The following is a 115,343-nucleotide window of genomic DNA, read 5'->3' as shown; positions in this document are numbered from 1 at the left end:
AACTAATTGACAGAGCGTATCATCCATTGCGAACGATTCCAGTGCGGATCGATTGCGCGCAGTGATGGATTCATCAATAAATCGCCAGGCCGGCTGATTCAATAAATTTTTATGCTGTGACATGTCTAGCTCTCCCATTGCTGTTTCTCTAATATGTATGCAGACGCTTCACAATGTGCGGTTTACAGGCTTTGTGCTGCTGTGATCAATGAAAGTTTATACACATCTTCTGCAGAACAGCCACGTGACAAATCATTCACCGGTCCATTCAAACCTTGCAGAATCGGTCCGATGGCTTCGTAGCCGCCTAATCGTTCCGTCAATTTGTAGCCGATATTTCCTGCATCAAGCGTCGGGAAAATGAACACATTCGCATCACCTTTAATGACCGAATTAGGTGCTTTTTTCGCCGCGACAGCTGGAATATACGCTGCGTCAAACTGGAATTCTCCGTCGATCAGCAATTCTGGTGCCATTTCTTTGGCGATACTCGCTGCTTCCACTACTTTTTCCGTCTCTTCCGTTACGGCAGAGCCCTTTGTAGAGAATGAAAGCATCGCAACACGCGGATCAATTCCGAACGCTTTCGCTGTCTTCGTACTTTCCACTGCGATTTCCGCCAGTTCTTTTGCTGAGGGATTCACTGTGATCGCACAGTCTGCGAATATCAAACGCTCTTCTTCTTTCATCATAATGAAAGCGCCGCTCGTTTTCGAAATGCCGGGCTTCGTTTTGATGATTTGCAGAGCCGGTCGTACTGTATCTGCTGTAGAATGCGCAGCACCGCTCACTAAGCCGTCTACACGTCCTGTATAGATTAACATAGTTCCGAAATAGTTGACATCCTTCACTTGCTCGCGTGCCTGTTCAATTGTCGCCTTTCCCGCGCGGCGTTCTGTAAACTTTTCCGCAAGTTCTTCGCGATAGGAAGCGTTTGCAGGATCAATTAGCTCAATCTCGCTGATATCGTAACCGCCGTCTGCCGCTGCTTTTTTGACCGCCTCTTCATTACCGAGTAAAACAGGCGTTACGATGCCTTCTTTCTGCAAATGAACAGCCGCTTCCAAAATCCGTACATCTTCCCCCTCAGGCAATACAATCGTCTTCCCCTTACCTTCGAGCTGTGCTCTAATTCCATCAAAAAGATCTGCCATATCCAAGTCCCACCTTCTGTTATATTTTCCTATTCATCATACCTGAAATTACTAGTTAATTCACTATGGCTTTCGAACTTTTCAGACACTTTCTTCCTATAGGCACAATTTTGTCAAACATCATTTGTGTGCAACTCCTATATCATTATCGTCAGAAGAACGTTTATGATACACTTAAAACAGAACCTATTTTGAAGTAAAAGGAGACTGAATTCAAGTGAACGAAGCAGCGATTACATTAGATGGTTGGTACGTACTTCATGATTTCCGTACAATGGACTGGGCCTCTTGGAAACTGATTTCCAAAGAAGAACGTCAAGCAGCAGTCAATGAATTCCTAAACTACTTGGAACGCCTTCAAAAAGCAGATGAAGCGAAGACAGGTAGCCATGCATTTTATACAGTGGTTGGTCAAAAAGCAGACTTTATGCTGATGACTTTGCGTCCGACAATGGATGAATTACAGCAACTTGAAGCTGAATTCAATAAATTGACGATCGCAGACTACACAATTCCGGCATACTCTTACGTTTCCGTTGTGGAACTGTCCAATTACCTCGCAGGCGAATCCGACGAAGATCCATATCAGAACCCTTATGTACGCGGACGCCTGTACCCTGAACTTCCACGCAGCCAATATGTCTGTTTCTACCCGATGGACAAGAAGCGCGAAGGCGATGATAACTGGTACATGCTCAACATGGATGACCGCAAAAGCCTGATGCGCAGTCACGGCATGATCGGCCGCGGATACGCTGGAAAAGTAAAGCAAATCATTTCGGGATCTGTCGGTTTTGACGATTACGAATGGGGCGTTACGCTCTTCTCAGACGACATACTGCAATTCAAGAAGCTTGTTTATGAAATGCGTTTTGATGAAGTAAGCGCACGTTACGGCGTGTTCGGATCATTCTTCATTGGAACAATTTTGGAAGACGACAAACGTGGAGCATTCTTCGAAGTATAATAAATTCTCAGCCGCGATTCATTTCGCGGCTTTTTTGCGTTCATTTGTAAGATTTGCCGGGAACAATAGCACGAAGTCGAGTTTGGCCGCACCAAACAAGTGGCTGAACGCACCTTAACACAGCGATACCGAGCGTAAGTGGCTGTTGACCGCGCCAAAGCATACATTGCACGCGCTATTCCAAATCTTTCATTTGCCCCATATGATCATAAACCTCTCGCGAGCGCTCATAAGTACTCCGCCCTCGATCATAATCCTTCTAAAACTTCCTGTCATACCGTTGCCTGTCAGGACATAGAATACGAGCAAGGGGTTTTGCTTTGGCTGTTATGGCAGTAACCGCACTACTGCTTCTTCTCCCCGACGGAAAGAGACTGCCCACTTATCTAATGAAAGGATGTTGAAATGGTTCAATATTATTATCCAGGCTACGGCCAGCAGCAAATGGCGCCTCCGCAAACTTCATACTCGGGAGGTAATCCTAATGTGCTTCCAATCAGGGAGCAATCATACATCGAGAATATTTTACGGCTAAACAGAGGAAAGCCAGGGATTTTTCATTTTTCATTCGAACATGCGATTGAGGCCGGTAAGAATACTAAAGAGGTTGCTGGAATGGTAGAAGCGGCTGGACGCGATCACGTGATTCTCAGCGAAGCAAAAACTGGACGACGATACCTCTTCCCGATGATTTACTTCGATTACGCAGAGTTTGATGAAGAACTAAATTACTTCGATCAGACGCCATAATAGCTAAAAACGGGCTGCCGGGAATTTCCCAGGCAGCCCGTTTCACTATTTATAAAGCTTCCATAATTGTTCGAAAACGCGGCAGATCGTCTACGCGGATCGCAGCTGCACGGAAACTCTTCTCATGTCCCAGGAACAGCACAGCGGGGAGCGGACGATTAAAATGAATCACAGCCTGCGGAAATGATTCTTCAAAATCCCTCGCAATGAAATCGATCACTTCTTTATTTTTCAGATTGCAGGAAGCGGCGCTGTCTCCCCAGTCAATTCTCTGAATCGCGTCAAACGGGATTTCCATTCGCTTCCCCAGTCCCAACGAAATCTGAAGCCGGTCACTCTTAACTTGCAATGGGTTGAGACGCACGACTTGAATATCCGCCACAAAATACAAAACTGAATAAATATTCAGAAATAACAGCACGAGTGATAAGATCATTGACTTATCATGAAGCCACCAATGAATGCCTAATGTTTCGATGGCAATTGCATGAATCAGCATAACGTAAAAGGCGATGAAGCTCGTATTGTGGTGCATCGTGAAACTTTCAGCATTCTCGGGCGGCTTCTGTTTCCAAGATGCAAACGCATAGTAGAACATCAAAAACTCAGCGGCCAATATTCGAATGATTGGATAATCCGAGACTTTTTTCTTCACTAAGGCCGGGAAAGCAAAGAGACTGCTCGATTCAGTGGATTTCATTTGGCGCAGGATTGACGGCAGATGTTTGACCAGCAGGACAATCAGCCATATTTCTGTCAATATGATGAGCAGCTCGATGCCTAAAGCGACATATGGAATGAACTTGAACGGCTGGAAGTAAGCTGCAGGCACGATAAAACGGGAAGCGAACAGCCCGAGCACAACCCACGTAATGACCCGCTTGAACGTAAAGCCCTTGCGGCGTGTGATTGCCAGTATCAATAGCGGGGCTACAACGGCGAGGTCAATGATCGAACCCAGCACGACCCCCTTCGCTTCTGCTGGGCCGGGGATGACAGGCAAGCGGTAAATAAGAAAATTGCTGACAAGCACGAACAGCAGCAACACAGTAAAGAAAGTATTTCGTTTACTGGAAAATACCTGGCCCATGACGCACTTCCTTTCAAAAGTAAGTTATGAAAAAAGACAAAGGCTATAAAACCTTTGTCTTAGTTTCCGAACTTCACAGCTGCCACAATCAGCATGATCCAGCCGGCAATGAACGCCACGCCGCCGATCGGGGTAATGGCTCCGAGTATTCCAATTCCGGAAAGGCTGAGTACATATAAGCTTCCAGAGAAAGTAATGACTCCTGCAAGCAATAAATACCCTGACCATGATAATGCAGAAGATGGTCCGAGCAATGCACTGCTCATTAATATACCGACCGCAATTAATCCGATGGCATGAAACATTTGATACTGGACCGCGGTTTCCCAGACAGCCAAATAATGTTCAGACAGACGATCCTTCAGCGCGTGGGCTCCAAATGCACCGAACGCCACTGCAATAGCTGCGTTAATCGCTCCTGCTATAATAAAAAACGGCATGAATATTCCTTCTTTCTGACGACTGATCACGTACATACTGTTTCTAGTTTACCATATTCAAATCATCTGAATGGTGTAGTTTTCGAACGGTTTGTGGCAACGTTAAAAATCGAACAAGGACTCGCCGTTCGCATCTGCTTCCTGCAGCGGCTGTTCATTCAGTGATGTAACAGGCTGTTGGAGTTGGATTGCTCTCGGTGCGGACGGCGCAATTGCCGCTTTCGAATCACTCAGCATGACATTACACAGCGCACGCACTGCCGAAAGTGCTTCTCTTTTCACTTGTTCATTCGGCGCTCGTTTAGCCAAAGCGAGTTGCTGCTCTATTTCCTTCAATAATTGATCGGATGAAATCATCGTCTTCCCGTCTCCTTCTTTGATTCAAACTTTAAGCATTCTATTCCGGATGAACGCTTGACCACGATGGATGGCATCATCTTAGTCTTAAATCCATAAGCTTTACAACCACGCGGATTTTGGGGATCCCATGTCGTATAGAAATGAATACATTCGAAGCAGTTGACAGCCACTGTCCCACTCCCTTTCTAACTTTCCAGCTGATCCGCTGACGTTTTAGCCCAATCAACCGGCCCGCTGCCCCATTCACGCAAAAAATCATTTGTTCTGGAAAATGGACGGCTGCCGAAAAAACCACGGGCGGCACTGAATGGACTTGGGTGCGTTGACTCAATAATCGTATGTCTTCTCCGATTAATCAAAGCCGTCTTTTCTTGCGCATGGCGGCCCCATAGAATGAAGACGATCGGCTCTCGGCGCAGAGATAACTTGCGAATTACTTCATCCGTAAAGAGTTCCCAGCCCTGCCTTTTGTGAGAAGCCGCTGAACTTTCACGCACAGTAAGTACGGTATTCAATAATAATACACCTTGTTCCGCCCAACCTGTCAACGTACCGCTCGACGGTATCGGAACATCCAAATCTGAAGAAAGTTCCTTAAAGATGTTGCGCAGACTCGGCGGAATCTTGATGCCCGGCTTGACAGAAAAGCTCATCCCCTCTGCCTGATCCGGTCCGTGATAAGGATCCTGTCCCAAAATCACCACTTTTACGTCATGATACGGCGTTAATTCGAAAGCGGTCCACATATCCTGCATTTGTGGATAAATCACATGTGTCGCATATTCCGACTGCAGAAATTTTCGCAGTGTCTGATAGTATGGCTTTTCAAATTCCTCACTTAGTACAGTGTCCCAATCATTATGAAATTTCGGCTTCATCTGCATCACTCCTTGAATTCGACCTCTAGCTTATAGCCTGCTAATGAAAACATTTCCTTCAATGTCTTCTCCGCGTTACGCTCGGCCGTTTGCAGTACGCCTTGTTCAGACGCCTCTTCCACAATCAAAATCTTCGCTTCATTGGCAAGTTCGTACCCTTCTTCTATATCCGCTTTCGTGCGAAATAATCCTTCTAGTGAATAAACCTCCACTTGATCGAAGTAAATTTCTGCGCCTCCAAGGAATTCTGCCGAAGGTACACGTAGACGCACAGTCTTTTCTGTGTCGTCAATTGTCAGGTCATTTTCCGTGATATCGCTAAGATCGATGCCTGCTTTGACGGAGCCCGGGATGACGACCAAGAGATTACGTTTCGTGCCTGGCAAGTTGACGCCGATGCTCTGTCCAAATAATTCATTGTCCGTGCGTTCGACAAGGACTTTTGTATAGGCTTCAGCCGTGGTCAATTCCTGAAGTTCCTGGACATGCTCGACAAATGCGCCTTTTTGTTCCGAGAAGGTCGAGCCCATTTTAATGAGATAGAACCCCGCTACAGGCAGGATGATGATCGCTGCTACCAGCATCAGAATGAGCAGGATATAGGTTTTTCTCCAAGAAGACCAGAGAGTAAATCCTAGTTCCAAGAACCCCATTTTCCGCTTGCGCTTCTTTCTCGCCTTTGGTTTCCGCTTTATCATTTCATCGACGGTAACAGACGTCTCTTCATCCGCCCGTTCGATTTCACGTTTTCCTGATTCAGACGGATCATGCTTGCTCATGATTCACGACCTTTCTATATGAATAACCCGATAAAATATATCATACATCTCTATCTATCTGTACGTTCTGCAAGGTAATAAGTTTCACTTTTTCACAGCGTCAAAAATTGTAACTTATTAGAAGATACTAGAACTAGAGTCTATACAAAATAATTGTGTTCATTTGGATTGTTGTTTACTATTAGGTACAAGAAAACTTGCGAATGAAGGGGACGTTTAATGATGGGATTAAAGAAGACTTTGACGATTGCGGGTTCTGATACTTCAGGGGGCGCCGGAATTCAGGCGGATTTGAAAACGTTTCAAGAGCATGGAACTTACGGTATGACTGCGTTGACAGTTGTTGTGACTATGGATCCTGAAAGTAATTGGGCGCATAATGTCTACTCACTACCGATTGACGTCGTAAAAGCACAGCTGAAGACGGCGCTGTCAACTGGAATTGACGCGATCAAGACAGGAATGTTGAGCACAGAAGAAATCATTCGTACTGCCGGACAGGCGATTGATGAATCAGGCTTGGATCACGTGGTCATCGATCCTGTCATGGTCTGTAAAGGCGAAGATGAAGTATTAAATCCCGGTAACACCGACGCAATGATCAAATACTTGATACCTAAAGCTGAAATTGTCACGCCGAATTTATTTGAATCCGGACAATTAGCTGGAATGAAGACGCCTAAAACAATCGAAGAAATGAAACAAGCTGCAGAGAAAATTCATCAGCTCGGTGCACGCAATGTAGTGATCAAAGGCGGCAAACAGCTGGAACACGATACAGCGGTCGATCTGTTTTATGATGGACAGGCATTCACTTTATTGGAAGCTGAAAAAGCGGATACGTATTATAATCACGGCGCTGGCTGTACGTTTGCAGCCGCCATCACAGCGAACCTTGCGAACGGCATGACGATTAAAGATGCGGTCATTGAAGCAAAACAATTCGTGACAGCTGCAATTACGCATGGCTGGAAGCTCAATGAATATGTCGGACCTGTCATGCACGGTGCGAAAAATCAATTCGATACGCCGCACATCACATTACACGAAGTCTGACAGAAACTCAGCCGGGAATTGCTCCCGGCTTTTTTTGAGCCGTCTAATCGCAATCAAAGCGGACTTTCGATATACTGAGATTATATGGATTTCAGACAAATCATTGCACTGCACACGGCAGTCATTTGTCTGCTGTCCGTGAATTAACGCACTACATAGGAGGATAAGTATGCAAACTGTTGACGTAAATCATTTGCAGGAGTTACTGGACTCCTTTGCCAATAAAGATGTATATATTCATTTGGAAACAACGAATGGATCGTATGCTGCTCATTTTCAGGAAGGCTTCTTCAATGCCGGCGCGTTCATCCGGAATATAGTCATCCGCTATGAGCTCGGAAAAGTTGCGGGCGACTCCCCTCACCGTATCGGACTGAAACTGCCGAGCGGCTGGATTTATGCACAAGGTATCACGCATTATGAGATGGATGAGCACAACCGTCTGTTAATGGCGGGACTAGGACCTGACGGAAAATTGGCTGTGGCGCTAGAAATCAGCGAAACGCCATTCGCATATTAAGAAGGGAGATTTTTTTGATGATACGAAATGAAAGACATGTATTAGTCGTTTTCCCTCACCCCGACGACGAAACATTCGGGCTTGGCGCAACGATTTCTAAATATATCGAAATGGGCGTACCTGTAACCTATGCATGCTTAACACTTGGTGAAATGGGACGAAACTTAGGCAATCCACCTTTTGCAAACCGTGAAACATTGCCGCAGTTCCGTAAGCAAGAACTGCTTGATGCTTGTGAGGCAATGGGACTGACGGATTTGCGCATGATGGGCTTACGCGATAAAACGGTAGAATTCGAAGATCCTGAAAATCTCGTAAAAATGATGACTGATTTAATTGAAGAATTGAATCCTTCATTAGTAATTACGTTCCATCCGACGCTTGCTGTACACCCTGACCATAATGCGACAGGCGTGGCAGTGCTAGAAGCGGTTGGAAAAATTCCAGAAGCCAAGCGTCCACTGGTCTATTTGAAGGCATTCGATAATGACACGGTCAAGACAATCGGCAAGCCGGATGTTATTCACCATTTACCTGAAGTTGCGGATAAGAAAATTGCTGCATTGCGGGCACATGCCTCTCAGACGATCTGGATGCTGCCTGATATGGAGAAGCGATGGGCTGATCACGATCAGGAAGCATTGAACTGGCTCCACTATGAAGACTTTTATATTCATAAATTCGACTAAAAACCGCAGAGTTGTCTGCGGTTTTTTTATTGATGGGCTATGACTATCCTGCTTAGAATTTTCTCTATGATCACGAACGTTGCGTGTATGATCAAGTTGGAGGCATGTATGAGCGCATGCGGAACCTCTATGAGCGGCTGGGGCTGCGGTATGATCGCATGAACAAAGTTTATGATCACGCGGCAATGTTCTATGATCATTCAGCAAGCAAAAATCAGTTCCTTAATTCCCATCCATTGATTTAATAAGTGCATACAGCGACTGCAGTTTCTTTTCAAATACTTCCACATTCAATGAGCGATCCATTTGCAAACGGGCGGTGTTTTGGGCTTTCATTGCTGTCTGCATGTAGCCTGAGGCGTCTGCGATTGCTTCTCGGTAACGATGTGCTATTTCTTTGATTTTTTCCTCTGCTCGTTGATCTTCGGCGCAAAGAGGTACGATGTCCACTAACTCATCACGTGGACCTTCAGGATCATAAACATGCGGTTGAGTCGAATCGAATAAACAAATGGAAAGTTCAGGGAAGAGGACTAGATCAATACTGGAAGGATCGAGTCCACACCAGCCGTACAGTACGTCAATCCCCCTTCGCTCTGCCTCTTCTCCAATCGCACGCATCATCGTGGATTTCCCTGTTCCCGGCAATCCTTTAATTAACATTCGCTTCCTCATTCGTTTAGTGATCGACGGAATAAAATCATGTGCACTGCCAGCGGACAACGAACCTATAATTCGATGAGAAATGTTCGCCGTTTTTGCCAATTCAATCGTCCCAAATATTTCTTCTTTCAATTTTTCTATCAAGGCAGTGTGCCTTTCCCAATCCATCCGTTGAATATTAACTACTTCCCATTCATCGTGAATTTCTTTAGCACTTTCTAAGGCAGACAGAGACTTTCTGAAGCTGTACTTCGCCTGCTTTAGCAAGTCGCCCACTTCTTCATGCTGCTGGTACAGATGTTCCTGATGATAGACATCGTAGAAACAAAACACCTTATGCCGTCCCCCTAAATCCATCGGTTCGAATGAAATCGGATGCGATGCCTGCAGGATAAAGAGCTTGAGTTCATTTACATAAATAGCATCTGTTTTATCCACATGTCCAGGATTCATGAAGCGGTCGACAGGGTGCCCTCTTTTGACGAAGTACACCGCCAAATCATTCAGCACCTGCGACAGTGAATGCGTAGGCAGACATTTGAGGAATATCGTCTTTCTTGACTCCTCCATCAGCTCCTCATATTTGTGCATGATTCCTTTACCTGTATAAGCCGTCCCCATGTATTCAGTAATATGACCGTATATGCCAACCATCCTTTCTATCGTCCTCTCATTCTATGTACAGGCAATTAAAAAAAGCACCGCTGATTCGTAGAGGAATCAGCGGTGCAAACTTGTAAATAGTATCAATGCACATCCTTATTCTGATGAAGAACTTTAATCAACTCGGTCAGTTTTTCATTTTTCACTCGATCCAATTCAATTTTATTATTCATAAATTTAATTACCTTCACTATAAAATAAATAGCAAAAATGATTAAAAGTAAATTAAGTATAAGCGGTATAAAGCTAAATAAAACGAACAGACCGCCTGTATCGAACTGTGTATGCATATCCATAAAAGCACCTCCTTAGTTCAGCAAATGAATATCATCAATAATTATCAATAACTCCGCCCAATGAAGATGCTTTCACAAACGGTTTCGTAATAATCTTTTCTATTTCCTCCATTGTACCATAAATTACTATGCCCAAAACCTCTACATCGTCCATGTTCATTTCTTTCATCGTGTCATAGGCAGTCTTGTGTTGCGGAAAAGTACTTGTTTGCAACAGCTTTAAAAATTCCTCATATTCATATTTCCATTCAGCAGTAGAATAAGTTGGTTCCCTCATAGAAAAGCCTAATGCTTCATTCTCCCGGACAAAGGTTGCAGGCCAATCGTTTTCTTTCGCCTCTTGTCGAATGGTTTTTAATTGCTCTTCACTGTATGCATTTAACCAAAACCAAGTCATCTCAGGGAAATCAAATAAAGGCAGTGCATCCCATTTATACGGTTGATCAAAAGACAATGCCACTTCGTATATTTTGTCGCCTTCCATCTCGTGAATCAGCTCTTGATCATCTTTATATTTTTTATACGTGACTTCAGGATGGAAAAACAGCATTTCCCGCCAGCCGTTTTCTTTATAGCCCATCTGCCAGTCATCTCCACCAACTCCGATACTGCCTCCACGGCCCCTTGAAATTAAAACAGACGGAATCAAACCAAATTGATATTGTTTCTGTTCAATGACGACCGGCTTTATTTTCATGTCCTTAGAAACTTTATAATGGCTCTGACCACCTAAAATCCCTGTTGAATCAACCGTTTCACTGATATAGCCGTTTGGCGTGCTAAGGCGGACATACGCATCCCACTGCTTAAATGCCTTTTCACTGAAGTAAGCAGAAATCGCAAAGTTGGCGATGGTAAGAACAACAAATACTACAATAGAAATGATAACAGTTCGGATGATCGTCTTTCTCTTGCCTCTTCTAATTGCTTGATTGATCTTCTTCTCATCAAAAAGATCTTCCGTAATTTCATCCATGTAAGTCCCTCCACTTCTTTTTAAATTTTTTTCTTGCCCGAAATAAATACGTTCTGACCGTTTCTTCCTTCATTCCAAGCAGGAGCGCGATTTCCTTGTAGCTCAGCTCAAGCTCGTATTTCAATACAAGCAACTCTCTGAAAGTTTCCTTCATCTGTGCCAGTGTTCGAGAGATTTCCTGATTCAATTCAATAGTGAGGACACTGGATTCCGTATCTTGCTCACTCGTGAAGTTAATCCAGAAATGCTGATCATCGATAGAGATGACACGCTCTTTCCCCTTCTTCTTCAGCACTTTTTTGAATTCATTCATAGAAACAGTGAAAATATAAGAGAGGGCTTTGTCGGTTGGAACACCGCTGCTGTAAGCGATATATTTCATATAACTTTCCTGCACAATATCTTCCGCATCTTCATGACTGCAGCCGTTCTTTTTCAAATAAAAATAGATCATTTTCGCCTGCTTATTATATATTTCCAACAAAAACTGAGAATCCATAGTTCCTCCCTTCCAATGCCCTATACTACTAAAGAGTCTTTCATATGGAAAAAGTGTACAACAAATCTTGAAGTATCTTTTGCTTCCCATTAAAACTGTGCTTGACTATGTAATCAGTACGCAGTTTGGGATTTGCGCTTCAGACGGTACGCTTCCGGAGGGCCCTCGGGGTCGACCGTCTTCCGCTCCAATCCTACCGAATAAGCTGAAAATGTTTACTTATCATAAACTATCTCTACACATTAAAAAACCGCTCTTCCCATCGAAGAGCAGCTCCTACTTATGATAACTTTTCGTTGATCTGACAAGTACGATATATAACAGGATCGTCACCCCAATAACAGCCGCGTAATAATACCAAATTTCGAAAAGTAACAGCTTGGTCATTATAATGCTGACGAGTACCGACACAACCATTCCTAATATATATCCAATTCTTCCAGAGGTTAAAAGTTGATTACATAATTGATGAAATAAAAATCCGACGACAGCACTGATTACAACTGAAAACACAAAAACAGCGATAAGTGTGAAATAGATAAACATAATTGTGCTCCTCTTGAAAGTAGTTTGTCCCTGCTAAACTATTTCATTTTACTCAGGCTTATAAAAATTAGGCAATTCCATATCATACAAAAGCTTTTGAAAACCATCGTAAATTAATCCACCCTCAACATTTGAGCTATCTAGAACTTCTCGCAGTCGTTTAAACAATTCGCCTTCAGGAAAGATTATACCAAATGACTCTCTATTGTCTAATTCAATCAAAAAGAGAATGATCATTCTATATAATCCCGGATAATCTGATTCAATGCCCTCTCGATTAGTTAAGAATGAATCAATATAATCAGGAAAGTAATAGTAAGCATCTGGATCAAACAACTGATCTTTTCGCAATTCTTCAACCGGCTGAAAGATAAAAGCAGATTTCCCGCGCCAATTTCCAAGCCCCGCCGCAAAAACCAGAAGCGAATATTTTCTGACCTCTTCATCTGAACTTGAAAAGTATTTAAAATAATACTCAAAGTCTCGGCTTTCCCATCCCTTAGAAGTAATAAACGCACCGTACTCTAAGCCTTCTACAATACTTTTAGCTTTTTGAACAATGATAGATGACATTGGTACCCCTCACTTTTTTCCTGTTTAGACTAGCGTTTTTCCGTAAATACGTAAAATCAGACCGAAGTGATTTCAGTTAACGACCGTTTTGAGCATTCTATTTTTTCAACCGAAATAGTAATCACCTTCATTGGAGCCGTCTCCATAATCCCCCCGTCATATCCTACACGCACCTGATCGCCCACTTGAAAGTTTTCATCCGAGTTTACTGCAAGATTAATCTCTATTTGTCCCAGAACTTTTCCATCCTCTTGCTCTGCATGAATTAGCGCATTATCTCCAATAATCTCTTGAATCGTGCCGACCAAAGTTGCTTTCACCTTTTTATCGGGATTCTCTGAACCGCAGGCAAATAACATCCCCGCAAATAAAGTCAGACAGATTAAAACAATCTTATTTCTCATTGCTTCGTTCCTCCTAAAGACAAACTTTTACATTGCGCTCACCTTATCAATAAAATCACCTGACATTTTACTTTTCCCTGTCTACATAAAATTCAATCTGCGCTTCGATCGTGTATTCCTTTTCCATCTCGTCTTCTACATAAAAGTTTGCACGTCCATCGACAATATAGTGACCGCTTGGATAGTTTGCTTTCATAACCTTTTTCATAAATTCTTTATATTCCTCTTTATCTTGATCTGAGTAGCTGCCACCGCCATTTAGTTCCTGCCGCATCGGCTCACCTTTCTTCAAAACTGTACGTTTACCTACCATAGTTACTGCGTATTCAATTTCATAATCCCTTGTTGTTTCAGTCATCGGAAATAAAAATGGTGAACTTCCGTGGCTTATTTCGACTTCGGCTTTTTGTCCTGCATATTCCAGCTCAGCGAAGATTTCCACGTTCTCCCCTTCATCGTAGTGCTCTTCTTCAGAAATAAGCCGATAAATCAAATCACCTTCAACCACTTCGGATATTGTATACAGTTCATCCGGCTTGGGCGACTGTTCTTCATCCTTCACTTGTTCCGTTTTCTGACAGCCATACAAAGCGATTGAGCTGAGTATTGTCAACGTGAAAATTATAAGTATTTTCTTCATTTGTTCCTCCTCTTTCATAAGTTAGACTTTACGTTTTGGGAAAAGTTACAATTTCCCGTTTAGCCCCCTAATGCACTTTTATTAACCACTCAGCATAAAATTAGTTGATTTTTCAGTAAATAAAGGCGATTGTTTAGATTTCGCCACCTCATTTATGTTAAAATGGTATGGTATCACTCATTAATTAGTAGATTCACGTTCTACTTCTGGAAAAGTACACTATGCTTTTATAAGGAGGAGGAATTGAAAATGGCTAACGATGACCGAAAGAAGATTATTAAAACGAATGAAATGCGCACGAAGGAAATTTCTAAGATGATAGGTGAAGGTGGAATTGGCGCTGATAAATACTATGATATTAAGAAAGTAGTGCCTGCAGAAGAAACAGCCGACGGTAAAATCGATAAAAAATAGCAGAAATCAATCAGCCGCTTTCCATATGGAAGGCGGCTGATTGATTTCTGCTTATGCTCCTTTATAGCGCAATAACACTTTCTCGTCGTCTTGATTTGTAATCCACAACAGCAGCTTTTTACATTGCGGCATGGCAATTTGAATGAACTGTCCGATGAACAGCACGACGAATAATGTCCCGATTCCCACCGGTCCGCCAAGTAAAAAACCGGCCAGTGTAACAATTGCTTCAATTGTTGTTCTTGCTGTCCGTAGGCTCCATCCAAGTTTATCTACGATCAAAAGCATCAAACTGTCCCGCGGTCCAGCACCAAGGTTAGGTGAAACATAAATCCCGACTCCATATGCCATCACCAATACACCGATTATAAAGCAAAGTCCCTGTGCCGCAAGTGATGTCACATCTGGTAGCAGCCAGTTAAAGAAGTCGATAAACAACCCGATTACCAGCATATTCAGCCACGTTCCCCATCTTGGCCATTCTTTCAGGGCCAAAGAGGAAACCGTAACAATTAAAAGTCCTGTGAGAATACTCCAGGAACCAATCGTCAATCCGATATTCTGGAACAGCCCGACGTGCAGAACGTCCCATGGCCCAATTCCGAATCGCTGCCCTTTAATTGTCAGGGAGATGCCGAGTGACATGATCATCATTCCGCCAACAAAAAAAATCCAGCGCCAAGCTAATAAATTACGCATATACATTCTTCTTTCTTCTTGTTGTCACTTGCTCATTCTTTCTATTGTAGCAGAAAACGAAGAGAATGTGAGACTATTCCTTCACAATATCTGCAAACTGAGCTTTCGTGACAGCAGCCAGGTCATGCGGGGTAAGTTTCATCTGCAAACCCACTTTCCCTGCACTGACAAAGAGATAGTCCAGCTGTTCAGCCTTCAGATCAATGAATGTCGGCAGTTCTTTCTTCATTCCAACCGGTGAACAGCCGCCTTTTATGTAGCCGGTTTCCTTCGTTAGTTCTTTCATAGGAAGCATGTCGACCTTTTTAACACCTGCTGCTCTGGCCGCCTTTTTCAGATCCAGCTCGTCTGCAACAGGGATGATGAACACAAGGAGGTCTGTTTTGCTCGCCATGGCTACAAGTGTTTTAAAGACGTTTTCGACAGGAGTATTGGTTTTATTCGCCACCGACACTCCGTCGTTTTGACCGTCATCCGTCTCGTAGCTGCGCATTTCATACTCAATACTTTCACTTTCAATAATACGGATCGCATTCGTCTTTACAGATTTTTGTTTTTTCGCCAATGGTATAACCTCTTCCCTATAGCTCGTAACGTAAAAAGTCCATTTCACTGAATTTCAGCAAAACGGACATAGTTAATTAGCTGTTTGGTTGCGAGAACACCTATCAACCCAATCAGACACTGACATTCATTTCAGGCCATTCTACCTGGTACTGATTATTTTTTGCCTGGCTTTGAATGTTGTAGACTACAAAGGCATTTTCATAGCGTTTCTGCATATGGTCTGCTGCCACTGCTTCATTATGTCCTGATACAGCTGACATCTGTTCTCGGATTGCTTTAGCACGGTTATGAAGAGACAGCTGCAATTCAGCTTCGGCTATTTTTGCTGATGCTTTGCTGCCAAGCTGATAGTCTGCAGTCGTCGGTTCCTGCACGGAATATGCGTCCCTGCGAACGTCACGCCACAAATCAATTGTTTCTTCCAAATTATTGCCGAGCGGAATCGCTATATTTTTTACTTGACCTGCGCCAAGTTTCTGGAATTCGGATTTTTCATTGGAAACCTGTTCAGCGTTTTTTTGCTCTCCCCGCAACAGTGCTTCAAGATCTTCTAAGGATTTATTCGTCTGTTCACGAAACTCCGTTTGTTTTTCATAGGCATTTTCCGCATTCCTTCTTCGGACTGCGTCATATCTCTGCAGTTGTTCAGCAGCACTCGCAAACCCCATTACAGCATTCATCGCATCCACCTCCTGCGGAACTTTGTATTGTTTTCTTTATATACCATTTTACCGAAAGTCAGTTAGTCAGCCAATCGGGCTAAAGACCACTTTCTTAATTGTCAACTATTTATGTTTACCTGTACATAGACTGTAAATTACATTTTTCTTCAGATTTGCAGGTGGAATCTACTATACTCTACTCGTAATATATGTCTAATGAATACCCTTATTCTTCAGCCTATAAACCTTAAAAAACGCATCAGACTTTATAAACTCGTCTGATACGTTAATTTCATTAGGATGTTATTCTGTTTTACTAATCTTTGGCGGAGCTTCTCCAGGAAGTTCTGGCTTTTCATTCGGCTGTTCTTCTAGAAATTTAGTTTCAATCATTTCTTTTTTTGCTGTGTTTTTGCTGTTTTTTCCTTCCAGACGGTCCATTGTACGTTCAATGGTTTTATTTGGTGTGGAGAGTGTGACAATGGTGTCTCCTGTCTGCGCATGCAGTTCTTTTTCGGCAGTATAGAATTCCATATCACCATTTGCCCGTAAAATATACAGCAAAATCGATTGATCATCTCGTTCGCGTAAATACTGCGTGTAGCTGTATTGATTCGTCAGCAAGGTTTTACGGAACACATAACCGGAAGTCATTCGTTCTTCCAATTCGTGTATGGACAGATTCGGTGTAAACAATAACTGTCCCGTCGATAAATTAATTTGCCTGTCTGCACTTCGCTTATGCGTCATCGTCTGGAACAGTAAGTCACGACCCAGATCCGGCGTGAAGTCGGCACATACATGCGAGTTATAGGTGTCCATTTTGGTCATTGCCAAAATATAACGGTATGGCGTCAGATCCAAGTGGTATCCTGTGTGCTCTGATAGAATATCACCCATATACGTCGGAATGCCAAGTTTCCGTGCATTAGACAGCCCACCCCATGATTCTTCCATGATGAGCACTTGGTGATCCGCTTCCTGGATGGACTTTGCAAGTTCCGCTGTAAAACGCGAGCTGCCAATCAAAACAACTCCATTTTCTGCTGGCGTCGTCAAATTAAGCTTTTTCGCAAGCCAGCCGATTGAGAAGCCGTGAACGACTACGGTGGAAAATACGAGCGCAAACGTCAATGCAGTCAGCAGCTCTGCATCTTTATAGCCATTTTCAAGCAAGATCGTCGCAAAGTAACCAGACACTGTCAGTGCCACGATGCCCCGGGGCGCAATCCAGCCGATCAACGTTTTTTCCCGTACCGTCAAGTCGGTGCCGATGGTCGATAGCCAGATCGATAGCGGGCGTACAACGAAAAGCATCGCCAGTACATACAGAACAATTTTCGGGTTCAATATCTCAATTAAAATATGGGGATCGAGCGACGCAGTCAACATGACGAAAATACCCGATATGAGCAGTACCGAAATATTTTCTTTAAAATGCCGGATATCCTGCAATGTCGTCAGCGGCATATTCGCCATCGTCATCCCCATCGCCGTGACAGCGAGTAAGCCTGTTTCATGCATGATTTCATCTGATAAAACAAATACGAATAATACCAATCCAAATAAAATCGGCGCTTTCAAATATTCCGGAATTCTTCCCTTTTCAAATGCTGATCCGAGAATACGGCTCGTTCCCCAGCCGAGCACAACAGAAAACACAGATGCCCCGACGAACAGCAGCATCGTTTTCATTGTCACTTCGTTATTAATAAATTTGATAGCTTCAAATGCGAAGACCGCAAGCAGTGCACCGAACGGATCAACGACAATGCCTTCCCACTTCAAAATTGCGGCGGGACGCGGTTTCAAACGTGCCTGCCGAAGCAGTGGTAAAATGACAGTCGGCCCCGTGACGATGAACAACCCGCCGATAATGAAAGCCACTTCCCAAGACAGTCCCGCGATATAGTGTGCCGCCAGCGAACCCGCAATCCATGCGATGAACGCACCGATAGTCACAATCCGTGCAACCGGCCGGCCAAATCCCTTAATCTCCTTGAAATCCAAATTTAAACTGCCTTCAAATAAAATAATAGCAACAGCAAATGTAATGATCGGACCGAATAGATCGCCCATCGATTGCTGCGGATTAATCAGACCGAAAATCGGGCCGACCAACAAACCAGCAATCGCCATCACGACAATCGCCGGCATTCTTGTACGCCATGCAATCCATTGTGACCCTACTCCAATTACTATGACGAACATTAAATCCATCAACAATGAATCAAACATTTTAGCATGGCCCCTTTCATTATGTTCCGGCAGTGAAACTACTCTGCTCGTGTTCATTGTAATAAAATATTATACATTTTCATAGGCTTAGAGGAACGCAGCAGGTTCAGAAAGGGTGGTTCCAATCGAACAACAAGTCCAAAAAAAAATAGTGATGTATCTTTCTATAACTGATGGAAAAGGAAGTTATCCTCTGCGACGTGCAGCAATACTTGCGAGTGCCTTGAAATCCGAAGCAGAAATAATTTTCCTGTACGACGCGGAAACAGTTCAGCCAGACACCGATTCCCCCTATTATTTAGTGGAAGGTCCTTCTTCCCTGCTGAAGCTCGTTGCCAATCTGCAGCCTGACCTTTTCATTCGGGACGGCGGTGTCAGCCACAAAGATGAAGTGGCCAAGCTTCAGGAGTTAGTGCCAAGTCTTCTGCATTTTGATGATTTTGGTGAAGGCGGTCATTTAGCCGATTTAGTCATCCAGACACTTTACGCGGAAACTCATGAGATGGTTCCCGATCATTACACCGTCGGTTATGAGACGTTCGCCGCGGATGCTTCACTGAAAAGAAATCGTGGCGCAGGACTGAAACGAAAAAAACCTGCCGATTCGCCCCACTTGGTCATTTCATTTGGAGACGAGGATCCTGGCAACTTGACGTACCGCGCACTGCGCCATATTAAGCAGCTGCAGATTCCATTAAATGTGTCCGTTTTAATTGGCTCAAATTATACTCATGACGTCAGTGAAATACAATTGATGGCGCTCAGCCGTCGAAATACGCGGGTCCTGCGCGCTCCGCTAGATCATGCGGACGTTTTTTCGAAGGCTGATATGATTTTATGTGATGCCGGTTATACACCTTATGAAGTCGCTGTCATTGGTGTGCCTTGTATAGTACTTGCCCAAAACGACTTCGAATCAAACCTCGGTTTTCCGACGGAGCACAACGGATTCATTCACCTGGGACTCGGCCGTAAAGTGACGCAGTCAAATCTGCTGAATGCGATTATGGAGCCATTGCTGCATGATGCTAGGAGGGAACGTGCAGTGAAGCGGCAGCTGCGGATGAATGTCGGAGATGGCGAGAAGAAGTTGCTGGAAGTCATCCGCTACTTGCTGGAGTTTCCGAAACGACAACGAGCTGGATATGTTACACTAAGGGAAAATCGATGATAGGAGTTTTCCCAATGAACAAAGAGCAGCTCACACAAGAAATCGCTATGCTGAAGATGGACTACATCGGCTTGCAGGGTGATATCGAGAAACTGGAGTCAACCGGCCATAACAAGATGATCGAAAACGCCGAACGTCGCTTGGCAGGCATGGAAGAACGTCTCGCAGACCTGAACAAGCAGCTTGCTGAAGCAACTGAATAAACATCGAACAGCCTCCTTCTGAGTATGAAGTGGGGCTGTTTTTTTGTATGTAGTATAGTAGTTTGAAGGAAGAAAGTATACCGTTTCCCTGCGTTTCAGGCGGACGCTTTCCGCGGGGCTCGCGGTGAGCCTCCTCGTCGCTTCGCTCCTGCGGGGTCTCACCTGTCGAGCTTGATCCCGCAGGAGTCGCCGCCTTGCACTCCGGTACACTGGCGTGGTTTTCAATAGTTTTTACATGGAATGTTAAGTTACATAGTTCGACTATGTAAACATACTGCAAATACTACTGACTAGAAATCCATTAGTATGTAATATATGCAGAGAATAAAACACGTTTCATGCCATACCTCCCTGAAAGCGTACGTGCTGGAATTTTAGTCTTATTTAGAAAGGTGGTGAAGTTAAAGTAGCCATTAAATGTACTTTTATATTTCATCTGATAGCTACATAACTTAAATAAGAGCGATTTCTTTATTATTCTACAAAGCGTTTTTAAAAGTATCACCCACATAAATAGTATTGAAAATCTAACCAGTGTACCGGAGTGGAAGGCGGCGACTCCCGGAGGATCAGCGTGTCAGGTGAGACCCTGGACTGAGCGAAGCGAAGGAAGCGGCTCACCGCACGCCCTCGGGAACGCGGTGAGCCTGAAACGCAGGGAAACGGTATCTCACTGCTTACAAATTCTCTACTACAGGAACAAACAAAAAAGCCCACAAAATGTGAGCTTAGGCAGTTACGTATTCTTGTGCTGCTTCGTCTGCTACGAGCAGTTCTTTCAAATACTTCTTCGCGCGGAACAGGCGGGACTTCACGGTACCAATCGAAACTTTCATCAGGTTCGCAATTTCCACTAGCGAATACTGATTTACGTAGAAATACTCGATCGTCTTGCGGTAAATGCCGTCCAGCTGACCGATCTTCTGCTGAACAAGCATCTGAATATCACTTTGTTCAATCAATTCCACAGGTGTTTTTGCATCACTGGGAACCAAATCTAGAATCGGAACGTCTAATGTATCAGGCTGGTTCATTACGTACTGGCTGTGACGTACATTTTTTCGGTAGCGGTCTCTGAATGTATTCATGCAAATCGTTGTAAGCCAAGCTTTCATTCGATTGACTTCACTCATCTCACCGCTGTATCGAACCACTTTCACCCATACGTCCTGCATAAGATCTTCTGCTTCTTCTTTATTACGAGTTAATTTAAGACATAGATGATATATATAACGGCCATATTCTTCATATAATGCGTTTAAATCTGATTTCATAAGTTAGTACCTCCGTTTGAACTGGTACCCTAATTATGTCAGACAGCAACCTGACAAACCATCGCTTTCTCTTTCAGCAACCTTACATTTGTGTAAGGTTGCTTGACATCGTCTATGCTTCAATGACCTCTTCCTCTTCCGGAAGCTTTGTAATCTGCAGCCGCAGAATCTTTGTGCGGTCCATTTCTTCCACTTCAAATCGTAAAGTGTTATATTGGAACGCTTCTCCTGCTTCAGGAATATGTCCAAGTTCTTGGAATACGAATCCACCAATTGTATCGTGGTCGGTCGGAATCTCTACATCCAACAGTTCAATTACGTCCTCAATATCCAGACGTCCCTGACAGATTAGACGATTTTCTTCCTTCTCGAAAACCATTGCTTCTTCCGCTACGTCCGTTTCATCTTCTATATCCTGACCGATCATTTCTTCAATAATATCTTCCTGCGTCACAATTCCGAGTGTTCCACCATATTCGTCGAGCACGATTGCCATATGCTTCTTCTGCGTCAGCATGCGCTTGAACACTAATTCCACACTTGCCGTCTGCACAACAAACAGCGGCTGACGGTCGATCATTTCAGAAAACTTACGCTTCGGAAACATGGACCACTCAATCAGCATTTTTGAATAAAAGATACCGACAACCCGATCGATACTCTCTTCATAAACTGGATAGCGTGTGTAAAAATACTGCAGCACGACATCCCGCACATCTTCATAGGTCGAATCCATCGACAATGAAATAATATCGGTCCGATGTGTTTCCATTACATCCATTACATCTTTTTCACGAAAATCTAACACACCTTTTAGACGAATCGATTCATCCTGGCCAAAGGTACCTTCAGTCGATGCGATGTCCACCATCGACCTCACATCTTCTTTCGTCAATGTAGCTTCCGTCACGGCACCCTTGGATATCAACCGCACAAAAAAATTTGTGAACAGCGCCAGAATAGCCGTCAATGGAATGAGTATTTTCACGAGCAGTGTAATCGGCGGTGCCACTACATATGCGATGCGGTCTGCAAATGTCGCCGCAATCGTTTTCGGCAGCACTTCACCAAATATAATCAGGACGACTGTCAAAATCCCTGTAAGCAATCCGACACTCAGCCCTTTATCAATCGCAATCATCGTCACGATTGTAGGCATTAAAATATTTGCGATATTATTCCCAATCAAGATGGCCGTAATCATACGGTCCGGCTTTGAGAGTAATTGGCGCAACTTAATCGATTTAATATCTCCCTGATCCGCACGCAGTTGAATTTTCATTCGGTTTACGGCTGTCAGAGCAGTTTCACTTCCTGATAAAAAAAAGGACATAAACAAACAAAGTCCCAGTGCAATAAACAATTGCGTCTCCCCCAGCTTTTCTCATTAAATAAACAAGCAATTCCCTGTCACGATACCACTTCTACATTTTTGTTATTCCGTTATTATACCATAGATAAAGAAAGAGTCGTTAATGTGAAATGACAGGCAGTCTGCAGTTTTATCCATTCATTCCCGTGTCAATAAGCGTCTAAACCTGATAAGCAGTGAAATTCTGCTATACTGTGTGTAGAAAAAGCATATGGAAAAGAGGTTTTTAGATGAGTAATTTTGAATCAGCCGATCAATATTTCACAGAAAATCGGGAGCGCCACATGGAAGAATTGAAAATATTCCTATCTATTCCCAGCATCAGCGCATTATCCGAACATCAGCCGGATATGCAGAAGGCGGCAGAGTGGCTTGCCCATGAGTTCAAGGAGACCGGCCTAGAAAATGTTTCTATAGAAGAAACTGCAGGACAACCTGTTGTCTATGCGGATTGGCTTCACGCAGAAAATCAGCCGACTATTTTGGTTTACGGCCATTATGATGTTCAGCCTGTCGACCCGCTTCATTTATGGGAAACGCCTCCGTTTGAACCGGCAATCCGTGATAATAAATTGTATGCGCGCGGAGCGAGTGATGACAAGGGCCAGGTGTTCATGCACATTAAAGCAATTGAAGCGCTTATGCAATTGGACGGCAAACTTCCTGTCAACGTCAAGCTGATTATTGAAGGTGAAGAGGAAATCGGCAGTCCAAGTCTGGAAGCTTATATTAAAGAGAATCAAGAAAAACTTGCTGCTGATCTGATCGTTATTTCTGACACAGGCATGTATGCACCTGGACAGCCGGCTATTTGTTACGGACTTCGAGGTCTGGCTGGCGTCCAAATCGATGTGAAGGGTCCTAAAGGCGATCTTCATTCGGGTCTATATGGTGGAGGTGTACAAAATCCAATTCATGCATTGACGGAGATTTTGGCTTCATTCCGCGATAAAGAAGGGACGATTGCGATTGACGGATTTTATGATGATGTCCGCGATTTGACGGAAGAAGAGCGTGCAGGCTGGGCGGCACTTGATTTTGATAAAGAGGCAATAATGAAGGAAGTCGGCGTCAAAGAATTGACTGGCGAACCTGGCTACTCGTATACCGAGCGCACATGGGCCCGTCCGACACTCGAAATCAACGGGGTATTCGGCGGTTTTTCAGGAGAAGGAATCAAAACGGTACTGCCTTCTGAAGCAGGCGCGAAAATTACATGCCGCTTAGTTCCCGATCAGGAACCTGACGATATTATTGCGAAACTGAAAGCGCATATTGCAGAAAACGAGCCTGTTGGATGTACAGTGACTGTGACAGAGTTCGATAAAGGAAAGCCGTATTTGACGCCTTATGACCACGAAGTGATTCAGGCTGCAGGCAGAGCGTATGAGAAAGTCTACGGCGTGCCGACGGTTTACACACGCGGCGGCGGATCCATTCCGATCGTGGCGGCTTTCGATGAGATTTTGCAATTGCCTGTGGTTTTGATGGGCTTCGGTCTCGACACCGAAAACTTCCACGCCCCAAATGAACATTTTCATTTGGAGAATTTCGATAAAGGTCTGCGTGTGATCAGCAGCTATTACGAAGAAGTAGAAAAATTGTCCTTATAATATGAAGAAAGGCTGTTCTCGATGAGGAGAACAGCCTTTTTGTGTTATTCTGCTTCGTCTTGTTCGTTGTGACCGAAGTAGGTAACGATTTCGTCTACTGGCTTGCGCGGTGTTGCTTTTGGTGCTGCATCGAAATGGCCGAGTTGCAGCATACTGATGATGCGCTCTCCCGCTTGCACACCCATACGCTCGCGGAATTTTGGGTTATCCAGGAACGGAGGTGTTTTCCAGCAAGTGCCGACTCCTCTATCCCATGCCAGCAGCTGAATGTTCTGGATCAGTGTACTCGCTGCTGCGAAATCTTCCAGACGTTCTTTTTGACGCGAATCTTCCGGAACAACTACGAAAATTGCTGCGCCGGCTGAAGTAAACTTTTTCATTTGCTTCTCCAGATCTTCGTCAGAAAGCTGCTTCCAGTTGGCAACGCCGAATTCCTTCAGCACTTCCAGAAGCTCGTCATACTGTTCTCCCGCTGCAGCTATTAAACGCCAAGGATTGCGGTTTCCATGATTCGGTGCCCATACGGCATCTTCTATAATTTCCGGTATGATTTCAGGTTCGATCGGCTGTCCGTTAAAGTTTTTAATCGAGCGGCGTGTCACAATGGCCTCTCGTACCGATAATGCTTGTTCATTCACACTCAACCTTCTCCTTTGCAAATAAGTTTCTGATTTTCAGTATACATCATCCAGACAGTCAGTTACCAGGGGCTAAACACTTGTTTCTATCCCGTGCTAATTAGGAGAAATAGTCATTGATTTTAAAGAAAATGTATTTAGCATTCGGTGAATACGCATAGGAATCTTTATAATCCCAAGTTCGCTGGTATGCGTTATACGTATGCGCATTGACCAGCGGCATTGTGCCGTCTTTCGCGGTCACAATTGTCGAGTGGTCAAACCTTCCGTCGCCTTGTAAATCATACGAAATCACATCGCCGAGATCCAATTCTTCTGCCGAACCTACTTGTCTTGCTGTCAGCCCTTTTTGTGAACTCCCCAAATACCAGCGCAATGAATGAGCGACAGTAAAACTGAAACTCCACGTACCGTTGCGCATCCACCAGCCTTTTTCCCTATTGGGATAGCCGTGCATTGGCGCCCCGCCGGCCAGTAAACATTGCGAAATAAAGTTTGTACAATCATCTGCAAAAATAGGAAAAGCGGGATTCCTGCCATCCCACCACTTGTCCGCATACTGAACCGCTGCTTGTCTGTCGTACAAAAAAACCCCTCCTTGCCCATGTATATGAAGAGGCAGAGGATTTCATCACCTCTGCTGGTTTTACTAAATGGCAAGTTAGGGTATTGAATAGGTAACGCTTTAGTTATCAGCGATTAGTCAATGTTTCGGCAAGATCACCTATCACCTGTTTCAACTCTTTGAAAGTTTCTCTCATGTTTTCGCTGACTGGTTTCCATTGGTCTGCGTACTCGACATCCTCTGGACCATTTGATCCTGGCGGTAAATGGTCAGCTCGTGCAGCCTGTTCTTGAAATATCTGCGTAGACAGATTCATGATTTTTGAAATCATTTCTGCCAACTCTTCATTTTCTGTTGCAGCTTGTTTAGGAATATCCGCAGAAATCTCGCGCGCTTTCAAAAAATACTCAAGACCTTCATCATTTTTTGCTTTTTGTAATTCCGCATCTTTCAAGGGTTTGGACAGCCATTCGTATCTAGCTGAAGCCCACTTCCCCAGGCGATGTACAGCTCCCGATACATCATCACCGTTTTCGACTTTAGCTGCGATTTGATGAACTTTTTCTTTGAAGTCTTTAGCGTGTTGATCATATTCAGTAGTGTCAATAGATTGTTCCGCTAAAACACCAAGCTCGTTTAGTTCTTCAAACTCCTGTTGAAGTCCCATTTCTTCAATTTCATAAGCGAAGTATTTACTGTATACTCTCACCGGATATGCCAAATCAGCTTCAGTGTACGTATGCGTTTGGCGATATTCAGATCCTTCTGTCAAATCGTCATTTATACTTCTTACAAATGCTTTGAACGATGAGTACTCTGAAATGATAAAGTCGAATGATTGAGCTGACTCCGTATTTCCTGGTCCTTCAGCGGCTTGAACGTCTTCCGCTTGGTCTTCGTTTTCTGTCGACTGTAATGCCTTCGCTTCTTCTTCGTTCGCATTGCAACCCGATAATAGTAATCCACCAACAAAAAGTGAACGTAACATTAAAGTAAACTTCATTAATTTAAAAACTCCTTCCGAATAAACGATTTAGCAGCAACAAACCATTAACTCACATAAACCGTTCCCAATAAAAAAAACGCTCGCTCCCGAATCAAATCATTCAGGATTGGACGTTTTTTAATTTTGTATGGAGCATAGGGGGCTCGAACCCCTGACCTTCGCACTGCCAGCGCGACGCTCTCCCAGCTGAGCTAATGCCCCTCGTTTCTGATACAATATAGAGTATATCAAGTGATACATAAAAAGACAATAGGCAGGAAAGGTGGTATGACAGATGCAGCACGAAGAAAGAGAATTCACAGAATCGTTACCACTATGCGATTCTAAGGGCCTTCTCAATCCGGAATCTATCGGATTTGCCCGCAGTCCTTTGGTGGTCAGTAACCTCAAAGGTCAGTTCATGAAAAAGAAGCGGTGGAATTATTGGTGCATCTATGGAGAAGACTTGTTGTTTTCTACATCAATCGTCCATCTTGATCATAAAGCCATTTGTCAAATTTATATATTAGATTATGAAACACAACGATTTTATGAAAAGCATTTGACCTTACCGCTTGGCAGACGCATAAAGATGCCAGAAGAACCATTGGACAGCATTAAATTCATTCACGATCAACTTACCGTCCAATTCATTCATCTGCAAGGAGAAACACATTTATCCGTGACGATTCCTGATTTCGATAACGAAGTGTTGCATGCCGATCTGCATATTATCCATCCTGATAAAGATGAATCACTGAATGTCGTCATTCCGAAAAGCCGTGATACGTTTCATTTCACATCAAAACATGCGATTTTGCCGACAGGCGGGTTTGTAAAGATCGGCGCGCGGCGATATGATTTCAATCCTTATTACAGCTTTGCGATCCATGATTTCGGCCGCGGTGTCTGGAGTTCCATGGGGGATTGGAAATGGGGCATGGCTTCTCAGCGGACAGGGGGCAAACGAGTCGGTCTGAATTTGGGAGGCGACTGGACAGACGGGACAGGGATTACAGAAAACGCCGTATTTGTGGAAGGTACGATGTATAAAATCCATGAAGACGTGCTCTTTACAGGTAATACTGAAAATCCGTTGAACCCCTGGCGGATTCGAACGAAGTTTTCAGAGGATGTGAGTCTTATATTCAAACCATTCTTCCAGCGTAAGACGCTCGATCAATATTTAATTCGTAAAATGTCTGTCAATCAGATGGTCGGATACTACCATGGAAAGATCAAGCTGCCTACTGGTCAAGTGCTGCCGATTAGACAGATGCTCGGCTCAATTTCGCAGCGTGTGGACCAATAGTAATAATTTAACATAACGTCTCTTCGCTTCTTAGGGCGAAGTAATGGTTTAGCCTGCACCTTTTACGGTCATAATATAAGTATTATAAACGTAGAAAGGATGTCGCTCATGTCAATTAAGCGAACGTTATCAATTGTAGGTTTTTCCTCCATGTTAATTTTGGGAGGCTGCTCTTCCAAGGAAAAGGCCCCTGACAATGATAATCCAACAATAGGCTATGAAGATGAAGACAAAGGAAGCTCTATGAATACTGGAGACGGCTATGGATTCACTGATTTTGATTTGACTATTAAGAAAGACGGTAAGAAAATTGAAACCGACTATGAGGACGTTAAGCCTTCAGATGCTGAATATGTCAATGAATTTCAGGATGTAACTGAAGAAGGCAACGAAGCCATCGACAGTATGCATAAAATGTTCATGGAGATTCTGCTGGACAGTGATACCTCAAAAGAAGAAGCCATCGACAAGATTCTTCAGTGGTACGGACTTGACGATTATGATGAATTTGAACTAGAAGTGAAGTATACGGACGATAAAACACTAAATATTAACGAAAAGAAATAACTAAAAGCCATTTATCCGATAATGCGGGATAAATGGCTTTTTTTCATTCAGTCTGCATTTTGAAGCATTCCGTAAAAAACGCCTTGCCGTTCGAGCAACTCTTTCTGGCTGCCTGATTCTATGATTTTACCTTCTGCCATGACATAAATTTTGTCCGCTTGGCGAATCGTATTCAGCCGGTGCGCAATGACAAAACTTGTGCGGCCTTCCATCAACCGCTCCAGCGCTTCCTGGATCGCAAGCTCTGTGACGGTATCAATACTGCTTGTTGCTTCATCGAGCAGCAGCAATGCCGGATCGGCAACCAGTGCGCGTGCAATGGACAACAACTGTTTTTGCCCCTGTGAGATCTCTTCGCCGCCCGCCGTCAGCACGGTGTCATAACCATTCGATAATTTGTTGATAAAGGTATGTGCATTAGCCTGCCTTGCAGCTTCTTCCACTTCTTCATCAGTCGCGTTCAATTGTCCATAACGGATATTTTCACGCACCGTCGCTTCGAATAAAAATGGATCCTGCAGCACGAAAGCCATTTGGCTGCGCACAGTTTTTCTCGGCAGACGGTCAATCGGCAATCCGTCAAGCAGAATCTGGCCGCTGTCTGCTTCATAAAATCTCGAGAGCAGCTGCATGATTGTCGTCTTCCCAGCCCCTGTAGCACCGACGAACGCCGCTGTTTCTCCGGGACTGACATGGAAACTGATGTTTTCGACGATGACTTCATCGTCGTAGCCGAATGTCACGTCTTTAAATTCCACGTCACCGTTCAGAAGAATTTCATTGGCAGCCGCCTCATCTTTTTCAACCGGCTCATCCATAATAGCGAAAACCCGCTCGGCTCCTGCGATTGCAGACAGCACCGTATTGAATTGATTGGCGAGGTCGTTAAGAGGACGCGTAAACTGCCGTGCATATTCACTGAAGATGACAATTGTTCCAACCGTGACGCCGCTTGTTCCGGTTACAGCCAGCAGTCCACCAACCCCCGCCACAATCGCGAACGACATATTGTTCAGCGTATTCATCACTTTCGGAATGAAGCCTGAATAAGTCTGTGCCCAGAATCCCGCAAGTTTCAGCCGGTCACTTTTCTCTGCGAATTCTTCCATTACCTTCTGTTCCTGCGAAAATGCTTTGACAACTCGCTGGCCCGATATCGTTTCTTCAATCATGCCGTTCAGCGCCCCGATGGCCTGCTGCTGTTCTTTAAAGAGAATGCTTGTCCGTCTAGTAATCCAGCGCATTGCAAAAAACATCAGCGGCACAATGATCATCGTCAGCAGAGTGAGTAAGGGGCTGAGATAGAGCATGATCGATACCGTGCCAACCAGTGTCAACACACTCGAAAAAACTTGAATCAGCGACGAGTTCAGTGTCTGGCTGACGTTTTCAATATCATTCGTCAAACGGCTCATCAATTCACCGTGCTGACGTTTATCGAAAAAGCGAATAGGCAGTTTTTGCAGGTGGCCGAATAATTGCGTACGCATGCGATAGACTGTCTGCTGCGCAATACCAACCATCCAGTAATTCTGCAAATACGTGGCGATGGAAAAACCGGCATAGATGGCAAGCAGGCCCCCGATCTGCGTTCCGAGTCCCTGCGCATTTTTTGGAATAATATAGTGATCAATGATATTTCCGATCATCAATGGTCCGAGCAAAGCAAGAATCGAACTGGTCAACACCAGTGCCATCACTACAATCAGTAGGCCGCGCTGCTGATCAATCAGCCGCCAGATACGAGTAAGAACGGACTTCCAGTTCCCTGCTTTCTGCACCTTTTTGCGACCACTTTTACTCAGATCACCTTTCTGGATGATCGGTTCATAGCCAAATGGTTTCATCACCGCATCACCCCTTCCGTCTGCTGAGACTCTGCAATTTCCCGGTAGAATGAAGAGGTTGCCATCAATTCATCATGCGTTCCGCGTCCGACAATCACACCATCGGACAGTAACAGAATGGAATCCGCAATCTGCGCAGTTTGAATTTTTTGCGTAACGATCAGCATCGTCGTATCTTCTTCCTCCAGAGCTTTCCATAACGCGCCTTCTGTCTTCACGTCCAACGCACTCGTACTGTCATCCAAAATTAAGACAGATGGTTTTCGAATGAGCGCACGGGCAATCGACAGCCGCTGCTTTTGGCCACCCGATAAATTGACACCCTTCTGGCCGACTCGCGTTTCATAACCTTCTGTAAAGCGCTGAATTGAATGATCAATCTGCGCTTTGACAGCAGCTTGTTTTATTTCATCAAGACTTGCACCTTGCTTGCCCCAAGAGATGTTGTCATAAATAGAGCCTGTAAACAGCATTGATTGCTGCGGTACATAACCGATCATCCCGCGCAATGTATCTAGAGGCCAGTCTTCCGCTCTCCGTCCGTCGAGCAGCACATTCCCTTCTGTCGCATGAAACATTTGCGGAATGAGCTGGAGCAGCGTGGACTTGCCTGAGCCAGTAGCGCCCATGATCACAAGTTTTTCTCCCCGTTTCACTTCAAACGACAAATGCTTCAGCACCTTCTCTTTCGTACCTGGATATCGGAATGAAACGTCGTCAAAGCGAATATCCACCGCGCCATGATAGGTATTGTCTGCTGCTTCCAGTGATTCAAGTTCATCTTCCGCAGACAGCACTTCTTCCATACGCTCAGAAGAAGCCTTCGCACGTGAAAAAATTACAATCAAGAATGAGAACATGGAAAAGGCACTTGTCATGCGCATTGCATAGTTAACAATTGCGACGACATCTCCGACCGGCATATCGGAATTTCTTACTTCCGACGCGCCGAACCACAGCACAGCCATGAAACTCGCATTCATGATGAACAGCAAGACCGGTAAAATAAGTTCCATTAACCGCATCGCGTGGACACTGTCCTTCTTCAATGCTTCTGCAGCCTTGGAGAATCGACTCGTCTCAAAAGTTCCGCGTAAGTAGGCCTTAATCAGCCGGACTGCCTGCAAGTTTTCCTGCACCAGCCGGTTGACTCCATCCAATCCGCGCTGGACGATGCCGAATAACTGCACGCCTTTCCTAGCCATGACGACTAAAAAGACTGCTAAAAAAGGAGCACCCGCCAATAAAAATACCGCAAGCTTCGGATTGACGACAAACGCCATAATCACACTTCCAAGTACCATCAACGGCGCCCGCGCCATAATACGTAAGCCCATGAACAGTGCATTTTGAGCCATTGTTACGTCACTTGTTAAGCGGGTAATCAAGCTAGATGTCGGAAAACGCAAAAAGGCCGAGAGCGATAACGTCTGGACCCTTTTAAACAGGGCCTGGCGCAGATCGTAGCCAAAACTCTGAGCAGCATGCGAGGCGAAGTAGGAGTTGATGACGCCGGTAATGAGCGCGACGAATGCCATACCAAGCATCGTAGCACCCCACACGGCAACCGTGCCAAGATCTTCTTTCATGATCCCGTCATCTATAATTTTACCGATCAGCAGCGGCTGGATCAGCTCGACCGACAATTCCAGCAGCATTAAAAGAATGGCGATCAGCATCGGCCATTTATAAGGTATTGCGTAGCGGAAAACTGTCTTCATTCGTTTCACCTCTGACTCCGTATGTTTGCTGTATTAATTATGTCACAACGCGATACGGAGTGTACAGATGAAGGTACTACAGCTCGAACGGGTCATGCTCGACAACCGGGTCAGGCGGCGCTACTGTCTTCTTTCGTTTACCGCCGACAGACAGCCACACGACCCCCAACAGCATGATCATCGCACCACTTATCTGCCATCCTCCCATCGTCTGACCGAGCCATAAGACCGAGATAACCATGGCCGTGAGCGGTTCAAAACTAGACAGCACACTCGTTTCGACAGGTGTAATGTAGGTCATACTTTGCAAGAACATAATGAAAGCTAATGTACCCATGATGATCACAAGCAGTAGCATGAACATTGCAGGACCATTCAGCAGCACCGATAGATTCGTGAAAAAGTACGGGATGTTAAGAATAAACAACATCAGTCCGCCGATGAACATTCCCCATCCAACGACTAATAACACGCCCCATTCCGCCATGAGCACAACAGGGTATAAGGTATAAAATGTAAACGCAATACCAACGAATATACCCCAAAAAACTGCGGTTGAACTCAATGAAATACTAGAGAAAGACCCATTTGTCAGTAAAAGAATCAAGCCAAATAATGCAACAATCATCCCAATCACCTGGTTGCAAGGCGGAAATGTCCGCTGTGTAACGGATAGCAAGATAATGATGTATACAGGAGCGACGAATTGGAAGAGGGTGGCTACGACTGCATCACTATTGGCGATTGTCTGAACAAAACCGAACTGAACACCGAGCATACCGAAGACGCCGAACAGCACCATTTTTCGCAACCAAAGCTTTTGTCTCATAGGAAGCGCCACTTGCACTCCCCTCGCTTTCAGCAATAAAAGGACGGCAGCGCCAGCAAGCGTAAGCCGCAGAATAAGCATCATAGAGACAGACATCTCACTGTGGTCGAGAATCCATTCCATCATAGGACCTGTTGCCCCCCATAACATTGAGCCTAAGACTATCATCACAATCCCTTTTATTTGCATCATAATTCATCACCCCTACCTAAAAATTCAAAATTTCTTGCATTTTTATAGTATAAAGTTCACACATAGTATCTAGACATAACGAATTTATCCTATATAATTGTTATATGGTAGATTCTGAAAGGAGCATTCTAATGAATAGTACAAGCTTCCCTGAAACTAAAGAATATCATTCACTAGTCAATAGTCTCGATAAATTTCGATTAGTTACTCATACCGATGGTGAGGGTCTAATAACCTATGCCAACCAAAATTACTTAGCAGTCAGCGGTTGGACTCCAAAACGAATCATCGGAAAATCTATTTGGCAAATGTTTTCCGATGCCCCCAATCATCAACAGACAGTAAATTCCATCTGGGATTGCTTAGTAAGCGGTAAATCCTGGTCCGGAAAAGTGGAAAAAATGACTCGCGCAGGCGAACCATTCTTTGTCAACATGTTGGCCGTCCCTACTTTGTCTGCGGACGGAGAACTGCAATCCGTCTTCTGTTTAGGGCTGGATATAACTGAAGATATCCGGACGCAGGAAAAATTGGGCGAAATCGCATTTATCGATGTGGAGACCGGCCTCATGAGCCGTCACAAACTAGAACAAGTGGTGAATGAATCCATTAAATTGGATCAGCACTTTTCATTCGTATATTTAACGATCGATCATTACTTCACTATGAAAGAGCTGCAATCTCCAGAATACGAGACGCAGCTGATCCAAGAATTTACTAACCGCCTGAAGCGCTACTTCCAGGATATGCCGATTGCGCGCATTGATACAAACAGTTTCGTCGTCCTGACCGCGTTCGGTGATTGGTATATTCAAGGTTTCTATGATTTCTTGAAACAGCAGCCGATCTATTTGAGCCATAACGCACAGACTCTTTCCATCAGCGGTGGGATTGTCCGTTTCCCTGAAGATCAGAAAACGTATACCCAGCTGTATAAAGTGGCATTGACTGCTGCAGATGAAGTAATCAGCCAAGGAGGCGGCCGAATTGCATCGCTTTCCGCCGAATCCCATAAAATCCTTAATCGCCGGTTGGTAATCGACCAAAAGATGTTGACTGCGCTTGACCGTAACTCTCTACATGTCGCGTATCAGCCGCAGTTTGATATCGCCAGCAACGGCATTAATTGCTATGAAGCGCTCGTTCGCTGGGAAGATGAAGACCTTGGCGTGATCAGTCCGGATGAGTTAATTCCCATCGCCGAAGAAAACGGTTTGATTGAGGAAATCGGCGCATATGTGGCGGAAGAAGCGATGACATTTGCAACCAAATGGCATCGTGCCGGCACGGAAATGACCGTCTCCATTAACTCTTCAATCCGTGAATCACTGAATCCAGAGTGGAAAGACCGGTTAATCTCGATCTTAAACGAGACGGGCTGTCCAGCAAATAAAGTGCACATTGAGTTCACCGAAAAGTTTGCACTGAAGGCAGAAGAGGAGCAATCCATCATTACGCAAATGTCAGAACTGCAAAATGTCGGCCTACAGTTTACGCTCGATGATTTCGGCTCCGGCTACGCATCATTGCGCTATCTGCAGCACTTGCCGATTACCAGCATCAAAATCGACCGCGTCTTTATCGAAGCGCTGCTGAGCAACCCGAAAACGCAAAAACTGGTCGAAGGCATAATCCGTTTTTCTAAATCACTAGACTTGTATACAGTCGCAGAAGGCGTTAGCAACGAGCAGCAGTTTGAAATGCTGAAAAATATGGGTATTGACGCTGTGCAGGGGCACTATATCGGTATTCCGGTGCCAGCCGAGCAGATCCAAATTTCATAAATTACTTTTACACAAATTAGATGGAGCTCCTTTCATATAAGAAAGGGCTCCATTTTTGTCGTGCTCATTCAAATTGGTACTTTTCTTTACAGCTTAATGGACGATTCGCAAAAAGACAACCTTTCATTGCTTTTCTATTTGATCGATTAACGAAAAGTCGTCCAAAGAATAGCTGGTCACTTCATTGGCAGCGATGGTGTAGATGTTATTTCCGCTGTACAGCAGGCGCTGTACTTCCCGTTCCCAATCCATATAGTCGAGTGTCATTTTTTCTGTCAGGTCGGCTTTTGCCGTGATCCCGTTTTCTGCTGTAATTTCATAGATCATCGCGCCGGAACTCTCAAAGTTCAGCATATTACCTTTGCCCTCTTGGTAGATGGAGATAGGAAAACCGTACAGATTGCGATCCTTATGCATAAACAGCGCGTGATGATCATGCTGGACCGACGAATAAGTACCCTGTCCGCCAATAATTTCCGTGTCTGCCTCTTTCGGATTGGCGAAATCCGTTACATCAAATAATGAAATTTTCATACCTTGCGTCTGGATAATCGGTTCGCCGCCAGCCTGGCCTTTCTTCGCTACCGTGTCATAGCCGAAGCCGATCAAATGATTTTCATCAATTGGATGAAGGTAGTTACTGAACCCCGGAATCTTCAATTCACCGAGCACTGATGGATTTTGCGGATCTGCGACGTCCAAAACAAACAAAGGATCAGTTTCGCGGAACGTCACCATATACGCTTTATCCCCCATGAAACGCGCAGAATAGATGCGTTCGTTTTTCGCCAAGTTTTCCACGGAGCCTACTTGCTTCATATCAGGCCCTAGGATGAATAAATGGTTTTTCGCAACATTCTTTTCATCCCACAGATTACCTTCCGTCGTGACAGCACGAAAATTGCCGTTATGCTCATCCATTGAAAACTGGTTGAGGATCGTTCCTTTTAGCCGGGCAGCGTGGAGGAAATGTACGTCCGCGCCGTCCAGCCCAAACTTGAACACCTCACTGTCCCCCTGCATACCTGTATTTCCGTACAAAGTAGATGTCAGATAGAGATGGTCTTGTGACATATAAAGCTGTTCGCCGCTGCCAAGATACGCTTTCGTTTCGACACCTCCTGTTTCGCCGGAGTGGATATCAAGCGTGGTGATGACCGAATAAGCCGGATCCATCGCACCAGGAAGAATGGATATTTGATCTGTCTGGATTGGCCGCACCGTCTTTCCATTCTCCGAATCAAACACTTTCGGCAGCAGATGATCTTCTATGGCAGGAACATCCTCCAGCCAGTACATCGGTCGGTTATTCGTCACCATGTAGACGTGCGGACCGATTTTTCTCGTAGCGATGATATAACCTTCCGCTCCTGTTTCGCGGATTAAAACTGGCTTCGCACGGTTGCCCACATCATAGACCCTGATAGCTGATAGCTCCTGCATATACGGCATGATCCGCATTTCTTCTTCCGTCTGCGGATAGTTCGGCTTCCCGCCGATGACTACGAGCAAATCACCGTCTATATAGAGTTCATTCGGAAAGAATTGGTTTTTGAAGTTTGTTTTGCTGATGACCGCAAGTTTTTCGGGATCGTGGATGTCGGTGATAGTCAGATGAGTCTGGTTCGTGACATCATAAATGAAATCCCCGTCCGTTTTGACAATGTCTGATTCATCGACACCTTCGACCTGCTGGTTGGTCGTGGAATGTTCATTGCCGCCGCCAGACGACGCTTTATCTTCTGAGGAAGATTCCATGGTGACACCTTTGTCAGTGCTTACAGCGTACTGATCGTACTGCTCTGCCCTTTTGAAGAACTTGTTAATTTCCTCAATGGATGCAACAGGCTTCACTGATTCCATAACCGCGAATGAAACGGCCGAATCCGCCGCCCTGTTCCACCCTCTGAAACTGTTTTTCGGTACATACATTTCATAGTCTCCCGGCGGTAATGCGCTGACAGTCATGGACATCCGATCTTCTGCCAGAGTCATTTCGGCGGGCACTTTTTCTTTCGTCTGATTATTAATCACAAAATCCTGGGGCTGTACCCCCGCCTTAACTGGTGCCGTAAAATACACTTTCATCGGCTGTTCGGCAAGTACCGAATGCGAGGACGTGATATGCACGGGCGGCCAGAAAAAGAAACTCGCCAGCATGACAATGCCTAGAGTGCCGGTCACAATTACAGCCAAAATCCATCTGCTTTTATTCATTTCGTTCATCCTCTCTCTTTATCTTGTTATGAGAGTAGACTGAATTTTCCTGATTTAGTTACAAGGGAAATGAAATAAATAGTTATGTATTGTGACGCAATGAATAGCTATATGACCAACTAAATTTAATTATTTCACAGCTGTAGAATGATCGTTGAAAAGTCCCTGATATCCGAGAATCGCACACTTTTTGTGGAATTAGACTTACACAGCAATTGCACATAATGGTCGGAATGTTAATTAACAAAGACCTGGTTTACTTCATACAATATTTAAGAAAGGGGTTGATCTACTTGGTCAAATGGATTGACGTATCTACATCAAAACATCAATTAAAACTTTTTAATGGACATAGACTTTTAAAATCTTACCCCATTGGAGTTGGAAAAATATTGACACCTACACCTTCAGGGATATACACCATCATCAATAAGCAATTTAATCCCGGCGGACCATTCGGATTGCTTTGGATGGGATTATCAAAACCTCATTACGGTATACACGGCACAAATAACCCAGCTTCAATTGGTAAGAATGTCTCACATGGATGTATTAGAATGTTTAATCATGATGTTCTAGAATTATCATCTAGAGTTCCAATTGGTACTAGGGTTGCTATTCATAAATGACTACGTTAACCTCTCATCCTGTACTGCACAGTTTGTGTCAATTGCAAAATAAAAACTTTATCTCACTTTATAAACTTTCCCTATTATAGAAAAGGGTGCAAATTCTTTTTCCGGAATCGCCCCCGATAGTTTGATAGCGGTTTGAAACCGTTGATCTGCGCTGCAGCCAAGCGAACAGCGCAGGGTTCGCTTTGTCGTATTTCTGCGTCTTTTTGCAGAAATTAAGGCAGGACTTTATGGTGCTTTCAAATCCAGTTCATCCTCCCAGAGTCGACGGCTTCCGCTCCGATCAACTAAGTATCTGCAAAAAAGTTTGTTCTACAAACACCCACGATTGTAGAAATAAAAATGTTATTTACTCTTTTCCATAACTGCAAAATAATTTTGTTCAACGTCAGCAAAGTTAAATACTCTACCAGTCGGCATTTCCATAATCTTCCCAACAGTAACGCCCTGACTTGTTAAATCGTTATATAATTTATTGAGATTTTCAGTTGTGAACATTAAAGATGGAGTACCCAGATTTAATTCTGGAGACATCTTAGCGATTGCTTCTTTATCGTGTAAAATGATACTTGTTTCTGAATCCTTCGATGGAGCAATTTCAATCCATCTCATTCCTTGGCCATTTTCTTCAGAAACGATACGGAAACCCACTTTTTTCGTCCAGAAATCAACTGCCTGTTCTTGATCATTTACATAAAGCATAATTTGACCAATTTTATTAATCATTAATTTTTCTCCTTTTTCAACTTTTACTTTTTACCACTTACAATTATCAGTTCAACGTGCGCCTTGAGATCGCGCTGGGCGGCGACCGAGGAGGATCACGGAAAGCGTGCTGACTGAAGTGAAAAGCAACATTTTGTATACTGCATAGTAGCCAGACTGCGATAAAGACGTAATCACCCCTAAGCAACTGCCCCCAATAGTTACGTACTTATTTTGTCTTGGAGCTGTACAATTGCCAAACAAGCTACACCAATTGATAGCAATGTGATTGCAGTTTCTACAGATAAACTACCCAAAATACTTAATACAAGTGTGCTTACACCCATTCCTAATGCAACTGCTTTGAAAATTATTATGACGTTTTTCATAAGAGTCTCCTCCAATCTGGCCGGTAGCGGCAACTATTTTAGTCCCCTGCCACCGTCACGATAGTCCCTTGCGCAGTCGCACACATTTTCTCTTCAGTGCCGTTTCTAATGAAGACGTCACAGCGGCATACAGCTTGTCTTTTGCCTGCTGATATAACAGACCCGCGTGCAATCAACAAGTCACCGACAGCTGGTTTTAAATAATTGATTTTATATTCAGAAGTCAATACATTCGGGCCTAACACGGATCCTCCTGCAAACGTCAGCGCATTATCCGCTGCGTAGCTAATGACGCCTCCATGCACGAAACCATTTTGTTGCAGCAAGTCTTCTGTGATCGGGACTTCCAGCACCACTTCACTTTGATTAAAATCCGTTAATTGTGCACCAAGCAGCCGACTGAATGGCTGCGATTCTACAGCCTGTTTTCCCATTTCCAAAATTTCATTACTCATTAGATTCACCCTCCTTTTCATATTCTGGTATATGATCAATCATACGTAACTTATCCATTTTATTCAAATTATTCTGTGTTTAATCCAAAATAAAAAAAGACTGCTCAAGAAAATCATGTATCATGACTTCTTGAGCAATCCGCATATGGTTTTATAAATTTTTATGCTTCTACCGTAGCTGCTTTAGCTGAATAACGCTTCTTAAATACTAATGCGAAATAGCCGAATGTTAAGGCCAGACACGCGACCATGAAGCCGATCAGTACGCCATTGTTTGCCCATAAATGCGACATATCGCCAGTAGAAATGGATGCTTTAAATGCCTGGACAGAGTATGTCATCGGCAGCAATGTATTAAAAATCTTTAATTGGCTCGGAATTAATTCGAGCGGGAATGTTCCTGCACTTGTTGTCAATTGCAGAATCAAGATCAGAATCGCCATGAAACGTCCCGGGTCTCCGAAAATAGAAACGAGCATTTGAACGATTGCGATGAATGTGTAGCTGGTGATGATTGCTGTCAATATGAACAGCGGTGTATTGATTGTTTCCATGCCGAGAGCATACTTGACGACCACGACCGCAAGCAATGCCTGAATTAATCCGACAACTGCCAGCACGGATACTTTACTGGTGAACCAGCGGAATGCGCCGGTTGGTGTTGTCGCCGGTTCCATCATAGGGAAGACGATGGACAACAGCAATGCGCCGACGAATAATCCTAATGAAAGGAAATACGGTGCGAATCCTGTTCCGTAGTTCGGCACTTTGTTGATGCTTTCCTGTTGTACCTCTACTGGTGAAGCCGCCATTTCATATGTCTTGTCTGTCGGTTTCACTTCAGAAGCTGTTTCTTTCGCTTCTGCCAGCTTTTCCTGCAGTGTAGCTGTTCCTTCATTTAATTCAGTTGCACCTGAAGCGAGTTTTTCAGAACCTGCCGCCAAGTCTTTCGATTTGGAAACGAGTGTCCCGGTTCCCTGCTTCATCGTGCCTGCGCCTGCAGTCAGTTCATTCAGACCGTTTGCCAAGTCTTTAGAGCCTGCCGCTGCAGTTTGCACCCCACCGACTAATTGCTTGGAACCTGCTGCCAATTGGCTGTTTCCGCTTGCCAGCGCATTGGATCCTTCAACCAGTTTTACAGAGTTTCCTTGAAGCTTTTTCAATCCGGCAAGTGCTTCTGCGTGTGCGCCCTGCAATTGACCGGCAGCACCATTCAACTGAGCTGCCCCTTGCTGAAGTGCACCCGCTCCTGAAGATAACTCGCCAAGACCGCCTGCTACTTGCGCGCTGCCTTGTTTCAACTCGCCTAATGCCGCCTGCAAAGCACCTTTTTGCTCATCAGGCAATTGTGCAAGAATCGGACCCAGCTGTTCAGACAGCTTATTGATACCCGCGTTCACACCTTGTGAGCCTGCTGCTAATTGATCAGCTGCATTTTTCAAGCCACCGGATTTCTCCGCCAAATTGCCGATACCGCCTGCGAATTCCTGCTCTTTCGCACCGATTTGCGCATAACTCGATGCCAGTTTATCGACACCTGCAGTGTACTCACTGATACCTGCTTGTAAGCTCGCGGAACCTGCTGCCGCTTGATCGGCACCTGTTTGCAGATCATTTGCACCTGCGGATAATGTGCCAAGTCCTTTTGAAAGATCATTTGCACCTTTTGCCGCTTTATTAGCACCTTCTGCAAGCTTTGTGGAACCGTCAGATAACGCTACGCTGCTAGAAGCAAGTTGAGCCAGGTACCCTTTCAGATCGCCGGTTCCATCTGCCAGTTTTATTGCGCCGTCATGCAGTTTCCCAGCACCGTCCGCTGCGTCACCGAAGCCTTCGCCCATTTCTGTGATGGAATCAAATAGTTGCTCCGCGTAAGTGGAAGCGATTTGTTCATTGACTTCCGCTTTGATGCGGTCCATCGCTGTTTCACCGATTTGACCTGACAGGAAGTTGAAGCCTTCATTCGGTTTGTAAAGGAGATTCAGTTTCTGCGGATTTTCATCCAACAACGTCGTTGCATGTTCTGAGAAGTTTTCAGGGATTTCGATTGTGATGTAATAATCCTGCCCTTTTAATCCTTCATCCGCCCGTTCTTTTGTGACATTTTGGAAATCAAACTGCTTACTTTCTACTAGTTTATCGGCCAGTTCGTCTCCGAGGGTCAATTTCTCCTCATTGAAGTCCGCGCCTTCATCTAAATTTACAACGGCAACAGGCAATTGGTCCATATGATCATACGGATCCCAGAACGCCCATAGGAACATGCCTGCATAGAGTACAGGAATAAATAATATTGCGATCATCGGAACGATCATCTTGCGCGTGCGTAATAATTGTTTCCATTCCGCAAACGTCATGGTATTCTTCATTAGTTTTCCTCCATTTTCATTTCAGACCGATTGACCAAAATGTTCAAACAGTCATACTATTTCAAAAGAAAAAGTCTCAGACTAAGAGACTGGAAAAAATCGTATCGCTTAATAATTGAGCGATTTCTTCTTCTGTCAGCTGCCGGTCATGTGTCTTCGACCAGTCAACGACAAGTGCCAGATAGGATTTAAATAATAGATAAGCAACGAGTTCGCTGTCGCACTGTTTGAGCTCACCTTTTGCAATGCCCCGCTCAATTTTCTGCCGGATAAATCCGATGATTTCCTGCTCGATTGATGCCAGCACTTCACTGACCATCGGTGTCCGAAGTTCTTTTTCTTCTTCGATCAGTTTGATGTTCAGCTGGTGTGTCTCACGGAATTTCAACAGCTGCATGAGCCTTGCATGTGCGTTGACTTCGAATGAAGCCCCCTCTATCGTACATTCTTCGGATACACGCCGCATTTCTTCGATCATCTGTCGAACAATCGCGTGAAACAGTTCTTCTTTATTTGAGAAGAATGTATAGATTGTTCCTTTTCCGACATTGGCGATTTTAGCGACTTGATCCATCGTAGTGGCTTTGTAGCCGAATAAAGAGAATGATTTTTCTGCTGCCAGCAAAATTTCTTGTCTGCGATCCACTTCTTCACCTCGCCTTGTCCATTGACTGAAAAACGTTTTCGGTCACTAGGTCATTATATTACACCGGAAGTGAGGAAGTTGCAAGTGTTTCTGCTCAAAAATAGTTGGACAGCTTAATCTGTTGAGTTGACTGAAGTTAAAGTTATTTGACCTGCTAATCATTTGTTTGCAAATAAAAAAGAAGAACAGACTCGCTGCTCTTCCATATATTTACGTAGGATTTGACTGTGTCCCATAAATGCTACCCCACAGCCACGGCCAGTCCTCTACTAATGACAGGCGTAGAATCCAGACTGCCGGAGCAGTGAGCGGAATAAATGACCCAATCTTCGCGATGAGGAGGGGGCGGCAATGGTGCGCGAATCATTCAGTTTGGCGCGCGGGACAAGGTTTTTGGTTCGGTGTAGCTCTGTAAATGTGCGGCACTTGCTGTTTTTGGCTTGGATCCGGGGCTTTTTGGTGCGGCAGGACACGTTTTTGGTGCGTTGCGATACGTACTATAGGAATTTATTCAAAAAAGCTGCACGAGATGTCAGGAGAATGACGTTTCGTACAGCTTTTTCACTTTTTTACGCTTCCACAACTGACATTTTCCCCAGCTGTTCAACCGCCTGATCGATTAGCTCCACTTTCTGCACAAGAGCGAGTCGTACATAGCCTTTTCCCGCAGTTCCGAAAATGCTGCCCGGCACCATGACAACGCCGGCTTGTTTGATGGCTTCAAAGACGAATTGTTTGTCGTCCATGTCGAACGGATATTTTGCCCAGACGAACATTCCGCCTTCAGACGGCGTCGTTTCCCATCCAATTTTGGCTAGGCCGCTCATTAACGCATGGTGACGTTTTGAAAATTCAGCGCGCAGACGGTCTGTAATTTCTTCGCCGTGGTCAAGTGCAACGGCTGCCGCTTCTTGAATCGGACCGAATGTGCCGTAGTCGAGATTGGACTTCAGTTCTTGGAGTACTTTGATCATCTGTGCGTTGCCTACGAAATACGCGATTCGCGCGCCTGCAAGACTGAAGCTTTTTGATAAAGAATTGATTTCCATGCCGACTTCTTTTGCTCCCGGTGTTGTTAGGAAGCTTGCCGGACGGTCGCCTGTGAAATAGTATTCGGAATAGGCAGCGTCATGCAGAACGATAATTTCGTATTTCTTTGCAAACGCCACGACTTCTTTGAAAAACTCTTCATTCGGCATGGCCGGCACTGGATTGCCCGGCAAGTTCAAGATGATCAGTTTCGCTTTTTTTGCAATGTCTTCAGGCACTTCATTCAGATCGGGAAGGAAGCCGTTTTCTGCGAGCAGCGGCATGTAGTACGGAACCGCCCCTGCTAATTTGATTCCGGCATCATACGCGACATACGCGGGATTCGTCGTTAAGACATAATCGCCTTCATTGCAAAACGCAAGCGGCAAATGAACGAGGCCTTCCTGCGAACCCATTGTCTGTAAGATTTCTGTTTTTGGGTCTACAATGACGCCAGTGCGTCGTTTATAGTAATCAGCGACTGCTTCATGGAAACGGTTCGTCCCTCCCAATGTATAGCCGTATGAGGACGCCAGTGCACTTTGTTCGGATAGCGCTTGACGGACTTTTTCATCGGGCGGAAGATCTGGACTGCCTAGACTCAAATCAATGATCTGATCTCCAGTCGCTTGTTTCGCCGCCGCGGCTGCTTTCAGCTCACCGAAGATGGCAGGCGGAAATATGGACATTTTTTTGGAAGGTTGGAAATTCATGAAGAAGCACTCCTTAGCTGTTATGTAATAGTTGATTGCTATATTGTAACACGCACCGCCGTCCTTGGAAAAATTTATTGGCGTAACGCCATGTTTGTGTAAAAACTTTACGGGAATACTTGTAATAAAATGCATTGGAGGAGATTTTGTGTCAAAAGATAAATTCGAGAAAATCGATGAACAAGTACCCGGACAAACACAGCCTGAACAGCCGGGTGTGGAAGAAGACATGCATCCCGCGCCAATCTATGATGACCCCAATTTCAGAGGGGCTGATAAACTGAAAGGCAAAACGGCACTGATTACCGGCGGTGACAGCGGAATCGGACGGGCAGTTGCAGTGGCGTTTGCCAAAGAAGGTGCGGATGTCGCAATCGCCTACTTAGCCGATCAGGAAGATGAAGACGCGAATAAAACGGTTGAATTGATTGAAAGTTACGGTGGAAAAGCGAAGAAATATCAGATGGATATCAGTCAAGAAGAAAATTGCCGGCAGCTGATTGAGCATGTCATCGGTGAGTTTGGAGGGCTGAATATTTTGGTCAACAACGCCGGCAAACAGTTCCCTCAAAACTCTATCTCGGACATTACGGCGGATCAGCTGAAGGAAACGTTCGAGACAAATTTCTTCGGACTGTTCTATCTGTCTAAACTTGCAGTTACTTATATGAAGAAAGGCGATTGCATCATTAATACGTCTTCGATCACTGCCTATAACGGCTCGCCCGGCCTGCTGGATTATTCCGCAACGAAAGGCGCAATCACCAGCTTTACGCGTTCATTGGCATTGAATCTGTCGGCGCAAGGCATCCGGGTGAATGCTGTAGCGCCGGGACCGATTTGGACACCGCTCATCCCAGCCACTTTTGATGCGAAGACGGTCGCTGAGCATGGTGCAGATACGCCGATGAAGCGCCGCGGTCAGCCTGCTGAAAATGCGCCGGCTTATGTATTTTTGGCGTCACAGGATTCTAGTTATATGACGGGGCAGACGATTCATGTGGATGGTGGAGATTATGTGGGATCTTAATGTTTGAATGAAACCAGCATAGCCTTATGCGGCTGTGCTGGTTTTTGTATTTCATTACAATCGGTGGCATCGCCTGCTCGGATGATCATACTTTTACCTCAAGCGCTCATTGGACTGCGCCAGGCGCTCATACCCACAGGATTCGTGATCATACCAGGCGGCCAGATGATCATACTGCCGGCCTTCGTGATCATACCGCCTGCTTCCGCGCTCATAGCAGGGGTTTTTCATCGTGGGAACAGCGGGAATGGTGCGTCTGTGCGGCGGTTTGGTTCGCTGAAGGAGCGGTTTGGTGCGTTGGAATTTGCGAAAGGTGCGGCGGCGCGTGGTTTTGGTTCGCTTCGGGACGTTTTTCGCGCGGAAACGCTGCTTTTTCGCGCGCATTCGCCACATTTTCATGCCGGAACTCGCTACACACAGCAAACAGGCTGCCGCAGAAATAATCCGCGACAGCCTGTTTCATTATTCCTCAAACGGCCACTTCGGCAGCATGCGGTTCAACTGTTTATCCGCACGTTTGCCAAGTACATATTCCGCTTGCATGATCGTATGGATTTCGCGTGTACCTTCGTAGATGACCGGCGCTTTCGAGTTCCGCAAGTAGCGGGCGACAGGGTATTCATCGGAATAGCCGTACGCCCCGTGAATCTGTACCGCATCATCCGCGGCTTGATTGGCAAAATCGCAGGCCTGCCATTTAGCAAGTGACGTCTCACGGGTATTGCGGATGCCCCGATTCTTCAACTCGCCGGCACGATAGACGAGGAGACGACTCATCTGATAGCCCGCTTCCATTTTCGCGATCATCTGCTGGACGAGCTGATGTTCACCGATCTTCTTGCCGAAGGTTTCACGGGTTGTCGCGTACTGAATACTTGCTTCGAGACACGCTTTCAACAGGCCGACTGCGCCAGCCGCCACTGTGAAGCGTCCGTTATCAAGCGCCGCCATCGCAATCTTGAATCCTTCTCCTTCTTCACCGACCAAGTTCGCAGCAGGTACGCGGACATCTTCAAAGAACAATTCCCCCGTATTGCCTGCGCGGATTCCATACTTTCCTTTAATGGCTTTAGATGAAAATCCCGGCATCGTCCGCTCCACAATGAACGCGCTGATCCCGTGATGTTTCTTTGATTTATCTGTATAGGCGAAGACCAGGAAATGATCTGCAGAGTCGCAGAGCGAGATCCATGTTTTTTGCCCGTTTAAGATATAGCTGTCTTCGTCACGTACAGCAGCCGTCTGAATGGCCGATACGTCCGAGCCTGCACCCGGTTCTGTCAGTCCGAACGCGCCGATTTTCTCACCTTTCGCTTGCGGAACGAGATATTTCTGTTTTTGCTCTTCCGTCCCCCACTGCATCAGCGTCATGCAATTCAAGCCGATATGCACGGACACCGCTGTACGAAATGCCGTATCCCCGCGTTCGAGTTCCTCGCATAAAATGGCCAATGAATTATAATCCATGCCGCTGCCGCCGTATTTTTCGGGAATACAGACACCTAGGAAACCGAGATCCGCAAGCTTCTTCCAAATGGCCGGATCAAAGCTTCCTTCTGCATCCCATTTTGCGATGTGCGGCATGATTTCCGCATCCGTAAACTGCCTGGCCGTCTGCCGCAGCATTTTCTGTTCATCTGTAAATGTAAAGTCCATATCTATGTCCTCCTTTACAATGAAATTCAGCTTTCTTCGATGACGACACCGCGTTTCTTCATTTCTTCAATATACAATTCTCCCGGCACAATTTGCTCTGGCGGATAGGCACCGCGCTTCGTGATGACGCCGTTGCCGATCATCTGCGCCACGACTGAAATCGTGTTGGCTGTCGCGCGCGCCATGGCGGTTTCATTCGTCGTCTGATCTTTTTCGGTAATCAAATTAAACGTGACGGTTTTGGCTGCGCCGTCCTTTTTGCCGCTTACAAGCGCGCGCAGCAAGACGGCATCCGATTTGTCACCCAGACGCAATTGCGGAGTCAGATGCGCCATCATGACATCGCGCACACGAAGCGGTTTACCGTCGACGTAAATAGACGATTCCCGGTTCAACAATCCGAGGTCCGCGAGCAGTTTCGCTTTTTCCGCGTGGCCTGGATAGCGAATCGTCTTGTACTCAAGCGTCTCCACGTAGGGAAATGATTCCAACATCGTCGAAGTCCCGCCTGACGTGTGGAAAGCTTCCATTGCGCCATAGCCGTCGAACTCCAGCGCCTCCACTTCAGATAACGATGGCAGTTCCGTGATGTTGCCGTTTCGCATCACACGCGACGGATCGGTATAATGGTCGAATAATCCTTCCAATGAAAAAACCACATTGTAGTCAAGCGGAGGTTTCGGTTTAACCGGCACACCGCCGACATAGAGCTTGATTTCATTGGCCTCATCGAGCTTCGACGCGCCATATCCTGCGAGAATATTGATCATTCCGGGAGCCACGCCTAGATCTGGAATGAGTGTCACGCCTTTTGCAGCAGCCTGCTCGTTCAAAGCGAGCACTTTCTCCGTCGCTCCGCCTATATGACCGCCGAGATCTACAACGTGTACTCCCCGTTCCACCGCACACTTTGCGACCCGTTCATTAAACGTATAAAACAGCGCATTGACGACGATATGCCCAAGCGCAATGACATCACTCAACTGCACCTCGTTATTCGCATCCAGCAATAAAATATCGAGTTTTTCCGACATCAGCTCTTCTGCAAAATCCTCTGCCTGCCGAATTGCCCGATCCGCCAGATACACTTTCTTGACCTCATCCTGTTTCACAAGGTCCCTCACGACTTCTTTCCCCATTAATCCAGCACCCAATACTACGACTCTCATTTGCTCATCCCTTCTTCCTGTTGATTAGTCCGTATCGATCTGTGCACGCTGCAGTTTTCCGCTGTAATCGATATAGATACTCTTCCATTCCGTAAAGACGTCGAGCGCCGCCACCCCTGAATCGCGGTGGCCGTTGCCAGTTCCCTTCGTGCCGCCGAACGGCAAATGAATTTCCGCACCCGTCGTGCCGGCGTTTATATAAACGATTCCCGTATCCAGATCACGCTGCGCCTGGAACACTTTATTGACGTCCTGCGAGAAAATCGAACTCGACAAGCCGTACGCCACGCTGTTGTTTACTTCAATCGCTTCTTCCAAACTGCTCACGGTAATCAGCGAAACGACAGGTCCGAAAATCTCTTCCTGAGCCAAGCGGCTGTCCCAAGCCACATCTGCGAATAAAGTTGGTTCGAAATAATGACCATTGGCGTATTCTCCTTCATTCAGCACATTGCCGCCTGCAATCAAATTCGCGCCTTCCTGCTTACCGATTTCAATATAGCTGCTGATTTTTTCGAGCGCCTTTTCATTGATGACAGGTCCGACTTTTACCGATTCATCCAGCCCGTCACCCATCGTCAGCTTTTTCATACTTTCAACGAGACGTTTCTGCAAATCTTCTTTCACATCTTCATGTACAATCACCCGGCTGCATGCCGTACAGCGCTGTCCCGCCGTCCCGAACGCACTCCACAGGATCCCTTCAACCGCGAGCTCCAGATCTGCATCATCCAGTACGATTACTGCATTCTTACCGCCCATTTCGAGTGATACTTTTTTCAAGTGACGTCCGCCAAGTTCTGCGACATGACGACCTGTTTCCGTGGAACCTGTGAATGAAATCACCCGGATATCCGGATGCTCAATCATCGCAGTTCCTACATCTGATCCTGCACCAAACACGATATTTGCAACACCATGCGGCAGGCCAACTTCTTCAAAAATCAGCGACATTTCATAAGCCATCAACGGCGTTTCCGTGGCGGGTTTCCAAATGAATGTATTGCCGGCGACAATGGCCGGGAACGATTTCCACGTGGCAATGGCAATCGGGAAATTCCACGGGGTGATCAGTCCTACAACCCCGATAGGCGCACGGACGCTCATCGCGAATTTATCCTGTAGCTCGGACGGCACCGTTTCACCAAACATTCTGCGCCCTTCCCCTGCCATATAATAGGCCATGTCAATCCCTTCCTGCACTTCACCGCGCGCTTCTTCGATGACTTTGCCCATTTCTTTCGTCAGAACTTGCGCGAGATGCTCTTTCCGTTCTTTCATCAGATGCCCGATTTCATACAAATAATCGGCACGTTTCGGTGCAGGAACCAGCGCCCACTTCTTCTGTGCTTTTTTAGCCGCAGCCGTTGCTTTCTCTACGTCTTCTGTTGTAGATAGAGGAACTTGAGCCAATTCTTCTCCGTTCGCCGGATTAATGACTGCGGTATAAGTCGCGCCCTCTTTTTGCCACACTCCGTCGATATAGTTTGTCAGTTTCATTTGTTTGTCTCCCTTCCTGGTTCGCATAGTTTTCGATTCAGTTCCTTATATAGAATTGTTCGACAATATACTATGCTATTCCTTTAAAGAGATATGTATTCCAAACTTTTGATGCACTGGTTTGCAGCAGTATGTAACTTATACCGCAAATCAAAGGAGACCTAATTCGCTTATGAATTAGGTCTCTATATTTTACCTATATGACGCTTCATTACTTCTTTACACTATCTAGCAAGACAAAACCAAACACAACCCCAGCTATTATTTGGACTGTTGAATTACCAAGAAAAATCTCTTGTGATATAAACGGCAGTATGCTTTCAGGTACATAAAATAGTAGTACATACATGGATAAAACACACAAAGACGGCAACCCAATCCCAATGAATTTGGCCCAATCAAATGTCCATTGTCCGTTCTCCTTCATTTCATTTATAAGGTTTGGTAATCTGAGCAGTATTCCAATAACAATAGGAAATATAGATGAAAACAAAACAAATGACATGGCGTCAATATTTTTCATATAATCTTGTTTCAACGAGAGCTGATATTGATTACCGGTAAAAATAATAATTCCTAAAACGATTGTCCATCCTACATAATAAAAGAACCTTCTCATAAAAATCCCCCTTTATCAAAATCACACTTCTTACATCTTATGTGGGTTACTGAAAATGGTCACGATAGTCTATGGTATGACTAATGTTATTTTCTTATTAGTTGGTTATTAGCCATTAACGAGTCAAAAATAACTCCATCTGTCATTTAAACTAGCCGAACTTTTTCTAAAGAATTCTCCAAAAAAATAATCGTCCGAATTAAGGACGATTGCACAATTACATTTAAACATTCCATTCCATGAAACTAGCCCATTTGTTGACCTTGTAATAACTACTTCCCCTACTGCTATTATACCGAGCTTATTCAGAAAGTCCTTTTAAAAAACCGTCGTGGCCCGTCTAATTACATGACTGGCCACGACGGTTGAAATTACTTACATAAGAAACCAAATATACTGTGCTTCTTCTGGTGTACCAGGCTTCACTTCGGCAGCTCTCGGGTACTTCATCTTTTCAGCAGACGTATGAATCAGCGCGCCGACATAAGGATTCGCCTGCTCCGCTCTCACAAACAGCTCTGCACTCTTCTCACTGGCACCCTGAGATTTCTCCATCTCAATCAGCCAAGATAAATACAAATACGCTGCATCATGCTCTGAAATTTCTGTGCAAGCGTTCAACACCTGCTCAGCCTGCTTGATTTCATTCTGATAAATCAGCGACGAAATAGCCAGATAGCGTATGCCTTGATAGTCATGCAGATCACTCGTCAGCGCAATCAAGAACATTTCGCTTGATTCGCCGTAGCGTTCCTGACCGTACAGCCAAACGCCATATGTCAATAAAGCGCGTAGATACGGGCGGTTTGTGACAAATGCCCATGTATCTTCCGCACGGTCGTCAAATTGCTTCTCACCTGAGAATACAGCCTGTTTCAGCAACTTGCCCTTTTCCTCTTTAGAATCCGTCATCTCTGCACGCAGCAATAAGGCATCAACATTCGTCGGATCCGCACCATACGCCATTTCTGCAAAATCATTGCGCTGTTCAGGTGTCTCCGCATGATAGGCCATATAGCAAAGCATCTGAGATTCCTGCTGGCGATTTTCCGGTTCAAACGGCTTCTGCATCGCTTGCTGGATATAGGCTTGCGCTTCTTCCATCGAATCAAAATCTTGATTTGCTGACAGCATATGTATTTGCCAATGCGTCTGCTCGTCCGGACGTGGATCCGTTCCGATATAATACGGCGCACCTGAGCCATTGCCTTCCGCCATCACTTCTTCCAGTTCACCAATCTTTTCATACAGGGCATCCGTATGTTTTTTGAATGAGGAAACTGAAACTCCAAATAGTTTAGCCACTTCTGCCTGTGTATAGATTTCCGGCATCATGCGGACATCGGAAGCAAGCTGGAATGCAGCAGCAGCCAGCACTTCAGGCTTGCGGAACTTCGGCTGTTTTTCTACGAAATAATAGGCCATCAAGGAAAGCAGCATCTCATAGGCACCTGGTAATAATTCCATGTCTTCGAGCTTTGCATCCAAAATCTCGACCACTTCCTGCTGAAGCGGCGTGAAGTTCTGCTCCACAACATCCGACAATGTCTGTGCATCCAGCTTGCAGACAAACTCGTAAATATCGAGCAAATAGTCTTTAAAGAAGTCAAAACTATTTTGTTCATCGCTGCTTTCTGCAAGTTTGCGGACTTGTTCCACCAGTTCATCGCTCATATGTTTATTGACAGCAACCGCTGAAATCGGCATGACCCAGCGCTCGTCATTGCGCCATTCCTCCAACACAATCGCGAGAACCACACGGACATCTTCCGGCTCTCCCTCTTCCCTCGCCAACATATATTCCCCTTCGCCGAGGATTTCCTTCATATGATAGACCTGTTCGTCAGATGAAGTCACTTCAGCAAATGTGACGAATGAATTCTGCCAGTTTTTCAGGATACCGCGCACGGCTTTATTCTGCGTTCGGTTCAATGCTTTGACTAAATGACGACGCCAAAGATCTTTGCGGACTACGAAGAAATAATAATCGCTGACATTCGACATTAATTCTTCCTCTTCCATCCATCCACCAAGACGCTGATTCCAAGCTCCCAGCATTTCCTGCAGACGCTGAACATCTCCAGGCGGCAAAGCCGTTTCATAATAGGAGTTAAGTATATTTATCAATTCCAGCTGAATTTGATTGGTGCCCGGTTCAGTTGTCCTGCCGCAGCAATCCTGTACCATTTTTCCGCTGCCGCATGGACAATTCTCTTTATTTCCTATCACATCGAACACAACCTTTTTCTTTTTATCATAACATATCAATCATACCCTAGCGTGATTGTGTCTGGATTTTGAATTGCATTTGCGCAATTCAAAATCCATGACATCCGCCAGAGGCTTTATTTGGATTCAGCGGGTGTTTGATAATTGCTGAGTGCATACCCTCATCAGCGTTAACTACTTATTGAGGTCGCAGTCTGCTGCTGAATTCAAAAAAAGTCCCGCATGCCCGTAAGCATACGAAACTTTATCTTTATGACTTAAATTTCCCCACATTTTCTTCCGAAGGCTCAAATTTCGGCGGAACGACTCGTTTAATGAAGAGTGCCAGTATCAAAGCACCGACCGTAATGATCGTAGAGATGAAGAACGCGTGATTGATTCCGTCGAGCATTGCAGTACGCTCGATCTCTTCTTTCATTGAAGAAATATCTACTCCCGATGCCGTCAAGTCCTGCACCTGAGCAGCAGCCGATTTATCCAGCCGGTTGGTCATGATCGTCAGCAATAAAGCAGAGCCGATCGCACCAGACACTTGTTGCAGCGTATTGTTCACTGCAGTACCATGCGGATTGGATTTCATTGGCAGTGAATTCATACCGTTCGTCATGATCGGCATCATTACCATAGAAAGTCCGAACATCCGGACAGTGTAGAGCATCATCAAGTAGTAATAACCGGAATCAAGCTCGAGACGACTTAGGAAATAAGTCGTGACAGCCGCGATTGTCAGCCCGGTATAAGCAAGCGCGCGCGGTCCGTATTTATCGAACAGTTTACCGGTGATGGGCGACATAATTCCCATCAAAACAGCCCCCGGCAGCATGAGAATCCCTGCATGGAATGGTGAAATGCCACGGACGTTCTGTACGTAAAGCGGCGTAAGAATCATTCCCGAGAACATCGCGATTGACAGAACAATTGAAATGACAGAAGCCAGGGCGAACATCGGATATTTATAAATACGGATATCCAGCAGCGGCTCTTCCATCTTCAACTGTTTCAAAACAAAAATTACGAGCGATACTGTACCGAGAGCTATCATTCCGTACACTTCTAGTGCATCCCAGCCCTTATCACCGGCAGAACTGAAGCCGTAGAGCAGACTGCCGAATCCGACACTCGATAGGATGAGAGAAGATACATCCAATTTGACATCGCGGTTCGGCGTGATGTTTTTCATTTTAAACAGTGCAAATACGATTGTGATCAACGCAATTGGCAGGACGATGATGAACAGCATTCGCCAAGAATAGTGCTCGACTACCCAGCCTGAAAGTGTCGGCCCGATTGCCGGCGCCGTGAACATGACAAGGCCGAACATTCCGAGTGCTGTTCCCCGTTTCTCAATCGGAAACGCTGTAAGCATGACGTTCATCAAGAGCGGCATCATCAATGCTGAACCTGAAGCCTGGATCATGCGCGCAACAATCAGAAGGCTGAATGTTGGTGCAACAATCGCTAAAAATGTACCTAGAGAAAACAGCACCATCGCTGTCAGGAATATCTTCTTATTCGTGAACTTCGTTATAAAATAAGCACTTGCCGGAATCATAATCCCATTCACAAGCATAAATCCCGTTGTCAGCCATTGAACATCTGACGGACGAATCGAAAATTCATTCATAATGACAGGCAGCGCAATATTGAGCAGTGTATTATTCAGGATGGCGACAAAGGCCCCAATGAACAGAATTGCAATGACCCCATAAGGAGGGTTTTCATGCATTTTCTTAATATCTAATGTCTCTTCCATTTCTTCCTCCTATTTTTCACCTATAAAATTAAACCAGAAACTCATTTTATACCGCTAGTTCATTTTTTTCAACTAAAAACTTTCAAGTATTGATAATCATTGATATTATAAGGTTATTTGATTACTATATGGATTATACTATATGTATAAAACTTCATACAGATGCAGGTGGGAGATCATGAACGACCGAAAAAAACATGTGTTACAAGCCGCTAAACAGCTATTTATTAAGAGTGGTTTTCAGGCGACATCCATTCAAGATATTTTGGATGAAGCCCATATATCAAAAGGAACTTTCTATAACTACTTTTCTTCTAAAAATGAATGCCTAATGGCTATTTTGCGCGACGCCTACTACTTATCATTCCTGCGTCGAAATGAACTCGCAATCGGCAGAGACTTATCTGACCCGCAGCTTCTTTCGGATCAGATTTATATTCGGCTGACGATGAATCGGGAGCAGAACTTATTGCCGTTATTAGAAACGATCGTTCATTCGCCAGATGATGAATTGCGGCAATTCGTTAAACAAATGCATTACCGGGAACTCACGTGGATAGCGAAACGACTTACCGATATCTACGGAGAAAAAGCGAAACGGTATGCGTATGACTGTGCTTCGCTGATTTTTGGATTCATTCAGCATTCATTGAACGTATGGAAGAGCTCAACGTCTGAGCAACTGGATACAAAGCAGCTCATCGAATTCGTCATGCAACGGATGGAAGTCGTCGTGCCGGATATTATAGAGCGGGATGACCATTTTCTATCACATAATTTAATCGAGAATATTTTGAAAGGCGTAGAACTTCAGCCGATGACACAGGAAGTATTGGTCGGAAAACTGCGAGAATTTATCGGACAACTATCTGATAAAGAAGATGCAGGAAAGTTATATGCACAGTTCTTGCTTGATGAACTGTCGACAGAGGCGCCGAGGATCTATTTGCTGAAATCAGTCGCCCGTTCTTTCAGGCAATCGTTTGAAGATACTGATTTGCAGTTGCAGGTGGTGGAGCTGTCTGCTGCTGTCTGGCTGTTTATTGATAAGACTGAATGCTAATCACCAAACAGACCCCTGATTCGTAGATGAATTGGGGGTCTGTTTATGTGCCGACGTTTAAGAGGAAAACACTTAGTAAAAACTATAATAAGGAACAGGATTAAGGAGTAGATTACAGGCAGAGTAGGTTGTCTCCTTCATGTATATGACTAATCTCTGTGTTATGATAGTCGGATAAACTAAAACTTGTCAGCGGAAGGGGAAAACTAGTCTCCAAACCGCAAATAACTATAAAAAAGAGGAGGAATCATAAGGTGCTTATTCATCCAATCAAAGCCTTTTCTGATAATTATATATGGTACATTCAAGAAGAAACTGAGGCAGTTGTGGTTGATCCAGGAGAAGCGAGCGTTGTTCTGGATTATCTTGAAGAAAAACAGCATCGTTTGGCGGCCATTCTTTTAACTCATATGCATGAAGATCATACCGGTGGGGTACAAGAGATTCTAGCGAGTCATCCGGAATGTCTTGTTTATGGACCGAAAGAAACAGAGGACTTAGTAAATCGTGTTGTAAAGGAAGGAGACTCCTTTGACTTGTTGGGCCAAACTTTCCAAGTCTACGAATCAGGAGGTCATACGCATGGCCATATCAGTTTTTTAATGGGAGATCACCTCTTTTGCGGGGATGCTTTGTTTTCAGCTGGATGCGGTCGGGTTTTTACCGGCGATTACGAAGCTCAATATGAAACTTTGCAGAAATTTAAGCGCTTGGATGATGATATAAATGTTTACCCCGGTCACGAGTATACCGAAATTAATTTACGTTTTGCATACGACATGCATCCGGAAAATAAAAAAATCTCCCATTCATTGGAGGAGGTCCGGGAATTGCGTGCTAAAGGACAGCCAACACTCCCGACAACGATCGGCATGGAGAAGGAAATTAACCTCTTTCTGCAAGCGGAAACATTGGAGGACTTTATCGAATTGCGTAACGCCCGTGATGATTTCTAGAACAATTACTGGTTATAACAATTAACTTTATTCAATCGCATCAAGTGCACTTATATAGTATCTAAGATAAGATTAGATTGATCAATGAAAATACGGAGGATGATATTATGGACCAAGTACTCGTTGAAATTTGTTTACGTGTTAGAGACATTGAGGCTACATTAGATTTTTATACTGAGCTTTTTGATTTTGAAGTAGCCAGTCGCAGAGAATTCCCTGAAGATAAATTTGATTTAATTTATCTAAATTCGCCAGGCTCTTCAGTACAAATAGAACTTACTTATAATTATGATGCAGATCCATATGTTATAGGAAATGGTTTCAGTCATTTAGGTGTAACAGTAAATGATTTAGAAAAGATGCATGAAATTTGTAAAGCTTCCTCTTATGAAACAGGCGAATTGAGAGGACTTTCAGGTGAAGCACCTTCTTACTTCTTTGTTACTGACCCTGACGGCTATAGAATCGAAGTAAAGCGTAAGCACTAAAACGTTCTAAATACAAAAATGATTGTAAAAAGCCTACCCCTCGACCCTCTATTTACAAAACAGAGAAACGAGATTTAGGCTTTTATTTTACTGTCATGTCATTTCTAGTTAGGCGAGTGCCTGTCGTTAACTGAATAAGCATTTTAGGAAATGGATGGATTAATTAACACTTCGTAACTGTCCGTTACTACTACTCTGTCATTCGTATCGAATACAATTTCTAATGGATGAATAGCCGAGAGCTTATTAGAGAAAATCCATCTCCGTCCAGGTTGAGTTAATAATAGGAATGGACCGATTGCACTTTTCCCCATGAAATTAAGTGATGAATCACTAATTGGATCACCATCACGCTCATTGATTCCTAAGTTTAAAAGTTTTTCCTGAGTCTTACTGGCATCCACTACCGTTAAACTCATTTCGCTTATATTTAAAATACTCTTTTGTGAAAAGGCTTCTTCGCTCTCTTCTGCTGTACCGTGACGAGAAATAAATTCAACTATATTACCGGCAGGGTCATAAAAATATAGAGAATGAGCAGGAATATGTGAAAAATCAGCTTCATCCTCACCGTCTTCCAAATTTAACTTTACTTTAGATTCCACCCACTTTTTAGCTTCTCCAAACTTGTTTGAGGGAATATCAAAAGCAAATATCTCTGGTCCTTAAAATTGCCTCTTTAATTTCCACTGAAATCCTCCATCCTATCTGTTATTAGAATCGATAATTTTATTGCTAATACTATTTCATTTTCATGATTTGAATTCTTCTAGATAATGGCCCGATTTTTGAAGCTCATAAGTGTAACGATTACTTTTCCTTTTCAATAATCATTAAACTTTCTACTTTCTTTTCTAGTTCTTCAATTTTAATTGACATCTTCACTAAAACCGTAATGAAAGCTGACAACAGAAATGCGATTATAAGAAAAGTTCCCCAAAAGTTATCTAGGATATACCCGGCTAAGAAAAATGTGAAAGCTCCACCAAAAACGAGACAAGTGATAAAGACAGTAATGAACTCTTTCAAATTTCTTCCTCCCACTCTTTTATTAATTACTAGTATTGTTATTATCACTCTGATTTTACATGCTACTTTCTTGACTCATTTAGTCCTATCACTGAAAAAAGGATGCAATTCTTATTCCTGAATCGTACCCGTTAGTTAGATAGCGGTTTAAAACCGTTGTTCTACAATATGCACCCGTTACTTGAACAGTAAAATAGGATACTTAGTTTAATGGTCCATTTATATCAATAAGTTTACCCGTATAAGCATCTATAACAACTGTTGGCTCTGAGCCGTTATTTTTTATCGTGACTTCCCAATTCATTCTATTTGTTAAGTTGTTCCAGAAACCATTCTTTTGATTTAGTGAAACAACAACGTTTTCTAATGTAGTATCATTCCAATCATAGTCTGAAAATGTTTTTCCCCACTCCTTTGGTGGATTTTGCAAGTGTTTTTGTGCACTATCTATCGCTTCCCCTGTACTCATAATTGGTAACTGATATGAGTATAAAAAAAACATCACAATAATCATAACTAAAACAAGTAACAGTTTTTTCAATTGATCGCTCTCCCTCGTCAATTACCTGGTCGTGATGTAAATCGAAGGCAAACTCCACGATTTGGCCAGTTTGCGATATTGTGTCCCGAAATATTTATGAAACCTCCGGCTATCATTGCAACAATAAAGGTAATTCTAATTGTCCAATCAATTTTCTTGTGCAAGGGATTCAAATGATTATTTGAGAATGGTTTCCTTTTTTCAACTTTAAGAATCCTTCTCATAATTGCGCTAAACGAAAAGAACAATAACCCAATGATGACTAATAATAAAATAAGTTTTAGCCAAAAATAGGATTCAACTCCATAATAAATCATTCCTTCAATCTCACCCACTATCTTAGAATAAACACTTAGTCAACTTTAATATAATGCCCCATTTACTGAACAACAATATTCTTCTCCATTCCATAGCCCAATACCATTATACCAAAGATATCCAAAAGTAATTTAAAAAATGAAAAAGCACCGCTAGATACGGTGCTGGTTGATGTGCAAATTCTATATTAATCTATTTGTCATTTCAGCTTTTGTACCACTCAATTATACGCATTCTTCACGTCATCCTGTACACTTTCGCTAGGATTACCAGACTCTGTGATTTGGTTCTTCATCTCTTGCCCATGCCAGCAAAGCCTGCTGATTCAGCTTCATCATCGCTAAACGCGTAGGTAAGCTCGCACTGCCAATATGAGGTAATACGGTTACATTCGGCAGAGTCAGTAAGGGGCTATCGAGCGGAACGGGTTCTGTTTCGAATACGTCTAGGCCCGCCGCATGAATTCGTTTTTTCTGCAACGCTTCGAACAGTGCCTCTTCATCCACAATGCCGCCGCGCGCGACGTTAATTAGAATACCGGTCTTTTTCATTTGTTCGAGTTGTTCCTTGCCGATCATTCCTCTAGTTTCCTCACTGAACGGCACGAGTATAAGCACGAAATCAGACTGAGCCAGTAAATCAGGTAGCACTGCATAGCGGCAGCCATACATATCTTCCATTTCCGATTTCCTGTTGCGGTTATGGTACAAGACATTCATGTCGAAACCCTTGGCCCGCCGCAGCACCGCTTCACCGATCCGGCCCATGCCGATGATGCCGAGCGTCGCGCCATAGACATCCATTCCCGTGAAACCAAGCGGCTCCCACGATGTCCATTTGCCGTCACGCAATGCATGCTCGGCCCCCATCAAATTGCGAGCTGTCGCCATCAATAGAGCAAACGCCAGATCTGCCGTCGTTTCCGTCAGCACATCCGGCGTATTGGTAACGATGACTCCTCTTTCCTGGGCTGCTTTTACATCAATATTATTATAGCCGACCGCCATATTCGTAATTATTTTCAGGTTGGGCGAGGCATCGAGCACTTCTTCGTCGATTTGGTCGGAAATCATTGTCCATAATGCATGTGCAGAAGCAGCTTTTTCAAGTAGCACCTCACGCGGCACCGCACCACTTGCAGAAGGCCACATGTCCACTTCATAGACTTCACGAAGCGGCGCAACCATTTCTTCCGGCATATTCCGGTTAATAAACAATACAGGTTTCACAGACTCCAATCCATCAGCCCCCAATATAGTTCATATTGATTTTCTTGCGGTTCTTCACGGTCTGTTCGGAACGTTCATCCGAATAGCGATCTTTTCTGTCTCTCCATACGTTCGCAATCGCTTCAAATAACTCTTCATCCGTCTTACCGGAGCGAATTAATTCGCGAATATCGAATCCGTCCGATGCAAATAGACACGTATACAGTCTGCCTTCAGAAGACAATCGGGAACGCGTGCACGTCGAGCAGAAAGATTCCGAAACGGACGTGATGAAACCGACTTGCGCACCTTTATCCGAATCTAGATAGCGATAACGTTTGGCGACTTCTCCGTAATACTCCTCTTCTGCCGGTTCCATGTCGTAGACGGCAGCCAGCATGTCGTAGATTTCTTTCTTCGTCACTACTTTATCGAAACTCCAGCCGTTATCATTACCGACATCCATGAACTCGATATAGCGCAGCGTAATGCCCAACTCCTTGAAATACGCCGCCATCGGAAGAATTTCACTTTCATTGACCCCTTTTTGCACGACCATATTCACTTTAATCGTAAAACCGATGTCCTTAGCCATTTTAATGTTTTCCAGAACGAGATCAGGCGAGATGCCGCGTCCGTTGATCCGGCCGAACAATTCTGGATCGAGTGCGTCCAAACTGATATTCAGACGCCGCAGCCCTGCATCATAGAGCGGCTGCGCATATTTTCCAAGCAGCACCGCGTTGGTCGTCAGTCCGATGTCTTCAATTCCCTCGATGTCTTGAAGCTTCTGGATCAGCTCCGGCAAATCCCGGCGCATCAGCGGTTCCCCACCCGTCAGCCGAAGTTTCTTCACACCCAACTTCGCAAAGACACGTGCCAGACGTTCCAATTCTTCAAATGAAAGCAGCTGATCCTTCGCCAAAAATAAATAATCATCTCCAAAAATTTCTTTTGGCATGCAATACGTACAGCGGAAATTACAACGGTCTGTGACCGAAATCCGCAAATCCCTAATCGGTCGCCCAAGCTGATCAACGACAGCATCCATCTTCCTCATCTCCTTTCAAGCTCACATGGCGTGTTGACATTTTTAAATACGATTTCCGGCTTGTCAGTCAGCAGATCACCTTCAATCCATAATCCATTATGCTGAGCCTGAACGTGCATGACGCGGCGATTTCCTTCATCAAGTGCCTGACGGATGGTCGGTTTTACTGAATTTTTCCAAATTGAGACAAGCGGATGAAGCTTGCCGTCCACAGTCACTGCCGACACATCTTCCCGGTGCCTGTCAAGCAGCTTCCCGATTACCCGTTCTTCGATAAACGGCATATCGCAAGGCAGTACAACGTAACGTTCCGCCTCGACCGCTTCCATTCCCGACAGAATGCCGGCAAGGGGTCCCATTCCCGCATACATTTCTAAATCCGTCGTCAAATGAAGTTCTTCTGGCAGTTTCTCCAGAAATTCAGGACGTGCTACGATTACGATTTCCTCGCAGTAAGGACGCAATGCCTCTAGCGAATAGTGATAAAAAGGATGTCCTTGAAATTCCGCAAACGCTTTCGGAAAACCGAATCTGCGCGACTGGCCGCCAGCGAGTAAAATGCCAACGGTCTGCTTCATCCCCCGCTCACCGGCGGAATGAACGCACACACGTCACCTGCTTGAATGACATCTTCTTTTCTCGCGTATTCTTCATTCACCGCAACGTGAATCGTATCTTTTCCGAAACCTGGATACGTCGTTTCTGCCCAATCCAAGAGTTCTTGCACCGTCAAAGGAGCGCGATCCAAAGATTCCTCTCCTTTACCCGTCAACTCTCGCAGTCTTGCAAAGTAATGAACTGTAATCACTGTAACCCGCTCCCTTTCTCTGGATATTTCTTCTGTGCGCCGATCCACTCTTCGCCGTCTTCCCAAATTTCCTTCTTCCAGATGGGCACGACTTCCTTGATACGTTCAATCGCATATTCATTCGCTTCATAGGCCTGCTTGCGATGCGGGAAAGAGACTGCAATGACGACTGCGATATCGGAAATCTTCAATTCACCGATTCTGTGTGCCATGGAAACCTTTACTCCAGGCCATTTTTCTTCCATTTCCGCCCCGATTTCTGCCAGCTTCTTCTCCGCCATCGGCACATACGCTTCATACGCCAAATACAGCGTCCGAACACCGTGCGTCCACTCGCGCACATGTCCGGTGAAGACCGTCACCGCACCGGCAGCGGGATGCAAAACAAATTCACTGTATACTTGCGGATCAATCGGCTGATCCGTAATCTCATATTGCTTCATTTGTCTCCGCCTTCCTGCACCCATTTTTGTAACCACTCATCCAATGAAGAGATATCTGCGAAAATATCTTCTGTACATGCTTTGTGAATGATGCCCTGCAGCTGTTTCAAGTCTTCCCAATCGCCTTCATTGCGGAGGAGAGCAATCTTTTCTCCCACTTCTTGTTTATAGCCTTCTATTAATAAAACATCTGGTTGATTTGATGCTGCCAGTGATTTTAGTTCCTCAAATGACTGCCATTTCTGTTGAATCAATTGTATCATATTTCCACCTGCCACTAGAGTCGACACAGCTCCTGCTTCAAGGAACTGCACGGTATCTGTGTGAGCCGGCGGCAGTTCCGGCGCGCCGCCGTGACCATGATGTTTCAGCACCGCGACTTCAAGCCCCATGCTCCGCAGCACCGTGATCCAATGAGAAACAAGCGCTGTCTTGCCGCTATTCTTGAAACCTGTAACATGCAGCGTTTTCATAATTCCCAGCGCTCCACACCCTGCTCAGCACCCAACAGCAACACATCGACCTGACTACCTTTTTCATAACCTCTCGTCCCGCTCGGCAAGGCGATGATACAGTTCCCGCGCGCAATCGAAGAGACAGCATTCGATTTATTGAAGCCGGCAGGTGTCGCTGTAATACCTTGCGACGTCATCTCCCATGATGCCCGAATGAAACGGGTGAAAGGATTCGGCTTTTTGAAATCATCACCGAGTATTGCTTGGATCCGTGGCAAATATGGCGTCGTGCAGCCCATCATCGATAGGATCGCCGGACGCGTGAACAATTCGAAACCGCTGAAGCACGCAGATGGATTGCCTGAAAGTCCGAACAGCAGCTTATTACCAAGCACCGCAACGGTCGTGACACTGCCGGGGCGCATGGCAACTTTATTGAATAAAACTTTCGCTCCGAGTCGTTCGTAAATTACCGGTAAATAATCATAATCACCAACCGAAACCCCGCCTGTCGTAATGAGCAGATCCGTTTCCTGCAGCGCACGTTCCACAATTTCCGTGCAGGCATCAAGATCGTCTTCCATCATCCCGTACGATTTGTATTCAATCCCCATCCGCGTCAACTGCGCTTTGATCATGGGTCCGTTCGAGTTACGAATCTTGCCGGGCACCAGTTCATCCGATACATCGAGCAATTCTGTACCCGTCGACAGTACTCCCGCGACCGGCCGTTTAGCGACTTTTACTTGCGAATAACCAAATGTCGCCAGCAAAGCGATCGTGCCCGGATGAATGACCGTGCCCGCCTCTATTAGTTGCTCGCCTTTTTTGGCATCTTCCCCTTGACGCGAGATATTCTCTCCCGCCTCAAACGGCTTTCGCAGGGTGAAGCCCGTTTCATTCTCCACGGTCTGCTCGAGCATAACGACCGCATCCGCTTGTTCCGGAATCAGCGCACCCGTCATGATGCGGTACGATTCTCCTTCTTCGACAGCACGATCCGCCACATATCCCGCGCCAATATCACCAATCACTTGAAAAGATTTGCGGTCTTCACCCGAAGCACCGGCCGAGTCAGCTGCACGAATCGCAAAGCCATCATACGGCGAACGGTCAAACGGCGGCACGTCATGCTTTGCGATAATCGGCTCCGCAAGAACGCGGCCATATGTTTGTTCTAACGGAAGGATTTCCGTTTCCAGTTTATGTACGTGAGCCATGACGCGTTCCACAGCTTCTGCCACTTGAATAGGCTTTCGAATTTCTACCACTTACATCTCCTCTTTCTTTTGTTATACTTACGAGTACAATGAATGAAACGAAAGGATGAATTATATGTCCGAGCTTACTCACTTTAACGAACAGGGCCGCGCCAAGATGGTCGACGTTTCCGATAAATCCGTGACATTGCGCACTGCAGTCGCCAAATCTTCCATTATCGTCAATGAATCGATCCACGAACAGATCACACACGGCACCAATAAAAAAGGAGACGTCTTCGCAGTCGCCCAAGTTGCCGCCATCATGGCAGCGAAGAATACTGCAACGATCATTCCGATGTGTCATCCATTGCCACTTACAGGCGTCGACGTCCGTTTCGAATGGAAAATTGATGAAGCACAGTCACATTACGAAGTGCTGATTGAAGCAGAAGTGAAAACGAAGGGCGTCACAGGCGTTGAAATGGAAGCCCTGACAGCCGCTTCAGCCGCTGCGCTGACAATCTACGATATGTGCAAGGCCGCTGGTAAAGAGATGGTCATCGGTCCAACGATGCTGCAGACGAAAACCGGTGGAAAAAATGGAGATTACGAACGCGCAGACTGAGTGCTGTGCGTTTTTTTATTTATTTGGAGTGGCTTAACCGTGTGCCAGCGCGAAAACACTGCCGATGCGAACCAAAGTGGCTTGCAGCCGCACTAAAAGCATGCGCCAACGAACCAAACCAGATGGCTCCCGCACCAAACTTGCTGTCGGCCGCGCCAATCAGCCGTCCCAACGAACCAAACTCTGCTGGAACCGCGCCAAACTCATGATTGAACGCGCGTAACTCACTGTCGAACGCACCAAACTCTAGCTCCAGCGCACCAAACTCCCAGTCGGCCACGCCAATAAAGTCCGCCCACGATCATAAGCCTCGCTCAACCGCTCATAGCAAACTGCCAGCCGCTCATACGCCCCGGAAACTCGATCATACCCGCCCCGCCCACGCTCATAAGCAACATCTCACTCGCCCAAATGCTTCGTCAACTCATGCACAATATGCGGCAGTTCCGGCAAAATTAGCTTATCCATCGCGAGCGACACTGCTTTTGACGAACCTGGTAGCAAAAACACCACTTGTTCACCAATAGCTCCAGCCGCCGCGCGACTCAGCATTGCTTTTGAACCAACATCTTCCGTATAACTCAGGAAACGAAACAGCTCACCAAAACCGTCCAGCGGCTTTGTGAAATAAGGCGTCACCATTTCCACTGTTACGTCACGCGCACCAATGCCCGTGCCGCCTGTAAAAATCATGGCTTGAATTGCTGAATCCGACAGCCAGTCTGACAGCTGACGCACGATATGCTCGCCTTCATCCAGACAAATTCCGTATTCCTGCACATGATGGCCGGCGTCTTCCAGCTTTCCCCTAATAATCTTTCCGCTCTTATCGTCCGCTTCCGTCCGCGTGTCGCTGATCGTCAGTACTGCCACCGCAATCGACTTCTTACGCGCTTGCTGTGGTAAATGAGACTCTTCCATTTTCTGTGCCCCCTAGCCGAATAATGAATGATAGATTTTACGTCCTGTCTGCATATTTTTCAGTCCGTGTATAAGCAGCCGTCCGTTGCCGAACAAAATACAGCGGTAGCCTTCTGAATGAAACTCGACGAAAAACGGTGTCTCGCGATATGGAGTCTGCAACTGCTGTGCCACCCATACCCCGTCCGCCACTGTCAGTTCCCTGCCCGCGTCCGGTATGATCTGCACCGTATCGCGTCCGCACAGCACTGCGTATTGCGTGCCGGATTGCTGATGCAACGCCGGATACACCGGATGACTGCCACATGTTTCGCAGTCCGTATTTTTCATCCGGCTGATTCCCGCTTCGACGGATGTATTGTTCCACACATCAAAATGCAGGAGCTTCGTGCGCATGGCTGCTTCATTTCCAGTCAGCCATTTTAACGCTTCTGCACTTTGATGCGCCGAAGAAATCTGAACGGCAGGCGCAATCACCCCTACTGTATCACATGTTTCATTGACCGATGGTAGTACCGGCAACAAACAGCGGAAACAAGGCGTTTTGCCCGGAATGAAAGGAAAGACGCTGCCGGAACTTCCGACAACGGCTCCATAAATCCATGGAATATTCAGTTTCCAGGAAACATCGTTGATCAGCAGACGCGTTTCAAAATTATCAGTCGCATCGATCAGCAAATTAGTGCCCTGCGCCAGCTCTTCTAACAACGGTCCATCCACGTGATCAAGCACGGTACGAATTTCCACATCTTCACGAATCGAAAGCAGGCGCTGTTTTCCTGCGACGACTTTCGGAACACTGTTGTTGGCATCTGCTTCTGTAAATAATTGCTGGCGCTGCAGATTGGATGCTTCGACATAATCGCGGTCCGCAAGTGTGATTTTGCCGATTCCTCCGCGCACAAGCGTTTCAGAAATTGCCGAACCCAGCGCGCCGCAGCCGATGATGACAGCGTGCGATTCAGCAAGTCGTTGCTGACCTGATAAACCGATCGGCTGAAATAACGTCTGTCTAGAATAACGATTGTCCACTTCATCTACTTCCTTTCATTCAACCAGAAACGAAGGCATCGGTTATGGTAACCGATTGCCTTCTGCTGATACTGGACTGATGTCGCTGAATGATCCAACATAGCGGACCACATCGCCTGTTCCATCCTTCACGGCGCTGATGGATAAGAACTCCAAATACTCTTCGCCGTTTTTCTTCTTATTCCAAATTTCTCCCTGCCATTCACCATGTTCAGAGATTTGTCTCCACATCTCATCGTAATAAGCTTTATCATGGCGGCCGGAACTGAGGATACTTGGACTTTTACCAAGCACTTCTTCCTCACTATAACCCGTCAAGCTCGTAAATGCCGGATTAACAGTGACGATTTCATCATTTTTATTCGTTACAAGAATTCCCTGTCCTGTCGAATCAAATACTTCTTTTGACAGACTGACCCGGTCCATATAATAGAGCCAGACAACCAATACCAGACTCACAAGCGACACTTGAGAGAACGCCATAAAGCCGATAGAGTACGAACCTGTCATCGAGAAGATTGTTGCGAGTAATAATGGAGGGAAGAATCCGCCCAAACCGCCCATCATCGAAACAATCCCGTTCACTGTTCCCGCCTGCTTACTGAAATACAGAGGAACCAGTTTAAAGATGACACCATTTCCAATACCCGCTGCTGCGGCAATGATAATACTGCCTATTGTATACAGCGCAATGTCCGGTGAAAACGCCAGAATAATAGAGGCAAATGTCAAACCGGCAAAACAGCCCATCAACAAGAACAACGGTTGGAATTTATCGCCCAGCCATCCGCCTACAGGTCTCAATAACGTAGCCACGACGATGAAGCCCGCAGTTCGTAAACCTGCATCCACTTTCTCCAGTCCAAAGTAATTGACCAGGAAGTTCGGCAGGAATATGGTGAACGCTACGAATGAACCGAACGTAATGAAATAGAATAAGGAGAAAAACCAAAGTTTTTCATTCTTGTAGACACCTTTAATCTGCTCAACTATCGGCGCCTTCACTTTTTTCTCCTGGCGGTCACCGAAGAAGAAATTCAGTGCGATAAATACCAGAAGTAAAATCAAATACAGTTTAACTGTCAGCGACCAGCCAAATTTCATGGCCAGTACCGGTGCAGAAAACGTCGTAATCGCTGTACCGATATTTCCCATCCCGTAAATCCCGTTGACTAGCCCATGCTTTTCTTTCGGATAGTATTTCGGCAGCGATGTAACACCTACTGAGAAAATCGCTCCGCCCACCCCAAGCAATGTACCGCCAATCAACAACCCTGTCACTGTCGATGTTTCACTTATGTAGTAGACAGGAAACAGCAGCACAATAAAACTGACGAAGAACATGACGCGCGCGCCATAGACATTCGCATAGTAACCGAGCGGAATACGTAAAATCGAACCAAGTACTACTGGAATTGCTGTAATGATGGCCACACGTTCAGGCGGGATCGAGATGTCTTCACTGATAAACGGCAGCAATGAAGAAATAAGCACCCAAACCATGAAACCGACAACTAGATTCGCCGTCTGTAACGGCAACTGGATCTTTTGTGTCATAGTAATCCATCCAATCTGAAGTTAGTTTTCATCTGAATTCAAATGAACAACACAATCATTGTTTCTATATAAGTTGAATTTATAAACCTGGATTCTATAAGCTATCTAGTACGTTTGCTGGACATAGTATCCCTTACCATGTAAAAAGTTTTTTCAACTTATATATTATTTACTCACTCCGGCAAAATCGACGTATACAGCTGATCGAACAAGTCATCCTGCTCTTTCGCCCGCAGCACGTTTATAACCATCGGGAAAATCACATTCTCTTCTTTAACGAAATGAATCATAATGACCTCGAACGCTTCGCCCGCGTCTTTTACGACATCCTGCATCATCTCTAGGCTGAATGACGAAAGGTCGCCTCTTGTATGATGGAGGAAATGTCCGATATACGCATCGATTTCGTCGTGTTCTTCCTGCACCGCTTGAACCGGCCCCTGATCGTTGCCGACGTATAGCGATAACATCGGAAATAAGTACTTTTCTTCTTTTTCCGTATGGTTCTTTAACGGCTCAATGAACGCAACGATCATCTTGCGTAATTGCTTCAGCGCAACCAGTCCTTCTTCGCGGGAATAGAGTCCCTTTTCAAAGTCCAGCACAATCGCATGCCATTGACTCATTTCGTGCATCAGGAATTGATGTTCATTTTCCAGAACACGCAAGACCGGCAATGTATGGGTAAACCCCGAATTGACCATCTCACTCTGCCTCCTGTCAAAAATTCAAGAACTTCTTGCGCAGTGCATATTCGACTAGTTCAGGACGGCTCTTCAATTGCAGTTTGTCCATCATCTTCGCTTTATGCGCTTCTACTGTCTTGACTGAAATATACAGCATTTCTGCGATTTCTTTATTACCGTACCCTTTAGCGACGAGCGGCAAAATTTCGATTTCCCGTTTGGATAAAATCTTGAACGGATCATCCTCATCTTTGGGTCTCGGTTCTTTTTGCACAAACTCCCGAATAAGCGATGTCGCCATGGAAGGATGTACATAGGTGCCGCCTTCATACACTTCACGAAGTGCACTGATTAGCTCTTCATCGGGTGCATTTTTTAAAATATACCCCGACGCGCCATTTTTCAAAACATGGAACATATACTCTTCATCATCATACATCGTCAAGATAACAATCTTGGTGTCCGGAAAATCTTCATGGATCTTGCCTGTCGCGATCAGTCCACTCTGACCCGGCGGCATACTTAAATCCAGCAAAATGATGTCAGGTCGGTGCTTAGCAACCAGCTCATATGCTTCCAATCCATCTGCAGCAGTCGCTACAACCTCCATATCTTCTTGATAATTCAAGATATGCATGAATCCGGTACGGACGACCGCATGATCATCAGCTATTATGATTTTCACTCGTTGCCCGCTCCTTCCCAACTGGAATTTCCACTTGAATTTTGGTTCCTTCATCTGCGCTGGAGGAAATCGCTAAATTTCCGCCTACCAGTTCCACACGTTCTTTCATCCCGTATAGACCAAGGCCTGTTCCTTGAGGGGTAAAGTCATTGACGTCGAAGCCTATCCCTTCGTCCTCTACCTCCAAGCTCAAAATCTCTTGTTCTTCTTTCAAAGTCAGAAACACTTCTTCCACTTCCGCATATTTCATGGCATTCAGTATCGCTTCCTGCCCAATCCGGTACATGACAGTTTCGATTTCTCCTTCATAGCGCTTTTTCTTCAGCTCGGAATTAAAATGTACGATGAGACCGTAATTTTTCTCCAGCCCTTTGATATGAGTACGAAAAGCTGCTTCGAGGCCGAAATCGTCTAAAACAGCCGGACGCAATTCAACTGATAAATGACGGATTTCATCCAATAAACGCATTAAGGAACCTTCCGTCTGACGCAATTTCTCTAGCGCTTTATCATTGACGTCCATATATTTCAGGACCCGCAAGTCAACAAGCGAACTGAGCATTTCCTGCGCGAAACCGTCATGTAGTTCCCGCGAGATGCGCTTACGCTCATTTTCCTGTGCCTGAATCACTTGCTTCACACGCATTTTTTGATTTAGGACTTCTGCCGTCTGCGTCTGGCGCGTTAAGTTGCGTAGCATCAACGCCGATATCCCTTGTTCTTCATCAATCACCTGATACGTTGCGCTATAAGGTTGCACGCCCAGATCCTTCGTCTCCAAAAACAGCTGAAAGGAGGACAGTGTCTGCTGCGGTTTGGACATAAAGCAGGAAACACACGTCATCTGCTCATCTTCACTTGTGAAGCCACGGCAGGTAAAACACATGGAATCCGCTTCACCTTCCAGCATCTTTTCATAAACTTTTGGTTCGATAATTTGCTTTGCCGCTTCATTCATCGAAAGGATCTGCCCATTTGCCGCAAAAAAGAACATCGCTTCAGTCGTACGATCATATAATTTCTGCAACAAATCTGTTAGGTTTTCACTGTTCGATAATGTCATCTTTCATTCGCTCCTTATGATAAAACGGTCCAAATTGCGAGCCGACTGTCGATTTGACTTGTTCAAATACTTCCGAAGTCATTTTTTTTGATTCGCGATATCCGACCAGCAGCACGCCTTGTACATGATCATCCTGGAATAAGGGTATGGCACCAAAACTTTTCAGCTTTTCGAAGATGAGGATTGGATAATTGTACAGATCTTGCGACTCTACATGATGATCCACATCATACACCAGCATCGGCTTCCCTGTTTTGAAAACCAATCCGGCTACCCCTTTTCCTGAGCTAAGGACAATTCTCCGGTAACGCATATTTAAGTTTCCAGTGACATACCGCCATTTCAGTTCGTGGTGGTATTTACTAAAATCCACAATGGCTAACCCGATGAAATCAACTTGCAACGTATCTTTAAGTTGCTCAATCGCTAACTGGAAATTAAAACTTTGTTGTCCCCTCATAGCATGCTCTCCTAATATTCATCATTCGCTCATCTTGGCGTGTGTTTCGTCGGCTGATGTTTTCTATATAGAATATAACTTCTACCTACATAATTCAACGGTACACTCCAGACGTGCACCAGACGCGTGAACGGCCACATCGCGAAAATAAGGAAACCTGTCAGAATATGCAGTTTGAATGCAATCGGCACCGCCGACATGAAGGCAGCTTCCGGCTGTAAGATCAGCAGCGAGCGGAACCAGACAGAAATCGTATCCCGATAGTCAAATCCCGGCGTCATCGTATTCGTAATCAGTGAACTGTAGACGCCAATGAAAACGATAAACAGCAGCAACGAATTGACGACCAAGTCCGAAGTGGATGACAGCTTACGGACATTTGATTTCGTGAAACGGCGCGCCGTCAGGATTATCATTCCGACCAGCGTAACAACTCCAAAAAAACCACCGCCCCACACTGCACCGATATGGTACATATGGTCACTGACCCCCATTGCCCGCGTCCACTCTTTCGGAATCCCCAAGCCTGCCACGTGACCTAAAATAACAGGGAATATTCCGATGTGAAACAGCAGGCTGCCAATCATTAATTGCTTTTTCTCAATGAACTCACTGGATTTGGCTGTCCAGCCGAACTGATCGTTTCGATAACGGAAAATGTGACCGACAATAAATACTGCGATACAGATGTAAGGAAAAATGACCCAAAGAAATTGACTAGTCATTGGTTGAAACCTCCCGTTGAATGCACGATTTACAAGTTTCCCGCAGTGCCCGGACTAAATGGAAATACGGGCTTTCATACTTTTCTAACGCTTTCATCAAAGAATAGCTACCGTCTTCCATCACCGCCAGCAGCATCGAAAAACTTTGCTGCGCCCGCGGGTCTCCCTTCCATTCAGCTGCATAAATGAATTCGCACATCAACGGAAGCAAATCGGATAGCTCTTCATCCGGCATCTCTAATCCGAACATTTCATACAGTACCTTCAAACGTGCGAGCATTTGCCCGCGTTCCTTAGAGTCTTCAAACTTCACGAAGGTCATAAAAAGTGTAGCGTCCTTCTGGAAATCGAATGTATAGGTGTACAGTTCCTGAATGTCTTGAAGACTGTACGTATGCATTGCTGCCCAATACGTTTGAAGATCTTCGTAGCCCGCTGCATCAGCGGGTACGAATTCTTCCCAAACTGACGGATGGAATGTCAGTTTTTCAGGATAGTTTAATTGATTGGAGAAAAATCCGAAGATATTTTTCTTTTCATATAAGAGATCAAGATTAATCACGCCAGATCCCCCCATAGAAATTTTCTTCGTAAATTTCCTTACCTGTCTTCACAGGAGCTCCCGGAGTTACAGGTCCGCAGCCGTCACAACCTCCATCCGAGCCCATTACGGAATAAGAATACGGATTTGATGCAGGTGCCTGTTCGCCGTACGTGCCCATGCCGTCATAACCAGCTGAGCCCTGCGAACGATAGACGTTCATCTGGCCTTCCTTATGGGACGTCGGAATAACAAAACGGTCTTCGTATTTGGCAATTGCAAGCAGGCGGTACATCGCTTTCGTCTGCGAGGCGTTCAAGCCGACCCGCTCCAGTTTTGATTCATCGAATTCTTTACCGGAAGAAACGGCACGCATGTAAGAACGCATCATTGCCATACGTTGCAAGCCTCCTTTCACTGTTTCCACATCTCCTGCTGTCAGCATATTCGCTAAGTACTGAAGCGGGATCCGCATTTCTTCAATTGCCGGGAAAATCATATCCGGGTTCTTGATGGAGTCTTTACCTTCGAAATAGTTCATGATCGGGCTAAGCGGCGGTACATACCAAACCATCGGCAATGTACGGTATTCCGGGTGTAATGGGAATGCCAGCTTATATTCGACCGCCAGTTTGTAGACCGGTGAGTTTTGTGCAGCTTGAATCCAGTCTTCCGAAATACCATCTTTGAGTGCCTGCTCCATAACTTCCGGATCGTTCGGATCGAGGAACAGATCCAGCTGTGCTTGATACAGGTCTTTCGGATCCGGTGTAGATGCCGCTTCCTGCACGCGATCTGCATCGTATAGCAAGACGCCGAGATAGCGGATTCGTCCTGTACATGTTTCAGAACAAACAGTAGGAAGTCCGGACTCAACACGCGGGAAACAGAACGTACACTTCTCCGCTTTATTCGTCTTCCAGTTGAAGTACACTTTCTTATACGGACAGCCCGTCATGCAGTAACGCCAGCCGCGGCACGCTTCCTGGTCAACGAGGACGATGCCGTCTTCGTCACGCTTATACATCGCGCCCGAAGGACAAGATGCTACACAGCTAGGGTTTAGGCAGTGTTCGCAAAGTCTAGGCAAGTACATCATGAATGCCTGCTCAAAATTAAATTTGATTTCTTCCTCGATTTTTTCGATGTTCGGATCAGTCGGGCCTGTAATGTGAGCACCCGCCAGCTGATCTTCCCAGTTCGGACCCCATTCCGGATCCATATATTCGCCTGTTACAACAGATTTCGCACGTGCAACCGGCGTATGCTTCTGATCCGGTGCAGCTGTTAATTTCTCGTAATCATACGTCCAAGGCTCATAGTAATCTTTCATTTCCGGCATGTCCGGATTGTAAAAGATCTTACCGAGTGCGATTTTCGAAAGCTTAGAACCAGATTTCAGTTCTAGCTTTCCTTTGCGTAATTGCCATCCGCCTTTATAAACTTCCTGGTCTTCCCAGCGTTTCGGATAACCGATTCCCGGCTTTGTCTCTACGTTGTTGAACCACATATACTCCGCACCTTCACGGTTCGTCCACGTCGTTTTACACGTAACACTACACGTATGACACCCAATACACTTGTCTAAGTTCATCACCATTGCAACCTGCGCTTTAATTTTCAAGCCAGTTGACCTCCTTCATCTTGCGGACCGCGACATACACATCTCGCTGATTTCCGATAGGTCCGTAATAGTTGAATCCATAACTGAGCTGAGCATAGCCGCCTACCATTTGAGTCGGCTTCATATGAATACGCGTCGGTGCATTGTGACTACCTCCGCGCTGCTCGGTAATTTCCGAGCCCGGCATCTGAATGTGCTTATCCTGTGCGTGATACATGAACATCGTGCCTTTAGGCATCCGGTGACTAACGACGGCGCGCGCATTGACGACACCGTTGCGGTTATAGACTTCAAGCCAGGCATTATCTTCAATCCCGTGCTCTTCTGCGTCCAGATTCGACAGCCAGACAGTCGGACCTCCGCGGAACAATGTCAGCATATGCTGATTGTCCTGATACGTTGAGTGGATATTCCACTTACCGTGCGGTGTCAGGTAACGCAGTACGAGCGCGTCCTGTCCTCCAACAATTTCCTTGTCACGATCCGCGAATACCATTGGCGGCAGTGTCGGTTTGTAGACAGGCAGTGCCTCACCGAATCCAAGGAAGAATTCATGATCCACATAAAAATGCTGTCTGCCCGTCAATGTCCGGAATGGAACGAGTCTTTCGATATTCGTCGTAAACGGTGAGTAGCGTCGTCCGAGTTTATTCGATCCGCTAAATACAGGTGTTGGAATCACTTCTCGCGGCTGCGCGGTAATGTTCGCGAATGTGAAACGCTCGGCTGCACGGTCTGCTGAAATGTCCTTCAGCTCTACCCCCGTATCTGCTTCTGCCGCTTCAAATGCCTTTTGCGAGACCCTTCCGTTTGTAGCAGAAGACAGTGTCAACATGGTTTCCGCTGCATGCTTTGCCGTATACAGTTTCGGCAGGCCATTTTTAATCGTATCGTCTTCATAGACACCATTGATGCCTTTCATCATTTCGTACTCTTCGGCAACGGAGAAACTGACTCCGTGCGCGCCGGTCTTCCCTGTCGACAATAAAGGGCCGAGCGTAATGTACTTATCATAGATTTTCGTGAAATCACGCTCTACAATTGTCATACCCGGCATCGTCTTGCCCGGGATGGCTTCGATTTCACCTTTACTCCAATCCTTCACTTCACCGAACGGCTGGGCAATCTCCTGGATCGAATCATGCGCAAGCGGTGATGTCACGAGATCTTTGTAGACACCCGGCAAATGAATCTTCGCAAGTTCAGAGAATGTCTGCGCAATCGTGCGGTAGATATCCCAGTCAGAACGTGATTCCCACAGCGGATTAACCGCCGGATTGAATGGGTGAACGAACGGGTGCATATCCGTAGACGATAGGTCTACTTTTTCATACCAGGTAGCCGCCGGCAAGACGATATCCGCGTAAAGCGGTGTGGCAGTCATACGGAAATCGAGTGCGACCAGCAAATCCAGCTTGCCTTCGACTTCATCACGCCAGACCATCTCTTCCGGTTTCATGTCTTCATTCGGACTGGCCAGCAAACCGCTCGATGCGCCGAGCAGATGCTTCATGAAATATTCCTGACCTTTTGCCGAACTGGAAATCAGGTTCGAACGCCAGACGAACAGCGAACGCGGGAAGTTTTCCGGTGCTCCCGGATCTTCTGCCGCAAAGTTCAACTCGCCGGAAGTCAACTGATCGACGACATGGCTGACGATTTCATTGGTTTCCGTTTTGCCTTGCTTTGCTGCTTCTTCCACGAGTTGCAGACTGTTTTTGTTGAATTGCGGGTACGACGGCAGCCAGCCAAGTCTTGCTGCCAGTACGTTATAATCCGCAGGGTGCTGGTATCTTGCTTCTCCGCCAAGCGGGGACATGAGTGTATCTGCGCCTGCCTCTTCATATTTCCACTGATCCGTTGCGAAGTAGAAGAATGACGTCGCGTTTTGCAGACGCGGCGGACCTTGCCAGTCTTTCGCGAAAGCAATCGTGCTCCAGCCTTCAATCGGGCGGCATTTTTCCTGACCGACATAATGCGCCCAGCCTCCGCCGTTGACTCCTTGCGATGCAGTCAATGTAACTAAGTTCAGAATCGCTCGGTAAATCGTGTCACTGTTGAACCAGTGGTTGATACCTGCGCCCATGATGATCATCGAACGTCCGCCTGTATCGATCGCGTTCTGTGCGAATTCCATTGCAATTTGTGTAACCAGTTCAGGTTTTACATTCGTAATTGCTTCCTGCCATGCTGGAGTATATATAGAAGAAACATCATCATATCCAGTCGCCTCCAGCTCACTGCCGATCCGGTTGACACCGTATTGACTCATCATGACATCATATGTCGTCGTCACCAGACGTTCGGTTCCGTCCGCAAACTGCACTTTCATTGCTGGGATTGGACGTTTGAATGTACCGTTGCCTCGCTGATCAAAATAAGGGAAGTGGATTTCCTTCCATTCAGCTGCATGATTTTCGACAGACAGAGCAGGTTCGACACGTGTGCCGTCTTCATTATCCAGCTTCAAATTCCACTTAACATCCTTCTCCCAGCGCTGACCCATCGTCCCGTTTGGCACAATGATTTCGTCTTTCGCTTCATCAAACAGTACCGGTTTCCAGTCTGCATGTTCCGACTGCTGTCCCAGGTCGCTCGCTCTTAGGAAACGTCCAGCCTTATAGGAATCTTCATGCGGGTCTAATAGAATCAAAAACGGCATATCTGTATACTGTTTCGCATAGTTTAGGAATGTTGGCTCTTTGCGTTTCTCATAGAACTCGTCCAAGATCACGTGCGTCATGGCCTGCGCAACTGCCGCGTCTGTTCCCGGGTTTGCCGCGATCCAGTCATCTGCGTGCGTCACGCTTTCCGCATAGTCCGGTGCAACAGAAACCACTTTCGTTCCTTTATAACGAACTTCCGTCATAAAGTGTGCATCCGGCGTCCGCGTCAACGGCACGTTGGAACCCCACATGATGATATAGCCGGCGTTGAACCAGTCGCTGGATTCAGGGACATCCGTCTGCTCGCCCCAAATTTGTGGGGAGGATGGCGGAAGATCTGCGTACCAGTCATAGAAGCTCAGCATCTCGCCGCCTAATAATGAAATGAAACGCGCGCCTGATGCGTAACTGACCATCGACATGGCGGGAATCGGGGTAAACCCTGCCACACGGTCCGGACCATATTTCTGCACAGTATAGATCAGCTGCGCTGCAATCAGCATCGTGGCATCGCGCCAATGAATGCGGACATGCCCGCCTTTCCCGCGTGCTTTTTTGTATTCATTGGATTTAGCAGGATCTTCGACGATGGAAGTCCAGGCAGCCACAGGATCTTTCGTTTCCTGAAGTGCTTCATTCCACATGCGCCACAGTTTTCCTCGTATATAAGGATACTTTACGCGCAGCGGGCTGTATTCGTACCATGAAAACGATGCACCGCGCGGACAGCCGCGTGGTTCGAACTCCGGCATATCGGGCCCGCAGGACGGATAATCGATTTGCTGATTTTCCCATGTGATGATGCCGTTCTTGACAAACACTTTCCAGCTGCATGAGCCTGTACAGTTTACGCCGTGCGTTGTACGCACCACTTTGTCATGCGACCAGCGCTGACGGTACATGTTTTCCCAATCACGATTCTTTTCCTCAAGCACCGACCAATTTCCAGAATAACTTTCGACAGGTTTAAAATAATTCAGTCCAAATCTCTTTTTCATCGAACATTTCCACTCCTTCTCAGAATGTCGCTTCAAATGAACACAGACATATTCTTCAACTTACCCTAAAATAAACTTATTAATCAGAATTATAATAAGGGAATTCCCTAGTTATGTTTTCGCAACGTAAGTCTAACGTCCTGAAATCTAGTAATCTGCTATCTATTTCTTAATTATACGTCGTTTTCCAACAATCACTAGTAGGGAATTCCCTTTTCCCTCGTCCGAGTACCCTACTTTTGACTGCTTCATTTAGGGTAAACACTTACACGTTCTCTTCAGTAGAATAATAATTTCAACACCTTTTATTCATTCTTCAGAAAACATCTAAAGCTGTCTGACGTTCACTCGCTGGGTTTTAGAAGGGAAATCTCAATTCATGACAATTTAACAACATTTCTCATAACATTATGTTGATTTTATTTAGATAGCTGATAGAATTAAATATAAAATGAAAGGTAAGGTGGATGATACCGTGTCAAACGAATTAAACAAAGTACTTCGTTGTGAAGCACTAAAAGATAAAATTGTTACTGCTGAAGAAGCAGCATCTTGGATCGAGGACGGCATGTCTTTAGGTTTAAGTGGTTTTACTTTGTCAGGAGATGCGAAAGCGGTTCCATTAGCATTAGCTGAAAGAGGCAAGAAAGAAAAGTTTAAGGTAAACGTTTTCACAGGGGCATCTCTCGGACCGAACGTTGATGAGTTGATGGCTGAAGCAGGCTTAATCAACTTGCGTATTCCTTATCAGGGCAACCCGGCAATGCGTGGAAAAATCAACACTGGTGAATCTTTCTATATTGACCAACACCTTTCTCACACGGCTGAGTGGATTCGCCAAGGCGTAATCGGCCCGGTTGACTATGCAATCATTGAAGCGGCTGCAATCACTGAAGACGGCCAGATCATTCCGACTGGTTCAGTAGGTAACTCACCTATTTTCGTTCAGAATGCAAAGCATGTCATCATTGAATTAAACGTCAACGTACCAGCTGAATATGAAGGCTTGCACGATATTTATGTTCCTGAGAACCAAGGCGACAGAAAAGAAATTCCTGTCTATAGCGTGACAGATAAAATCGGTACTCCGGGAATCAAAGTGGATCCTGCTAAAGTACGCGGAATCGTTATTACAGAGAAGATGGACATTCCATCCCCTATCGTTCCTCCGGATGAAGAGACACAGGAAATTGCTAACAATTTACTCGACTTCTTCCGTGACGAAATCAAAAAGGGCCGCATGGACGAAACGTTAATGCCTCTTCAATCAGGTGTTGGTTCAGTAGCGAACGCAGTACTTGACGGCATGAGAACTTCTGAGTTTAAAGACATCGAAGTATATTCCGAAGTACTTCAGGACGCAATCTTCGACTTGATCGACGACGGCGTAGTGAAATTCGCTTCCGCTACTTCATTGACTCTTTCTAAGAAACGTTTGGACAGCCTGAAAGAAGATATCGGTAAGTACCGTGATAAGTTAGTATTCCGTCCACAGGAAATCTCTAACCACCCGGAAGTGATCCGTCGTCTGGGCATCATTTCATTCAACACAGCACTTGAGCTGGACATCTACGGAAACGTGAACTCTACACATGTTAGTGGTACACGCATGATGAACGGTATCGGTGGTTCTGGTGACTTCGCTCGTAACGCGCGTATTGCGATCTTCGTTACGAAGTCGTATGCAAAAGGCGGCGATGTTTCATCTATCGTACCTTTCTGTTCACACGTAGACCACACAGAGCATGATGTGGATGTAATTGTTACGGAACAAGGATATGCGGATCTACGCGGCCTCGCTCCAAGACAAAAAGCAGAAGCATTGATTGAACACTGTGCACACCCTGATTTCAAAGAAGAGCTGCGTGATTACTACAACCGTGCGAAAGAACAAGTTGGCGGACAAACTCCACACATCTTGGAAGAAGCACTGTCATGGCACGTAAATCTTGCGAAAAACAAGACAATGCACAAAACAGCTGAAGCACAGAAGTAATAAGTATATAGAGAAAACGAGCGGATTCATTTCCGCTCGTTTTTTTGTATGGTTAAGGGTGTTGGCAGCTGCGCGGTGGTGCTCTGAGCGCTGGCAGGGCTGGTATGATCCACTCGCACATCATGTATGAGCGCCGCCGAGGCGGCAATGATCACTGGCGATATGGATATGAGCGCTGGTGCGTATTCAATGAGCGCAGACCTTCCTATCCATATTTAGCAGTCATTCCGCGCAGCATCTATATATATTGACTGCCAGTATTTTTGTTGTGTTAGAACCGACAAGAACACCCTCTGATACCTTGCCATCAAAGGATGTTCTTGTCTTGTGCTGTAATAAATTTTAGTTCTCGGAATCAGTCCGCCGGTCGATTTCAGGTTCTCGCATGAACCAGGATATATAGGTACATCGCTGACAGGTTAAAATCACCGCATCCTTGTTCGCCCAGTCAAAATTAAAGAGAGTCGCAGCTTTCGTGTTCAACTGCCGGTAATCTTTATCGAACGAATCATTCTGACAGCAGGGACAGACGATACTGTGGTTTCCCGTTCTAAATCTCATCATTTCTCCTCCTTTTAGTGTCTTGCAAAAGGAAAAAATGACAACCATTTACCCCAACAATTTCAGGTATACTATTATTCTACCAAATATAACTAAAAAGAGACGGTCTATTACTTCTTTTTCAGCACAAAATCCATTACTCTCTTTTTAAAATAGACAATAATAACAAGGACACCATTTCATACGAGAATAGTGTCCTTACATACTGCTTCTCACTGTGTTCTACCCTTTATTTTGATTTAATACCTGCACCACAAAGAGGTATAACAATTTTCTCTTCCGTTGTCCTTACATACTTGAGGTAGCCTGCATAATTTACCGCCGATGTTACTTCCACATAGAATCCTTTTTCACTAAGTTTAGCGCGCGCATTCAAAATCTCACTTTCTTCAATCTCGATAAACGTACCATTGGTAGTACGTACAGCTTCTAAAATCTGTTCGGAACGCGCCGGAGCAGCAATAGCGATCCCTTCTGCTACAGTACCTTTATTCTTAATAGGTTGGGCCGAAACCTTTCCTGCTTTGAAAGCTTCGGCAAGAGGTGAACAGTTCTTTGCTTGAATGGCAACGATTTTCGGCATTTTATCAATGAATCCGTTTTCGAATAACTCGTTAAAACCATAATAGGCACCTAGAAGAAGCGTACCATTTCCAACTGGAATCATTATTGTATCGGGCGCTCCATTTAATTGTTCATAAATTTCATAGGCATATGTTTTAGTTCCTTCATAGAAGTAAGGGTTATACACATGACTGGCGTAAAATGCGTTTTCTTCCCTGACTGCTTGCTGTGCCGCAGCTGCAATCTCTTCCCGTGTACCATGAATTTCCTTAACCGTTGCGCCATGGGCTTTTATTTGAGCTGTCTTGTTCGGTGAAGTTTCATCACTCAAATAAATATCACAAGCAATATGACAGCGGGCTGCATAAGCTGCGATCGCCGTTCCTGCATTTCCACTGCTGTCCGCAATAACTTTTGATACCCCTAATTCTTTTGCCTTCGTCATCAAAACAGCTGCTCCCCGATCTTTAAAGGACAAAGTAGGCATCATATACTCAACTTTTACATACGTATTGGGCTCCATCTGATCCAGTACAAGTAAAGGGGATTGACCTTCCCCCATTGTTACGGATTCCCATGTCGTAGAACCTTTTGCGAAGGGCATCGTTTCAACATAACGCCATAAGGAGTTTGGGTAGTTGCCCCAAGCGGCAATATCAATCTTCGGTGTTTCTTTTACGATGTTGAATACTCCGCCACATTCACATTTCCATAGGGTTGGCGTAATATCATATTTCTTGCCGCAACTGTTACAAATAAATTCTTTCATTGCTTATCACAACCCTCTCATCGCACGATCATTGAATAAAGTATAACGCGTTCAAAAGATGTTCTCTACAGGAATATAGCTATAGAGTTTCATTTATCTAGGTAACTCTTTTGTCATTAATACATGCGGAATACCATCTTCCATAAAAACCGGCGATGAAGTCGTATAGCCCAGCTTTATATAGAAGCCTTCAGCATGTGTCTGACCATGTAATTTCACACGAGTGATCCCTTTTTCTTCTGTGATTTCTTCCAGTGCTTTTATGATTACTTTTCCCAGACCGAATGAACGGAAAGATTCTAGAACACAAACTCGCTCTACCTTTCCGACACCATCAACCAAGCGTACTCGACCAGTTCCAGCCGGTTGGCCATTGTAATAAACTAAAATATGCTCGCAAAGCCCGTCAAGTGTGTCAAATTCATCAAACTCATCTTCCAAAGGAACGTGCTGTTCTTTGACAAATACTTCTTTTCGAATCTCAAAGGCCGTTTTTAAGTCTTCATCAGAGGTAATTCTTTTTGTTTTCAATAGTATTCACCTTTTCCCAAGTACTTTTAATCATCTACTATACCTCTACTGAATATAACACAAAAAAGGAAGCGCAAAAGCACTTCCCTCTGCTATCTATATCACGGGCATTTCAAAAAAATTCATTTTGTACTAGTGGACAGAAACATGGAGGCATCTTGATTCGCAAAAATCTGTTCCCCCTGATAGAAGGTCTTAATTTCAATAGATTTAAATCCAACTTCAGATAATATGTTTTTTAATTGATTATGGGAAAAACCACTGTGAATTTTCGGATGATGTACGTGATCACTTTTGTCAAAGTCAATAATAATCAGCCTACCGTTAGTATTCAAAATGCTGAACAACTTTTGTAAAATTAATTTCGTATCCGGAATATGGAGAAGAACTAAAGACAACAGGACGATATCTGCCTTGATTTCAGGAGGGGTATATTGTGTAAAATCTGAATATAATACTTTTGAATTCGTAATTCCTTTTTCACTGATTTTATCTTGGGCTCCCTGTAACGCTTGTTTAGAAGAGTCCACCAACAATATGGAGTGTACTAAGTCAGATAGTTCCAAACTTACTAAACCGGTACCGCCTCCATAATCCACTAAACTTTTTGATTCGCTGTCCTGTAATCGCGGTCTGACTTCTTCAACAATAGCCTTCACTAATTCCATTCGTTTTTCCGTTTCCATTCTTCATCCTCACCTTTCATTTGATTCATTTTCGCTGCAATGCTTCCAACACAACTGTTTGTTTCATTTTAACGGCAAGTCAACATTACAGATGCAGAGAGAAAGCCAATCCAATTCTACACCGGCGTTTCGGTTGATTGCATACTATGAGGACCCTGAATATCTGTAATTGACTTAAAAAATTGATTAGCTTATTATCCAGACAACGAGCGTATACAATGATTCTGCCGGGAAAAATTACTCTGTAAACTTCCTAACGACTCATTTAAGCCATGCGGTTATTTCTCGTTAAATTTCTCTTCAATTAAAGCTGCGTTTACGGCTATGGCAGCCATCGATCCTTCTGCTGCCGCGATGATCAATTGAGAAGGACCGGCAATCCTCGTGTCTCCGCAGGCATATATGCCGTGAATGTTCGTCTGCTGCCAGCTGTCAGTGATGATTCCGCCAAGTTCGTTCATTGCATAGCCAAGTGTTGAATCAAAAGCAGCTGCCTGCTTCCATTCTGCTGTTACGAATCCGCCTGCACAAGATACTGTTGTTCCATCTTCAAGCCCGACCTTTTCCAGTTTACCTGCTTGACCGATAAGTGTCTCGATCTTCTTTTCATTAACTGAGATGCCTTTGCTCTTGAGTAATTCCTGCTTTTTCGCTGAAAGCACTTTGTTTCCGTTCGTGAATACAGTCAGATCATCTGTCCAGTTTGAGACTACTTTTGCCAGATGAAATGCCTTCTCGTCATCTGCAATTACGGCAAGCGACTGATCTTTCATTTCCCACCCATCACAGAAAGGACAGCTAAATAGGCTATGACCATAGAACTCTTTCAATCGAGGGATGTCCGGAAGTAGTTCCTTGAAGCCCATTGCAAGAATAATTTTCTTCGCGTAATGCACTTCTCCACTTTCCGTCTCCAATTTAAACAGAGCATCTTCTTTATAAATACAGTGAACCCGCTGTTTTTCAATTCTCACATTTGGATACTTGCTTAATTCTACTTGGCCAATCCTTTTAAGTTCCTGTGGATGTATGCCGTCACGTGTAATGAAACCATGGGATTCGGAAGTTACAGCATTTCTCGGCTTATTGTCATCAAACAGGATCGTTTCACGTCGAGATCTGCCAAGCACGAGCGCAGCATTCAGTCCAGCCGGCCCGCCTCCAATTACCGCGCAGTCTAATATCATTGCGTCATCCCCTTTCCATTTGCATGCCTGGCTTCCGCCTCTTTTGCAATATCTATCAGAAGCCTCGATGACAGTTCATTTCTCATGTGATCTTCGGCATCTCTCATGATATTTTCAATCAGGCAGCCTTCGTGATGTATCGAGCAGTCAAAAAATCTGGCATCACCTTCAATGGCATTGATGACATCCAAAAAAGATATTTCATGCTCGGTTCGGGCTATTTTATATCCACCCTTCGCTCCCGGCGTCGAAAGGATCAGACCAGCTTTCGTCAGTTTCGTCATGATTTTAGACAAATACGTCGGGGACAGGTGCTGCATTTCAGCTAGTTCTTGCACACCGACAGAACTTCCCTCGGGCTGCAACATAATATGGACAATCGTATGCAATGCATAACCAGTCGCTTTTGAATATCTCATTATGTTTTCTCCTTTCAATTAAAGGGATATTACAGATACTTAATGTCCTTAATATATTTTATTATATCGAGGAATAAAAGTCAATAAAAAAAGGAAGCGCATATGCACTTCCCCCTACTATCTATATCACTTGCTTACAAATCATCGAAGCCATTCAAGTCGCTCGTCTTCACGTACTGGCGGCTTGTCTGCTCGAAAAAGTCCGTCTTTGTATCGTCAAAATTATCGACATAGGCACGGATCCACTTCATTGGATTGTCCGTGAACTCTGGATAAATTTCGCCCAGGCCAAGCATGCGCAGCATTTTGTTCGCGCGGTACTTGATGTAGCCTTCCATCTCATCCAGTTCCAGCCCGTCGATTTCGCCCAATACATACCGGCTCCAGATCACTTCCTGCTCGACGGAGTGACGGAACTGATCATAGATCCACTCTGTGAACTCATCCGTATTGTACTCTGGATTTTCAGCCAGTGCTGCGCGGAAGATATCGCTGATTGCTTTTCCGTGCTGGAGTTCATCGCGATTTATATAAGAAATCATCGTCGAAGTACCAACCATTTTCTGATGACGCGCCAAGTTATAGAAGAATGCGAATCCGCTGTAGAAGAACAGGCCTTCAAGCAGCGTCGTATAGACCATCGCTTTCAATACTGTTTCGATCGTCGGGTTCTCCGCAAACTCATTATACACTTCCACAATTCGTTCATTACGCTTCATCAATACCTCATCTGTGCGTCCCATTTCGAAAGCAGCCATCTGCTTGTCAAGATTCGTGACAGATGAAAGAACATACGCATAGCTATGGTTATGCTCGCTTTCCTGATCGGCAATGGTTGCCATGATCGACTTGACGGAAGGATCTGTCGTGAAGTCTGCAATCTTCATGGCGATGACCGTTTGCGGACCGTCAAGTGTTGCCAGCAATCCGATAATTTTCAAAAATGCGGATTGCTCTTCTTTTGTAAGACGCGAGAATTGCTTGACGTCCTGTGTCATATCCACTTCATTTGCCGTCCAGAAAAGTGAACGGATGCGCTGACGCAGTGTGTAGAAATGAGGGTGCGCGATGTCATTCCAGTTGAGGATGCCGCTTGCTTCCCCTCCGAAAATGGCTGTCGCTTTATTTGGATTTGCCGGATTCAGTACTTTTACTCTTGTAAGTGTCTCCAATGGTCGAGCACTCCTTTCGTCCAATTCGTTACCAATTGTTGTTGTGTGCCGCGCGGGCTTTGTTCGATCTTTAGCGTTTCAAAAGGAGAATGATAAAAGCGCGCCAGTTTTTCGGCCGCTTTGCAAAATAGTTCATCCCCGCCGAATTGCGTGTCGCCTGTTCCGAAAACATAGACAGGCTCCGGTTTGAAGCCGATATCCGCGACGAAGTCTTTTACTTCATCCGGCGTTGCGCCTTTTTCCCAGGTGAATGAACCGATACAGATTGCATCGTATTCGTTCACATCCGGGATCACGCCGATGCCGATGCGGTGGGTATCGACTTGGACGCCTTCACGAGTCAGATTTTCCTCGATCAGTTCAGCGACTTCCTGTGTATTACCGCTCCAGGATGCATACGCAATTAAGAATGACACCACTCGCACTCCTCAATTTCAGATGCTGTGGAACGCATATAGTACGTCGTTTTCATGCCGGATTTCCATGCCTGCATATGCAGATCGAGCAAGACAGATGCGCGGATGGAGTTCGGTACATAGATGTTAAATGAAATCGACTGATCGATATGTTGCTGACGCGCAGCATTTTGCTTGATGGACCAGCGCTGATCGACGATATACGCAGAACGACGGTAGACATCATAGGTGTTGTGGTTCAAATCCGGTGCGATCACCGGCAATTTATAGTCCTTCTTCTCTTCATGGTAAAACGGCTTGAAAATCGGATCGATCGAAGCCGTAGAGCCTGCGATGACAGATGTGGAACTGTTCGGTGCAACTGCCATCAGATAGCCGTTGCGCATTCCGTTGATCGCCACATCCATACGAAGCTCGCGCCATTTATTCGAATCATATTCACGCTGTTCGAAGTACTCGCCAGTCTGCCAGTCGGAGCCGTCGAACAATGGATACGCGCCTTTTTCCTTTGACAGTTCCATTGATGCTTTAATCGTAAGATACGCAATGTTTTCATACAATTTATCCGCGTAGTCAACTGCTTCATCCGATTCCCACTGAATATTCTTCAGCGCTAATAGATGGTGCCAGCCGAATGTGCCGAGGCCGATTCCACGGTAGCGTGCGTTGGTGCGCTGCGCCTGCACGACAGGAATCTGGTTTTGATCGATAACATTGTCGAGCATACGGACTTGGATCGTAATTAAACGGTCCAATACGTCCGCAACCACTGCTTTTCCAAGGTTGATCGATGACAAGTTACAGACTACAAAATCGCCCGGCTTCGTACGAGTAACAACTAAATCGTCTTCCAGTGAGACCGATTCATGTGTACTTGCTGACATATTCTGCAAAATTTCCGTACAAAGGTTACTAGAATAAATAATTCCTTCATGCTTATTCGGATTCATGCGGTTTACTTCATCACGGTAGAACATGAACGGCGTGCCTGTTTCCAGCTGGCTGCGCAGGACGCGTTTCATGATTTCAATCGCTGACACCGTTACGCGTGACAGATCTTCATTTGCCACACATTCCTCGTACTTCTTGCGGAATGAACCGTTGCCTTTTTCTTCATCATAGAAGTCTTCCAATGAAAAGCCCATTTTCGTACGGACCTCATGCGGATCGAACAAGTGCCAATCTTCGCGTGACTCCACTTTTTCCATGAACAGATCCGGCAAGCAGACACCTGTGAAAATATCATGTGCACGCAGACGGTCGTCCCCGTTGTTGAGCTTCAGATCAAGGAATGTGAAGATATCCTGATGCCATACATCCAAATAGACTGCAACTGCACCTTGACGCTGTCCAAGCTGATCTACGCTGACCGCTGTGTTGTTCAGCTGCTTAATCCAAGGAAGCACACCGCTTGAAGCTCCTTCAAAGCCGCGGATAGAAGCACCGCGTGAACGGACTTTCCCCATGTAGACGCCGATACCGCCGCCAAATTTCGACAGGTTGGCGATATCCGTGTTGCTGTTGTAGATACCCTGCAAGGAATCATCCACTGTATCAATGAAGCAACTCGACAGCTGACCGTGCATCTTTCCTGCATTCGAAAGCGTCGGTGTGGCAACCGTCATGTAGAGATTGCTCATCGCCCAGTACGCTTCGCCGATTTTGTGGATGCGGTCTTCCGTTTCATCCTGCATCAATGTCATCGCAATGATCAGCCAGCGTTCCTGCGGCAACTCAACTGTCCGCTTAGAGAAATCAACTGTCACATAGCGGTCCACCAATGTCTTCAATCCAATATAAGTAAATAACAGGTCGCGTGAAGGCTCCAGCAAACGACCGATCTCATTCAGTTCATCACGGCTGTACTTCTCGGTAAGAATTGGTGTATAAAGCCCCTGCGCCACCAATTTTTCAACATTTTTCGCAAAATCGGTATAAACATCCGCGCCGCGCAAAGCTTTCTGCTTCGCATAGACGTCGTACAGATAAATACGGGCAGCGACAAATGTCCAGTAGGCATTCGCTTCATCGATTCTGCTCAACGATTCGAGCACCATCGCGCTTGTCCAGTCTGATGCGGAACTATCGGGATGACGCTCCTGATATCGTTCGCTCGCTTCGACCAGCGCCTCGATTTGCTTCTTACCGAACTCTTCCTCGAGATTTTCCAGCAATAGATTTAGACCGACCGTTTCATGAATTATAGCCATTTCATTCGCTCCCTTTTTTGTGTTATGTAAGATAAAAAAACAATTTGCATCTACCTCAAGCACGGCTTGCGCTGTTCCCGCAGGAGTCACCGCCTTCTTCTTCAATTAACTACGTATCCCGTATGCTAATTCGTTGTGTGTGCTAAACATGTAACTCATCTTATATAGGTAATGTAATTAAAAAGACTCCCAATGATCCGGGAGCCATTATCGTATAACGGTAATAAATGGAAGTTTAGTGGCAAATGTACTCTCTTGCCTGTGCTTCCATTCCTCATCCCCGAAGAATGTATTGCGGATTGAATGGCAGGTCTCCTGGCTGGCATATCGTCCTCCTGTCTCCCTTCCCGCCTCGATGGCAGTGGGTATAAGCTAGACAGTCGTCCATGCCCTCAGTTGCGGGGGCAGCTCCGTTTTTAGCGGATTCCCTTTTAAACCGTTGATGGTACCAATTCATCGAAAATACTATATATAGTGTCTTATGTACAAGTAATACCCTAACATGTAGTGGTGAAACTTGTAAAGCATAAAAATAATCTTAGAACAGAATGTACCTTCTGAACTAAGATTCTTTCGTTTTACAGGAAAATAATTTCTCAAAATCAAACTTTATATGCCTTGACGAAAAATAAAATCGCGAAAGTTTCCTGTGCTATTCGGCACGGCTTGACAGATGTGAATTCTTCACTTTCCGTCTGCCTTTATAACCGCACACGATCTTCCGGTTTTTCCGCCGTCTCTTCCCAGCACTCTGCACCTTTCAGTCCTGGAATTGTGGAAGCTTTAAAAACAGGGTTTTTCCCTGCTTTTCGTTGCACAGTGAAATCGTCAAGCACCTGGAAGGCGACTTTACCGAGCAAGATGATGACCACAAGGTTAATAATCGCCATGAGTCCCATGAACAGATCCGCCATGTCCCAAACGACCTGCACCTTTGCAATCGCTCCGAAAAATACCATCCCAAGCACCAGTATCTGATACGCATATTTCCAGCCTTTATTCGCATTGATGAATTCAATATTCGTTTCGCCGTAGTAATAGTTACCGACAATGGAACTGAACGCAAAGAACATGATCGCAACGGCAATGAAATAAGGAGCCCAAGCACCTACGTGCACCGCCATAGAGGCCTGCGTCAGCAAGATCCCGTTCGTTTCGCCAGATTCATATAGTCCGCCCAGCAAAATAATGAATGCCGTTGCAGAACAGATCACAATCGTATCGAAGAACACGCCGAGACTCTGAACTAGACCCTGCTTTGCCGGGTGCGATACGTTCGCCGTCGCTGCTGCGTTCGGCACACTACCCATACCGGCTTCATTGGAGAATAATCCACGTCGGACACCTTGCATGATTGCTACACCGATACCACCGCCGACCATTTCCTTGATGCCGAAAGCGTGCTCGATAATGAGCATAATCATCGCAGGAACCTGCGTGATATTCATGATAACAATGAATAATGCGACAATAATATAGAAGGTCGCCATGACAGGAACAATCGTCTGTGTCACTTTGACGATCCGCTGCACGCCGCCAAAAACGATGACTGCTGTCAGCACGATCAAGCCGATTCCGACAGCCCAGTCCGGAATACCGAACACGTCCGTAAAGGATTGGCTGATAGTATTCGACTGCACCGCATTAAAAATGAATCCAAAACAAATGGTCAGTAAAACAGCGAAAACAATACCGAGTTTCCGGTAACCAAGCGCTTTCTGCATATAGTACGCAGGGCCTCCACGGAACGTTTCGCCGTCTTTCACTTTATACACTTGTGCAAGCGTACTCTCAATGAATGCGGTCGCCATGCCGATAATTGCGATAATCCACATCCAGAATACCGCGCCCGGGCCACCAATTCCGATTGCCAGGGCCACCCCTGCCACGTTACCGGTTCCGACACGCGAAGCCGCACTGATCGTGAATGCCTGGAACGGAGATACGCCATCATTACTGTCTTTCTTTTCTACTATTAAACGAAACATTTCTCTGAACAGTCGAACCTGTACAAACTTTGTACGAATCGTAAAATATGCACCCGCCGCCAATAAGAGTCCAATTAAAATATACGTCCAAATAAAACTATTCGCCGGTCCCACCAGCCAATTTAAAGCGTTTTCAAACATATGACCACCTCCTGTTATCTCTATACCCTGCCCGCTGTCTGTCTACGCTTGGCAAGACAAAACACCTCGCCAAAAAATGAACCAGGTTCTTGTACTATACTATAGTTTACTAGCCATTTACTACCCAAAAGCTGCAGGTAAAAGACGATACATCGTTCTGATGATCACTCGCCAGGGGTGTATGATCACGCCGCCGCTGTCTATGAGCGCCTGCACCGAGGCAATGATCACTCGTCGGATGTATATGAGCATCAGCTACCCCTGCTAACTGCTCGCATGAAAAAGGCTGCCCAGGAATTCACTCCCCAGGCAGCCTTCTGTGTTTTATGTGTGTGTTTGTATGCTTTTAAAATCGTACCGTTGACTGATAGTTTGTGGGTGGTTTCAGTCATTTTCAAATGAAATGATGTCGCCTGAATGGGCATCCATCAAGATTTCGTACTCGAAAAACTCATCTTCCAATTCAATCTCAAAAAATATCATACCGTCTTCTTTTTCTTTTTCAATGTCTATATTTTTCACTCTACCGATTACATGTTGCTTTGCGATCTCAATCGCTTGTTTTTTTGTAAGCAAGGGCCGGGCAGGCTTGTCATCAGATGAAGAAACGACGGTCAGCGTATGGTTGGTTGACGCAGGCTGCTCTGTGGGTTGATCAAAGCTTGCCGTTTGCTGGATTTCCTTTTCAGGTTCCACGCCTGCCGCTTCTTTCTTGATCTTCAGTACATCGCCTGTCTGCGCATCTACCTCCATGTCCGTCTGGATGGTTGGATCTTGAAGTTCAATGTCGTAGACTACCCGGCCTTGCTCGCGATCCAGCTCCACTACCGTGACTTCGCCAGGGGCGTGCTGCTGTGCGATTACACTAATTTCTTCGTAACTTAACACGGGCTCCTCAATCGGCTCAGTTACAGGACTGCTTTTTGCAGTTGCCGCTCCACCGATCGTCAGGACACCCGCCAACGCTGGAAACACCATCCATTTATTCATCGAATTCTCCTCCTTTCTTTTCTACCCTCACTGTACCCCGGGTTTCTGAGAAAAGAGTAAGAACTTCATTAGAAAATGATGAGAGACTCTCAGATTAAGCAAATTTCCCCATACTCAATCATCCCAAGCTACCGATAGGACCTTCCCGGAAATTGCATGAATCTGATAGACCACTTCATTCCGGTCCGCGTCCGTATCCAGCTCCAGCTCGACTAAGTAATAGCCGCCTTGCTCCGATTCGACGAAATCAACGTCCTCCACCTCAACCGGCACCTTGGCATTCAGCTGCTTCAGCGCGATATTTACAGCTTGCTGAGATGTCAGCCATACCGATTTTTTCGGCTCAGGTTTCGGCTTTGCCTGAGGCGCTGGCTGCGGCTGCGGTTTTGGTTGCGGCTTCACGACCGGTTTTTCTACAGGCTTTGGAGCAGGTTCAGGTATCGACTTCTGCTGCTCCCCTGATTTCGGCAACGGCACCGCGGCAGGTTTCTCCACAGAGGCAGCCGGCGTTTCCTTAGCATTTTTCGCATCTTTCGTCTCAGGTTTAACCGCCAATTCCGGCTCCGCTTCTTTCAGTAAAGTAAGTGCCAAAACCTTGCCTGTCTTATGATCGACCGTCGCACTGTATAACGCGCCGTTCCTGCGTATTTCCGCGTCATAGCCGTCAGTCCCGTCCGTCAGCTGTTCGACTGAGCCTTGATACATCGACTCTAGACTCCTCTTCACTACATCTTTCGGCACCACATCCTGCTGCATGATTTGCTTGATATACCAGGTGCTTCCCGCTACAATCACTACAGTCAATAAAATGGGAAACACCCACGGCTTCTTCCACCAACTCATCCTCCGTCACCTCATTTCCTTCCATTATATACCGACATCATTACAATCCGCTGAGAATCATCGAGGCAGAATAATTCGCATCGTCGTCCCTTCCCCGCGAACACTTTCCACCTGCAGTTCTGATCGTATACCATCTGCCAACTCTTTCGCGATCGCGAGTCCCAGGCCCGTTCCGCCTGTTTTGCGGGCGCGGTCTTCCTGCACGCGATAAAATCGGTCTAATAGATGCGGTAAATGCTTTGCTTCGATGCCTTCGCCGTGATCCTGCACTTCAATCACAACCGCCCGCTCTTCCTGCCAGGCACGTACAGTAATTTCTCCATCACTATATTTTCTCGCATTATCCAATAAAATGAACAACAATTGCTTTAACCGTTTATCATCCGTCGAAACCGGCAGCCTGCCAGCCTCCGTGAACGTGATTGTCCGCCCGGAAGCGACACGCAGCGGCTCTACCGTTTCTTTGACAATCTGCGTCACATCGGCCTGCGCAAACGTGAAAGCCAGCGGATCCTTGCTTTTCGCCATCTGCAGCATCTGCTCGATTAGCTCTTTCATCCGTGCTGTTTCATTGAGAATCGCCGTCAGCGCTTCATCCGCCACCTGCTTATTATCGAAACCCTGCCGTTTCAGCAGGCGTCCGTATCCTTCCATAATCGTCAGCGGCGTCTTTAACTCATGGGAAGCATTCGACACGAACTTCTCCTGCTTGTGATAATTCTGCTCCAGTTGCTCCATCATCTCGTTAAACGTCTGGCTCATTTCAGCGAGCTCATCTTTACCACCGGACGCTGCAAGCTTCTCATATTTCCCAGATCTCCTGCTTGCGCTCATCGTCGCAATCAGCTTATGGATTGGCTGCGTCACCACTTTACCGAGCGTCATACTCGACAGCGTAATGGGAATCATCGCGAGAAGTGTCACACCGAGCAGGATGAATTTCAGCAAATGAAGGCTGCGGCTTGAATCTCGCAAAATTTGAGCCATCTCGATAGAAGCGACTTCCCCGTCCAGCCAGATCACCGGCACTTTGGTCATCATCACCGCCACACCGTTGACTTCGCCGATCGAATACTCATCATCGTCAAATGTCAGCTCATAATTTTCAAGTTCTTTCGTCGAAACCAACGTCTTGATCTCTTTACCTTTTTCATCCGTCACACGCAGCATACTTTCCGGATTCATGTAGGTCCGCAAGACATCGCTGACTTCCTTCTTATCATGCACACGGCTCAGGCCTTCCGTCAGCTCCTTCGACCGATGGATCAGCTGTTGGTATTCCGTCGTATAAGCGAGCTGCTTAAAGATCACATAAATCCCGCTGTTGCTAAGCGCCAGAATGAACAGCATCAGCACCGTCGAAAACAGATGAATCTTCGTCTTAAGCTTCATGCACCGGCTCCTTCAGCACATAGCCGACACCACGCACGGTATGAATGTGGGACGCCTCGCCGTCATCAATCTTCTTGCGCACATAGCGGATATAGACATCGACGACATTCGTATCGCCGAAATAATCATAGCCCCACACCGCGTCCAGCAACTGCTCACGCGACAGCACCTGATTCGGATGCTTCAATAAATGCTGCAGCAAATCAAATTCCCGAGGCGTCAGTTCGATCGACCGCCCCCCGCAATGCACTTCACGCGACAGCTGATGCAGCGACAAATCGCCAAATGTCAGCAGATCTGGATCTGCGGCTTCCGCAGGCTCATGCCCCGAAATCCGAAGCGCTGTACGGATTCTCGCGAGCAGCTCCTCTATCTCAAACGGCTTCGTAATATAATCATTTGCGCCAAGATCCAGCCCTATCACCTTATCTTCGACATCATTTTTCGCAGTCAATAAAAGGACAGGCGTATGCTCGTCGTGGGAACGGATCCTGCGCAGCACATCGAGTCCGTTCAGGCCGGGCAACATAAGATCCAGCAGCACCAGATCCCATTTCTCTTCCCGAAATAAAATCAAGCCATCCGTACCGGTATGCGCCACTCCTGTCTCATACTTCTCAAATTCCAGCTCCAGCTGCAATACACGCGCGATGCTTTCTTCGTCTTCTACGATCAAAATACGCTCTGTCATGAAAATTCACCTATCTGTCCCTAGTCTTTGTGTTTATATTAACAGATTGGCAGCAAATCGCCTTATGGAATCTTTCAGAACCCAATAAAAACAGATCTTTTTACGTAAAAAAAAGACCTCCAGAGGAAGTCTTTACTCTTACAATATAAACTTATCAATCTTCAGCACAAGCTCCGCAATTTCCGGCTTACTTACCTGATCGTCCGCCCCGACGCTGAGACCTTTATGTTTCAGGTCGTCCGTGATGAGAGAGGAGAAAATAATGATCGGTAGTCCCGCAAGCTTAGGATTCTCACGGATTCTCTTCGTGAAGTGATGGCCGTCCATTTGCGGCATTTCGATATCCGTAATGACAAGCTGTACTTCTTGCTTCACATCGAGACCTTCATTCGCGATACTTTCCAGATAATCATACGCATCTTTCCCGTTCTCGTAGAAATCCAGATTGCCATAGCCCGCTTCCGTCAACGTATCATTCAACAATTTACGCAATAACGGGGAATCTTCCGCGATTAATAGACGCTTATCCGAACGCTCCCGCTTACCAAGTTTCTTCACTTGGTCGACGTTAATACCGCCTTCCGGATTGATATCGACAATAATCTTCTCAAAATCAAGCAACAGCAGCATATCGCCGTCCAATTTGATAACGCCAATGACTTGAGAATTCTCTGCCGCGTAAATTCCTGAAGGTTTCTCGATTTGATTCCAAGAAATCCGGTGAATCTGTGTGACGTTGTGCACTTTGAACACGACCGTCTGTTTATTAAATGAAGCCACAATATATTTTTCATCTTGCGGATTAGCTGAAGGCGCCATCCCCAAGATTTTTTCCATACTAACAACCGGCAGCACTTCGCCGCGCAGTTGAATGATTCCTTCCACCGCAAAATGCGCATGGGGAATCGGCGTAATCGGTAAAGGCATAATAATTTCTTTCACTTTGATGACGTTGATACCGTAACGATTGCCTCCCATTTCAAACCCGACAATCTCCAGCTCATTCGTTCCGCTTTCCAATAAAATACCTGAATCGTTCGCCAACTTCTTCCACCCTCTCAGACGATATCGTCTATCTATCTATCAAACATTAACAGTAGCAAAAATCATTTGGTGCCATAGGACTACTATACCATAATGACAGCCCATCAATCTATGACAATACAAAGAAATCTGGCGGCTGCTTTATTTGGCTCAAGACTTGTTGACTGACGCCAATCGGTTAGATTTATAGGTGGCTGCAATCCACTCTAGCAGCTGTTCACTGGTCATCGGTCTCGCATAGTAGAAACCTTGGAATAGTAAGTCCGGCTGCAGATCCAGCAAGAAATCTACCTGCTCTTTCGTCTCCACGCCTTCGATAATCAGCTGAAGCTCCATCGACCGCCCGATGGCTAGAATCGCGTTCAACACCGCGCACTCTTTCGGCGATGCCGGCACGACGTCGGTAAACGACTTGTCGATCTTCAGTGTCGTAATCGGCAACTGCTGCAAATAGGACAGTGAAGAAACACCCGTTCCGAAATCATCGAGCGCGACTGCAAATCCGTAGCGTTTGAATCGTTTCACCGCAACCGTTGCGAGCGTAATTGATTTCGCAGTACTGGTTTCCGTGATCTCCAGCTCAATCCGGCTTGGATCGATACTGTAGGAATTGGTCTCATTCCATAAAACGTCCAGCAGATGCGGTTCGGTCATATATTCACCTGGTATATTGATGGCAACTTGCGGAATATGGACACCTTGCTGATCCCATTTATGAATCTGTCTGCACACTTCACGGATAATCCAGTCCGTCACCTCGCCCATCCGACCCTCATGCTCGAGAAAAGGCACGAACATAGCGGGAGAGATCGGACCAATTTCCGGATGGTTCCACCTAAGGAGTGCTTCTACGCCAATGAATGCTTCCGTTCGTCCTTCAACTTTCGGCTGATAGACAAGATACAAATGCTTTTCTTTCATCGCCTGCGAAATGTCGCGCAGCACTTCCTGTTCATAGGAGGTGCCGTAAATGGCCGGATCGAATGTGATCAATCCCCAATCACGCGTCGTGGATGCTTGCTCGACGACCATCAAAGCTTCCTTATACAGTTGTTTTTTCGTTTTACGCTGATCGGCTTTTGAAAGGGCGCAAGTATAGCGCATCTCCTGCCTCTTGATTGGCAGCAATTGATCGATCTCACGCTGAATGACGACTAGACTTTTATAGAAGTCTGCAGATCGGTTTCCCTGTGTCACACTGAATAAGTAGCGATTTCCGCTGACCCGGTAGAGCTGTGCAAATTTCGGTTTCCAACTCGATAATAACTCTCCAATTTGCTGAAGAATTTTATCCCCCGTTTCATAGCCGTACAGCTGATTAACCCGCTGCAAATCCGGAAAATTCCAAATCGCCAAATCACCGATCGCCACATCATCCGTAAGCTGCCGCTCCCAGTTTCGCCGGTTTGGCAGCTTCGTCAGTACGTCGTAATACTTCAGCCAATGGTCGACATAACCGTCAATATACGTCGTCAGCAGCATCCCCACCAGCAACAGACCGACCCCGACACCAATAATGGAATTCAGCACATGCATATGGGAAATCGACGGATCCGCGAGAGGCTGTCCAATTTCTGTATAGTACGTCATGCTGAACAGTCCAAGATAATGCATGACTGCAGGACCGATCGTCAGGCAGACTGTCGCCAACAACCGATTCACCTTCGTGCGATCCGGATTACTGATGAGACGCAATGTGAAATACGCAAATAGCCCCCCGATGATATTACCCGTGATCAACAGCTTCCAGTCATAGCGGTAGATTGCGTCCATCTTCATCGCTTCCATGCCGATAATATGCATGGCCGTCATGCCTTCTGCAATAAGGATAGCCGCAATCGTATGGCGCCAGCAAGACTTCATCGGACCCTGCACCAGCTGGAACGCCAGGAACGCCGCGATAATCGCAGGCAGCATGGAAACGAAACTAATCGTATAGTCGAAATGCATTTCTATTGGAATCACCATCGAGTTCATGGAGACGAAATGCGTAGCCCAAATTCCGAAGCCCATCGAAAATGAAGCCAGCACGAGCCATACTTCACGCCGGAAGAAACTCGGCTGCTGCATGCGGTTATAAAGAGCAATCGTCGTATAAGAAGAAAAACAGATGATGAGAAACGAGAGCAGGATGATGATGAGTGAATAGGTCCCCGCTACTTCTGTGTATTTCTGGTAGTCTGGTGGTGTAAACAATCTGCCCACCTCCTCAAACCCGTGACCAAGGGGAAATATATGGTATGTAGTAATTCAAAATGCTTATTCTCGTTTAATAATTAGAAAGTAAGTATAGTATACATTATTTCCTATTCTTCTATTCTAGTCAATGAAATTCGAGGGATTTCGCCGTTCAAAAAAGGAGTGTTCGACTATTTACGGTTTATTATCCATAACATGTTAAACTGTAATCATATTGGCCCTATGGCAGAATACGGTAAAATAATATGGGAACAGGAGAGGATCTGCATGCCAGTCTACAACAAGCTCGTCCGCGATTTGATTCCGGACATTATCGAACGCGACGGCAAGACGTGCGTGACGCGCATATTGGACGAATCAGCCTACATAGCGGAAGTAAACAAGAAGATGTACGAGGAACTGAAGGAATATGAAGAAGCCAATACAGCCGAAGAACATGTGGAAGAACTATCCGACCTATTGGAGCTGATCTATGCAGCTGCCCAGTTCAACGGCGTCACGATAGAGGAACTCGAAACAGTCCGTCAAGAGAAAGCCAAGAAACGCGGAGCTTTTAATGAAAGAATCTATTTAGAAGAAGTACTGGATGACTAAACTGCGCCTGCTGACGCGAAACTTGCTTGAGGACTTGAAGAAACTGACTGCAGAAGCCGACACGATTTACTGGATGACAGATTTTCTCATGAAATCGGGCGTCAAGGAAGTGCTGCCTGTTTTGCGGGAAGCTGCCCTGCGCGGTGCTGAAATCAAGATCCTGACAGGCGACTATCTGTCTATCACGCAGCCGGGGGCACTTGACTACAGCCAGCTAAAGTGGCGCAACAACCGCTACGACGAAGAAGAACTATTGCGGCTGCAAATGCGAGAAAGCCCGTACGGTTCACTTCAATAAGCCATTCTCTGTGTTCAGCAAGCACTCCCTTCTCCAGCTCACTCAATTCCCCGGCATGCTCCAGCATCACAGGATACGTCTTAAACTCCTCAACGTCCTGAACACTCCTTACGCATCCTTTAGCACTTTTCAATTCAGCATATTGCATACATACGTTCCACTATAATAACTCCCCTACTAAACTACCTATCATGTTAAAATCTCAATAGACAATACAAACAAAAACATAAAACTAAGGGGAGCTTTCATTGACAAACCAAAATCTAAAAGATGAATTCAGAACATGGATGCGAAAACAAATCAATAACAATAATGTACCATTTCAAAAAAGTACGATTTCTTCGTATATCAACAGTCTTACACACACTCCCCCTAAACTTGATACCGGCGGGCAGGTTCTACCTGATCTCTACACGATATCCAACCCGGGTCAGTTCAAGGACATAAAAGACTTGATGGAGAACGCTCCAAATTACGAAGCTATCAATAAGCTTATGGGAAACAAGGCACTTTATTATGGCTCAGAATTCTATCTGAAATTCCTAAAAGAACGCGCTGGGAAAAACAGCGGCACATCTGCTGTCACAAAACCGCCAGCTGTCCATTCTGCCGCCAACGGTGACAACATCATCCTGTTCGGACCGCCGGGGACCGGGAAAACCTATAGTACGACGGCCTGGGCAGTGGCGAAGGTCGAAGAGAAGGATGTTTCGGACGTACAGTCGGAAATCGATCAGGGCGGCTATGATACTGTGCGTGAACGATTCGAAGAATACCGGGAAAATGGGCGCATTGCGTTTACTACCTTCCATCAATCCTACGGCTACGAGGAATTCATTGAAGGGATCAAGCCCATCATGGAATCCGAGATTGAGGACAGTTCGCGGACATTGGAGTATGAGATCAAGGCAGGTGTCTTCAAGCAATTTTGTGAGCGGGCGAAAGCGCCGGTCATACAGGAGCAAAACCATCTTGGAATTCGCGAGAACCCGTCCATTTGGAAAGTTTCCCTGAAAGGCTCCAAATTGCATCATCTGAAACAGGACTGCTTCAACAATAACAGCATACGGATCGGGTGGGATTTATACGGTGAGGAGCCTGACGATACGACCGACTACAGCAGCGCCGGCGGTAAGAAGGTGATTGCCCATTTCATCAATGAAATGCAGATCGGTGATATCGTGCTGACGTTGAAGAACGAGCGCACGATAGACGCCGTCGGAATCATTACTGGCGACTATGAATGGCTGACGGAAGAAAGTGATTACAGAAGGAGCCGGAAGGTCAATTGGCTGCTCAAAGATATTGACCAGGACATTTATGGGATGAATGGCAATACGGTGATGACGCTGGCGTCCGTGTACCGCCTTCACCGGATTACGCTGGAGGATGTGATGAGCATTCTGGAGAAGCACGATAAAAATTCTGCGGATGCGGTCCAGAAGAACCAGGAACAGTTCGTATTCATTATAGATGAAATCAATCGCGGAAATATATCGAAGATCTTCGGCGAGCTGATTACGCTGATCGAGCCGTCTAAACGGCTGGGCCGGCCGGAAGCGATGAAGTTACGGCTCCCCTACTCCCAAAGTGAATTCGGGGTGCCTGACAATGTCACCATTCTGGCCACGATGAACACGGCGGACCGCTCGATTGCCCAGCTCGATACCGCACTGAGACGCCGGTTTCGGTTTATCGAACTGCTGCCTGAACCAGCGTTGCTGCAATCGATCGATTTGGAATCCATCCGGATCGATGCGATGCTTGCCAAGATGAATGAGCGGATTGAAGTGCTCTTTGACCGCGATCATGTAATCGGCCATGCGTTCTTCATGCCGTTGAGGGAGAATCCCGACATGCAGAAGCTGGCGGACATATTCAGACATTCCATCATCCCGTTGCTGCAAGAGTACTTTTACGATGACTGGCAGATGATCCAGCTCGTGCTGGGAGACCATGATAAAGACCCTGCACATCAATTTGTTCAGGAGATTACAGTCGATCCGGCCAAACTCTTCGGTGGCTCTTCCATCGATATCGGAGAAAGGAAGATATACCGCTTACAGGAAGCAGCACTTCTTAAGCCTGCAGCATACAAAGGGATTTATGAATAATATGCAGAATCGTTATACGGTAAAAGAGTTTGATACCTTCACTTGCGGCAAAACCGTTGACCGCTCGGGATTTCATGCGCTCGATCCTTCTACGTTTGGCCAGCTCGAAACGTTCGTACTTGAAAACAGCGGGCTGGATGAGCTGGACGACACTTCCCTGTTTATGACGCTTTCGAACATGAGGGGAATCGGGAAAGTCATTCGTGTGAGGAATTATATCGGGCTGCTGAAGATGAAAGATGGAACGGAAATCGAGATCCTACCGAAAATTCATTCGCCTGAAAAAGAGCATTCGGAAGAAGAAGTCAAACGGATTGCGCTCGATATGCTGAGCAGCCTTCCTGACATTCCGAATAAAAAGGCGAATAAAGCGAATATGGATTTATCGGATGATACGTTGTTGGAGATATTCATCAAGATGTTCATCGATGAGGTGCAATGGCTCGTGAAGCGCGGCTTGAAGAGCACATATGAAGAAGTCGAGGGGAATCAGCCGTTCTTTAAGGGGAAACTGCAGATTTCCCAGCATATCCGTTACAACTTGGCACATAAAGAACGGTTCTATATTACGTATGATCAGCTGAGTGTGAACGGCGTGGAAAACCGGCTGATCAGGGCAGCTTTGCTCAATGCGAGGTCCAAGTCGTCCAACCCGCAGAACAGGAAGTCGATCAATGAGCTGCTGGAGCATTTTCAGGTGGCGGATATAACGGACTACAAGCAGGCGTTCCGCTCGATCGACCATAACCGGAGCACCCAGATGTACGGACAGGCACTGCGATGGTGCAGGGTCTTTCTGGATAATAAGAGCTTTACCGTATTTTCAGGAAGTACGCTGTCGTTTGCGCTCCTGTTCCCGATGGAGAAGGTGTTTGAGAATTATATAAGCCAGCTATTGAAACTTAAGCTGAGGCATTTGCCTGTTAAGTTGCGGACCCAGGACCGCAGATTTTATCTGTTTGATGATCCACGACGTTTTCAGCTGCAGCCGGATATTGTATTGCAGAAGGAAGATCAGTGTATGGTTATGGATACGAAGTGGAAAATTCTGAAGAACAAACCAGACATTAATTTCGGCATTTCTCAGGCGGATATGTATCAGATGTACGCCTACCATCAAAAATATAATGCCGAATGCATCGTCATGATTTATCCGTGGAGTGCGGCTTTTGAGGATCATGCAGCAAATTCTTTTTGTTATCGTTCGGGGGATCAGCGGGTGGTGATTTTACTGTTTCATCTGGGTGAGGTGGAGCGTTCGCTTGCTGATTTGATGGAGATAGTGAATGAATGCTCCATCAACTAACAGTACCCGACTTTTGGATGCCAAATAGACTTTATGGCTATGTAATGAATAAAGGCAGTACTTGTAGTTTATTATCGGCAATATTTTCAGAGAACAATCATGATCCTGGCATTCTTTTCACTAACAGTAATGAAGCTGCATACGATGATGTCATTTTGCACATGTACTTTCTTCAAACTATGTAAATAGCCAGTACACTTCGAATCAAATGGTGTACTGGCTTTCTTTTGCGTTATTAAATTATCTGTTGCACTCAGCAACCAGGTTCGAACAATTTATCTTTTTATAGGTATTCCCGTACCTCTTCCACACTCTTGAAACCCTCATCGCTCATAATTTTCAGCATGATTGCTTTCAGGACAGGTATATCTAGTTCTTGAATTCCAGCGCTTATATCGCGTGGAACTTTCTTGAATTTCGCAATTAATCCTTGGTCAATCATTTCGATTAAACTTGTTCGCATTCCTTTTTCTAGACCTTTCTCTAAACCTTTTTCCATACCTTCTTCTCGCCACATATCAGCTAACGTCATCGCGATTCCGCTCCCTTCTTGAAAGTTCGTTTCTACTTCTTTTAATAGTTCTTTCACATCTCTCTCGGTTAAAATTTTTGCTGTGCTTAATATACACCGAATCATCATTTCAAAATATTCTATTCCTGTCTGACGGTCTTCTAACTCGTTCAAAGAAGCAACAGAACGATAAAAAGACTGCAGTATTTTTTGGTTATCAAAAAGTAACGTAGCCAGTACATCTTAAACCTGATGTGTACTGGCCTTTCTTAGACACTTATAGATTATGCGCATTACTCCTTTTTCCTACACCTGATACATCACCGCCTCCCCCGCTTTCGCATGACCGATATACGCCGGAAATTCCGCTATGCGTTTCTTGCGTTCAAACATGAATTCTTCTTTTCCGTTTTCAGCGGAAGCCATGACTTTCGATACGAGGCGGTCTGCGTTTTGGATGTGGACATCGCGTTCGCCGAATTTCTCTCCGTGGAGACGGAATACGTCTAGTGAGTGTTCAGCAAAGTAGAAGGCGAACCAGTCTTTTGTTTTCGTTTTGATGGCATACAGCTTGATCCTGCCGATGCCGAGTAGATTGGCTTTATGGAGGTGGAGGACTTCTGTTTCATTGGAGTTCACTTTCTTCAATTTTTCCACGCTGTCATGTACCCCGATTTTCCCGTTTGTGAGCGCCCAGTAGATGTTGTGGGAAACCAGACTCATATTCATTTCCACCGCAAATTCAAAAAACTCTCCGACTGTGATATTCATTACGCTTCGCTCCCTTTACTTCTGGTTGGTTTGCTATCACAAAGTTCGACGGTTTCTTTGATGTACGTCACGGTGACTCTGCCGGTCGGACCGTTGCGGTGCTTGGTGATTTCAATTTCCAGCTCATCTCTCGGTGTGGATCTTTTATGGTAATAATCATCTCGATAGAGGAAGGCCACCACGTCTGCATCCTGCTCGATATTTCCCGAGTCACGCAGATCACTCATGAGTGGCCGCTTGTCGTGGCGTTGTTCGACTGCCCTCGATAGTTGCGACAGTACGACGACCGGGCAATTGAACTCCTTGGCCATGTTTTTTAGATCTGCACTGATTTGGCCGATACTCTGCGTTTGGTTGCCTGGATTCCCGTCAGGCCGGATAATCTGCAAGTAGTCGATAAAGATGATAGGCTGTTTATTCGGATTTTCCTTCATGATTTTTCTGGCTGTCGCTTTAATCTGGCTGACCTTTTGAGAAGGTGCCTGTGCATGAAACATTCATGTTTGTTTGAATAAACATGAATGTTTAAACTTTCATGTTTGTTTGGCACACAGGCACCGACTATCCATTTGAACTTTCACGTTTGTTTGGCACACAGGAACTGATTACTAAAAAAATCAATCCTCATACAAAATCCCATACTTTTTTATTTTCTTCACAACTGCTGATTGGCTGATGCCCAGCACCTGAGCCAATTTGCGCGTAGTTCGGTACGTTTGAAGTTTTTCCATAATAATCTTTTTCTCAATTTCCTCCAAAGTCGCTTTCAACGAATAATGTTCGCTTAGATCGGGATAATCGACAATGAACGGCAGGCTGCTCCAGCTGATTTCGTCTTGATCTGCTGTGACGACGAGCCGCTCAATCATATTTTCCATTTCTCGAATATTTCCGGGCCACTCATATTGATGGAGCAATTCCACCAACCCCGGCTGAAAATACCGTTCAAGCCCATATTTTCGATTTGTTCGGTTTAGAAATAAATGAGCCAGCTGCTTGATATCTTCCGGACGCTCACGCAAAGGCGGGATATGAATCGGGATAATATTAAGACGATAGTATAAATCTTCCCGAAATGCTTCTTTTAAAATGAGTTCTTCTAAATTTTTATTTGTGGCGGATACAATGCGTACATCAATTTTGATATCTTTTGTTCCACCAATCCGCCGAATTTCAAATTCTTGCAGAACCCGCAATAGCTTAACTTGTAAATCCATCGGCATATCACCGATTTCATCCAAAAACAGGGTGCCGCCGTTTGCCACCTCAAAAAGTCCGGCTTTCCCTTGCTGATTGGCGCCTGTAAAAGCACCTTTTTCATAGCCGAACAACTCCGATTCCAATAAATCACGGGGAATCGCCGAACAATTAATTTTAATGAATGGACGGGTTGCTCTGGAGCTGTTTTCGTGAATGAATTTGACTACAACTTCCTTTCCAACACCTGAATCCCCTAAAATAAGAATGGAAGAATCCACTTTTGCAATTCGGGCTGCCAATTGAAAAACTTTTTTTATTTTCGGGCTGACCGAAATGACATCGTCCGAATGAATAAAAGTCGCTGGATTAGAGGAAATCGGACTTGTAAGATTTTCATTTTTTCGACGCAGCGCAATTGAAAGCAGTACATCCAGTTTCAAGTTGTTCAACTCAGAAATATCCCGTACATTTAAGATAATATATTTCAGATGTCCGTTTTCATCAATTACAGGATTTCCCGTTGCTAAAACTTCGATACCGCGTATGCTAATCACTTCGGTGACAGGCTTTCTCGTTTTGATTATGATTTCCGTGATAGATTTTGATATATATCCTTTTTGGAGCGCTTGCTTGGCTGTTTCTCCAATAAACTCTTCAGCCGAAAATCCAGTGATGCGCTGTGCGGCTTTATTAATTTCAAGACCCTTGCCTTGTGGATTAAACACACATATACCATCAAAACTATTCTGAAATGCTTGTTTATAGATGTCTGCCACCATATCACCCCATATTAGCCAATTGAGTAGCTTTCGAATCAAAGCGTTAATTCTATATTATCTCAAAAGTAAAATAATTAAAATAAAAAGGCAGAATTCTCCAAAGAGACATTCTGCCTTTCGCTATTTTATACACGTTCGAGAATCAGGGCCGTCCCGACACCACCGCCACCGCTAATGGCGACCAGCCCCCGCTTTTTTTCAGTTCTTTCCAATTCGTCTAAAATGGTTGCAATCAGCATGCCCCCTGTACCGCCAAGCGCATGGCCCATTGATATAGCGCCGCCATTGACATTTACCTTTGAAGGATCGATTCTTTCATCATGGATAAATTTTAAGACCGTCGCTGCAAATGCTTCATTATACTCAATTACATCTATATCATCAAAACTCAAATTCGTCTGGTCAAGCACTTTCTTGCAGGCTGCCTGGCCGCCTGTCAGCAAATATGGACTAGCCGAAGTATTGGCGACGCCTATAATTTTTGCACGTGGCTTCATGTTCAACGCCTCTCCAGATTGTTTATTGCCGACGACTACTAACGAAGCGCCATCCGCTAAGGAGGGGGAATTTCCGGGATGATGCAGATGCTCGATTTTACCAAGTGAAGGAAATGCCTCGTAAATTTTATCCTCCGCTTCACCTATCCCATATTTGATGAAGGAAGGTGTAAGTGCAGCTAAACTTTCTACTGTACTATTTTCTCGAATTAATTCATCTTGGTCTAGTAAGAGATTACGATTCTCATCATAAATAGGAATGATCGACGATACAAAATATCCTTTATCTCTTGCATATGCTGAACGCTTTTGAGATTCTACTGCATATTCGTCCAATTCCCTTCTTGAAAAACCTTCTAACGCTGCGATAACGTCAGCTGAAACACCCATTTGTACGAAACCCGTTTTTTTACTTACCTCTGGATCTGCATACCATGCACCTTTATCAGAAAGCATGGGTACGCGGGAAACGGACTCCACACCTCCTGCCAACACAACATTTTCAAATCCCGCCTGCACTTTTGCAGCTGCCATACCGACAGCATCTAAACCTGATGCACAAAAGCGGTTAATTGTAACACCACTCACTGATTCCGGCAGTCCTGCATAGATTGCAGCGATTTTAGCCAAATCCGCCCCTTGATCTTTTACCTGTGTCACACATCCAAGAACAAAGTCCTCAATCAACGTTTTATCGAATGAATGTCGCTCCTCCAGCGCATGCAACAAAGTGGAAATCAGCTGAATTGGCTGGACAGATGCTAAAGAGCCAGATGCTTTACCTGCTCCCCTGGGCGTGCGAATTGCTTCATAAATGTAGGCACCCATGCTGCCCTCTCACTCCTTTTCCGGTCACACCTCTAATTTTATGTGTTCTGGTGAATTTATCACCTGCTGTTTCAAATGATACTTCATTATTTTGCCGACAGGATTACGAGGCAGTTCGTCGAGGAAGAAGACGTATTCAGGTATTTTATATATCGCATAATCATGGTCTTTGAAGTACTGAATTATTTCTTCTATTGTCAGCAAACTATCGTGATCTTTTAAAACGATACAAGCACAGGCTTTTTCACCCATACGTTTATCAGGGAGACCGACAATCGAAACTTCCGCCACCTTGGGATGTGTTTGAAGTAAATATTCTACTTCTGCCGGGCTAATATTGACACCGCCCCGGATGATGATTTCCTTTGTTCTGCCGACGAAGCGGTAAAACTTCTGCTCTCCTTCTTTTTCAATGATTTCAAATAGATCACCCGTGCAGAAGTATCCTTCTTCATCAAAAACTTCATTACGGATGTCCTCTTGTCCCCAATAGCCTGGAAATACACTGGCCCCTTTAATACGCATTTCACCAGGTATATCACTTTCTGTTATTACGGATCCAGTTTCCACATCTACCAGCTTACTTTCAAAGTAATGAGCAATTCTGGTAGTCCATTCCAGCCCTTTTACTCCTAGACGCGGAAAGTAATTGGCACGCTGTTCCGGATCCGGAATATCACGCGGGTCACTAATGAATGTAGCCCCTTCATTTGAACCGAAATAATTAATGATGGAGATATCAAATTTTTCTTTCCATCCTTTTACCATCCAGGGGGATAGCGGAGTAGAACCTGATCCGATTGCCCGCAGCGATGAAAAGTCTGCAATTTTTAGGATCTCTTCATTATTCAACATTCCATTCAGCAAAGCTGGAGGCGCTAAAGTATAGGTAGCGCGGTCTGAAGCAATTTGGCGCAAGAACGTCTGTAGATCGAAAGGATGGTGCATGATCAATGTGCAGTTTGTAAGTAACCAAGGGACGAACATGCCCGCAATTCCGGCCATATTGACCATCGGGAATGTATTCAGCAGAACCTCGTCTTCTGTAAATGCAGCGGCATCTACAGACGCATACGAAGAGATGATCCACTCATTATGCGTACGCGGTACGCCTTTAGGTGTTCCTTCAGTTCCGGATGTCCAGCAAATTGTAAACACATCATTCGCAGTATTTTCTGTAGCAGTGCAGATTTCTTCCGCTTTTTGACGATCTTTTTCGGACATGTTGATAGTATTTAATGAAATCACACCTTCAGGCACATGGTCTCCCCAAGCAAAAATATGTTCCAAGGAAGAAACTTCTGGTTTTACATCCACAAAGTCTTGTGCAGTATGATGCTTTAAAATATTCGTCATGGTGATTACGGCTTTTGCTTCTGTAAAATTTAAAAGGCTCCTGTATTCATGCTTTCTATACTGAACAGGAAACGGTGTCGCAATAGCACCGATTCGAAGGATTGCTAAATATGTTAGAAGCATTTCAACCGTGTTTGGCAACTGAATGCCGATAACGTCGTCTTTGCGAATACCATTCTTCAGAAAGTAAATCGATAGGGTTTCAACTTGCTCTAAGAGTTCTTCATACGTGTACTGCAGCGGAACTCCTGAGCAAATCGCTTCCCTATTTAGTGGATCAGCGGCTGCAAGGGCTTTCGGTTTATTTTTGACGTTCCTCAGAAATAATTCATATAATGTTTCCGTTCCCCAAAATCCTTTTGCTGTATACTCATCGATCTTTGTTTGATCTGCCAATATCATATTTTCGCCCCCTCGTTTTTAAAAGCTTGATCTATTCATTGTATGGATTAAACTTCTGAACCGAAGAAGTTTTCCCCTGAAATCCAAGTTGCATGGAAACCCATAGGTACACGGTGCGGCAGTGCAATTCTGGCAACGGGACCTAAATCGAACTGCTGAGCATCTAAAATTACTAGCTCGGATTTATCCGTAACCTCATTATGTGTATAACAAACCACATAACCTTCATCCTCAGACTGTGCCTGTTTCTTAGGTGCAAACGCAGCTTCTGAACCAAAAAAATGCTCATCAAATAGAAACTTTTGGGATTGGCCGGTCCATGTGTCGTACTTCACTAATCCCGTGAATTTCAAGGTATGGGAAGAATCGATATGCACGTTGTAAGAATAACGGCCTTTGCGTCCCATATAGTGCAAGTTGATGACAGGGAATTCAGTATTCATATCATCCAATTCACCTTCTTTAACAGCACCTGTCTTTAGATTCAAACGCCAGTAGTGGAGCTTTGCATTCAATTGTAAGAACTGCATCATTCTTTCAATGTCACTCTCGGTTGAACGTTTGGGCGGCTCAGGCTGATCAACACGACAGCCGACCAGCACAATTTCATCGCCATCTTCCCATGCGTTAATAGAATGGTAAATATAGCAAGGATCTGCCTCAAACCAGCGAATTTCATTGGAATTCCCATGACGTGGAATAACACCGAAACGGCTGGGAATATTCTGATGAAATTCCACTTTATAGCGTCCCTTTTTCAATGCTTCCGTATTCGCAAATAGAGGTAAATCCATCAGAACCGAATACTTTTCAGTTATCCACATATCGTGTGGGTTACGCGGGCCAGGTAAATCGATTGGTACACTGTGCACGTCTTTTCCGTCTGCTGAGACCACCCCGTACATCATATAAGGATAGGAATTTCCATAATCGAAGAATATGAATTCGCCTGTATTTTCGTCTACTTTCGAATGTGCGGAAACATGTACTTTTAATTGGTTATTAAAATTTTCCACACCGACCGTTTCCAATGTTTTTGCATCAATCCGATAAGGTTCCCCTGACTTATACCAAAGGCTCAAAAGATTATTATTGTGGTAGACAACATCTGTATTGGATGTGTTTTTCAATGGTTCAAATTCAGGATTTTTTGCTATATTATCCCGAAGACCCACCCATTCAGATTGCTTTGTTTTGTCTTCGTACTCATAGCCTTTTGTGTGTACATAGCGGTTTCTGTAACTGACCTTCCCATCTTTAAAATAGACCGCATGCAGCATACCGTCTCCATCAAACCAATGGTGGCGGCCCGTTGGTTCATACTTTGGATTCGGACCGTTACGAACATACACACCGCTGAAATCAAAAGGGATTTCTCCTTCAATGACCGGCAGTTCCTCAACGAAGAGCTCTTCTTTTGTAGGTGAATATAAATTATCTTGTAAATAAGGATTTATTTCAGTCTGTATTTTAGTCATTTGATTTCCTCCTTTAGCATGTTCCAATAGTTTTTTTGGCTTAAACGCTTTTGCGCTTCTTGATACTGTTCTTCCAACTGCGCAATAATGTCGGCAGCCGGTTGAATGTTTGTTACCGATTCAATGCCGTGTCCTGCTGACCAAATATTTTTCCATGCTTTTGTACCGGCTTGAGGATCACTAAAATTAATAGTTGCTTTCGGTTTTAACTTTTCCGGGTCAAGTCCCGCTTTTTCAATACTGGGACGAAGCATATTTGCATGAACGCCTGTAAATGCATCCGTCATGACGATATCATCGAATTCCGCTTCCACAACCATTTCTTTATATTCCACTTGCGCCATACTTTCTGACGTGGAAATGAAGGAGGTTCCCATATAAGCTAAATCTGCGCCAAGTGATTGGGCCGCAAGAATTCCGTTTCCTGTAGAAATTCCTCCCGCCAATATAATAAGGCCATCAAAGAATTGTCGAACTGCTTCCACGAATGCAAAACTGTTCATATTCCCTGTATGTCCTCCAGCGCCGGAACTCACGAGGATCAGACCATCAACCCCTGTCTGAGCGGACTTTTTGGCGAACTTCACCGAATTCACATCGGCAAATACAAGCCCGCCATAACTATGCACAGCTTCAATGACTGTAGATGGACTTCCTAACGCCGTAATCACAATTTGCGGCTGATAGCGTAAAATTAATTCCACTTCTTCTGGCAATCGGCTATACGTACGATGGGTAACCATATTGAGTGCCCAAGGAGCTGTTTTTTGACCCGACCCTGCATGTTCTTCTAATGAAGTGGTAATTTGAATCATCCACTCTTCTAATTGTTCAATCGTTCTTGCATTCGGTGCAGGAAAAGAACCAATGACCCCATTCCTGCAACAAGCCGTGACCAGCTCCGGATTAGATACCAGAAACATCGGTGCTGCGATGACCGGCAAAACCATTTGGTCTGATAGCGCCTTCAAAACATCTTCTTTTTTCCCCATTCAAATCCCTCCAAATAAAAGACTCTCCCTAAATGCACCTTCACTAGTGTGCTAATCTATATTGCAAGTATCATGCCAATTTGAAAGATGCATAGGAATCAATGAAAGCAAGGTTTTTTGATTCCGAAAGTAATCAAAAGGCAAAAAAATGATTAGAAAGGTAATCAGAAATTTTCGTTCTCCTTCTCTCTCCCCTTGCCAACACGGAAATTGAATGTGGTATGAAACTTGCATATGTAGTAGAGGAGGATGGAAATGAAAATAGAAAGGTGGAAGTGTATATGTTATTTTATATTCGTGTCTCCGTGCAGCAAAAAGAATTATCGCCTGAGGAATTATGGGCTTTATGGGAGAAAGAAATTGCCGTCGGTAGTAAAGCACTCCAAGCAGACAAAATTGTCAGTGCCTATAAAGTGGCAGGCAGCAAAGAAGTCATTTTAATTTATGATGCAGATTCACACGATGAGTTAGATCGGGTATTCACAGCCCAGCTACCATTGGCAGATTATATAACAATAGAAGAAATGACACCCGTTCGTCCATATTTGGATTTTGGAGAAGACGTAAAAAAACGTTGGAAAAATTAATGTTACAGAAAGAGAGTTGACTTGAATGAAAGTAGATAAAATTACATTCCTAAGTGAAGGCATTACGTGCAGGGGGCTTTTATATCGACCAGATGGAGATGAAAACACATCCTTTCCAGCCGTAGTTATGGCACATGGATTTAGTTTGGTAAAAGAAGTATTTTTACCGGGATATGCCAAAAGATTTGCAGAGTCGGGTTTAGCAGTTCTCGTCTTTGACTACCGGAATTTCGGTGAGAGCGAAGGAGAAAATCGTCAGCACATGGATCCGTTGATGCAAATTGAAGACTATCGTAATGCGATTTCATGGATGGCGTCGCAGGAGTTTATTGATTCTGATCAAATCGGTATTTGGGGAAGCTCTTATAGCGGAGGCCATGTATTGCAAGTGGGTGCAATCGACCGTCGTGTAAAGGCAATCGTCTCACAGGTTCCGACAATTCGCGGTCGTATTGGCATGGAGAAAAAGATGGGTAAAGACAATTTAGACGCCTACACGAAAAAACTGATTGAATACCGGCAAGCACGATACGAAGGTGCACCAATCGAATATATTAAAGTCGTTAGCGAAGATGGGCAAAACTGTGCCCAAACCCATCACGAAGCGTACAATTGGTTTATGAACAAAGCAAAAAAAATTGCACCCACTTGGGAAAACCGGCTGACACTTGAATCAATGGAAAAGTATATGGAGTATTTTCCCGCATCCAACGCCGACCTCATTTCCCCTACACCGTTGCTAATGATTGTGGCGATGGAAGACGGAGTAACGCCGCCAGACCCGGCCATTGATGTGTTTAATGAAAAAATAACTGAACCAAAAAAGTTAGTGAAGCTGCCAAAAGGACACTTTGATTTATACGATGGTGGGACCTTCGAACAGGCACAGCAAGAAGCGGCAGACTGGTTGATCCAACATTTAACGAAGGAGGCACAATAATGAGTGCAGACTATATCAAGCCGAATTTAGAAGAATGGTTGGAGAAGTTCACCTTTGCAACATATACCAAGGTACGGGTTTGCGAAACGGATTTATATACACACGTCAATAATACAAGCTATAGTTTGTATTTTGAACAGGGTCGCGCGGATTATCTAGAGGAATTAGGGTTTTACGAGGAAGATTTAATGTTCGTCGTTGGTGACATTTATTGCCGATTCCACAGTGAAGCGTATGCACGTGAAGAATTAGTGATCAAAGTGCGCACATCCCGCTTCGGCAGCAAATCCTTTACATTGGAAAGCGTCATACAGCGAAAATCTACGGGTGAAGTCATTGCATCGAATTGGACAACCCTCATTATTTTAGATAGTAAAACGAAAAAGTCGATTATCGTTCCAGACTGGGTGAAACAACGAATCAATGACAACGAAAAAGCACCGCAAATTTCTTAATAGGTAATACGTTTACCGGAATAAGTGCAGGGTGGCTTGATTATAATCTTGGAGACAGCCGCAATATCATTCACGGAAACTGTTGGTTTGGTATCGACACTCCAGTTCGCTGATGGGCCGCTCTATGCCGGTGACGTTCAACATGCCTGTTCTAATGATGCTGCATAATTGTCAGATCACCTAACTAAATAAATGAATCAGCCCTCCAACAAATGCTGGAGGGCTTGTTGTTCGGAACTTATCTGACCGTTTTCACTGCTTCACTTAAAGGGAAGGGTGCCTGTGCAAGAAACATTCATGATTGTTCGAACAAACATGAATGTTTAAACTTTCACGTTTGTTTGGCACACAGGCACCGACTATCTATTTTGAGGTCGGTGAAAGCACATCCTGCTCTTCCGCCACATTCAATTTCTTTGCTTCTATACGCTGATACACGTTATTAATGACAATCATCAAACAAACGATCGCCACTCCAATCAGTTCAAAGACGTTGATCGTATGGCCTTGGAAAACCCGGATAATAATCGTTGTAATGGGCGCTACATTGATAAACAGAATGGTATTGATCGGCTTCAAAAAGACGACCGCTTGATTCCATACGATAATCGATAATAGGCCGGGGACTAAAATCATGTAGATAATATGATACTTGATCTCGAAAACGGATTTCAACTCTGGTAACGGAATGACATCCACGACACTTAGCACCACAATCACAATCGCTGATGCAAGCGTGCCGTAGATCACACTGAGGGTGGAATAGCGCAGCGCGGACCAATCTGGAAACCGGCTGCCCCCGATCGTATAGAAAGCCCAGCCGACCGCCGATATTAATAGGATGATCAAAGGTATCGAGCGGTTAGCGGCCAATAGCGAGCTGAAGTCCCCTTTCGTTATGACCAAAAGAACTCCAAAGAACGCCCCCACTATAATCATCACGGTAAAGAGATTGATTTTTTGTCGATAGATCAGCCATACTACCAGAATCGCCATGACAGGTGACAACGACTCCATTACCGACGCTAAGACAACCCCTTCACTTCCGAGCAGATTCTGCCCCCAAAAGATAAATAAATTATAAATAGTAAACCCCATAATGCCAAAGAATAAAATACGTCCGAAATTTCCTTCCGACCGAAAAGCGCTTTTGCCCTCAATCAACAGTAACGCCCCGGCGAAGACGAGCGCAATTGGAATATATCTGACCAACGCAAAATAAAATGGATCCATATGCAGCAACGCATCTTCTGCAATTGGATACATTGAGCCCCAAGAAGCACTTGCCAGAATCGCAAGAAACGCCCCCAATAATAATTTTTTCTTCACTGTAACTCAACTCCATTCTATATCTAACGATTTCCATATCATACAGGCAAAAGATGCAAATCTGTTCGCTACAAGATTATCGCTCCATTCCCACGAAACGATACTCTTTTTCCAATTTAAATAGTAAAAAAGCATTTCCGAAGCATCCAATAAAATGGAATTATACTTCTCTTCGAAAATACTTTGGTTTTTCTGACTGCCTACTGTCGACTGGTTAGCAGTCCGGTGAGGCATGCCCTCGGTAATTAAGCTAAGCCCCCGCCGTCTACAACCAATGCACTACCTGTAACCCAGCCGGATAAATCGCTAGCCAAGAAAAGCACAGATTTTGCGATATCATCCGGCGTCCCAATACGTGCTAGCGGACGGTCTACGCCTGATGATGCTAAAAATGCCTCTTCATCTACATTTAATTGCTTTGCTTCACCGCGCAATAGCGGCGTATCTGTATCTCCCGGATTGATACTGTTCACCCGTATCTTAGACGGTCCGTGATCAATCGCCATCGCACGTGTCAGGTTGACAACTCCCGCTTTCGCCGCACAATAGCTCGCCGAATTGTCTCCACCTTTAAGTCCCCATCCTGAACCTGTATTGATGATGCTGCCGCCACCCGACTTCTCCATGACCGGTATGACGTACTTAGATAGAAGGAAAACTCCTTTAAGCGATACATCGACTACTCGATCCCACTCGTCTAAAGTATGCTCAACGACTGTTTTACGTGTTATGATACCCGCATTATTGAATAATACGTCGATGCGGTCAAAGGCTTTGACGATTTCTGAGGTCGCTACTTTACAATCTTCTTCATTGGAGACGTCACATTTCAGGCCGATAACATGTGCTCCGCCATCGCCCAGCTCTTTCGCCTTTTCTTTCACCAGTGATTCATTGATATCAAGGATCGCTACCTTCATTCCCACTTTTGTGAATAGCTGAGCCGTCGCGAAACCAATTCCTGAGGCACCCCCGGTAATTACGGCTACCTTTCCTTCTACATTCAACAGTTCACTTGTAATATTCTCCATTTCTTCATCCTCCTTGTGTTGTAAATGATGCTTTTTGTTTTCTAGTGAAAACGCTCCTCTGTTTCTTTATCGAACAGATGCGCTTTTTTTAAAATGAATTGCAAATGTATTTCAGATTTAGGCATTAACGTTTCATCTCCTGCAATTCTCGCAGTTAACGACTGATCTCCAACAGAAGTATAGACAATTGACTCTGCTACTCCCATCGATAAAGTCAAGCCCGTCTCAACTTTTTCCGCTGTCCTTATCATATCCTCCGGCCGGATACCTAACACTACTTCTTTATTCACCAGACCGTTTTTTCTGTGCTACATCCTTTAGTTTATCCGTCAGAAGCACCTGGTAGTCTCCAGCTGTAAAATAGCCGTCCTGAATCCTTCCATGAATAAAGTTCATGCCCGGCGAACCGATGAAGCTGCCGACAAACATATTGTTCGGATAGTCATAAACTTCTTTCGGTGTGCCCACTTGCTGTACAACACCCTCTTTCATGACGACGAGTCGGCTCGCCATGGTCATCGCTTCTGTTTGATCGTGTGTAACATAAATCGTCGTTGCTTGCAGTTTGCGATGTAATTTCATAATTTCCGCTCTCATTTGCACACGTAATTTTGCGTCCAGGTTGGAAAGTGGTTCATCCATTAAAAACACTTTTGGATTTCGTACAATCGCACGGCCAAGTGCCACACGTTGCCGCTGTCCCCCAGAAAGCAACTTCGGTTTCCGGTCTAAAAGGTTTTCCAATCCTAGAATACTGGCTGCATTATTCACGCGTTCTTTTACTTCTTCTTTAGGAAACTTACGCAATTTCAATCCAAATGCCATGTTTTCAAAAAAATTCATATGTGGATACAGAGCGTAATTTTGAAAAACCATTGCAATATCACGATCTTTTGGCGCCACTTTATTCATCAGATCATCGTCGATATAAAATTCTCTAAGTATTAACAGTGCCTGTGCGCAAAATAAACGTGAAAGTTAAAACATTCATGTTTGTTCAAACAATCATGAATCGAATTACGTTCATCCGCAAGCGAATGGCCGAACGGAAACACGCTGGATGAGCGCCACAGATTACAATGGCACGGGCCTCATAGTCACAAAGACAGAGGCAGATTTCGATTTCAGCGCCTTGTATTATGAAGAAACTGATCTGGAACAGGCAAAGCACACGATTGATTTAAAGAAAAGAGGTTATTTTGCACACAGGCACGCTCAGAG

The 115,343-nt window shown here is 45.1% G+C and carries 118 protein-coding genes, 1 tRNA gene, 1 pseudogene and 1 riboswitch (1 of these 121 running past the window's edge); of the genes and pseudogenes, 27 read left to right on the top strand and 93 right to left on the bottom strand.

Annotated elements, in window-relative coordinates; all coding sequences use genetic code 11:
- Positions 1-123 carry the start of an octanoyl-[GcvH]:protein N-octanoyltransferase gene (lipL, locus tag Q1J64_RS01170; RefSeq protein ID WP_301107263.1) on the bottom strand. Its footprint begins 714 nt before the window's first position, so the window shows 123 of its 837 coding nt (coding positions 1-123); its start codon is at positions 121-123; its stop codon lies beyond the left edge, outside the window.
- A 59-nt stretch (positions 124-182) separates the two neighbouring features.
- Positions 183-1,154: a phosphate acetyltransferase gene (gene pta, locus Q1J64_RS01165; RefSeq protein ID WP_301107262.1), complete on the bottom strand. Its 972-nt coding sequence runs from the start codon at positions 1,152-1,154 to the stop codon at positions 183-185.
- Positions 1,155-1,371: 217 nt separating this feature from the next.
- Between pta and hemQ the strand changes: the two genes are divergently transcribed.
- Both hemQ and gerQ read left to right on the top strand, forming a co-directional pair.
- Positions 1,372-2,121 carry a hydrogen peroxide-dependent heme synthase gene (gene hemQ / locus Q1J64_RS01160; protein WP_301107261.1) on the top strand — a complete coding sequence of 250 codons (750 nt, stop codon included), beginning with the start codon at positions 1,372-1,374 and terminating at the stop codon, positions 2,119-2,121.
- A gap of 405 nt (positions 2,122-2,526) precedes the next feature.
- Entirely contained in the window at positions 2,527-2,871 is a 345-nt protein-coding gene (gene gerQ, locus Q1J64_RS01155) for a spore coat protein GerQ (protein ID WP_301107260.1), read from the top strand.
- A 49-nt stretch (positions 2,872-2,920) separates the two neighbouring features.
- Here gerQ and Q1J64_RS01150 read toward each other — a convergent pair whose 3' ends face one another.
- From Q1J64_RS01150 to Q1J64_RS01125, 6 genes are all read right to left on the bottom strand, one after another.
- A complete protein-coding gene (locus Q1J64_RS01150; RefSeq protein ID WP_301107259.1) occupies positions 2,921-3,961 on the bottom strand; it encodes a beta-carotene 15,15'-monooxygenase in 1,041 nt (346 codons plus the stop codon).
- Positions 3,962-4,020: 59 nt separating this feature from the next.
- Positions 4,021-4,401: a DUF423 domain-containing protein gene (locus Q1J64_RS01145; protein WP_301107258.1), complete on the bottom strand. Its 381-nt coding sequence runs from the start codon at positions 4,399-4,401 to the stop codon at positions 4,021-4,023.
- Positions 4,402-4,503: 102 nt separating this feature from the next.
- Positions 4,504-4,758: a DUF5327 family protein gene (locus tag Q1J64_RS01140; RefSeq protein WP_301107257.1), complete on the bottom strand. Its 255-nt coding sequence runs from the start codon at positions 4,756-4,758 to the stop codon at positions 4,504-4,506.
- Positions 4,755-4,931 carry a uracil-DNA glycosylase gene (locus Q1J64_RS01135; protein WP_301107256.1) on the bottom strand — a complete coding sequence of 59 codons (177 nt, stop codon included), beginning with the start codon at positions 4,929-4,931 and terminating at the stop codon, positions 4,755-4,757. The genes Q1J64_RS01140 and Q1J64_RS01135 overlap by 4 nt, the downstream gene beginning before the upstream one ends.
- 15 nt (positions 4,932-4,946) lie before the next feature.
- Positions 4,947-5,639, bottom strand: a complete 693-nt coding sequence (locus Q1J64_RS01130) for a uracil-DNA glycosylase (RefSeq protein WP_301107255.1) — start codon at positions 5,637-5,639, stop codon at positions 4,947-4,949.
- A 5-nt stretch (positions 5,640-5,644) separates the two neighbouring features.
- Positions 5,645-6,418, bottom strand: a complete 774-nt coding sequence (locus Q1J64_RS01125) for a DUF4230 domain-containing protein (protein WP_301107254.1) — start codon at positions 6,416-6,418, stop codon at positions 5,645-5,647.
- Between the two features lie 222 nt (positions 6,419-6,640).
- On the opposite strand from Q1J64_RS01125, the gene pdxK reads away from it, so the two are divergent.
- The 3 genes from pdxK (at position 6,641) to bshB2 (ending at position 8,683) form a co-directional block, all read left to right on the top strand.
- Positions 6,641-7,474, top strand: a complete 834-nt coding sequence (gene pdxK, locus Q1J64_RS01120; protein WP_301107319.1) for a pyridoxine/pyridoxal/pyridoxamine kinase — start codon at positions 6,641-6,643, stop codon at positions 7,472-7,474.
- A 169-nt stretch (positions 7,475-7,643) separates the two neighbouring features.
- Positions 7,644-7,994, top strand: coding sequence for a YojF family protein (locus tag Q1J64_RS01115; RefSeq protein WP_301107253.1), 351 nt, complete (start codon positions 7,644-7,646; stop codon positions 7,992-7,994).
- 14 nt (positions 7,995-8,008) lie between these two features.
- Positions 8,009-8,683 carry a bacillithiol biosynthesis deacetylase BshB2 gene (gene bshB2 / locus Q1J64_RS01110; RefSeq protein WP_301107252.1) on the top strand — a complete coding sequence of 225 codons (675 nt, stop codon included), beginning with the start codon at positions 8,009-8,011 and terminating at the stop codon, positions 8,681-8,683.
- 222 nt (positions 8,684-8,905) lie between these two features.
- On the opposite strand, the gene Q1J64_RS01105 is transcribed toward bshB2, so the two are convergent.
- The 8 genes from Q1J64_RS01105 to Q1J64_RS01070 form a co-directional block, all read right to left on the bottom strand.
- Positions 8,906-10,000, bottom strand: a complete 1,095-nt coding sequence (locus tag Q1J64_RS01105; protein ID WP_301107251.1) for a hypothetical protein — start codon at positions 9,998-10,000, stop codon at positions 8,906-8,908.
- 92 nt (positions 10,001-10,092) lie between these two features.
- A complete protein-coding gene (locus Q1J64_RS01100) occupies positions 10,093-10,305 on the bottom strand; it encodes a hypothetical protein (RefSeq protein ID WP_301107250.1) in 213 nt (70 codons plus the stop codon).
- Between the two features lie 34 nt (positions 10,306-10,339).
- Positions 10,340-11,281: an anti sigma factor C-terminal domain-containing protein gene (locus tag Q1J64_RS01095; RefSeq protein WP_301107249.1), complete on the bottom strand. Its 942-nt coding sequence runs from the start codon at positions 11,279-11,281 to the stop codon at positions 10,340-10,342.
- Complete coding sequence (locus tag Q1J64_RS01090; protein ID WP_301107248.1) at positions 11,274-11,780, bottom strand: RNA polymerase sigma factor; 507 nt, start codon at positions 11,778-11,780, stop codon at positions 11,274-11,276. The genes Q1J64_RS01095 and Q1J64_RS01090 overlap by 8 nt, the downstream gene beginning before the upstream one ends.
- Before the next feature lie 276 nt (positions 11,781-12,056).
- Positions 12,057-12,326 carry a hypothetical protein gene (locus Q1J64_RS01085; RefSeq protein ID WP_301107247.1) on the bottom strand — a complete coding sequence of 90 codons (270 nt, stop codon included), beginning with the start codon at positions 12,324-12,326 and terminating at the stop codon, positions 12,057-12,059.
- Positions 12,327-12,374: 48 nt separating this feature from the next.
- Complete coding sequence (locus Q1J64_RS01080; protein ID WP_301107246.1) at positions 12,375-12,899, bottom strand: hypothetical protein; 525 nt, start codon at positions 12,897-12,899, stop codon at positions 12,375-12,377.
- 56 nt (positions 12,900-12,955) lie between these two features.
- Positions 12,956-13,303, bottom strand: a complete 348-nt coding sequence (locus Q1J64_RS01075; protein ID WP_301107245.1) for a hypothetical protein — start codon at positions 13,301-13,303, stop codon at positions 12,956-12,958.
- Between the two features lie 67 nt (positions 13,304-13,370).
- Entirely contained in the window at positions 13,371-13,943 is a 573-nt protein-coding gene (locus Q1J64_RS01070) for a hypothetical protein (protein WP_301107244.1), read from the bottom strand.
- Between the two features lie 249 nt (positions 13,944-14,192).
- Here Q1J64_RS01070 and Q1J64_RS01065 point away from each other — a divergent pair, with 249 nt between their 5' ends.
- Positions 14,193-14,357 carry a hypothetical protein gene (locus Q1J64_RS01065; protein WP_301107243.1) on the top strand — a complete coding sequence of 55 codons (165 nt, stop codon included), beginning with the start codon at positions 14,193-14,195 and terminating at the stop codon, positions 14,355-14,357.
- A gap of 51 nt (positions 14,358-14,408) precedes the next feature.
- Here the strand turns inward: Q1J64_RS01065 and Q1J64_RS01060 are convergent, their stop codons facing one another.
- From Q1J64_RS01060 to Q1J64_RS01045, 4 genes are all read right to left on the bottom strand, one after another.
- The gene (locus Q1J64_RS01060; protein ID WP_301107242.1) at positions 14,409-15,056 is read right to left on the bottom strand and encodes a YczE/YyaS/YitT family protein; all 648 of its coding nucleotides are present in this window, start codon (positions 15,054-15,056) and stop codon (positions 14,409-14,411) included.
- Between the two features lie 73 nt (positions 15,057-15,129).
- Positions 15,130-15,621, bottom strand: a complete 492-nt coding sequence (gene ybaK, locus Q1J64_RS01055) for a Cys-tRNA(Pro) deacylase (protein WP_301107241.1) — start codon at positions 15,619-15,621, stop codon at positions 15,130-15,132.
- A 112-nt stretch (positions 15,622-15,733) separates the two neighbouring features.
- Complete coding sequence (locus tag Q1J64_RS01050) at positions 15,734-16,303, bottom strand: hypothetical protein (protein WP_301107240.1); 570 nt, start codon at positions 16,301-16,303, stop codon at positions 15,734-15,736.
- 285 nt (positions 16,304-16,588) lie between these two features.
- Positions 16,589-18,523, bottom strand: coding sequence for a cation:proton antiporter (locus tag Q1J64_RS01045; protein ID WP_301107239.1), 1,935 nt, complete (start codon positions 18,521-18,523; stop codon positions 16,589-16,591).
- Positions 18,524-18,638: 115 nt separating this feature from the next.
- On the opposite strand from Q1J64_RS01045, the gene Q1J64_RS01040 reads away from it, so the two are divergent.
- On the top strand, positions 18,639-19,694 hold the full coding sequence (locus Q1J64_RS01040) for a glycosyltransferase family protein (protein WP_301107238.1): 1,056 nt from the start codon (positions 18,639-18,641) through the stop codon (positions 19,692-19,694).
- Between the two features lie 14 nt (positions 19,695-19,708).
- Positions 19,709-19,897 (top strand): SE1832 family protein, encoded by a 189-nt coding sequence (locus tag Q1J64_RS01035; RefSeq protein WP_301107237.1) that lies wholly within the window; start codon positions 19,709-19,711, stop codon positions 19,895-19,897.
- 728 nt (positions 19,898-20,625) lie between these two features.
- Here Q1J64_RS01035 and Q1J64_RS01030 read toward each other — a convergent pair.
- Together Q1J64_RS01030 and Q1J64_RS01025 are read right to left on the bottom strand one after the other, a co-directional pair.
- The gene (locus Q1J64_RS01030) at positions 20,626-21,171 is read right to left on the bottom strand and encodes an RNA polymerase sigma factor (RefSeq protein WP_301107236.1); all 546 of its coding nucleotides are present in this window, start codon (positions 21,169-21,171) and stop codon (positions 20,626-20,628) included.
- A 112-nt stretch (positions 21,172-21,283) separates the two neighbouring features.
- Complete coding sequence (locus Q1J64_RS01025; protein WP_301107235.1) at positions 21,284-22,534, bottom strand: hemolysin family protein; 1,251 nt, start codon at positions 22,532-22,534, stop codon at positions 21,284-21,286.
- Between the two features lie 239 nt (positions 22,535-22,773).
- Here Q1J64_RS01025 and Q1J64_RS01020 point away from each other — a divergent pair, with 239 nt between their 5' ends.
- On the top strand, positions 22,774-24,156 hold the full coding sequence (locus tag Q1J64_RS01020; RefSeq protein ID WP_301107234.1) for a dipeptidase: 1,383 nt from the start codon (positions 22,774-22,776) through the stop codon (positions 24,154-24,156).
- 44 nt (positions 24,157-24,200) lie between these two features.
- Here the strand turns inward: Q1J64_RS01020 and Q1J64_RS01015 are convergent, their stop codons facing one another.
- The 4 genes from Q1J64_RS01015 to Q1J64_RS01000 form a co-directional block, all read right to left on the bottom strand.
- A complete protein-coding gene (locus Q1J64_RS01015) occupies positions 24,201-24,794 on the bottom strand; it encodes a nitroreductase family protein (protein ID WP_301107233.1) in 594 nt (197 codons plus the stop codon).
- Between the two features lie 100 nt (positions 24,795-24,894).
- Positions 24,895-25,380, bottom strand: coding sequence for an amidase domain-containing protein (locus Q1J64_RS01010; RefSeq protein WP_301107232.1), 486 nt, complete (start codon positions 25,378-25,380; stop codon positions 24,895-24,897).
- Between the two features lie 106 nt (positions 25,381-25,486).
- Positions 25,487-26,362, bottom strand: coding sequence for a hypothetical protein (locus Q1J64_RS01005; protein ID WP_301107231.1), 876 nt, complete (start codon positions 26,360-26,362; stop codon positions 25,487-25,489).
- 131 nt (positions 26,363-26,493) lie between these two features.
- Positions 26,494-26,566: transfer RNA gene (locus tag Q1J64_RS01000), tRNA-Ala, on the bottom strand.
- A gap of 73 nt (positions 26,567-26,639) precedes the next feature.
- Here Q1J64_RS01000 and Q1J64_RS00995 point away from each other — a divergent pair.
- Both Q1J64_RS00995 and Q1J64_RS00990 read left to right on the top strand, forming a co-directional pair.
- On the top strand, positions 26,640-27,656 hold the full coding sequence (locus Q1J64_RS00995; protein ID WP_301107230.1) for a DUF2804 domain-containing protein: 1,017 nt from the start codon (positions 26,640-26,642) through the stop codon (positions 27,654-27,656).
- Between the two features lie 108 nt (positions 27,657-27,764).
- Positions 27,765-28,223, top strand: a complete 459-nt coding sequence (locus Q1J64_RS00990; protein WP_301107229.1) for a YusW family protein — start codon at positions 27,765-27,767, stop codon at positions 28,221-28,223.
- A gap of 47 nt (positions 28,224-28,270) precedes the next feature.
- On the opposite strand, the gene Q1J64_RS00985 is transcribed toward Q1J64_RS00990, so the two are convergent.
- The 3 genes from Q1J64_RS00985 to Q1J64_RS00975 all read right to left on the bottom strand — a co-directional run bounded on the left by Q1J64_RS00985 (position 28,271) and on the right by Q1J64_RS00975 (position 32,812).
- On the bottom strand, positions 28,271-30,070 hold the full coding sequence (locus Q1J64_RS00985) for an ABC transporter ATP-binding protein (protein WP_301107318.1): 1,800 nt from the start codon (positions 30,068-30,070) through the stop codon (positions 28,271-28,273).
- Positions 30,070-31,791: an ABC transporter ATP-binding protein gene (locus Q1J64_RS00980; RefSeq protein ID WP_301107228.1), complete on the bottom strand. Its 1,722-nt coding sequence runs from the start codon at positions 31,789-31,791 to the stop codon at positions 30,070-30,072. Before Q1J64_RS00980 ends, Q1J64_RS00985 begins: the two co-directional genes overlap by 1 nt.
- 76 nt (positions 31,792-31,867) lie before the next feature.
- Positions 31,868-32,812 (bottom strand): DMT family transporter, encoded by a 945-nt coding sequence (locus Q1J64_RS00975; RefSeq protein ID WP_301107227.1) that lies wholly within the window; start codon positions 32,810-32,812, stop codon positions 31,868-31,870.
- A gap of 131 nt (positions 32,813-32,943) precedes the next feature.
- Between Q1J64_RS00975 and Q1J64_RS00970 the strand changes: the two genes are divergently transcribed.
- Complete coding sequence (locus Q1J64_RS00970; protein WP_301107226.1) at positions 32,944-34,596, top strand: sensor domain-containing protein; 1,653 nt, start codon at positions 32,944-32,946, stop codon at positions 34,594-34,596.
- A 123-nt stretch (positions 34,597-34,719) separates the two neighbouring features.
- Here the strand turns inward: Q1J64_RS00970 and Q1J64_RS00965 are convergent, their stop codons facing one another.
- Positions 34,720-36,813, bottom strand: a complete 2,094-nt coding sequence (locus Q1J64_RS00965; protein WP_301107225.1) for a beta-propeller domain-containing protein — start codon at positions 36,811-36,813, stop codon at positions 34,720-34,722.
- A 293-nt stretch (positions 36,814-37,106) separates the two neighbouring features.
- Here Q1J64_RS00965 and Q1J64_RS00960 point away from each other — a divergent pair, with 293 nt between their 5' ends.
- A complete protein-coding gene (locus tag Q1J64_RS00960) occupies positions 37,107-37,442 on the top strand; it encodes a L,D-transpeptidase (protein ID WP_301107224.1) in 336 nt (111 codons plus the stop codon).
- 351 nt (positions 37,443-37,793) lie between these two features.
- Here Q1J64_RS00960 and Q1J64_RS00955 read toward each other — a convergent pair whose 3' ends face one another.
- The 6 genes from Q1J64_RS00955 to Q1J64_RS00930 form a co-directional block, all read right to left on the bottom strand.
- Entirely contained in the window at positions 37,794-38,174 is a 381-nt protein-coding gene (locus tag Q1J64_RS00955) for a VOC family protein (RefSeq protein WP_301107223.1), read from the bottom strand.
- 200 nt (positions 38,175-38,374) lie between these two features.
- Positions 38,375-38,542, bottom strand: coding sequence for a hypothetical protein (locus Q1J64_RS00950; RefSeq protein WP_301107222.1), 168 nt, complete (start codon positions 38,540-38,542; stop codon positions 38,375-38,377).
- A gap of 38 nt (positions 38,543-38,580) precedes the next feature.
- Positions 38,581-38,997 (bottom strand): PaaI family thioesterase, encoded by a 417-nt coding sequence (locus tag Q1J64_RS00945; protein WP_301107221.1) that lies wholly within the window; start codon positions 38,995-38,997, stop codon positions 38,581-38,583.
- Positions 38,998-39,158: 161 nt separating this feature from the next.
- Positions 39,159-41,366 carry a YhgE/Pip domain-containing protein gene (locus tag Q1J64_RS00940; RefSeq protein WP_301107220.1) on the bottom strand — a complete coding sequence of 736 codons (2,208 nt, stop codon included), beginning with the start codon at positions 41,364-41,366 and terminating at the stop codon, positions 39,159-39,161.
- 76 nt (positions 41,367-41,442) lie between these two features.
- The gene (locus Q1J64_RS00935) at positions 41,443-42,012 is read right to left on the bottom strand and encodes a TetR/AcrR family transcriptional regulator (RefSeq protein WP_301107219.1); all 570 of its coding nucleotides are present in this window, start codon (positions 42,010-42,012) and stop codon (positions 41,443-41,445) included.
- Positions 42,013-42,581: 569 nt separating this feature from the next.
- Positions 42,582-43,754, bottom strand: coding sequence for an aminotransferase class I/II-fold pyridoxal phosphate-dependent enzyme (locus Q1J64_RS00930; protein ID WP_301107218.1), 1,173 nt, complete (start codon positions 43,752-43,754; stop codon positions 42,582-42,584).
- Between the two features lie 148 nt (positions 43,755-43,902).
- Between Q1J64_RS00930 and Q1J64_RS00925 the strand changes: the two genes are divergently transcribed.
- Positions 43,903-44,784, top strand: coding sequence for an SDR family oxidoreductase (locus Q1J64_RS00925; RefSeq protein WP_301107217.1), 882 nt, complete (start codon positions 43,903-43,905; stop codon positions 44,782-44,784).
- Between the two features lie 93 nt (positions 44,785-44,877).
- Here Q1J64_RS00925 and Q1J64_RS00920 read toward each other — a convergent pair whose 3' ends face one another.
- From Q1J64_RS00920 to Q1J64_RS00890, 7 genes are all read right to left on the bottom strand, one after another.
- The gene (locus Q1J64_RS00920; protein WP_301107216.1) at positions 44,878-45,183 is read right to left on the bottom strand and encodes a hypothetical protein; all 306 of its coding nucleotides are present in this window, start codon (positions 45,181-45,183) and stop codon (positions 44,878-44,880) included.
- A 63-nt stretch (positions 45,184-45,246) separates the two neighbouring features.
- Positions 45,247-46,440 (bottom strand): acyl-CoA dehydrogenase family protein, encoded by a 1,194-nt coding sequence (locus Q1J64_RS00915; RefSeq protein ID WP_301107215.1) that lies wholly within the window; start codon positions 46,438-46,440, stop codon positions 45,247-45,249.
- A gap of 26 nt (positions 46,441-46,466) precedes the next feature.
- Positions 46,467-47,609: a saccharopine dehydrogenase family protein gene (locus Q1J64_RS00910; protein ID WP_301107214.1), complete on the bottom strand. Its 1,143-nt coding sequence runs from the start codon at positions 47,607-47,609 to the stop codon at positions 46,467-46,469.
- A gap of 24 nt (positions 47,610-47,633) precedes the next feature.
- Entirely contained in the window at positions 47,634-49,109 is a 1,476-nt protein-coding gene (locus Q1J64_RS00905; protein WP_301107213.1) for an aldehyde dehydrogenase family protein, read from the bottom strand.
- Positions 49,110-49,320: 211 nt separating this feature from the next.
- Positions 49,321-49,728 (bottom strand): hypothetical protein, encoded by a 408-nt coding sequence (locus Q1J64_RS00900; protein ID WP_301107212.1) that lies wholly within the window; start codon positions 49,726-49,728, stop codon positions 49,321-49,323.
- A gap of 375 nt (positions 49,729-50,103) precedes the next feature.
- A complete protein-coding gene (locus Q1J64_RS00895; RefSeq protein ID WP_301107211.1) occupies positions 50,104-51,957 on the bottom strand; it encodes a hypothetical protein in 1,854 nt (617 codons plus the stop codon).
- 250 nt (positions 51,958-52,207) lie between these two features.
- On the bottom strand, positions 52,208-53,710 hold the full coding sequence (locus tag Q1J64_RS00890) for a DHA2 family efflux MFS transporter permease subunit (protein WP_301107210.1): 1,503 nt from the start codon (positions 53,708-53,710) through the stop codon (positions 52,208-52,210).
- Positions 53,711-53,888: 178 nt separating this feature from the next.
- Here Q1J64_RS00890 and Q1J64_RS00885 point away from each other — a divergent pair, with 178 nt between their 5' ends.
- The 3 genes from Q1J64_RS00885 (at position 53,889) to gloA (ending at position 56,217) form a co-directional block, all read left to right on the top strand.
- A complete protein-coding gene (locus Q1J64_RS00885) occupies positions 53,889-54,773 on the top strand; it encodes a TetR/AcrR family transcriptional regulator (protein WP_301107209.1) in 885 nt (294 codons plus the stop codon).
- A gap of 254 nt (positions 54,774-55,027) precedes the next feature.
- Positions 55,028-55,729 carry a hydroxyacylglutathione hydrolase gene (gloB, locus tag Q1J64_RS00880; RefSeq protein WP_301107208.1) on the top strand — a complete coding sequence of 234 codons (702 nt, stop codon included), beginning with the start codon at positions 55,028-55,030 and terminating at the stop codon, positions 55,727-55,729.
- Positions 55,730-55,836: 107 nt separating this feature from the next.
- Positions 55,837-56,217: a lactoylglutathione lyase gene (gloA, locus tag Q1J64_RS00875; RefSeq protein WP_301107207.1), complete on the top strand. Its 381-nt coding sequence runs from the start codon at positions 55,837-55,839 to the stop codon at positions 56,215-56,217.
- Positions 56,218-56,360: 143 nt separating this feature from the next.
- On the opposite strand, the gene Q1J64_RS00870 is transcribed toward gloA, so the two are convergent.
- The 11 genes from Q1J64_RS00870 to Q1J64_RS00820 all read right to left on the bottom strand — a co-directional run bounded on the left by Q1J64_RS00870 (position 56,361) and on the right by Q1J64_RS00820 (position 63,341).
- Positions 56,361-56,822, bottom strand: coding sequence for a toxoflavin lyase-like VOC family protein (locus tag Q1J64_RS00870; RefSeq protein WP_301107206.1), 462 nt, complete (start codon positions 56,820-56,822; stop codon positions 56,361-56,363).
- 205 nt (positions 56,823-57,027) lie between these two features.
- Entirely contained in the window at positions 57,028-57,246 is a 219-nt protein-coding gene (locus tag Q1J64_RS00865; RefSeq protein ID WP_301107205.1) for a hypothetical protein, read from the bottom strand.
- Between the two features lie 202 nt (positions 57,247-57,448).
- Positions 57,449-57,787 (bottom strand): PepSY domain-containing protein, encoded by a 339-nt coding sequence (locus Q1J64_RS00860; RefSeq protein WP_301107204.1) that lies wholly within the window; start codon positions 57,785-57,787, stop codon positions 57,449-57,451.
- A gap of 17 nt (positions 57,788-57,804) precedes the next feature.
- A complete protein-coding gene (locus tag Q1J64_RS00855) occupies positions 57,805-58,104 on the bottom strand; it encodes a DUF4181 domain-containing protein (RefSeq protein WP_301107203.1) in 300 nt (99 codons plus the stop codon).
- Between the two features lie 267 nt (positions 58,105-58,371).
- Entirely contained in the window at positions 58,372-59,334 is a 963-nt protein-coding gene (locus tag Q1J64_RS00850; RefSeq protein WP_301107317.1) for a 2-hydroxyacid dehydrogenase, read from the bottom strand.
- 13 nt (positions 59,335-59,347) lie between these two features.
- Entirely contained in the window at positions 59,348-60,373 is a 1,026-nt protein-coding gene (moaA, locus tag Q1J64_RS00845; RefSeq protein ID WP_301107202.1) for a GTP 3',8-cyclase MoaA, read from the bottom strand.
- On the bottom strand, positions 60,370-60,942 hold the full coding sequence (gene mobA / locus Q1J64_RS00840) for a molybdenum cofactor guanylyltransferase (RefSeq protein ID WP_301107201.1): 573 nt from the start codon (positions 60,940-60,942) through the stop codon (positions 60,370-60,372). The genes moaA and mobA overlap by 4 nt, the downstream gene beginning before the upstream one ends.
- The gene (gene moaD / locus Q1J64_RS00835; protein ID WP_301107200.1) at positions 60,939-61,172 is read right to left on the bottom strand and encodes a molybdopterin converting factor subunit 1; all 234 of its coding nucleotides are present in this window, start codon (positions 61,170-61,172) and stop codon (positions 60,939-60,941) included. Before moaD ends, mobA begins: the two co-directional genes overlap by 4 nt.
- Positions 61,169-61,615 carry a molybdenum cofactor biosynthesis protein MoaE gene (locus tag Q1J64_RS00830; protein ID WP_301107199.1) on the bottom strand — a complete coding sequence of 149 codons (447 nt, stop codon included), beginning with the start codon at positions 61,613-61,615 and terminating at the stop codon, positions 61,169-61,171. Before Q1J64_RS00830 ends, moaD begins: the two co-directional genes overlap by 4 nt.
- Complete coding sequence (mobB, locus tag Q1J64_RS00825; protein WP_301107198.1) at positions 61,612-62,088, bottom strand: molybdopterin-guanine dinucleotide biosynthesis protein B; 477 nt, start codon at positions 62,086-62,088, stop codon at positions 61,612-61,614. The genes Q1J64_RS00830 and mobB overlap by 4 nt, the downstream gene beginning before the upstream one ends.
- Entirely contained in the window at positions 62,085-63,341 is a 1,257-nt protein-coding gene (locus Q1J64_RS00820) for a molybdopterin molybdotransferase MoeA (protein ID WP_301107197.1), read from the bottom strand. The genes mobB and Q1J64_RS00820 overlap by 4 nt, the downstream gene beginning before the upstream one ends.
- Before the next feature lie 64 nt (positions 63,342-63,405).
- On the opposite strand from Q1J64_RS00820, the gene moaC reads away from it, so the two are divergent.
- The gene (gene moaC, locus Q1J64_RS00815) at positions 63,406-63,897 is read left to right on the top strand and encodes a cyclic pyranopterin monophosphate synthase MoaC (protein WP_301107196.1); all 492 of its coding nucleotides are present in this window, start codon (positions 63,406-63,408) and stop codon (positions 63,895-63,897) included.
- 19 nt (positions 63,898-63,916) lie between these two features.
- On the opposite strand, the gene Q1J64_RS00810 is transcribed toward moaC, so the two are convergent.
- The 12 genes from Q1J64_RS00810 to Q1J64_RS00755 form a co-directional block, all read right to left on the bottom strand.
- Entirely contained in the window at positions 63,917-64,177 is a 261-nt protein-coding gene (locus tag Q1J64_RS00810; protein ID WP_301107195.1) for a hypothetical protein, read from the bottom strand.
- Positions 64,178-64,296: 119 nt separating this feature from the next.
- A complete protein-coding gene (locus Q1J64_RS00805) occupies positions 64,297-64,818 on the bottom strand; it encodes a MogA/MoaB family molybdenum cofactor biosynthesis protein (RefSeq protein WP_301107194.1) in 522 nt (173 codons plus the stop codon).
- 12 nt (positions 64,819-64,830) lie between these two features.
- Complete coding sequence (locus Q1J64_RS00800) at positions 64,831-65,850, bottom strand: ThiF family adenylyltransferase (protein WP_301107193.1); 1,020 nt, start codon at positions 65,848-65,850, stop codon at positions 64,831-64,833.
- A 42-nt stretch (positions 65,851-65,892) separates the two neighbouring features.
- Entirely contained in the window at positions 65,893-67,407 is a 1,515-nt protein-coding gene (locus Q1J64_RS00795; protein WP_301107192.1) for a nitrate/nitrite transporter, read from the bottom strand.
- 173 nt (positions 67,408-67,580) lie between these two features.
- Positions 67,581-68,111, bottom strand: a complete 531-nt coding sequence (locus Q1J64_RS00790) for a hemerythrin domain-containing protein (RefSeq protein ID WP_301107191.1) — start codon at positions 68,109-68,111, stop codon at positions 67,581-67,583.
- 16 nt (positions 68,112-68,127) lie between these two features.
- Positions 68,128-68,778: a response regulator gene (locus Q1J64_RS00785; protein ID WP_301107190.1), complete on the bottom strand. Its 651-nt coding sequence runs from the start codon at positions 68,776-68,778 to the stop codon at positions 68,128-68,130.
- The gene (locus tag Q1J64_RS00780; RefSeq protein ID WP_301107189.1) at positions 68,759-69,841 is read right to left on the bottom strand and encodes a sensor histidine kinase; all 1,083 of its coding nucleotides are present in this window, start codon (positions 69,839-69,841) and stop codon (positions 68,759-68,761) included. Before Q1J64_RS00780 ends, Q1J64_RS00785 begins: the two co-directional genes overlap by 20 nt.
- On the bottom strand, positions 69,822-70,301 hold the full coding sequence (locus Q1J64_RS00775) for a GAF domain-containing protein (RefSeq protein ID WP_301107188.1): 480 nt from the start codon (positions 70,299-70,301) through the stop codon (positions 69,822-69,824). The genes Q1J64_RS00780 and Q1J64_RS00775 overlap by 20 nt, the downstream gene beginning before the upstream one ends.
- Before the next feature lie 29 nt (positions 70,302-70,330).
- Positions 70,331-71,026 (bottom strand): respiratory nitrate reductase subunit gamma, encoded by a 696-nt coding sequence (gene narI / locus Q1J64_RS00770; protein ID WP_301107187.1) that lies wholly within the window; start codon positions 71,024-71,026, stop codon positions 70,331-70,333.
- Positions 71,019-71,588: a nitrate reductase molybdenum cofactor assembly chaperone gene (gene narJ / locus Q1J64_RS00765; protein ID WP_301107186.1), complete on the bottom strand. Its 570-nt coding sequence runs from the start codon at positions 71,586-71,588 to the stop codon at positions 71,019-71,021. The genes narI and narJ overlap by 8 nt, the downstream gene beginning before the upstream one ends.
- Positions 71,581-73,191 (bottom strand): nitrate reductase subunit beta, encoded by a 1,611-nt coding sequence (narH, locus tag Q1J64_RS00760; protein ID WP_301107185.1) that lies wholly within the window; start codon positions 73,189-73,191, stop codon positions 71,581-71,583. The genes narJ and narH overlap by 8 nt, the downstream gene beginning before the upstream one ends.
- The gene (locus tag Q1J64_RS00755; protein WP_301107184.1) at positions 73,181-76,855 is read right to left on the bottom strand and encodes a nitrate reductase subunit alpha; all 3,675 of its coding nucleotides are present in this window, start codon (positions 76,853-76,855) and stop codon (positions 73,181-73,183) included. The genes narH and Q1J64_RS00755 overlap by 11 nt, the downstream gene beginning before the upstream one ends.
- Positions 76,856-77,306: 451 nt before the next feature.
- Between Q1J64_RS00755 and scpC the strand changes: the two genes are divergently transcribed.
- Positions 77,307-78,851: a succinyl-CoA:acetate CoA-transferase ScpC gene (scpC, locus tag Q1J64_RS00750; RefSeq protein WP_483315949.1), complete on the top strand. Its 1,545-nt coding sequence runs from the start codon at positions 77,307-77,309 to the stop codon at positions 78,849-78,851.
- A gap of 342 nt (positions 78,852-79,193) precedes the next feature.
- On the opposite strand, the gene Q1J64_RS00745 is transcribed toward scpC, so the two are convergent.
- The 16 genes from Q1J64_RS00745 to Q1J64_RS00670 form a co-directional block, all read right to left on the bottom strand.
- On the bottom strand, positions 79,194-79,412 hold the full coding sequence (locus tag Q1J64_RS00745; RefSeq protein ID WP_301107182.1) for a hypothetical protein: 219 nt from the start codon (positions 79,410-79,412) through the stop codon (positions 79,194-79,196).
- 229 nt (positions 79,413-79,641) lie between these two features.
- Positions 79,642-80,745 carry a threonine synthase gene (locus Q1J64_RS00740; protein ID WP_301107181.1) on the bottom strand — a complete coding sequence of 368 codons (1,104 nt, stop codon included), beginning with the start codon at positions 80,743-80,745 and terminating at the stop codon, positions 79,642-79,644.
- 93 nt (positions 80,746-80,838) lie between these two features.
- A complete protein-coding gene (locus tag Q1J64_RS00735) occupies positions 80,839-81,276 on the bottom strand; it encodes a GNAT family N-acetyltransferase (RefSeq protein ID WP_301107180.1) in 438 nt (145 codons plus the stop codon).
- Positions 81,277-81,398: 122 nt separating this feature from the next.
- Entirely contained in the window at positions 81,399-81,962 is a 564-nt protein-coding gene (locus Q1J64_RS00730) for a class I SAM-dependent methyltransferase (RefSeq protein ID WP_301107179.1), read from the bottom strand.
- 278 nt (positions 81,963-82,240) lie between these two features.
- A complete protein-coding gene (locus Q1J64_RS00725; RefSeq protein ID WP_301107178.1) occupies positions 82,241-83,149 on the bottom strand; it encodes an NAD(P)/FAD-dependent oxidoreductase in 909 nt (302 codons plus the stop codon).
- The gene (locus Q1J64_RS00720; protein WP_301107177.1) at positions 83,146-83,568 is read right to left on the bottom strand and encodes an RrF2 family transcriptional regulator; all 423 of its coding nucleotides are present in this window, start codon (positions 83,566-83,568) and stop codon (positions 83,146-83,148) included. Before Q1J64_RS00720 ends, Q1J64_RS00725 begins: the two co-directional genes overlap by 4 nt.
- A gap of 134 nt (positions 83,569-83,702) precedes the next feature.
- Positions 83,703-84,740 (bottom strand): ribonucleotide-diphosphate reductase subunit beta, encoded by a 1,038-nt coding sequence (locus Q1J64_RS00715; RefSeq protein WP_301107176.1) that lies wholly within the window; start codon positions 84,738-84,740, stop codon positions 83,703-83,705.
- Positions 84,719-85,156 carry a flavodoxin gene (locus tag Q1J64_RS00710; protein ID WP_301107175.1) on the bottom strand — a complete coding sequence of 146 codons (438 nt, stop codon included), beginning with the start codon at positions 85,154-85,156 and terminating at the stop codon, positions 84,719-84,721. Before Q1J64_RS00710 ends, Q1J64_RS00715 begins: the two co-directional genes overlap by 22 nt.
- Positions 85,144-87,366 (bottom strand): ribonucleoside-diphosphate reductase subunit alpha, encoded by a 2,223-nt coding sequence (locus tag Q1J64_RS00705; protein ID WP_301107174.1) that lies wholly within the window; start codon positions 87,364-87,366, stop codon positions 85,144-85,146. The genes Q1J64_RS00710 and Q1J64_RS00705 overlap by 13 nt, the downstream gene beginning before the upstream one ends.
- Before the next feature lie 288 nt (positions 87,367-87,654).
- Positions 87,655-87,834: riboswitch (cobalamin riboswitch) on the bottom strand.
- Positions 87,835-88,067: 233 nt separating this feature from the next.
- The gene (locus Q1J64_RS00700) at positions 88,068-89,495 is read right to left on the bottom strand and encodes an alanine/glycine:cation symporter family protein (RefSeq protein WP_301107173.1); all 1,428 of its coding nucleotides are present in this window, start codon (positions 89,493-89,495) and stop codon (positions 88,068-88,070) included.
- A 384-nt stretch (positions 89,496-89,879) separates the two neighbouring features.
- A complete protein-coding gene (locus tag Q1J64_RS00695) occupies positions 89,880-90,485 on the bottom strand; it encodes a PepSY domain-containing protein (protein ID WP_301107172.1) in 606 nt (201 codons plus the stop codon).
- Between the two features lie 114 nt (positions 90,486-90,599).
- Complete coding sequence (locus Q1J64_RS00690; RefSeq protein ID WP_301107171.1) at positions 90,600-91,328, bottom strand: PepSY domain-containing protein; 729 nt, start codon at positions 91,326-91,328, stop codon at positions 90,600-90,602.
- Positions 91,329-91,385: 57 nt separating this feature from the next.
- Positions 91,386-92,720 (bottom strand): sensor histidine kinase, encoded by a 1,335-nt coding sequence (locus tag Q1J64_RS00685; RefSeq protein WP_301107170.1) that lies wholly within the window; start codon positions 92,718-92,720, stop codon positions 91,386-91,388.
- On the bottom strand, positions 92,710-93,411 hold the full coding sequence (locus Q1J64_RS00680) for a response regulator transcription factor (protein ID WP_301107169.1): 702 nt from the start codon (positions 93,409-93,411) through the stop codon (positions 92,710-92,712). The genes Q1J64_RS00685 and Q1J64_RS00680 overlap by 11 nt, the downstream gene beginning before the upstream one ends.
- A 138-nt stretch (positions 93,412-93,549) precedes the next feature.
- The gene (locus tag Q1J64_RS00675) at positions 93,550-94,455 is read right to left on the bottom strand and encodes a chemotaxis protein (RefSeq protein ID WP_301107168.1); all 906 of its coding nucleotides are present in this window, start codon (positions 94,453-94,455) and stop codon (positions 93,550-93,552) included.
- A gap of 150 nt (positions 94,456-94,605) precedes the next feature.
- On the bottom strand, positions 94,606-96,651 hold the full coding sequence (locus Q1J64_RS00670) for a bifunctional diguanylate cyclase/phosphodiesterase (protein ID WP_301107167.1): 2,046 nt from the start codon (positions 96,649-96,651) through the stop codon (positions 94,606-94,608).
- A 270-nt stretch (positions 96,652-96,921) separates the two neighbouring features.
- Between Q1J64_RS00670 and Q1J64_RS00665 the strand changes: the two genes are divergently transcribed.
- The 4 genes from Q1J64_RS00665 (at position 96,922) to Q1J64_RS00650 (ending at position 100,966) form a co-directional block, all read left to right on the top strand.
- Positions 96,922-97,248, top strand: coding sequence for a nucleoside triphosphate pyrophosphohydrolase (locus tag Q1J64_RS00665; RefSeq protein WP_301107166.1), 327 nt, complete (start codon positions 96,922-96,924; stop codon positions 97,246-97,248).
- Complete coding sequence (locus tag Q1J64_RS00660) at positions 97,241-97,546, top strand: phospholipase D-like domain-containing protein (protein ID WP_301107165.1); 306 nt, start codon at positions 97,241-97,243, stop codon at positions 97,544-97,546. The genes Q1J64_RS00665 and Q1J64_RS00660 overlap by 8 nt, the downstream gene beginning before the upstream one ends.
- Before the next feature lie 248 nt (positions 97,547-97,794).
- Positions 97,795-99,660 carry a DUF8426 domain-containing protein gene (locus Q1J64_RS00655; protein ID WP_301107164.1) on the top strand — a complete coding sequence of 622 codons (1,866 nt, stop codon included), beginning with the start codon at positions 97,795-97,797 and terminating at the stop codon, positions 99,658-99,660.
- Position 99,661: 1 nt separating this feature from the next.
- Positions 99,662-100,966, top strand: a complete 1,305-nt coding sequence (locus Q1J64_RS00650; RefSeq protein WP_301107163.1) for an McrC family protein — start codon at positions 99,662-99,664, stop codon at positions 100,964-100,966.
- Positions 100,967-101,249: 283 nt separating this feature from the next.
- On the opposite strand, the gene Q1J64_RS00645 is transcribed toward Q1J64_RS00650, so the two are convergent.
- The 8 genes from Q1J64_RS00645 to Q1J64_RS00610 all read right to left on the bottom strand — a co-directional run bounded on the left by Q1J64_RS00645 (position 101,250) and on the right by Q1J64_RS00610 (position 109,780).
- Positions 101,250-101,651, bottom strand: coding sequence for an RpnC/YadD family protein (locus tag Q1J64_RS00645; protein WP_301107162.1), 402 nt, complete (start codon positions 101,649-101,651; stop codon positions 101,250-101,252).
- 132 nt (positions 101,652-101,783) lie between these two features.
- On the bottom strand, positions 101,784-102,248 hold the full coding sequence (locus Q1J64_RS00640; RefSeq protein WP_301107161.1) for a hypothetical protein: 465 nt from the start codon (positions 102,246-102,248) through the stop codon (positions 101,784-101,786).
- Complete coding sequence (locus tag Q1J64_RS00635; protein WP_301107160.1) at positions 102,248-102,745, bottom strand: DnaB-like helicase C-terminal domain-containing protein; 498 nt, start codon at positions 102,743-102,745, stop codon at positions 102,248-102,250. The genes Q1J64_RS00640 and Q1J64_RS00635 overlap by 1 nt, the downstream gene beginning before the upstream one ends.
- Before the next feature lie 120 nt (positions 102,746-102,865).
- Positions 102,866-104,224 carry a sigma-54 interaction domain-containing protein gene (locus tag Q1J64_RS00630; protein WP_301107159.1) on the bottom strand — a complete coding sequence of 453 codons (1,359 nt, stop codon included), beginning with the start codon at positions 104,222-104,224 and terminating at the stop codon, positions 102,866-102,868.
- A gap of 128 nt (positions 104,225-104,352) precedes the next feature.
- Entirely contained in the window at positions 104,353-105,552 is a 1,200-nt protein-coding gene (locus tag Q1J64_RS00625; protein WP_301107158.1) for an acetyl-CoA C-acyltransferase, read from the bottom strand.
- A 24-nt stretch (positions 105,553-105,576) separates the two neighbouring features.
- Positions 105,577-107,310 (bottom strand): class I adenylate-forming enzyme family protein, encoded by a 1,734-nt coding sequence (locus tag Q1J64_RS00620; protein WP_301107157.1) that lies wholly within the window; start codon positions 107,308-107,310, stop codon positions 105,577-105,579.
- Between the two features lie 47 nt (positions 107,311-107,357).
- Positions 107,358-108,788, bottom strand: a complete 1,431-nt coding sequence (locus Q1J64_RS00615; protein WP_301107156.1) for a carotenoid oxygenase family protein — start codon at positions 108,786-108,788, stop codon at positions 107,358-107,360.
- Entirely contained in the window at positions 108,785-109,780 is a 996-nt protein-coding gene (locus tag Q1J64_RS00610) for an NAD(P)H-dependent flavin oxidoreductase (RefSeq protein ID WP_301107155.1), read from the bottom strand. The genes Q1J64_RS00615 and Q1J64_RS00610 overlap by 4 nt, the downstream gene beginning before the upstream one ends.
- A gap of 281 nt (positions 109,781-110,061) precedes the next feature.
- Here Q1J64_RS00610 and Q1J64_RS00605 point away from each other — a divergent pair, with 281 nt between their 5' ends.
- From Q1J64_RS00605 to Q1J64_RS00595, 3 genes are read left to right on the top strand one after another with little or no spacing between them, the layout of a single operon-like run.
- The gene (locus Q1J64_RS00605; RefSeq protein WP_301107154.1) at positions 110,062-110,367 is read left to right on the top strand and encodes a muconolactone Delta-isomerase family protein; all 306 of its coding nucleotides are present in this window, start codon (positions 110,062-110,064) and stop codon (positions 110,365-110,367) included.
- Positions 110,368-110,392: 25 nt separating this feature from the next.
- Positions 110,393-111,307 carry an alpha/beta hydrolase gene (locus Q1J64_RS00600; RefSeq protein WP_301107153.1) on the top strand — a complete coding sequence of 305 codons (915 nt, stop codon included), beginning with the start codon at positions 110,393-110,395 and terminating at the stop codon, positions 111,305-111,307.
- A complete protein-coding gene (locus Q1J64_RS00595) occupies positions 111,307-111,762 on the top strand; it encodes an acyl-CoA thioesterase (RefSeq protein ID WP_301107152.1) in 456 nt (151 codons plus the stop codon). The genes Q1J64_RS00600 and Q1J64_RS00595 overlap by 1 nt, the downstream gene beginning before the upstream one ends.
- A gap of 363 nt (positions 111,763-112,125) precedes the next feature.
- Here the strand turns inward: Q1J64_RS00595 and Q1J64_RS00590 are convergent, their stop codons facing one another.
- From Q1J64_RS00590 to Q1J64_RS00580, 3 genes and pseudogenes are all read right to left on the bottom strand, one after another.
- On the bottom strand, positions 112,126-113,091 hold the full coding sequence (locus Q1J64_RS00590; protein ID WP_301107151.1) for a DMT family transporter: 966 nt from the start codon (positions 113,089-113,091) through the stop codon (positions 112,126-112,128).
- 245 nt (positions 113,092-113,336) lie between these two features.
- The gene (locus Q1J64_RS00585; RefSeq protein WP_301107150.1) at positions 113,337-114,122 is read right to left on the bottom strand and encodes an SDR family NAD(P)-dependent oxidoreductase; all 786 of its coding nucleotides are present in this window, start codon (positions 114,120-114,122) and stop codon (positions 113,337-113,339) included.
- A gap of 41 nt (positions 114,123-114,163) precedes the next feature.
- Positions 114,164-115,058: pseudogene (locus Q1J64_RS00580) on the bottom strand (ABC transporter ATP-binding protein); the annotation flags it as partial.
- A 49-nt stretch (positions 115,059-115,107) separates the two neighbouring features.
- On the opposite strand from Q1J64_RS00580, the gene Q1J64_RS00575 reads away from it, so the two are divergent.
- A partial coding sequence (locus Q1J64_RS00575) for a beta-galactosidase small subunit-related protein (RefSeq protein WP_301107316.1) occupies positions 115,108-115,343 on the top strand: 236 nt, incomplete at its 3' end.

Origin of the sequence: Sporosarcina sp. (assembly GCF_029257255.1) — a bacterium.
Classification (GTDB): Bacteria; Bacillota; Bacilli; order Bacillales_A; family Planococcaceae; genus Sporosarcina.
The sequence above is the reverse complement of the archived record's forward strand: the minus strand, read 5'-3'. Positions and strand labels throughout refer to the sequence as shown.

Bases quoted from the DNA above. Each gene is read 5' to 3' on its own strand.
- pta (WP_301107262.1), bottom strand. From the start codon at position 1,154: ATGGCAGATCTTTTTGATGGAATTAGAGCACAGCTCGAAGGTAAGGGG.
- gerQ (WP_301107260.1), top strand. From the start codon at position 2,527: ATGGTTCAATATTATTATCCAGGCTACGGCCAGCAGCAAATGGCGCCT.
- Q1J64_RS01150 (WP_301107259.1), bottom strand. From the start codon at position 3,961: ATGGGCCAGGTATTTTCCAGTAAACGAAATACTTTCTTTACTGTGTTG.
- Q1J64_RS01145 (WP_301107258.1), bottom strand. From the start codon at position 4,401: ATGCCGTTTTTTATTATAGCAGGAGCGATTAACGCAGCTATTGCAGTG.
- Q1J64_RS01140 (WP_301107257.1), bottom strand. From the start codon at position 4,758: ATGATTTCATCCGATCAATTATTGAAGGAAATAGAGCAGCAACTCGCT.
- Q1J64_RS01130 (WP_301107255.1), bottom strand. From the start codon at position 5,639: ATGAAGCCGAAATTTCATAATGATTGGGACACTGTACTAAGTGAGGAA.
- Q1J64_RS01125 (WP_301107254.1), bottom strand. From the start codon at position 6,418: ATGAGCAAGCATGATCCGTCTGAATCAGGAAAACGTGAAATCGAACGG.
- pdxK (WP_301107319.1), top strand. From the start codon at position 6,641: ATGGGATTAAAGAAGACTTTGACGATTGCGGGTTCTGATACTTCAGGG.
- Q1J64_RS01115 (WP_301107253.1), top strand. From the start codon at position 7,644: ATGCAAACTGTTGACGTAAATCATTTGCAGGAGTTACTGGACTCCTTT.
- Q1J64_RS01105 (WP_301107251.1), bottom strand. From the start codon at position 10,000: ATGGTTGGCATATACGGTCATATTACTGAATACATGGGGACGGCTTAT.
- Q1J64_RS01100 (WP_301107250.1), bottom strand. From the start codon at position 10,305: ATGGATATGCATACACAGTTCGATACAGGCGGTCTGTTCGTTTTATTT.
- Q1J64_RS01095 (WP_301107249.1), bottom strand. From the start codon at position 11,281: ATGGATGAAATTACGGAAGATCTTTTTGATGAGAAGAAGATCAATCAA.
- Q1J64_RS01090 (WP_301107248.1), bottom strand. From the start codon at position 11,780: ATGGATTCTCAGTTTTTGTTGGAAATATATAATAAGCAGGCGAAAATG.
- Q1J64_RS01085 (WP_301107247.1), bottom strand. From the start codon at position 12,326: ATGTTTATCTATTTCACACTTATCGCTGTTTTTGTGTTTTCAGTTGTA.
- Q1J64_RS01080 (WP_301107246.1), bottom strand. From the start codon at position 12,899: ATGTCATCTATCATTGTTCAAAAAGCTAAAAGTATTGTAGAAGGCTTA.
- Q1J64_RS01075 (WP_301107245.1), bottom strand. From the start codon at position 13,303: ATGAGAAATAAGATTGTTTTAATCTGTCTGACTTTATTTGCGGGGATG.
- Q1J64_RS01070 (WP_301107244.1), bottom strand. From the start codon at position 13,943: ATGAAGAAAATACTTATAATTTTCACGTTGACAATACTCAGCTCAATC.
- Q1J64_RS01065 (WP_301107243.1), top strand. From the start codon at position 14,193: ATGGCTAACGATGACCGAAAGAAGATTATTAAAACGAATGAAATGCGC.
- Q1J64_RS01060 (WP_301107242.1), bottom strand. From the start codon at position 15,056: ATGCGTAATTTATTAGCTTGGCGCTGGATTTTTTTTGTTGGCGGAATG.
- Q1J64_RS01050 (WP_301107240.1), bottom strand. From the start codon at position 16,303: ATGAATGCTGTAATGGGGTTTGCGAGTGCTGCTGAACAACTGCAGAGA.
- Q1J64_RS01045 (WP_301107239.1), bottom strand. From the start codon at position 18,523: ATGTTTGATTCATTGTTGATGGATTTAATGTTCGTCATAGTAATTGGA.
- Q1J64_RS01035 (WP_301107237.1), top strand. From the start codon at position 19,709: ATGAACAAAGAGCAGCTCACACAAGAAATCGCTATGCTGAAGATGGAC.
- Q1J64_RS01030 (WP_301107236.1), bottom strand. From the start codon at position 21,171: ATGAAATCAGATTTAAACGCATTATATGAAGAATATGGCCGTTATATA.
- Q1J64_RS01020 (WP_301107234.1), top strand. From the start codon at position 22,774: ATGAGTAATTTTGAATCAGCCGATCAATATTTCACAGAAAATCGGGAG.
- Q1J64_RS01005 (WP_301107231.1), bottom strand. From the start codon at position 26,362: ATGAAGTTTACTTTAATGTTACGTTCACTTTTTGTTGGTGGATTACTA.
- Q1J64_RS00995 (WP_301107230.1), top strand. From the start codon at position 26,640: ATGCAGCACGAAGAAAGAGAATTCACAGAATCGTTACCACTATGCGAT.
- Q1J64_RS00990 (WP_301107229.1), top strand. From the start codon at position 27,765: ATGTCAATTAAGCGAACGTTATCAATTGTAGGTTTTTCCTCCATGTTA.
- Q1J64_RS00985 (WP_301107318.1), bottom strand. From the start codon at position 30,070: ATGAAACCATTTGGCTATGAACCGATCATCCAGAAAGGTGATCTGAGT.
- Q1J64_RS00980 (WP_301107228.1), bottom strand. From the start codon at position 31,791: ATGAAGACAGTTTTCCGCTACGCAATACCTTATAAATGGCCGATGCTG.
- Q1J64_RS00975 (WP_301107227.1), bottom strand. From the start codon at position 32,812: ATGATGCAAATAAAAGGGATTGTGATGATAGTCTTAGGCTCAATGTTA.
- Q1J64_RS00970 (WP_301107226.1), top strand. From the start codon at position 32,944: ATGAATAGTACAAGCTTCCCTGAAACTAAAGAATATCATTCACTAGTC.
- Q1J64_RS00965 (WP_301107225.1), bottom strand. From the start codon at position 36,813: ATGAATAAAAGCAGATGGATTTTGGCTGTAATTGTGACCGGCACTCTA.
- Q1J64_RS00955 (WP_301107223.1), bottom strand. From the start codon at position 38,174: ATGATTAATAAAATTGGTCAAATTATGCTTTATGTAAATGATCAAGAA.
- Q1J64_RS00950 (WP_301107222.1), bottom strand. From the start codon at position 38,542: ATGAAAAACGTCATAATAATTTTCAAAGCAGTTGCATTAGGAATGGGT.
- Q1J64_RS00945 (WP_301107221.1), bottom strand. From the start codon at position 38,997: ATGAGTAATGAAATTTTGGAAATGGGAAAACAGGCTGTAGAATCGCAG.
- Q1J64_RS00940 (WP_301107220.1), bottom strand. From the start codon at position 41,366: ATGAAGAATACCATGACGTTTGCGGAATGGAAACAATTATTACGCACG.
- Q1J64_RS00930 (WP_301107218.1), bottom strand. From the start codon at position 43,754: ATGAATTTCCAACCTTCCAAAAAAATGTCCATATTTCCGCCTGCCATC.
- Q1J64_RS00920 (WP_301107216.1), bottom strand. From the start codon at position 45,183: ATGAAAATGTGGCGAATGCGCGCGAAAAAGCAGCGTTTCCGCGCGAAA.
- Q1J64_RS00915 (WP_301107215.1), bottom strand. From the start codon at position 46,440: ATGGACTTTACATTTACAGATGAACAGAAAATGCTGCGGCAGACGGCC.
- Q1J64_RS00910 (WP_301107214.1), bottom strand. From the start codon at position 47,609: ATGAGAGTCGTAGTATTGGGTGCTGGATTAATGGGGAAAGAAGTCGTG.
- Q1J64_RS00905 (WP_301107213.1), bottom strand. From the start codon at position 49,109: ATGAAACTGACAAACTATATCGACGGAGTGTGGCAAAAAGAGGGCGCG.
- Q1J64_RS00900 (WP_301107212.1), bottom strand. From the start codon at position 49,728: ATGAGAAGGTTCTTTTATTATGTAGGATGGACAATCGTTTTAGGAATT.
- Q1J64_RS00890 (WP_301107210.1), bottom strand. From the start codon at position 53,710: ATGGAAGAGACATTAGATATTAAGAAAATGCATGAAAACCCTCCTTAT.
- Q1J64_RS00885 (WP_301107209.1), top strand. From the start codon at position 53,889: ATGAACGACCGAAAAAAACATGTGTTACAAGCCGCTAAACAGCTATTT.
- gloA (WP_301107207.1), top strand. From the start codon at position 55,837: ATGGACCAAGTACTCGTTGAAATTTGTTTACGTGTTAGAGACATTGAG.
- Q1J64_RS00855 (WP_301107203.1), bottom strand. From the start codon at position 58,104: ATGATTTATTATGGAGTTGAATCCTATTTTTGGCTAAAACTTATTTTA.
- moaA (WP_301107202.1), bottom strand. From the start codon at position 60,373: ATGAGGAAGATGGATGCTGTCGTTGATCAGCTTGGGCGACCGATTAGG.
- mobA (WP_301107201.1), bottom strand. From the start codon at position 60,942: ATGAAGCAGACCGTTGGCATTTTACTCGCTGGCGGCCAGTCGCGCAGA.
- Q1J64_RS00830 (WP_301107199.1), bottom strand. From the start codon at position 61,615: ATGAAGCAATATGAGATTACGGATCAGCCGATTGATCCGCAAGTATAC.
- mobB (WP_301107198.1), bottom strand. From the start codon at position 62,088: ATGAAAACGCTGCATGTTACAGGTTTCAAGAATAGCGGCAAGACAGCG.
- moaC (WP_301107196.1), top strand. From the start codon at position 63,406: ATGTCCGAGCTTACTCACTTTAACGAACAGGGCCGCGCCAAGATGGTC.
- Q1J64_RS00805 (WP_301107194.1), bottom strand. From the start codon at position 64,818: ATGGAAGAGTCTCATTTACCACAGCAAGCGCGTAAGAAGTCGATTGCG.
- Q1J64_RS00795 (WP_301107192.1), bottom strand. From the start codon at position 67,407: ATGACACAAAAGATCCAGTTGCCGTTACAGACGGCGAATCTAGTTGTC.
- Q1J64_RS00790 (WP_301107191.1), bottom strand. From the start codon at position 68,111: ATGGTCAATTCGGGGTTTACCCATACATTGCCGGTCTTGCGTGTTCTG.
- Q1J64_RS00780 (WP_301107189.1), bottom strand. From the start codon at position 69,841: ATGACATTATCGAACAGTGAAAACCTAACAGATTTGTTGCAGAAATTA.
- Q1J64_RS00775 (WP_301107188.1), bottom strand. From the start codon at position 70,301: ATGAGGGGACAACAAAGTTTTAATTTCCAGTTAGCGATTGAGCAACTT.
- narI (WP_301107187.1), bottom strand. From the start codon at position 71,026: ATGACTAGTCAATTTCTTTGGGTCATTTTTCCTTACATCTGTATCGCA.
- Q1J64_RS00755 (WP_301107184.1), bottom strand. From the start codon at position 76,855: ATGAAAAAGAGATTTGGACTGAATTATTTTAAACCTGTCGAAAGTTAT.
- scpC (WP_483315949.1), top strand. From the start codon at position 77,307: ATGAAAGGTAAGGTGGATGATACCGTGTCAAACGAATTAAACAAAGTA.
- Q1J64_RS00745 (WP_301107182.1), bottom strand. From the start codon at position 79,412: ATGAGATTTAGAACGGGAAACCACAGTATCGTCTGTCCCTGCTGTCAG.
- Q1J64_RS00740 (WP_301107181.1), bottom strand. From the start codon at position 80,745: ATGAAAGAATTTATTTGTAACAGTTGCGGCAAGAAATATGATATTACG.
- Q1J64_RS00730 (WP_301107179.1), bottom strand. From the start codon at position 81,962: ATGGAAACGGAAAAACGAATGGAATTAGTGAAGGCTATTGTTGAAGAA.
- Q1J64_RS00725 (WP_301107178.1), bottom strand. From the start codon at position 83,149: ATGATATTAGACTGCGCGGTAATTGGAGGCGGGCCGGCTGGACTGAAT.
- Q1J64_RS00720 (WP_301107177.1), bottom strand. From the start codon at position 83,568: ATGAGATATTCAAAAGCGACTGGTTATGCATTGCATACGATTGTCCAT.
- Q1J64_RS00705 (WP_301107174.1), bottom strand. From the start codon at position 87,366: ATGGCTATAATTCATGAAACGGTCGGTCTAAATCTATTGCTGGAAAAT.
- Q1J64_RS00700 (WP_301107173.1), bottom strand. From the start codon at position 89,495: ATGTTTGAAAACGCTTTAAATTGGCTGGTGGGACCGGCGAATAGTTTT.
- Q1J64_RS00695 (WP_301107172.1), bottom strand. From the start codon at position 90,485: ATGAATAAATGGATGGTGTTTCCAGCGTTGGCGGGTGTCCTGACGATC.
- Q1J64_RS00690 (WP_301107171.1), bottom strand. From the start codon at position 91,328: ATGAGTTGGTGGAAGAAGCCGTGGGTGTTTCCCATTTTATTGACTGTA.
- Q1J64_RS00685 (WP_301107170.1), bottom strand. From the start codon at position 92,720: ATGAAGCTTAAGACGAAGATTCATCTGTTTTCGACGGTGCTGATGCTG.
- Q1J64_RS00680 (WP_301107169.1), bottom strand. From the start codon at position 93,411: ATGACAGAGCGTATTTTGATCGTAGAAGACGAAGAAAGCATCGCGCGT.
- Q1J64_RS00665 (WP_301107166.1), top strand. From the start codon at position 96,922: ATGCCAGTCTACAACAAGCTCGTCCGCGATTTGATTCCGGACATTATC.
- Q1J64_RS00660 (WP_301107165.1), top strand. From the start codon at position 97,241: ATGACTAAACTGCGCCTGCTGACGCGAAACTTGCTTGAGGACTTGAAG.
- Q1J64_RS00650 (WP_301107163.1), top strand. From the start codon at position 99,662: ATGCAGAATCGTTATACGGTAAAAGAGTTTGATACCTTCACTTGCGGC.
- Q1J64_RS00640 (WP_301107161.1), bottom strand. From the start codon at position 102,248: ATGAATATCACAGTCGGAGAGTTTTTTGAATTTGCGGTGGAAATGAAT.
- Q1J64_RS00635 (WP_301107160.1), bottom strand. From the start codon at position 102,745: ATGTTTCATGCACAGGCACCTTCTCAAAAGGTCAGCCAGATTAAAGCG.
- Q1J64_RS00625 (WP_301107158.1), bottom strand. From the start codon at position 105,552: ATGGGTGCCTACATTTATGAAGCAATTCGCACGCCCAGGGGAGCAGGT.
- Q1J64_RS00620 (WP_301107157.1), bottom strand. From the start codon at position 107,310: ATGATATTGGCAGATCAAACAAAGATCGATGAGTATACAGCAAAAGGA.
- Q1J64_RS00615 (WP_301107156.1), bottom strand. From the start codon at position 108,788: ATGACTAAAATACAGACTGAAATAAATCCTTATTTACAAGATAATTTA.
- Q1J64_RS00610 (WP_301107155.1), bottom strand. From the start codon at position 109,780: ATGGGGAAAAAAGAAGATGTTTTGAAGGCGCTATCAGACCAAATGGTT.
- Q1J64_RS00605 (WP_301107154.1), top strand. From the start codon at position 110,062: ATGTTATTTTATATTCGTGTCTCCGTGCAGCAAAAAGAATTATCGCCT.
- Q1J64_RS00600 (WP_301107153.1), top strand. From the start codon at position 110,393: ATGAAAGTAGATAAAATTACATTCCTAAGTGAAGGCATTACGTGCAGG.
- Q1J64_RS00595 (WP_301107152.1), top strand. From the start codon at position 111,307: ATGAGTGCAGACTATATCAAGCCGAATTTAGAAGAATGGTTGGAGAAG.
- Q1J64_RS00585 (WP_301107150.1), bottom strand. From the start codon at position 114,122: ATGGAGAATATTACAAGTGAACTGTTGAATGTAGAAGGAAAGGTAGCC.